Consider the following 115343-nt stretch of genomic DNA (forward strand, 5'->3'; position numbering starts at 1 on the left):
GAGGGCGGCCTTGGCACGGATAATCGCGGCGGAGTCGTTGGCGGTCACGTTACGGGCTTCCAGCGCCGCGGCAGCACCTGCACCGTCGAGGCGGTCCATGTTGGCTTCGCTGGCGTGGCCGGCGTTGGCGCCCTTGATCACCGCTGCACCGGTGTCTTCGTTGTCGACTTCATCCCAACTCAGCATTGAAATACTCCTTCCTGGTCTGTTCTGACGGCGTGTGAACCCGTCCAAAAATATTCGATTTGCAGGCTACTAGGCATTGAAATACTGCGCGTAGTGTGGTCGGTAAATACCGATGCTGCACACTATGTAGTGGTCCGTTCTGTTTGTGGGCACACTATATGGTGTGTGCGGGGATGGGTCAACGAACGAGAGTGTATTGATCGTCGCAGGGGCATTCCCCTGCCAGGGGTGGTGGCCTAGTGATATTATTGGCGCTCAAACCGTTGAACCGGAGCGGTCGTTGTCAATCGTGACACGCAAGGCTCAGTTTCTAGAAAAGGACGTCAGTACGTATGACTCAAGGTGCACCTACACCCACACCCACCACCTATTCCTGGCCGCTGATCATTATCGTCGCGGCCGGCCTGTGGGCGGGATTTACCGCTGTGGCGTCACTGTTCGGCCTTAAATTCGGTGCGGCAGACAACTTTATCCCGTCCGCGGAACTGATGGAAAACTACGTTTCGCGGACCGTGCTTGCCGAGTCATACCTCCCACTTGCCAAGGTATCGTCGGACTATTTGAGCAAGGTCGATGTTGAAAAAAACTACGTCGCCATCGACAGGATCAACAGCCTCTACGTGCCGAAAGCTGACTATCAGCAGCTACAGCAACAACTGGCCGATCTGACGGCCAAGGTCAGCGCAATCCCCAGCCCGTTACCACCGATGAATATCGTCATGACAAAAGGTGGGAACTGGTCCGATGAGCGCCTCGGGGTCAGTATCAGGATGGGGGGCTATTCCTTGGGGCCATTGAATTCCTCGGTGGATTTTTTCTTGACGCTGCCCGACTCCGAGGAGCACGTAGAAACGCTCGACACCCGAGAAGACCTGCCGGTGTGGACATTCAGGAAACACAATCGCCAGTTCAAGCTGTCGGTGCTCAAGATCATGCCGACGACATTCGTGATCAAGGAAGTCGGCGGGGCGTGAGCCGACTGGGGTTGTTTACCGACCTGCTGCGGCAGAAGGCGGCGATGCTCTAAACGGCATGTTGAAAAGATCATGGTATGCAGTAGCGATATTAAATAGAATGAATCTCATTTGAGACATAATCGCGCCTTGCAGGTTGCTTGCCATGAATGATGCTGTCGCCCCCGAACTGACGTTATCCAGCCTCTACCGCGACCACCGCAGTTGGCTGGAAAGCTGGCTGCGCCGGCGCCTGGGCAATGCCTGGGATGCGGCGGACCTGAGCCAGGATACGTTTTTGCGCGTGCTGGCCAGTGCCCAGCCGCTTGCGCAGATGCAGGAGCCACGGGCGTACCTGGTGACAGTCGGCAAGCGCCTGCTGGTCAATTTTCATCAGCGCCGTAGCCTGGAACAGGCCTATCTGAATGCGCTTGCCAGCTTGCCCGAAGCCTGCGTGCCGTCCCCGGAACAGCGCTGGGTGTTGCTGGAAACCCTGCAAGCACTGGATGAATTGCTTGATGGCTTGCCAGTGCTGGTGCGCCGCGCGTTTCTCTGGAGCCAGCTGGAAGGCCTGGGTTATCGCGAGATCGCCGCACGCCTGGAGGTGTCCGAACGCACGGTCAAACGCTATATGGCCCAGGCCTATGAACACTGTTTGCTGGTGGACCTGTGAACCGCGACGTCGCCCGTGCCGCCGCGCAATGGTTGGCGCTGCTGGAGTCCGGCGCGGCCACCGAGCGTGATCACCTCGCCCTGCAGCACTGGCGCGACAGCCATCCGCAGCACGAACAGATCTGGCAAAAAGCCCAGACCCTGCGCCAGCGGTTCGGCGGGTTGCCCCAGGCGTTGGCGCTGGCCAGCCTCGACCGCCCGCAACCGGGGCGGCGCGCCGTGCTCAAGCGTGCCTTGGGCGTGGCGGCCCTGGTACCCACCGCGTGGTTGATCAGCCGCCAGTTGCCCATCGACGTGTGGCGCTCCGACCTGCACACCGCCACGGGTGAGCGCACGCGCATGGCCCTGGGCGACGGCGCCAGCCTGCAACTCAATACCGCCACTGCCGTGGACGTGGCGCCACGGCACATCCGGCTGGTGGAAGGCGAGTTGGCGTTGAGCGTGCCGGGCGTGAGTGCAATGACGCTCCAGACCCGGTATGGCGAACTGACGCTCAGCCAGGCCGAGGTGTGTGTGCGGCAATTGGCGTCGGGCTGCCGGGTCTCGGTGCTCAAAGGCGCGGTGCAGGTGCGCGACCTCAATGGGAACTCGACGACGTTGCACGGTGGCCAGCAAGCGTCGCTTCAAGCCACGGGCCTTGGCGCGTGGGTGGCGTTTGATGTGCTGCAACTGGGTTGGCGTGATGGTGTGCTGACTGCGCAGGATCAGGCGCTGGGGGATTTCTTGCGCGAGTTGCAGCGCTACCGCCCGGGGGTCTTGCGTTGGGACCCGCGTTTGGAGGGGTTGCGCGTCACCGGCAGTTTTCAGTTGGACGACACTGACCGCATCCTCAACCTGCTGGCCTCGACCCTGGGCTTCAAGGTGCAGGCGCGAACGCGTTACTGGGTCACTCTCACCTGAGAAATACTGTCTTATATTTCCATATGGAATAAATAAAGATTTATATATTCCTTTTAGGTTTTTGCCGCCTGCGGCATCTTGAGGGCCTGCGCATTCGTGCGGATTGACCCAACAGCCAAAAGGAAAGCCGACATGACCATTAAAGCGATCAACGTGCGCAACCAGTTCAAGGGCGTGATCAAGGAGATCCTGCTGGGCGAAGTGGTGTCCGAAATCGACGTACAGACTGCGTCCGGCATCGTCACTTCGGTGATCACCACCCGCTCGGTGCGTGACCTGGAATTGAAAGTGGGCAGTGAAGTGATTGCCTTTGTGAAGTCCACCGAAGTGTCCATCGCCAAGCTGTAGATCCCACTCAAATGTGGGAGGGACGAGCCCCTCCCACATGGCTTACCGACCGCGCAGGGCATGCTCCATTCGCTGCAAACCTTCTTCCAGCAAGGCCCGTGGGCAGCCGAAGTTCAGGCGCACGAATTGCTGGCTGTCATCGCCGAACTCGATCCCGGCGCTCAACCCGACCTTGGCCTGTTCCAGGAAAAACCGCTGCGGGTCGTCCAGGCCCAGGGCGCTGCAATCAAGCCAGGCCAGGAAAGTGCCTTGCGGCGCGTGCATGACTACGCCCGGCAGGCGGCTGTTCACGGCGTCGAGCAGGTAGTCGCGGTTGGCTTGCAGGTAGCCTTTGAGTGCGTCGAGCCACTCGCCACATTGGCTGTAGGCGGCACGGGTGGCTTCCAGGCCCAGGGGGCTGACGCTGTCGACCATGCCGCAGCGGGCATTGTTGAAGCGCTCGCGGATCTCGGCGTTCTGGATCACCGCAAAGCAGGTCTTGAGGCCCGCGACGTTGTAGGCCTTGCTCGCCGACATCAGCGTGATGGTGCGCTCGGCGATCTGCGGGCTGAGGCTGGCGGTGGGGATGTGGCGGCGGCCGTCGAAGCACAGTTCGGCGTGGATTTCGTCACTGATGATCAGTGCGCCCTGTTCCAGGCAGGCATTGGCCACGGCCAGCAGTTCTTCGCGGGGAAACACCTTGCCCATGGGGTTGTGCGGGTTGCTCAGCAGCAGTGCACCGGCGCCGCTCAAGGCATCGCGCAGGGCGGGCAGGGGCGTGAGGTATTCACCGTTGACGAGTTCGAATGGCACTTCGATTTTCGGCAGGTTCCAGTGCCCTGGCGCCAGGCGGATCGGCCGGTAGTTGGGGGTTTGCAGCACCACCGGCTGGCCCGGTTGCACGAATGCGTGCAGCGCCATGTTGAAGCCGGGCTCGACGCCGGGCAGGAACAGCAGGTCTTCGGGCTGCACGCGCCAGGCGTACTTGTGCCACAAGTCGGCGACGATGGCCTCGCGCACATCCGGGCCGGCTACGCTGTAGCCGAGGATCTGCTGGTCGAGGCGTTCGCGCAGGGCTTGCAGCACGGCGGGCGGCGCGGCGATGTCCATATCGGCGATCCACATCGGCAGCACATCCGCCGGGTAGCGGCTCCATTTGGTGCTGCCGGTGTTGTGGCGGGGGTGGATCGTGTCGAAATCAAAGCTCATGGGCGGCTCGTATCAGGGGGGCTGGCGCAAAGAATGGCGCTGATTCTAGCGCCATTAATTTTATAGACCAGAGCTGATTGCCTCGGACAGTTGCCGATGTGCCTGTGCCACGGCCTGGCTGACCGCTTCTTCACCGCGCACCATGGCGCCCAGGTAGGCGAACTCCACGCTGCGGATGCCCACGATAGACAGGATGGCGCTCAGATACGGCGTCAAAAAGTCTGGCTCATGCCCCTTGCGGGCGTTGCCCGAGCTGACCAGTACAAAGGTGCGCCGGTCGTCGAGCAGGCCGATTTTTTCAAACCGCTCGTTCACCGTGAAGCTGCGGTGGATGCGCACCACATGGTCGATCCAGCCCTTGAGCGCCGCCGGCACCGTGAAGTTGTGCACCGGGGTGCAGATGACCAGCAGGTCGCAGGCTTCCAACTCGACGATCAATTGTTCCGACAGCGCCGTCGCGTCCTCACTACCGTCGTCAGCGCCAGTGAGGGCGCAGGCGTATTCGCGGGTCAGCGGCGGCAGGGCCTGGCCGCCGTAATCGCGCTCGGTGACCTGCGCGTCGGGCAGCCAGTCGCTGAGCAGGTTGCGGGCCAGTTGGAAGTTCTGGGCCGACTTGCCGTGGGGGCTGAAACTGAGCAGCAGGGCGCGGGTCATTGGCTTAAATCCTGGGAAAAATGCATGCCGCGCGGCAACAGGCCTTGGCGGAAGTAGAAACGTTGGGCCAGGGCCATGTGCATACCGGTGTCCAGCACCAGGTAGCGATAGCCCAGGGCGCGGGTTTGCTCGCGGACCCGCTCGAGCAGTTGCTCACCCAGACGCCGCCGCTGCAGGCTGGCATCTACCACTAGGTCATCGACATAGATGAAGCGTCCGTAGAGGGTGTTCTCGCTGAGCCGGTAGCCGGCCAGGCCGATCACCTTGGCGTCTTCACGGGCGGCCAGCAGATGGTAGCCGTTCTGCCGTTGCCGCTGGATCTGCGCGACGAACGCGGTGGCGTCCGTCAGGTGCGGGCGCAGTTGCTGCATCACCTGAAAGCTGGCGAGGCAGTCGGCGTCGCTTTCCACAGGCACGAAGTCGACGTGCTCATGCATAGCTGAGGTTCTCCAGATGGGCCTTGACCGCTGCCGGCACCTTGCGAAAGCTGATACCGACGCGGTTCAGCGCGTTCATCAGGGCAATGGCCAGGGTCAGGTCGGCGACTTCCTTGTCATTGAAGACGGCGGCGACGGCGGCGTAATCGGCGTCCGGCGCGTGGGTCTGGGCCACTTGAGTAACCGATTCGGCCCAGGCCAATGCGGCACGTTCACGCGGGCTGAACAGCGGCGAGGCTTCGTGCCAGGCGGCCACCAGCATGATTTTTTCCAGGCTCACGCCTTGCTTGAGCAGGTCGCGGGAATGGGAGTCCAGGCAATAGGCGCAGCCATTGAGCTGGGAGATGCGCAGGTACACCAGTTCGATCAATTCCTTTTCCAGGCCGCAGCCATGCACGTAGCTGTGCACCGAGCCCAGGGCTTTGTAACCGGCGGGGGCGGCCTGGGCGTAATCGAGACGGTCTTTCATGGGAAGGTTCCTTGGGTGATTGAACAGATGCGCCATTTTCGCGGCTCGCCCGGCCAGTCGACAGGGGCATGATTGGACAAGTGGGTTGGGACATGATCAGACTTGGCCCTGTTTACCCGCCGAGCCCGCCCGCGATGTCGTCACTGCCCAAATACCAGGAAATCTACCGGCGTTTTCGCCAGGCCATCGACCAGGGTCAATTGCGCCCCGGCGAGCGGGTGCCGTCGGTGCGGGCGCTGGCCCAGGAACTCAAGGTGGCGCGGGGCACGGTGGAGACGGCGTATCAGTTGCTGGTCAGCGAAGGTTTTTTTGAGGCGCGCGGGCAGGCCGGTACGGTGATTGCGACGACGCTGCCCCAGATCGCGGTAAAGCCCGCGCCCGTGCCGGCGCCTGTCGCCAGCGGACCGTTGCCGCTGCAAATGGGCGTGCCGGCACTGGACGCGTTCCCGCGCAAGTTGTGGGCCCGGCTGGTCACCCAGCAAGTGCGCCGCACCGATGCCGACAGCCTGGCCATGGGCGACGTGCGCGGCGTACAAGCCCTGCGCGTAGCCATCGCCGGCTACCTCGCGTTGTACCGGGGCGTGGAGTGTTCGCCGGATCAGGTGTTTGTCTGCGCCGGTTATGCGGCGGGCCTGACCCTGGTCTGTGATGCCCTGGACATGCCCGGGCAACGCTGCTGGTTCGAAGACCCGGGTTACGTGCATGCACGGCAGTTGTTGAGCCATCAAGGCTTGCAACTTGTGCCGGTGCCGGTGGACCGCGATGGGCTGGATGTGGGCCAGGGCATCCTGCGCAGCCCACAGGCGCGGCTGGCGCTGGTCACGCCGGCGCACCAGAGCCCACTCGGCGTGGCGCTGAGCCCGGCGCGGCGCAAGGCCTTGCTGGGCTGGGCAGCGGCGCAGGGCAGTTGGGTGGTCGAGGACGATTACGACAGCGAATTCCGCTATCACGGCAAACCGCTGGCCGCGCTCAAGAGCCAGGATCACGACGACCGGGTGATCTACGCCGGTAGCTTCAGCAAGATGTTGTTCCCCGGTTTGCGCCTGGGCTACCTGGTGGTGCCGAACGCCTTGGTGGCGGCGTTTGAGCGCAGTGCGCAGTTGTTGCAGCAACGCTGTGCGCAACTGTTGCAACTGACCGCGGCGGATTTTCTCGAGCAGGGGCATTTCACCCGGCACCTGAAGAAAATGCGTCAGTTGTATGCGCAGCGACGCGGGCTGTTGGTGCAGGCGTTGCAGGCCCATTGCGCGGATGTCCTGCGGGTCGATGAGCAGGCAGGCGGGATTAATCTGTTGGCACGCTTGGTGGTCGCGGTGCCGGACGAGGCGGTGGCGCAGGCAGCGAATGAGGCGGGCCTGGCACTGCAGGCGTTGTCGCGGTGGGCGATTGAACCGGGGCCACAGGGCTTGCTGATGGGGTTCACTAATGTGGCAACGGCGCAACAGGCCCAGGCTATTGCGCAGGTGTTGCGTGGAGTGATTGCCGGGCAAACCGTGGCTGGGCCACAGGGGCAGTGATGCTGTACGAATCTGTGACCGACAAGTTCTGTAATAAAAACGTCACTGCGCTGGGGATTAAATCCTCGACGGGCTATTTTGGTGCATCTCAATAACCAGAGTAGCCATGGATGAAATACCAACCCTTCAGCCGTACCTTGATTGCCACTGCGCTGGTATTGACGGTCGGCGGTGTGCAAGCCGCGTCCGAGGCCCCGGTGGCCGGTGAAAATGGCATGGTGGTCACGGCCCAGCATCTGGCCACCCATGTGGGCGTGGATGTCCTCAAGGCCGGTGGCAATGCCGTGGACGCGGCCGTGGCCGTAGGTTACGCACTGGCGGTGGTATACCCGGCGGCGGGCAACCTCGGTGGCGGCGGTTTCATGACCGTGCAACTGGCGGACGGGCGCAAGACCTTCCTCGACTTCCGCGAAAAAGCCCCGCTGGCGGCCACCGCGAACATGTACCTGGATAAAGACGGCAACGTCATCGAAGGCCTCAGTGCCAAGGGCCACCTGGCGGTCGGCGTGCCTGGCACCGTCTCGGGCATGGAGCTGGCCCTGAGCAAATACGGGACCCTCAAGCGCGCCCAGGTGATTGCCCCGGCGATCAAACTGGCGGAAAACGGCTTTGAGCTGGAGCAGGGCGATATCGACCTGCTGCATACCGCCACCGGCGAGTTCGAAAAAGATAAAGATATGCGCGGGATCTTCCTGCACAACGGCCAACCGATGCAGGTGGGCCAGAAGCTGGTGCAGAAAGACCTGGCCAAGACCCTCAAGGAAATCTCGGCCAAGGGCAGCGACGGTTTCTACAAAGGTTGGGTAGCCAAGGCGCTGGTGGATTCCAGCCAGGCCGGCAAGGGCATCATCACCCAGGCTGACCTGGACAAGTACAAGACCCGCGAACTGGCGCCGATCGAGTGCGACTACCGTGGCTACCACGTGGTCTCCGCGCCGCCGCCGAGTTCCGGTGGCGTGGTGATCTGCCAGATCATGAACATCCTCGAAGGCTATCCGATGGCCGACCTCGGTTATCACTCGGCCCAGGGCCTGCACTACCAGATCGAAGCGATGCGCCATGCCTACGTGGACCGCAACAGCTACCTCGGCGACCCGGACTTCGTGAAGAACCCCATCGCCCACTTGCTGGACAAGGACTACGCCGCCAAGCTGCGCGCTGCCATCGAACCGCAAAAGGCGGGAGATTCCCAAGCGATCAAGCCGGGCGTTTCGCCCCATGAAGGCAACAACACCACGCACTACTCCATTGTCGACAAGTGGGGCAACGCGGTCTCGGTGACGTACACCCTCAACGACTGGTTCGGTGCGGGCGTGATGGCGAGCAAGACCGGGGTCATCCTCAACGATGAAATGGACGATTTCACCGTCAAGGTTGGCGTGCCGAACATGTACGGTCTGGTGCAGGGTGAGGCCAACGCCATTGCACCGGGCAAGGCGCCGCTGTCGTCGATGAGCCCGACCATCGTGACCAAGGATGGCAAGGCCGTCATGGTGGTAGGCACGCCGGGTGGCAGTCGCATCATTACCGCGACCTTGCTGACGATGCTGAATGTCATCGACTACAAGATGAACATCCAGGAAGCCGTGGACGCGCCGCGTTTCCACCAGCAGTGGATGCCGGAGACTACCAACCTTGAGACGTTTGCAGTGAGCCCGGATACCCAGAAGATCCTCGAAAGCTGGGGCCACAAGTTCGCCGGGCCGCAGGATGCCAACCACTTGGCGGCGATTCTGGTGGGGGCGCCGTCGTTGGGTGGCAAGCCGGTGGGGAACAACCGTTTCTACGGGGCGAATGATCCGCGTCGCAACACGGGCCTGTCCTTGGGCTACTAACGCCTGACGCGGTCAAAAATGTGGGAGCGGGCTTGCTCGCGAAAGCGGTGTGTCAGCCAAAGATTTATTCGCTGATCTACTGCATTCGCGAGCAAGCCCGCTCCCACACAAGCCCGCTCTCACAGTGAGGGCAGTGTCAGGGCTGAAGTAGTCGCGCTACCGCTGCAAACGCCGCAACCCGGCGCTCTTCCCAATTCCCCTTGATCACCAACACAGGCTGTTGATGCTCCCGCATCCACTCCAGACTGCCCTGGAAAAACGCCTGGCGATCCTCCAGTTGCGGCTGGCATCGCTGTCCATCAGCCGTCCACTCCACATCCTCCGGCGACAGCAGCAAGTGCAAGTCGTAGTGACGGGCCAGCAGTTCGCTGTCGAGCCAGGCCGGGTAGTCGCCGAACAGGGTCTGGCTCCAGAGCTTGTTGGTCAGCAAATGCGTATCGAGGATCAGCAGGCGCGGCTGTTGGGCGCGGGCGGCATCTTCCCAGGCCAGTTGGCCGTGGGCGATCGCCGGGATGTCGGCCAGGGTGGTATCGCGTTGGTGATGATCGATGAAGTGGCGCACGTATTCACCGACCATCAACCCGCCGAAATGCGCTTGCAACTCGGCGGCCAGCCAGCTTTTACCGCTGGATTCGGGGCCGGCCAATACCACGACCTTCATGCCTGCAACGCCGGGTCGGCACGCCATTCGCGCCAGCCTTGCACCGCGATGGCGGTAAACAGGGCGTAGAGCGCGGCAGTGAGGTAGAGACCTTTATAGAGAAACAGGCCGACGAAGATCACATCCACGGCAATCCACAGCGGCCAGCACTGCACGCGTTTCTGCGCCATCCACATCTGCGCCACCAGGCTGAAGCCGGTGAGGGCGGCGTCGAGCCAGGGTTGCGCGGCGTCGGTCCAGTGGGCCATGGCGGCGCCCAGCAGCAGGCTGCCGGCGGCGCCCACCGCGAGGCTGGCGATGATGGCTGGCCCGCCGAGGCTGGTGACCTGGCGGCCTTGCTTGACCTCGCCGGCGCGGGTCCACTGCCACCAGCCGTACAGTTGCAGGACGGCGTAGACCACTTGCAGCAGCATGTCGGAATAGAGTTTTACGTCGTAGAACACCCAGGTGTAGAGCAACACCATGATCAGGCCGATGGGCCAGCACCAGGGGTTCTGTTTAACCGTCAGCCAGACAGCGATCACCCCCAGGGCGGCGGCGAACAGTTCAAGCCCGGACATGGCGGTTCCTTGGGAGTGTGGAAAGGGGCGGTGATTGTAACGAAAGAAGTTTCGCGTAGGAATTAACCTTGTAGTGAGCGGGCTTGCCCCGCGCTGGGGGGCGAAGCCGCCCTAAACCCAGGCGCCGCGGTGTATCAGTAAGACCGCGGGGCCTGGATTTGGGGCTGCGTCGCCCCCAGGCGCGGGGCAAGCCCGCTCACTACAAACCCCGTCCTGGGGTTAGATTTTGAATTGGCGCAGCAGGGTGTTGAGTTGTTCGCTCAGGCCGCGCAGGTGGGTGCTGGCGGCACTCGACTGTTCGGCGGCGATGGCGGTGCTGTGGGACAAGCCCGCCGCCTGGGTGACGTTCTGGTTGATGTCCTCTACCACATGCGCCTGTTGCAGGGTGGCGCTGGCAATCGACGCGTTCAGGCCGTTGAGGTTGTGCAGGGCCTGGCCGATGGCGGTGAGGCTGGCGCCGGCCTGGCCGGCTTGTTCGATGGTCAGTTGCGAGGCGTTGTGACTCTCGCTGATCACCTTGACCGCCGCTTCCGAGTGGCCTTGCAGGCGTTCGATCATGCCCTGGATCTCGGCGGTGGATTTTTGCGTGCGCTGGGCCAGCAGGCGCACTTCATCAGCGACCACGGCAAAGCCACGGCCTTGTTCGCCGGCCCGTGCGGCCTCGATGGCGGCGTTGAGTGCGAGCAGGTTGGTCTGGTCGGCGATGGAACGGATCACTTCGAGCACGCTGCCGATCTGGGTGCTTTCGGCGGACAGGGTACGCATCACCTCGACCGCCTGGCTGATGGTGCCGGAGAGCTGGTCGATCTGTTGCAAGCTGCCGTCGATATTGACCTGGCCTTGCTGGGCCTGGGCCTGGGCATCGCGCATTTCACTGGCGGCGTGTTCGGCGTTCTTGGCCACGTCCTGCACGCCGTAGGTGACTTCGTTAATCGCGGTGGCGACCAATTCCATCTGCTGCGATTGCTGCTGGCTGCGGTCGTGGGCCTGGCTCGCGTTGTTGCCCAGCTCGGTAGACGATTGGCCGAGGGCGTTGGCGCACACCTGCAACTGGCCGACCACGTCGCGCAATTTGGCGGTGAAGCTGTTGAAGTGCTGGGACAGTTGGGTCACTTCGTCGCGGCCGTGGGTGTCGAGGTTGTGGGTCAGGTCGCTTTCACCACTGGCGATATTGCCCATGGCGTCCACTGCTGCCTGCAACGGGCGCACGATGCTGCGCGCGATCAACACCACCAGTAGGGTCATCACCAGCGCGATGATCAAACCAATGGCCGAGGCTTTCCACACCTGGGCGGAGAACTCGGATTGCACATCGTCCACGTAGACGCCGGAGCCGATGATCCAGCCCCAGGGTTGGAACAGTTGGATGTACGAGGTCTTGGCCACCGGTGCATCGGCGCCCGGTTTCGGCCAGCGGTAGTTGACGATGCCGGCACCCTTGGCCTTGGCCAGGGCCACGAATTCGTTGAACACCGCAAAACCGTCTGGGTCACGGATCGCCGAGAGGTTCTGGCCGTCAAGCTTGGGGTTGGCCGGGTGCATGATCATCACGGGCGTGAGGTCGTTGATCCAGAAATAGTCGTCATGGTCGTAGCGCAACCCGCGCACCGCGCTCAGGGCTTGCTTCTGGGCGGCTTCGCGGGTCATGACGCCGCTGGTTTCGAGGCCGTGATAAAACGTCAGGATGCCGCTGGCGGTCTGCACCACGTGCTCGGTTTGCTGGCGCTTGGCCTGGTAGAGCTCGCCATGAATTTGCTTGAGCATCAGTAAACCCAAGGCCAGCAGCATCAGCACGGCGACTATCAGGATCAGCCAGAGGCGGCGGCTGATCGACATATTGCGCAAACTGTTCATCGTCCTGTCACTCCGGGCTTTTTATAATTGTGGGCGTTGCATCGACTTTTACGCCTTGTCTGATAGGCTTTCGGCCGGTAATCGGAAAACCTGAGTACTGCCTGATTTTTCACGGGTTTTTTCAAACGCCCAGCGTCAGTGAACCAATTAAAAAAGACTAACGAGGCATGCCACGCGCATGACCTTTTGGGGGAAGCATGGATTTTTGGACCGCCATACAGGCATTGATTCTTGGCGTGGTGGAGGGGCTGACGGAGTTCTTGCCGATCTCCAGTACCGGCCACCAGATCATCGTCGCCGATTTGATCGGTTTCGGCGGTGAGCGCTTTGAAGCGTTCAATATCATCATTCAACTGGGCGCGATCCTGGCGGTGGTCTGGGAGTTCCGACGCAAGATCCTCGACGTGGTCATCGGCCTGCCGACCCAGCGCAAGGCGCAGCGGTTCACGGTGAACCTGATCATCGCGGTGTTGCCGGCAGTGGTGTTGGGCGTGATTTTTGCCGACTTGATCAAACACTACCTGTTCAACCCGATCACCGTGGCCGCCGCGTTGGTGGTGGGCGGCGTGATCATGTTGTGGGCTGAACAGCGTCAACACGCGGTGCATGCCCAGAGCGTCGATGACATCACCTGGAAAGACGCGATCAAGGTCGGCCTGGCCCAGTGCCTGGCGATGATCCCGGGTACCTCGCGTTCCGGCGCGACCATTATCGGCGGCCTGTTGTTCGGCCTGTCGCGCAAGACCGCCACCGAGTTCTCGTTCTTCCTGGCGATGCCGACCATGGTCGGTGCGGCAGTGTATTCGGGCTACAAGTACCGTCACCTGTTCCAGCCCGATGACTTGCCGGTGTTTGCCATCGGCTTTGTCACCTCGTTCATCTTCGCGATGATTGCGGTCAAGGCGTTGCTCAAGTTCATCGCCAGCCACAGCTACGCGGCGTTTGCCTGGTATCGGATCGCGTTTGGCCTGCTGATCCTGGCGACCTGGCAGTTCGGTTGGATCGACTGGTCTGCCGTCAAACCATGAGCATCCAGTACCCGCGCCTGAAGGCGGCGATTTTTCTGTTGCTGTGCGCTGCGCCGCTGCTGGGCTCGGTGCTGCTGTGGTGGCGCGGCGAGACGGTGCTGCCGCTGGTGGCCTACGCCGTGGTCAGCGTGCTGGCGTTCTTGCTGTACTGGCGCGATAAGCGCCAGGCGCAAACCAACGGCTGGCGCACCCCGGAGAACATCCTGCACGCCGTCGAGCTGGCAGGCGGTTGGCCGGGGGCGTTGATCGCCCAGCAGGTGTTGCGGCACAAGACGCGCAAGGTGTCTTATCAGGTGCTGTTCTGGGCGATTGTGCTGCTGCATCAGGTGTTCTGGCTGGACCAATTGTTCCTGGGCGGCACCTTTCTTTCAGTCCTCTAAACGCAAGCCGATCTGCGTGCGCTTGGGCAGTTTGCTCACCACCAGTTGGTGGGAGCGCCGCAACAAGCTGCGCAGTTCCTCGGCGCCCAGCGGGTAGGGCGTGTTCATGATGATCCACTGCGCGCGGGCCAGGTAGGGCGCCGGGTGGATGCCTGGGCGGTCGACGTGGCCGAGGAACAGATCCTTGTCGACCTTGAATGCCAGCGAATCACCGCGCAGGTTTTGCAGGGCGAACATCTTGTTGCCGGCAATCGAAAACACGCGCACGCCGCCCCATTTGTAGTCTTCCCGCGCGCCGGGCAGGCTCAGGCAGAATGTGGCGACTTGTTCTTCGCTGATCTTCATAACAGACGGTCTCCGCAGCTTTTGAAGCCTTCTTCCAGGTAGTCGATCCACGCCCGGATCGCCGGCAACACGCCGCGTCGGTGTGGGTATACGGCCTGCAACCAGCCGCCCGGCAACGACCACTGCGGCAGCAATTGCACCAGGCGGCCGCTGGCCAGTTCTTCTTCGCAATACATCATCGGCAGCACGGTGAACCCCAGGCCCATGATCGCGCTGGCCTTGCGCACGATGAAATCGTCGATGCCCAGGCGCGCTTCCATCACCAGTTCGTGGGGGTTGCCCTGGGGGTCGAGGATGCGCTGATGGACCATGCGGTCCGGCTCCAGCGCGCCGAGGATAGGCAGTTGCTTGAGGTCGTCGAGCGAGTCGATGCGCTTGCCTTGCACAAAGGCGGGGCTGGCCACCAGCACCGTCTGGGCCTGACGCAGGCGCTTGGTCACCAGCAGTGGGTCTTCATCGCCCAGCTCGCGTACGCGCAGGGCCACGTCGATGCCCTCGGCCACCAGGTCGACACGTCGGTTGACCAGGGTCATTTCCAGTTGCACATGGGGATGGGCGGCCAGAAATCCGGCGACCAGCTCCGGCAGGATGTGCTGGGCCATGCCCACCGGGCAACTGACCCGCAGCCGTCCACGGGCTTCGCTGGACATGCTGGCCACGGCTTCGTCGGCCATCTCGGCTTCGAGCAACATGGCTTGGCAATGGCGCAGGTAGCGTTCGCCGACGGCGGTCAGGGTCAGTTGCCGCGTGGTGCGTTGCAGCAAGCGGGCGCCGAGGCGTTCCTCCAGCTCGGCAATGCGTCGTGACAACCGCGACTTGGGAATCCCCAGTAGCCGGCCGGCAGCCGCGAAGCCGCCGGCTTCGACGACTTTGGCGAAGTAGTAGAGGTCGTTGAGGTCTTGCATGGTCAACCTATTGTCCTGTCAGTGGGACAAACTATCGCATTTCAGCGGGCTTATCGGCTATTGGTTTCATGCGTAGCATCATCACCATCTGATCGCCACTGACGATCCTACTCGGAGATCCCCCATGAAACTGTTGCACATCGATTCCAGCATCCTCGGCGACAACTCGGCATCCCGTCAGCTCAGCGCTGCCGTGGTCAAGGCCTGGCAAGCCGCCGAGCCGGGCGTGGAAGTGACCTATCGCGATCTGGCGAGCGAGGCCATCAGCCACTTTTCCGGCCTGACCCTGGGGGCGCTGGGTACTGCTGCCGAATTGCGTGATGCCGTTCAACAGCACGAAGCCGAGCTGAGCGCTTCGTCCCTGGCTGAATTCATCGCCGCAGACGCGGTGGTGATCGGTGCGCCGATGTACAACTTCTCGGTGCCATCCCAACTGAAAGCCTGGATTGACCGCATCGCGGTGGCTGGCCAGACCTTCCGTTACACCGAAGCCGGCCCTGAAGGCCTGTGCGGCGGCAAGAAACTGATCATCGTCTCCACCGCCGGTGGCCTGCACGCCGGCCAGGCGAGCAACGTCGGCCATGAAGACTACCTGAAGCTGGTGTTTGGCTTCCTGGGCATCACCGACATCGAGTTCGTGCGCGCCCAAGGCCTGGCCTACGGTGATGAGGTGCGCAACAAGTCCCTGAGCGACGCCAACGCACTCATCAACGAACAATTGTTCGCCGCCGCGTAAGGGTTGTGTAAAACATCGCCGTTCCCCGTTTCAATCTGAAAACGGGCGCCTAAACTCTGTATTCTGTTCGCCTCAATACGCGACCGGAGTACGGAGTTTTTTCGTTTACCCGCTGTCTTTTTAATATGGCCCAGGTTATGCAAGCTCGGGTTCAGTGCCCTGGACTTTTAATTCGACATGTTGGTTCTTACGCAACAAAGGTGGACATCCCCATGATGCGTCTTTGTGCTGTTTTGGTTCTTTCCCTGCTCGGCGGCCTGGTTTCAGTGCATGCCGCGCCTGCGCCGCACCCGCATTGGAGTGTGGGCTTCCATCGCATGACCTTTCTCGACCCGCTGGATTTGCAGCCGATGAAAGCCATCGCCTTTTACCCGTCCACCGACGTCGAGCACACCACGCACCTGGGCGCCTACCAAGTCACGGCGGGTGAGGACGCCAAGGTCGCCATCGGCCGCTTTCCGATGCTGATGCTGTCCCACGGCAATACCGGCACGCCGCTGGCCCTGCATGACCTGGCCACGTCCCTGGCGCGCAAGGGCTTTGTGGTGGTGGCGGTGTTGCACCCTGGCGACAACTACAAGGATCACAGTCGCCTGGGTACCCTGAGCAACCTGTATGGGCGGCCGATCCAGATTTCCGAAGCGATCACCGCCACCCTCGGCGACCCGATGCTGTCGCCGTTCGTCAATATTGATCAAGTTGGGGTCATCGGCTATTCGGCCGGTGGCGAGACTGCGCTGATCCTGGCAGGGGCCAAGCCGGATTTCGACCGCTTGCGCCGTTATTGCCAGGAGCGTCCGGAAGACCGCGATACCTGCACTACCAAGGGTGAGCTGGTGGTCGATCGCGACGACCTGCAACCTCAAGCCGACCCGCGCATCCACGCGCTGATGCTGATGGCGCCGCTGAGCCTGATGTTTGGTCGCCAGACCCTGGCCGACGTGCATGTACCGGTGCTGCTCTACAGCGGTGACGGCGATAAGTTGGTGGCCGTGGACAAGAACGCCGCCGCCCTCGCACGCAAGTTGCCGCAACCGCCGAACTTCAAGCTGTTGGCGGGGGCGGGGCACTTCGTCTTCATGGCCCCGTGCGACAGCGATCAACTATTGGCGATGCCGGCGATCTGCACCGATGCCGATGGCGTCGACCGTGAAGGCATCCATCGCAACCTGATTTCCGAGGCGGGGCGTTTCTTCACCCATACCCTGGGGCAATCGACCCGCGCCGGGTTGCAGACCGCTGATCAGTAAGCGCGACGTTTGAGCAGCAGGGTCAGGCCCAGTGCGCTGACCGACAGCAACGCCGCGCAGAAGAAGATCCAGCCGTAACCCAGGTTCACCGCAACAAAGCCCATCAACGGCCCGGCAATCGCCAGGGCCAGGTCAAAGAACACCGCGAACGCACTCAGCCCCGCGCCCCGGCTGCTGTTGGGTACTTGCTTGATGGCTTCTACGCCAAGCGCCGGGTATACCAGCGACAAGCCGAAACCGGTCAGCCCGGCGCCAATCAACGCCACGCCGGTGGACGGCGCCAGCCACAGCAGCGTCAGGCCGAGGGTTTCGATGGTCATGCAGGCAATCGCCGCGCGGAAGCCGCCAAAACGGCTGATGGCGGAGATAAACACCATCCGCGCCAGGATAAAACACACGCCGAACACCGTCAGGCAGTACGCCGCACCGGCCCAGCCGCGATTGAGGTAGTACAGGGTAATAAAGGTCGTCAGGGTGCCATAGCCGATCGACGCCAGGCACAGGCTGGCACCAAACGGTGCGATACGCCCGAACACCGCCCAAAACGGCAGCCGCTCGCCGCGCACCACCGGCACCGAGGGCTTATTGCGGATCAGCAGCAAGCCCAGCGCCGCCAGCACCGACAGTGCAATGCCGAGGATGGTGTAGCCGTATTCGGCGACCATCACTACGCCCAGTGGTGCACCGATGGCGATGGCGCCGTAGGACGCGATCCCGTTCCAGGAGATCGAGCGTGCCGTGTGCTCGGCGCCGACCTGGCCCATGCACCAACTGATGGTGCCCACGCCGATCAGGCCCTGGGCCACACCGAGCAACAAACGCCCGGCGATCAGGATGCCCAGGCTCAACTCGGGCAGGCTTTCGAGCAGTGTCGCCAGCAATGTCAGCACGCCGCTGACCAGAATCCCCACCAACCCCAGCACAATCGCACGCTTGGTGCCGACGTTGTCCGACATGCGCCCGGCCATCGGCCGACTGAGCAGGGTCGCCAGGTATTGCGAACCGATGGTGATCCCGGCCACCACCGCGCTGAACCCCAGTTGCTCATGCACATAGCCCGGAATCACCGCAATCGGCAGGCCGATGCAGATGAAGGCAATGAAGGTATAGAAGACGATGGAGACAATCTGCAGGGTAATCGACAGGGAGCTGGGGGCGGCGGCAGACATGAGCACTCATTCGCGGGAGGCGGTGAGGGCATCATGGCAAGGCTTTGGCACAAAAGAAAGCAGGCTATCTATTGTAGTGAGCGGGCTTGCCCGCGCCGGGCTGCACAGCGCCGCCCAAAAAAAACACCGCGGTCTGTCTGGCAGAACGCGGTGTTTGGATGCAGGGCTGCTGCGCAGCCCCGCGCGGGGTACAAGCGGGTGTTTAGAGCACCACGCCTTGGCTGCGCAGGTAGTCGTCGTAGGTGCCGCTGAAGTCGATCACGCCGGTGGCGCTCAACTCGATGATGCGGGTAGCCAGGGACGATACGAACTCACGGTCGTGGCTGACGAAGATCAGCGTGCCCGGGTAGTTTTCCAGCGCCAGGTTCAATGCTTCGATGGATTCCATGTCCAAGTGGTTGGTCGGTTCGTCCATGATCAGCACGTTCGGCTTTTGCAGGATCAGCTTGCCGAACAGCATGCGACCTTGCTCACCACCGGAAATCACCTTCACCGACTTCTGGATCTCGTCGTTGGAGAACAGCATGCGACCGAGGGTGCCACGGATCATCTGCTCGCCCTGCGTCCACTGGCCCATCCAGTCGAACAGGGTGACGTCGTCTTCGAAGTCATGCGCGTGGTCCTGGGCGTAGTAGCCCAGTTCCGCCGCGTCGGTCCACTTGATGCTACCGGCGTCCGGGGTCAGTTCGTTGACCAGGGTGCGCAGCAGGGTGGTCTTGCCGATACCGTTCGGGCCGATGATCGCCACGCGCTCGCCGGCTTCGACCTGGAAGCTGAAGTCCTTGAACAGCGGCTTGCCGTCGAAGCCTTTGGCCATTTTTTCGACCATGACTGCCTGGCGGTGCAGCTTCTTGTTCTGCTCGAAACGGATGAACGGGCTCACCCGGCTCGAAGGCTTGACCTCGGCCAGCTGGATCTTGTCGATCGCCTTGGCGCGGGAAGTGGCCTGCTTGGCTTTCGAGGCGTTGGCCGAGAAGCGGCTGACGAAGGATTGCAGTTCGGAGATCTGCGCCTTCTTCTTGGCGTTGTCCGACAGCAGCTGCTCGCGGGACTGGGTCGCCACGGTCATGTACTCGTCGTAGTTGCCCGGGAACAGGCGCAGCTCGCCGTAGTCCAGGTCAGCCATGTGGGTGCACACGCTGTTCAGGAAGTGACGGTCGTGAGAGATGATGATCATCAGGCTCGAACGCTGGGTCAGGATGTTCTCCAGCCAGCGGATGGTGTTGATGTCCAAGTGGTTGGTCGGTTCGTCGAGCAACAGCACTTCAGGATCGGAGAACAGCGCCTGGGCCAGCAACACGCGCAGTTTCCAGCCTGGCGACACTTCGCTCATCGGGCCGAAGTGCTGTTCCAGCGGAATACCCAGGCCCAGCAGCAACTCGCCGGCACGGGATTCAGCGGTGTAGCCGTCCATCTCGGCGAACTCGGTTTCCAGCTCGGCCACGGCCATGCCGTCTTCTTCGCTCATTTCCGGCAGCGAGTAGATACGATCACGCTCGGCCTTGACCTTCCACAGTTCCTCGTGGCCCATGATCACGGTGTCGAGCACAGTGAATTCTTCGTAGGCGAACTGGTCCTGGCGCAACTTACCCAGGCGCACATTCGGCTCCAGCATGACCTGACCGCCGGACGGATCCAGGTCACCACCGAGGATTTTCATGAAGGTCGACTTGCCGCAACCGTTGGCACCGATCAAACCATAACGGTTGCCAGCGCCGAACTTGACCGAGACATTCTCGAAGAGCGGCTTGGCGCCGAACTGCATGGTGATGTTAGCTGTGGAGATCAATTACTTTACCTATCAATGGGTTGCGAGCGTGGCGGCAGGAGCCTTCAGGCATGCGTCAACAGCGACATCAAGGCGCGAAACCCGGTCGCTGAACAGAAAATTTGGATGTGTGTTGGAATTTGGCGCGCATTGTCGCATATGTCAGGCGACAGTTGTATGGCGCGTTCTTTGGTGGATGGAGACGTGGGCCGTCCTTTGCTCTTCGTCTACCGCATTGTCACCACGCAAGGAGGCTCAATTCCTTCTTTTGGTACTCTCCGTGATAGCCTTTAAAAAATGATTTGGAGGGATCCATGAGAAAAACGATCGTCCCGCTTTTATTGGCCATTCTCGGGTTTGGGACAGCTGATTATGGATGGTGCGACCAGCATGACAGGGACAACGTCGCCAAAACGTCGTCCCTGGTGTCCAGGCACCTGCTTGCTTTTGAACAGGAGCCGAGAGTTGACCTGTCGAGCTATTTGGCGCGCGGTGAGGAGGCTGAGAAGGAACTGGCGGCGGATCTGCTTGAGATGCAATCTGCCGATTGGTCGGGCGCCGAGGCGAAAAGAGATGCGGCAATAGAGTTCACATCCCATGCCTTGAACGTAATACGCACGTACACGCGCTTTCGTATGGCGAATTTGCGGGTCGGTATGACTGAGCGGCGACTGCTAGAAGAGCAGCGCGCTCTAGCCCAAGAGACAGATCCGAAGCGCAAGGGGCTGGTATCTGAACGCCTGCAAGCCTACAAGGATAAGTACGTGCAAGAGCAGCGCGAGTATTACCATCAAGCGGCTGCTCTGGGTATGCACAGTGAGATGCTGTTAAGGGCAAATGACGGGGTTAACGTTGCATTCGGTGAAGGTAACGGGCTGGATGTAACGACTCAGGAATTCATGAAACGGCTTTTCTAGCCTTGCTTCTGTGCACCTTGAATAAATCCACTCAGGCGCTAAATGATCGATACCTCAAGCGCGAGTTGGTTCTCGTAGAATTTTGATAGCAAAGATGGACGTAGGTGCTATCACCGAAGATTAGGGAAACGCCTTGATTGTGTTAAAGGCTTGTCTTACCTAGGCCCAAGGCATTTCCCAATAGTTATCAGGAAACTGTCCAGATCGCAGTCAGGGAAATAAACGAAAATACAACCCCAACAACCAGAGAAACCTGGATCACTGTTATAGACGAAGAAACTAAATTTTCTCTGTAAAACCGCTTGATCTTCGGGGCACTCACTCCGAGCTTTTTAAAATACTCTGCCTCAGCTCTCAGTCCCGAAAATACTAAAAAAAACGATATTAACAGAGCGATTTTGAAGGAAATTATAAGCCCTACTGCATACATGTGACGTCCCTATACTCCATTTTTCCATCCCCTTCCACCGTGAGGATCGTGGCATTATGGTATCGTCACATTTCACTATGTACAACCGCGTCTTGGTTGGTCGCGCTGCTGATTGGCTGCTCCTTTGGGCCTGGTGAGTTTCTAAAGCCAGACGCAAACCAGCCCGCTGTGGGCGGTGTAGGGCATGAAAAAGTCAGGCCGCCTTGAACTAAATTGAGGCGTTAGCCGCAGCTGCATTTGATGTTCACCTACGGTGGATACAGTCGCGATGAATCAGTCCATGAAAGAACCCCTTCTGACTGGACGAAGCCTACTCGAGAAGAGATTGGGACGATCTTCCAAAAAAACCAGATTCAAGGATGTAGTAGATGCGTAATACCTGGTTGCTGCTGTTTTCTTCGTCTATCGCCCTTGCGGGTTGTGGCGCAATTCCCTCTGTTCCCTATGTCGATCCAGCTCAGGCTGAGAATACGGCCCGAGTCCGTGTGATCACCAATTCCAGTGTGTTTGGCGATAGCGTGACGGGTAGTTGCGCCCCGGGTACTCGCCACAAAATGGCTGAAGCTGGCCGTTTCTCCGAGGACGGACAGCCGAGCATCAACTACCCTCAGTACCCACTTAAACCGGCCATTCTTGGCATGCCGGGAAGGGTTTCTCCCAAGCTTCAGCAGTATATCGGGGCTGTTCGGATGGCCGAGGGCTTGTACACCGAGATGGTGGCTGAGTATCGCGTTAAAACAGATACACCCTTTCAGATCGCGACATTGGGGGCGTCGGCCGGCAGCTACGGCAGCACTTATGCTGTGTGCCCAGGCCAGGCGAAAGTATTCAATCTGGAGCCCGGAAAAGACTATGAGGTGTTGGTCGGATTCGGCCGCGCGCCAAACGCGGATGGAAATGTGGTGCTTGCGTGTATGTTTGGCGTAGTCGAGCTTGCCTCTGTCCCTAACTTACCGTTTGCATTGCCGAAACGGCTTGCAGGTTCGGAGTCGCCACAGACGCTGTGCAAGGGTTAAGTAGCACGGTGCATATTTTTTACCGTTTTACCCGCTGTTTGCGGGCCCAGCGTTTATTCATAAGGAGCTGTGAATGTCGGTTGTAGGGATTTGTAGGCTGTCACTGTCTTGGGTAGGTATTTGCTTCGCGGCGAGTGCTTTTGCAAGCGAGAGTTTAGAACTGCATCGAACCGCTATAACCACTATTGCGATGGAGCAGGTTTGCCAAAACGCCAACCCTGGGATGAATGTGAGCCTCGAAAACGCTTTCGCCAACGACACTTGGGAGGTTGAAACGAAAGCAGAAGTCAGAAGAATACAAGCAGAACCTGCATATAAACCCGAAGTTGCCGAGATGGTAAAAAAACTCAGCGCTCCACCTTTTCAGGTGCTTCAGAAGGAATTGTGCGACGTTTACGTCGCCAAATAAGAGGGTTGCGCCTAATTGCATCTCGCTGCAATCGTTCTGAGGGATGCAATCGCCCGCCAAGCCGTGTGTTTATCGCCCAATCGCCCAGCGTCGCAATAGCCGGGCAGCAATTTCAGGGTAAAAACATGTGCCTAAACGGAATGGCTCCGGATTATTTTTCCCGCCTTCACCTCATCCGCATACCCGGCGAGCTTTGCCTGCTGAGCCGCGAGCAGGGCACACAGCTTCATCAAGGCGATTGCTTGATCGGGGGATCTGTCGATCCCCGCGCTGGCGGTCAGCGCATTCACCGACCAGGCGATGACCGCCGCCGCATCTTCAAGGTCGTAGAAGAGCTCCTGTTGGGCGGTCCTGGGGCCGTCGAGCTTTTCCATCAGATCTGCCATTTACCCATGCTCCCCATAGAAATGATTCGGCGGTATCAACTCAACCACACCTACGAAAACGTACAGCACAAAGCGCTGGTTTCGCCATGAGTTCATTGGATTATCCAGTGCCGATGGCAGTAGCCAAACGTGTAGGTAGCCTACAGGACAATGTCGACGATCCTGGTGGGATTTTTGAGTTCAGGCAACAGTGACACGCCGCACCGAAGCCCCCCTCACCAACGTCTCCGGCATCGCTACGCCCAACAGCGCCAGCGCCACCGTCGCCACACCCGCCAACGTCAGGAACGCCGCATTGTACCCAGCCTGTTGCACGACAAAACCGGCCAGGCTGCTGCTCAGCGCCGCGCCCAGGCCAAATGCGGTGGACAGGGCGCCCAGGCTGACGTTGAAGCGGCCGGTGCCCTGAGTCAGGTCTTTGACGATGACCGGGAACAGTGCGCCGAAGATGCCTGCACCGACGCCATCAAGCAGCTGGACCGCCACCAGCCAGTAGGGATCGTTGGACAAGGTGTAAAGCACACCGCGTACCGGCAGGATCATGAAGCCGGCCAGCAGCAACGGTTTGCGCCCCCACACATCGGCCTTTATGCCCACTAGCCAGGCCACCGGCACCATCACCAGTTGTGCGGCGACGATGCAGGCGGAGGTCAGCGGTGTGGCCAGGTGCAGGTTGATTTGCGCGAGCTTTTGGCTGACCAGCGGCAGCATCGCAGCGTTGGCCAAGTGGAACAGTGCGCAGCAGATGGCGAACACCAGCAGCGGGCGGTTTGCCAGCAGCACGCGCAGGCCGGACGGTTGGGTGTGGTCGCGGCTGTGGGTGGGGTCGAAACCGCGGGCGACGTCGTGGTCGATGGCGCTGGCCGACACGCAGCTGATCGCCACCACGCTGGCCAGGGCCATGAAGGCCATCAGGTAAAACACCACCACCGGGCCGTACAAGTACGCCAGGCCACCGGCCAGCAGTGCGGCGGTGGCGTTGCCGGCGTGGTTGAAGGTTTCGTTGCGGCCGGTGCGGCGGGTGAAGGCGCGTGGTCCGGTGATGCCCAGGGAAATCGCAGAAATGGCCGGGGCGAACACCGAGGCGGCGACGGCACTGGCCGCTTGGGTCAAGGCCACCAGGCTGAACGAGCTGACGAAAGGCAGCAGCAGGCAACTGAGGGTGACCAGGATGGCGGCGATGGCGATCACGGCCCGCTTGCTGTGGGTGCGGTCGATCAGTGCTCCGGCCGGGCCTTGGGTAAGCAGTGCAGCGATGCCGGCCAGGGTCATGACGACACCAATACTGGCGGGGTCCCATTTGTGTACCGCCAGCAGGTAAATCGCCAGGTAGGGGCCAAGGCCGTCACGCACGTCCGCGAGGAAGAAGTTGAGGCTGTCGAGGGACAGGGTGTTGCGCAGGTCTGAATGTCGGGCCACGGCGGGTTCTTCGGGGGCGGCGTTCAACGGCTGAACACGCATTGCGTTAATGACCTGCCGGCTTTGGGATTAGTTTCGCAGCGTCATCAGGGTTTTATTCCCGACGCGCTTGGCTTACTTTCTGTACCCGCGAAGACAACTCCCTGGAGAAGCAATGGACATGCCCTCGGCCCAGCAGGCCATCACCAGCAACAAGCGCGCCTGGGACCAGTCGGCGCAGTTGCACAAAGACACCGATAATTGGAAGAGCTTGCTGCGCGCGGTCGCCGACCCGAATTTCTCGCGGCTGGACCCGACCATCACCGCCTTGCTGCGAGACGTCGGTGTAGACGGTAAAGACGTGGTGCAGTTGTGCTGTAACAACGGCCGCGAATGCCTGTCGTTGTTCAGCCTGGGCGCGCGTTCGGTGGTGGGTGTGGATCAATCCCGGGCCTTTTTGCAGCAGGCAGGGGAGCTGGCACAGGTCTCGCCCCATAACCCCGAGTTTATCGAGGCCGATGTCTATCAATTGCCCGAGCGTCTGCACGAACGGTTCGACGTGGCCTTGGTGACCATTGGGGTACTGGGCTGGATGCCGGATGTGGCGCTGTTCATGCGTCATGTCGCCAGTACCCTGAAGTCCGGCGGCACGCTGGTGATGTATGAAACCCACCCGTTCCTGGAAGTGTTTGACCCACGCGCAGACAATCCGCAGTTGCCCGCCAGCTCGTATTTCCAGCGCGATCCTTTCGTGTTGCAGGAGTCCATCGTCTATGAAGGGCTGGGTGAGACGGCCGGGCCTACGTCCTATTGGTTTGTGCACACCTTGGGCAGTCTGATCACCGCGGCAATTGGGGCGGGCCTGCAGATTGGTCATTTGCAGGAGTACCCGCATTCCAACCGCGAGGAACTTTATGACCAATATGAGCACCAGCTCGCGCAGTTGCCGTTGTGTTTTACCCTGACGGCAAGCAAGCGCTGAGCATTGGCGCTCAGGCTCTGCGCACGAAGGTACGCATGGTTTGCCCCGGCCCTGTGCTGAATACCGTCGGCCGGGGCATGTGGTCATCTGCTGCAATAAACACAAACTCATCCGCTTCAAGGCGATAGCTGGCGGGCAACTGCTTGCCAGCGTCTTCGCCGATGGCATCGATCCAGGTAATGCTTTTGGGGACAGCGGCGCTGTCCAGGAAAAACCGCCCAGCCAGCAATACTTCGCCGTCGACGGTAGTCACTTCGAATCGATCATCGGTAATGGTGGTCACGGCGCCTGGAGCGCTGTGGGCATCGACCGGGTTGAGCACGCCACTGTCTTCCAGCGCGGTCTGTTCCCAGATGCCTTGTAGGGCCTGGAAGTCTGGGTCGGCAGTAAATGTCATACAAATTCCTTTTTGTTGTTGGACTGGTCGCGAGTCGTTAGGGGGGGGGCTTCACTTTACTCCGTTAACTTGAGTTCACAAGGTTGTAGGAATGGTCTGCTTTTATTCCGCTGGCCGAGATTTTTCCTTTTTTGCCAATGGATTAGCGTTATTTTCTGGCCCTCGGGCAGTGTCCGCCACGCAACCGTCTATGCTTTCGTCAGTAACAGAGGACGCCTTGTGTGTCCTTGACGTTGCCCCCTGTTTATTCCGTCGTTATTCAGGTCTGTGTAGTTGGGCACTGAGTAACAATTTTTCGGGGCATATCAACGTTGAAAAATACTCATCCGTTACGCCAGCATCCCGCTTCTGACGAAATCGACCTGTTTGACCTGCTTCAAGCGATCTGGAAGCAGAAAACATGGGTGGCTGGCTGTGCACTTGTCGCCGGGCTGCTGGGCGCCATTTACGCGTTTATGTCGCCGCAGGTGTATCAGGTCAGCAGTGTGCTGAGGCCGGTAGCCATCAATGAGTTGGATGCGCTCAACCGTTCCGATGTGTACAAGCTGTCACCGGCGGATGCGTTGGCCAAAGTGGCGGTGCAGCTGGATTCCTACGAAACCCGTTTGGCTTTCTTCAGGGCGAACCCCACGTTGCTTGCAGCCGATGAGCGCTCTGGATACAGCCAGGCCCAAAGCGCTGAGGCATTCAATCTGATGTTGTTTGATTCCAAAGGCAGCGACGCGGGCAACGCGTCCCTGCGGGTGGAGATGCAGTACCCAAAAGGCGTCGATGGTGTGGCGATCCTCAACGGTTTTATCGACTATGCGATTGCTCGCCAGCGGGATCAGGTTGGCGCCGACTTGACGGTGATCGTCAACAATCGTCTGGCGGAACTCAAGGGCAAGATCGATAACGCGCGTAAAGATTACGCTCGGGAAAAAGCGGCAAAAATCGCCCAATTACTGGAAAACGACAGCATCAAACGCGCCCAGCTACAGGACGAACTCGATGCGTTGCGCTTGGCGCTGCGAGTGCAGCGCACCCAACGTTTGGCGCAGTTGAGTGAGGCGATTGCGATTGCCAGGTCCGCCGGAATAAAAACGCCCTCGGCAGTGGGCACACCCCAAGCATCACCTACGCAGGTCACGAACCAGGCGTCAGCGCTCTACTTGATGGGCACTCAAGCACTGGAGGCCGAGCGTGCCGCGTTGCAGCAGCGCACCGGCGACGACTTCACCAGTGAGCGCGTCGCCGAAATCGGCAAGGAGCTGCGTCTGCTGGAGGCGAATCGAGAAGTCGATGCGCTCAAGGCACGTGGCGATGACGACATGTTCATCCAGAATGTGGAATGGCCCAGGGCCGAAATCGCACGGCTGCGCGGCGTCAATATTGATATGAACGGGCTGAAACTGGTGACAATCGACCGCCCGGCCCAGGAACCGCTGAGCCCGATCAAACCGCGCAAGGCGCTTATCATCGTCGTGAGCCTGTCGGCTGGGCTGATGCTCGGGATGTTGCTGGCCCTGATCCGCCATCTCTTCCAGACGCGGGGGGAACGCACACCCTCTACACATTAAGTGGACAGCTTTTCACAATTCTTAGTTAACCTTTGGTTACAAGTTGTGGCTAAATATCTGCCAATGGCGACGTCGCGCTGAGTCATTCAACCGTGCGCGTCGCCGGTCTGTGAATTGTGATTTCAGCTGCTGCTTATTAAACCTCGGCCGTCGTGGGCACGCAGGAGCAGCCTGTTTTCTTCTGACGTGTGACGGATTCCCGTGAAACTCATCATTGTTGGCCTCTACGTTGCTTGCATCGCGTATGTACACCTGCGTGGCCGGGTGCGCCACAAACTGGGTCGCCAACTGAGCGACCACTCTACGTTCCTGGCGCCGATCAACTGCTTTCTCTACCTGTTTTCCAAGCTGCCGAGCCGGCCGTACCTGTCGCCCAGCGACTTTCCGGACCTGAGCCCCTTGCAGGAGCACTGGCAGGAAATTCGTGAAGAAGGCCAGAACCTGATGCGCGCCGGGGCGATCAAGCGCTCGGACCAATACAACGACGTGGGTTTCAATTCGTTCTTCAAGTCGGGCTGGAAGCGTTTCTACCTCAAGTGGTACGGCGACAGTCATCCCTCGGCCATGAAGCTGTGCCCGCGCACCACGGAGTTGGTGAAAGGCATCGGCTCGATCAAGGCGGCAATGTTCGCCGAGTTGCCGCCGGGCTCGAGGCTGGTGCGGCACCGCGACCCCTACGCCGGGTCCTACCGCTACCACTTGGGCCTGGATACGCCGAATGATCCCGGTTGCTACATCAATGTGGATGGCGAACAGTATTTTTGGCGTGACGGCGAAGCGGTGATGTTTGACGAGACATATATCCACTACGCCGAAAACACCACCCAGCAGAACCGACTCATTCTGTTCTGCGACATCGAACGGCCAATGAAATACCGCTGGGCGAGCGCATTCAACCGCTGGTTCAGCCGCAACGTGATGGCGGCCGCAGGTTCGCCGAATGACGCTGGCGACAAGACTGGCGGGCTGAACCGAGCGTTTACGCGGCTGTACAAGATTCGTCTGCGTGGCAAACAACTGAAGAAGCGCAACCGCACGCGTTATTACCTGGAAAAGTGGGCGATTTTTGCGGCATTGGCGATGATCTTCGTGCTGATCTGAGCCTGGCGCAGACAGATCGTGTTACACCTGATGAGAAACAATTTAGTTACCAAAGCCGAACCCTGGGCGTAGCGTGCTATCGAAAGCACGTACTACTCGCCCTTGAGAGGCTTTGTCATGAACAGTTGTGTACGTCATCTGGCCGCGCTGGCGGTGGGCCTGGCCCTGACCTCACTGGCCCAGGCCCAAAACCTGCCCGGCAACAACGACGCCAACAACGGCCCGATCCACCGGGCCAACCCCAACAGCATGCAGGGCACCCAGCCCAATGCGCCGGCCATTCGCGGCCCCCGGACTGGCCCGACCCCACCTGCACCGACCCTTGAAAACGGTGGCATCGGTAATCGTTACCCCACGCGTAATACCGCCCCCAGCCGTCCGGCCACCGAAACCAAAGCCCCCACTTACGATGCCAACGGCAATCGCCGGTAAGGACTCGCCATATGTTTTTACGTAAAACGCTGCTCGCCGTCCTCTGCACCAGCACGCTGCTGCCTCTGGCCACTGCTTACGCCGCCGATGGCCAGCAGTTCCCCAGTGAGCAAGGCAGCATCACCGCCACGCCGATCGCCAAGGGCCTGGACCACCCTTGGGCGGTAGCGTTTCTGCCGGACAAGCAAGGCTTTCTGGTGACTGAACGCCCCGGCCATCTGCGGCTGGTCAGCCCGGACGGCAAGCTCTCTGCACCGCTGAGCGGTGTGCCGCAGGTCTGGGCCAAAGGGCAGGGCGGTCTGCTCGATGTGGTGTTGTCGCCGGACTTCAAGCAGGACCGCATGGTGTATCTGTCCTACGCCGAAGGTGGCGGGCAGGGCGGCACCGCCGGTACGGCGGTCGGGCGCGGACGATTGGCCGACGACTTGAGCGGACTGAAGGATTTCAAGGTGATCCTGCGCCAGGAGCCCAAGCTGTCCACCGGCAACCACTTCGGCTCGCGCCTGGCGTTCGACCGCGACGGCTATCTGTTTGTGACGCTGGGCGAAAACAACGACCGGCCGACCGCCCAGGACCTCGACAAGCTGCAAGGCAAGGTGGTGCGTATTTACCCGGACGGCCGCGTGCCGGATGACAACCCGTTCGTGGGGCAGGCCGGCGTGAGGCCTGAGATCTGGTCCTACGGCCAGCGCAACCCGCAAGGCCTGGCACTCAACCCATGGAGTGGGACGATCTGGGAAAACGAACACGGGCCGCGTGGCGGGGATGAAATCAACATCATCGAACGTGGCAAGAACTATGGCTGGCCGCTGGCAACCCACGGCATCAATTATTCCCTGACGCCGATTCCGGAAGCCAAGGGCAAGACGGCGGAAGGCACGGTGGCGCCTCACCATGTGTGGGAAAAGTCACCGGGCATCAGTGGCATGGCGTTTTATGACGCTGACCGCTTCAAGCCTTGGCAGCACAACGCATTCATTGGTGCATTGGCCAGCCAGGAATTGATCCGCTTGCAGTTCGAAGGGGACAAGGTGGTGCATGAAGAGCGCCTGCTGGGCGGCTTGAAAGCGCGGATTCGCGATGTGCGGCAAGGGCCGGATGGCTACTTGTATGTGCTGACGGATGAAGATGACGGCGTGTTGTATCGGGTCGGATTGAATCAGGACTGATGGTACTGACACCACGTGGTCAAAAACGGCGGGAGGGGGGCACGTCCCCTCCCGCCGTTTGATCCTGCGCAGGCTTACAAGCCGAGGTCCGACAGCCCTGGATGATCATCCGGTCGCCGACCCAACGGCCAGTGGAACTTGCGCTCGCTCTCCTTGATCGGCAGGTCGTTGATACAGGCAAACCGATTGGCCATCAGACCGTTTTCGTCGAACTCCCAGTTCTCATTGCCGTAGGAGCGGAACCAGTTGCCGGAGTCGTCATGCCACTCATAGGCATAACGCACGGCGATGCGGTTATCGGTAAATGCCCACAGCTCCTTGATCAGGCGGTAGTCCAACTCCTTGGCCCATTTGCGGCTGAGGAAACCCTTGGCTTCTTCACGGCCGTGAGCAAATTCGGCGCGGTTGCGCCAGCGTGTGTCCAGCGTGTAGGCCAGGGACACCCGTTGCGGGTCGCGGGAGTTCCAGCCGTCTTCGGCCAGGCGAACTTTCTCGACCGCCGACTCGAGGGTGAACGGCGGCAACGGCGGGCGTGTTTCGGTGTTAGATGACATCGGGCAGCTCCTGTAAACAATAAGGTTCTATCGAAAGTTGCCAGGCAAGTGCGTTCACAGTCCCAATAACGTTCGCGCCATGCATTGCGCTTTATCGGCAGCTGTTGAATCACCCATCACCAGGGCAACGGTAATGGCGCCATCTATCAGGATCAGCAGTTGCGCGGCCTGCTGCGGTGGGTCGGCGGTGCCATGTGCTTGACACAGTTCAAGTGCGTACTCGAACAGTTTCTGTTTATGCGCCTTGGCCAGCAGGCGTACCGGGTCTTGTGGGTCGCCGGTTTCGCCACTGGTGTTGATGAAGGCGCAGCCACGGAAGTCGGCTGAGCCGAACCACGCCTTCAGCGCCGTGAACAGCGCCAGCAGGCGTTCGCCACTGCCCTCGCTGCGCGCCACTTCAGTGCGCAGCCACTGCATCCAACGCGCGTCGCGCCGTTGCAGGGCGGCAATCACCAATTCGTCCTTGTTGGCGAAATAGCGGTAAATACTTTTTCTCGATACGCCGGCGGTTTTCACCAGTAAGTCCATGCCGGTGGCAGCGATGCCATGGCGGTAGATCAACTTTTCAGTGACGTCGAGAATAATATCGCGGGTTTCACTATAGGTCATATCGTTCATGTTGCAGACAGTAGAACGATCGTTCTTCATGGTCAATTAAATTTTTTCCATGCGCCGCAGCAAGACCTGAGCACCCCCATGGTGTAAGCTCGGGGCCTCTTCGGATTCGACCCATTGCGAGCCTTATGCCGTCGTTCTTCAAACGTTCCCTGTTGCCTAAACTGCGCGGTTTCCCACTGTCCACCGATGCCATCGAGGTGCTGTCCGGCGCCGATGCCTATCGCCGCTGCCTGTTGGAGAAAATTCCCCAGGCGACGCGCCGCATCTACATCGTCGCGCTGTATCTGCAGCAGGACGAAGCCGGGCAGGAAATCTACGACGCCCTGCATGCCGCCAAGGCCGCAAGGCCCGAGTTGGACATCGTGGTGGTAGTCGACTGGCTGCGCGCCCAGCGTGGGTTGATCGGTGCCGGCAAACAGCCCGGCAACAGCGCCTGGTACCAGGCGATGACCCAATCCCATGCCAGTGAAGTGCCGGTGTATGGCGTGCCGGTGCAGACCCGCGAACTGTTCGGCGTGCTGCACCTCAAGGGCTTTGTGATCGACGACACGGTGCTGTACAGCGGCGCCAGCTTGAACAACGTTTACCTGCACAAGTTCGACAAGTATCGCTTCGACCGCTATCACCTGATTCACAGCCAGCCGCTGGCCGATTCCATGCAACACCTGATCGAGCACGGCCTGGTGGCGTCCAAAGCGGTGCATCGCCTCGACCTGCCGAACCCGCCGACCACCCGCAGCCTGCGCAACGACATCGGCGATTTGCGCAGCCGCCTCAAACACGCGGCCTACGACACCACCTGCGGGCAGTTGCCCAACGGTCATCTGTCGGTCAGCCCCTTGCTGGGGGTGGGCAAGAACAACCCGTTGAGCCGGGTGATCCTGGAGCTCATCGCCAGCGCCCAGCACCAGCTGACGATCTGCACGCCGTATTTCAACCTGCCGTTGCCGGTGACCCGCGAGATCAACCGTGCCCTGGCGCGTGGCGTGAAGATCGACATCGTTGTCGGCGACAAGACCGCCAACGACTTCTACATCCCGCCCAGCGAACCGTTCAAGGTGATCGCGGCATTGCCGTACCTGTACGAAATCAGCCTGCGCCGCTTCGCCAAGCGTCACCAGCCGATGATCGACAGCGGCCAGTTGAACCTGCACCTGTGGCGTGATGGCGACAACACCTACCACCTCAAGGGCATGTGGGTCGACCAGCGCTATACGTTGCTGACCGGCAACAACCTCAACCCGCGGGCGTTTCGGCTGGACCTGGAAAACGCCTTGCTGATCGATGACCCGCAAGGCCAGTGGCTGGAGCCACGGCGTACCGAGCTGGCGCAGATTTTCCAGCACACCACGCGCATCGACGGTTACGCGCAGTTGCAGACCCTGGTGGACTACCCGGCGGCGGTGGGCAAGTTTCTGCGGCGGGTCAGTCGGGTGCGGATCGAACGGTTGCTGTACCGGATTCTGTAGCGACACAACCCGAAACCACTCCCAGGGCTGAACGGGCCCTGGCAGCACGTGCATTGCGAAAACACTTACATGCGGTCTTGAGGTGGCTTTGTAGGATTTCTTTGGACGGTTCTAAGGGACGAGAACTTTCGCGACCTCAACCGTGAAGAGAAATCCCGATGCCGACATTCCCGCTCGATTATTCGTCTGTGCGCGCAGTTGTTTCGGTTCCGAACAACGCCTTTGCGACCTCCCTTGAGCCCCCAGCCCTACAAGGGCGATCAGGGCAAACCGAAACGCCGCTGCCGGGTCGTGCTCCGCGCACAAGCAGCCAGCAGCTGAAGCTCGTCATCCTTGAGCAGGCCTCTGGGCGCAGAAAGCGTGAGGTGACGACAAGGCCGAGCAGGCCTTTTCCAACGGATGAGCGTGCAAGGGCTGCCGACAGCAGCTTGCAAGACACGTTGGCGCGTTGGCTGGTCACCGGCAAACTCAACGCCAACCCCATTCCTCCCGATGCTTCGATCAAGCCCTTCACCGACGCTTTTGGCGAAGCCCTGCGTGAGCCAAAGGTGCAGGCCTGGTTCGCGTCCAAGGGCCTGGATGTGTCCACCGTGCGCATCTTCAACGATGGGGTCGACGGTGAGGTGAATATCAACGGCAAAAAAGTCAGGCAACGGTTCACTACGACTGACGGCTCTGGCTGGTGGGAGGTTGGCGCGAAGGTCACCGAGGCCGTCAACAGATTGTGCCCTGACTATGCCGGGGTGCTGATGCCGGATGCAAAAACCGGTGATTTTCGCGATGTCCGCGTGATACTTGGCTTCTATGGGGTGAATGCGCCCTCTCGACCGGCGGACGCGGCACAGTTGGGCAAGGCCCTGGAAGATAACGGCTGGCCACCCATTACTGACGACAAGCGGGCTTACTGGCGCGAACAATTCTCGCAGCTTTTGCAGAAAAACAGCGACCGCGATACGCGCCCAGCGCTGGCGTCCCAACTGCAGGCGCTGATCAACGCTAAAGCCGAGGGCGATCAGCTCAACCTGACTGATAAGCCTGTGCTGATCGACCCCGAATCGACGCTGGCAAAAATCAGCCAGGCGCCGCGCGAGCAGTTTTTGCAATGGCTGGCGACCCCGACATTCCAGGCGTTTATCCAGAAAATCGGGCTAGGCGGCGACGATAACGTTTACCGGATCTCGAACGGGCAACTGCAACTGCGTGGCGACAACCTGCAGTGGCAGTCATTACAGGCCTATCTGGACGATGAGATCGGCAAGGTCCAGGCGAACGGCAACGCCCAGGAAAAAGCGGCCATTGGAACGCTGCGCACTGAGTTTGATCAACTGGTTGAAAAGAGCCAGGCGACCGGCAACGCGTTGTGCTCCCGGCCCACCTACGATGCGCGTCAGTACCTGGCGTTTTCCAAGCTCGGGACGCCCACGACAGTCGGGCAAGTGAAGTCCGTCATCGACTGGCTCGGCAGCACGTTGCCGCCTTCGCCCATAGGCGCTGATTACGCCGGCTTGACGCCCTATACCTGGGGCCCTGGAGCGTTATCGCCAACGGATCTGGCCACATTAAGGGCCCAGGCCGCCGGGCCCGGTTCGGTGCATAGCCTACTGCGCAACCACGCGTTCCCGTCAGGCATGCCCGACGATGACCACCTGAAACTTCAACATTTCTTCGACTCGTCACAGGCCAAAACAAAAGCCCAGGCCCTGGCTCGGCTGCTGAACATGGCCGAGGTGGCCGAGGGGCGGGCGCTTTCACGGGCAACCCGGCATCAGCTCCTGGCAACCGCGATCAAGACCGGCATTACGGCAGATGTACCCGGTAAGCCGGGCGTAGTGGCGGGCCACCAGATCTATCGCGCCAGTAATCTCGGTCGTACGCTGGAGGAGGAGCGCCGAGACATTGAACGGCACTTGATCGGCAAAGGCGCGGACGCGATCACTGCGCCGCTGATTGCCCACCTGTTTTTGGCGCAGGCTGCCCCCGAGTTCCTGCTCAAGCCCGACCCTCAAGTGCCGGCGCAAGCGCCTGCAGCACTGAAGCTGTCGCCCGGGCAAGTGAGCATCGGTTCAACGTCCTGGCTCAACCTGCGACTTGCCTGTGCCCTGTCGGAAAAACTGGGCGGCCCAGGCAGTTCGCGGGCATTGAACATTACCCAGGCCCATGCCCTTGCTCGGCTCAATCCGGTGGTAGATGAACAGGAGCAATTGATCAAAAGCCTTGGCGCGCAACCGGTGCTGGATTGGGCCGTGATGACTGGCGTGATTCCCAAGCGTACCGATGGACATTACTCGTCAGAGGACTACCGAGCGGCCACGCAAGCGTTTGTCGACCGAGAGGTGGGCATTGGCAAGGCATTCGAAACCTTGACGAGGGATACGCCCAATCAGACAAACCTGCTGATCAAACAACTGGCGCTACTGTTTCCCGAGATGACAGAGGAGGAGATCCGCGATTTCAGATTGCAGCCTATGGACACTGCAGCGCGGGGCCATACGGGTGTGTCTGGGCCGCTTTTAACCGACGTGATCCTTTATGAACAAGCTCCGCCGGAGCTTTTACACGTTCTTGTGCCCCCCCTGATAAAAGTGTTGAACAACCTCAAGGATTACGCGTTTGTTCATCCGAAGATTTCCTGGGAAACCTATTCCGAGCGCATCAAGCAGCTGCCGAACATTGCCTCATTGGTCGAACCCGCTGTGGACAAGCATTTGGCCGATGCCCGTAGCGCTCACGCAACGGTAATCAGGCAGATGATCGCCAACGCGCCGTTGGATGTGCGGCGAATCCTGGAGGTTGCCGACATCCAGGTATTCAGTCTGCGTGAAGCCACGGGCAAAACCCTGCTGGACGATCAATACGAACCTGAGGGTGTGGCCGAAAAAATCGGCAGGCAGGGGGTGTTGATTCGCTACGACACGAAAGCGACGAGCCCTACGGGTGGGTATTTAGAGTTTTTCCCGGGGTCAATGAAGATCATCAGGCGCGACGATCTGCGCGACAGCCTCAAGGTCTATGGCGGGCAAGTGAAAGAGAGAACGGTAGCGCGCAGGCGCGAGTCCTTTCGTGACGGCCTGCCGGAGTCGTTTGATTTTCAGGCCTATAAAAGCGGGGGGGACCCGCGTCCCAACGTAAAGTCGAACGTCATTATCGAAAAAGCAGGTGCTGCATTGCCGGGCCTGGGCCTGGAAAACTGGCCCGCGCCGGGTGCCGATTATGTACCGAACAGTTGGGCATCGGACAAAACCACTGCGATCGCCAACGCGATACTCGATGTCACCTTTGATCAGAAGCGCACGCAACTGATCGACTATGCCAACCAGCCCACCACGTATCACAAAATACGTAACTACCCCTTCAGTTCGAGCGCGGTTTTTTCCAACCTGAACGTGAGGACGGTGTTGAGCATGATCCCGTTTGTCGGAGCGATTGCCGATATCGCCGAAGGGAAGGTCGGGGCTGGCATCAAGGGCTTGCTGCTCGACTTCGGCTCGTTCGCCGTGACAGGCGGGGTGGCTGGGGCCAAAGCATTCTTCAAGGGCTTGAAAGTCGTTGTACCGTACGGCGGTCGTGGGTTTGCCATGCGCGGGCTCAAGGGGGCGCCGACATTGGTGCGTAGCGTGTTCAACCCGCTCGACAGCTCGATTGACGTCATGAAGACCGCCCAGCGTGCGTTGGCCGGTGAGTTTGTGACTGCTGGTGAAGGCTTTTATATGGGGGCCACTGCCTTTGAGCGATGCCGGTGGGGACTTGGGGTGTACGACACGTTGCGTGTCACCCCCGCGGCCAGCGCCACTTACCCTGGAAGCCGCCTGGGTGTGAGCCAGCAGTGCAGGTTATACGCGGTGCAGCAGGGCGTCGCGTGGTATGCGATTGACCCGCTCACCCATAAGCCAACCGGAGCCCCGCTGACTGACTTCAAGCCCGACGCCGGCACAAGTTAAGCACCAGCGCTCGCGGGTTGTGCATTCCACCGCTTGAATGCACAGCCTGCGGACGTCTTGTCAGTTAAGGCCCAGCTTGCCACGCAATGTGGACAGGTCTTCCGCCAGGGTGTTGACCGGACCCACTAGGGCTTTGCGGTCGTTTTCCTTCACTTTGTCGTAGGTCTCGAAACCGCCGTCCTTGGTTGTGTATTTGGCGAGGATCTTGTCGACCGTGGCGAAGTTCTTGTCGACCTTGGCCAGGAAGGCCTTGTCTTGTTTCTCGATCTGGCCACGGAACAGATCGACGATTTTCTTCGCACCATCGATGTTGCCCTGGAAGTCGTACAGGTCGGTATGGCTGTAGCGATCTTCTTCACCGGAGATCTTGGTCGCGGCGACTTCTTCCAGCAACGCGGCGGCGCCGCCAACGACTTTCTCTGGTGGAAAGGTCAGGCCGTCGACGCGGGTCTTGAGGTCGTTGACGTCGGCGTTGAGCTTGGCAGTCAACGCCTCCAGGCCCTTGGTCGAATTTTGCGAGAACAACGCGTATTCGATGCGGTGGAAACCAGTGAAGTCTTCAGCGGTTACACCTTTCTCATGGTCATCCACCCGCGAGTCGATGGACGCATCGAGGTCGCTGAACAGCTCGGCAATCGGCTCGATGGACTCATAGTGCACACGGGTCGGTGCGTAGAGCTTTTTGGCGGTGGCCAGGTCGCCTTTGTTGATCGCGTCGGTGAAGGCCTGGGTCTGGGTCACCAGCTCACCGATTTCTTCGGTGACGTAGATCTTGTAGTCCGACACCGGGCCTACCAGGTCCAGCGGCGCCGTGGCGGCGAAGGCGGCCAGGGGCGAAAGGGTCATTAGCAACGACAACGCGAGAGTCGACTTCTTCATGGGACGGTTTCCGCTGTGGGGTTGGTTTCAGGTGTTGGCAGTGGTGTGAGGGTGCGTGGCGGCAAGCAGCGTGCGCCCAAGGAAATCCTCTGGCCCGGTGACGCCCGGCAAGGTGAAAAAATACCCGCCGCCGACCGGCTTGAGGTACTCCTCCAGGGGCTCGCCGTTGAGCCGGGTTTGCACGCTGATAAAGCCTTTCTCCAGGTCAGCCTGGTAGCAGATGAACAACAGCCCCATGTCCAGCTGACCGTTTTTATTGACGCCGTTGGAATAGTTGAACGGCCGGCGCAGGATCAGGTTGGCCTGGGTCTGCGGGGTACGAGGGTTGGCCAGGCGGATGTGGGCATCGAGCTTGGTCAACTTGCCCTCGGGGTCCTTGCTGTAGTCGGGCACCTGGCTTTCCTGTTTACCGTCCATGGGCGCGCCGGTGGTCTTGACGCGGCCGATGATGCTCTCCTGTTCTTGCAGGGGCGTGCGGTCCCAGCGCTCGACGAAGTTGCGGATGATGCGCACCGCCTGATAGCTGCCGTGGGCGGCCCAGGCCGGTTCGTTGCTATGGGGCTGGACCCAGACGATCTGGTCCATGGCCTTGTCATCGTTGGAATTGGGGTTGGCCGAGCCGTCGCGAAAGCCGAGGAAATTACGTGCACTTTGCGCCGGTTCCCCGGGTTTGCTCGGCGCCTGGGGCGGCACGCTGCCTTCCTGTTTCCAGCGCACCAGCAGCAGGTCCGGCAGGTTTTTCACAATGTCGCGCAGGGCGTGGATGTTGGTGTCAGGGGTGTTGGAGCAAAATTGCAGGCTCAGGTCGCCGTGGCACTGCGCCGGTTCCAGCGCATCGTTGGGGAAACCGACCATACGGCTCAAGCGCTTGGGTTTGGCCGCCGTGAGGCCGAAGCGCTCATCAAACAACGACTCGCCGACCGACACCGTGATCGTCAAGTTATCCGGGGTGACCACCGGGCCGAGAATGCCGGAATCGGTAGGCGGCAGTTTCGGGTCGACTTGCGTCACGGCGCCGCCGGTCATCAGGAAGGCGATACGTTCGTTCAACGTGCGGAACAAGCGCTCCAGATCGTCGCGGTCGCTGGCCAGTACGTCGAACGCCACGAGCATGCCGCAGGCCGGACGCGGGGTGACGATGCCGGTTTGGTGCTTGCCGAAAAAGTCGTGATGGTCCTGGGTCTTGTCGCTGCGCGGCGCGGTGGTGACTTGCTCGGCGGCGGCCATGGCTGGGCAGCTCAGGCTGCTGCCGGCAATGGCGACGCCGGTGGCGGCCATGCCCAGCAGGACACGGCGGCGTTGGAGGTTGGTGTGTGCTGAATCACTCATGTGTGCGGTCGTCTTCACTGCAGGCCGGAAAGGCCAAGGGCGGGATCGATTCCATCGAGTGCGGCGGCCAGAGCCTTGGCCTTGTCGGCGATCTGCTTGCGCTGATCGGCGGTCACGCTGTCATACGAGATGTAACGGTTGTTGGTTTTGAACCCGGCGAGCTCGCTGTCGAAGGCGGCGAGGGCGCTGTCGATCTTGGGCAACAGGTCGGCGGCGGATTTGCTCAGCAGTGGGCGCATCAGTTCGACCACTTTGTGTGCAGCGTCCAGGTTGGCGGCAAAGCCAGTCAGGTCGATGTGGCTGTAGCGCTCTTCTTCCCCGCTGAGGGCACGCACATCCGCCAGGCTGTTGAGGTTGCGCACCACGATGCCCACCAATTGCTCCGGCGGCAGGGACTGGGCCAGCAACTGTTGCTTGAGGGTGGTGACGTCGTTGAACAGACGTTGGGCAATCGGCGCCAGGCCATCCAGGCTGCGCTGCTGGAACAGGCTGTATTCAATACGATGGAAGCCACTGAAGGCCGGGTCTTGCTCGCGGCTCTCAAAGTAATCGGCACGCGCATTGATCGCGTTGTCCAACTGCGCCAGGCGTTGGGACGCTGGCGCCAGTCGCTGGTAAGCCTCGCGGGCTGGGACGTAGAGCGACTGGGCTTGGGCCAGATCGCCGGCGTCGATGGCCTGTTGCAAGGCGTTCACGGCCTTGATCAAGGCGCCGCCCTGGCTGCTCAGGTATACCCGGAATTCCGACAGCGGGCCGATGAACGCCACCATCGACGGCTTGGCCTTGGCCTGGGCGTCGGACTCAGCCGTTGGCGTGACGTGCAAGGTGCCGCGCGGGTTGCTCAGCAGGCCGCAGGTGATGGCGTAGTCGCCGGGCAGCAGGTTGGCGTTGATCACCTGGCTCAGGCCGGGGGCGATGTTTTCCCGTTCTTCGATCACCAGCACGCCGTCGAGGATTTCCCACTCCACTGCGCGGTCGGAGCGGTTGATGATGCGAAAACTCGCACGCCCGGCCGGTACCGTCAGTGCATTCGGCTCGCAGGCGTGGCCATGAATGGTCACGGCAATTTCATTGTGATTGGTCTGGCGCTTGCTCGCGGCCAATTGTGACGCGTAGTAGAACAGGCCACCGGCGGCGATCATCACGACCACCGAGCCCGCCACGGCCCAGCGCAGGGCGCGGGGTGGCAGAGCCGGTTGAGGGGTTGGGCTGGACAAGAGGTGGTCCTTACTGGCTGGAAACGGAAGAAGGTTGGGCGACAGGCGAGGGCAGGAAGAACATCACCAGAGCGATCACCAGGTAAATCAGATAGGCGCCCAGGGTGCTGACGGTCGGCGCTTCCTGATAGCCGAACATCCCGGCGAGCACCGAGCCCAGCGGGCTGTCCATGGGCAGTGCCGCGCTGAAATCGAACAGCACGGTTTGTAGGTGGTTCCACACGCCGGCTTCGTGCAGGGCCTGCACCGAATTGGCGAGGATGCCGGCGGCTACGACCAGGATGAACAGGCCGGTCCAGCGGAAGAACGCCCCCAGGTTCAGGCGCATGCTGCCGCTGTAGATCAGCAAGCCCACGATGATCGCCAGGACCAGGCCGAGAAGGGCGCCGATCGGTGCGCCCGGGCCTTCGCTTTGCTGGAACACGGCCAGCAGGAAGAACACCGTTTCGAGACCTTCGCGGGCCACGGCAAAAAACACCATGGCGATCAGCGCGATCACTTGGTGCTTGGAGCCTGCCAGGGCGTGGTCGAGGGATTCATGCAGGGAATGCTTGATCGAGCGCGCCACTTTGCGCATCCAGAACACCATGGAGCTGAGAATGCCCACGGCGACCAGGCCAACGACGCCTTCGAACAGCTCCTGCTGCTTTTGCGGAAACTCTGCGCTGACCAACTCCAGGCCACCGCCCACCAGCAGCGCCAGTGCGGCGGCGAGGAACACGCCGATCCACACCGCCGGCATCCATTGGCCACGCCCGGTCTGTTGCAGGTAACTGGCGATGATGCCAACGATCAAAGCGGCTTCAATGCCTTCGCGCAGCATGATGAGAAAGGGAACGAGCATTCGGCACCGCAGCGTCATTAGATAGGAAGCTAATTTGTAACATAATGATACTCATTACTAAACAGGAAAACTTGACGTTTACTGAACAGTGGCTGAACGGTGGTGGTGAAGGGCGGGCGCCCTTATGATGCAGGCCCTGTTATGTGCTGCGGAATGTTCAACTGCTCATGTCGGAAAAAGACACCATCTCCATCCACTTGGTGCGCGAAGCCCTGTTGCAGAGCTGTGCGCCCGGTGCGGCCACGGCTGAGGCGCTGAGCAAGGTCGGGATCGACCCGACACTGCTGCAGCAGCCTGACGCCCGCGTACCGGCGACGGCTTACGCGCGTTTGTGGCGTTTGCTTGCACGGCGTACGGATGATGAGTTTTTCGGCATGGACCCACGCAAGCTCAAGTCCGGCAGCCTGGCCTTCCTGTGCCGCGCCGCGATGGCGCAGCCGACCCTGGGCGCCAGCCTGGAAACGGTGTTGGGGTTTTTGTCATTGATGCTGGAGCAGATGCCTGCGCAACTGGTGCGTCAGCAGAGCCTGGCGGAAATCGTGTTGTCGGAGCCCGTGCCCAAGCGCGCATTCACCTACTTCACTTATTGGATGATCGTCCACGGCGTGGCTTGCTGGCTGGCGGGAAGGCGCATTCCGATCCTGGCGATCGAACTGCGCTGTGAGCAGCCGGACTTTTGTCACGACTACCAAGTGATGTTCTCTGACAACCTACGGTTTGATCGGCTGCGTACCCGCATGATCTTTTCTGCGGACTGCCTCGACCTGCCCATCAAGCGCAGCGCAGAAGAACTCAAACGTTTCCTGGCCCATGCCCCGGCCAACATCCTGGTCAAATACCGCGACCCCGAGAGCTTCGCCACCCGCATCAAACACGACCTGCGCCAGATGCCCCCCGACACCTGGCCGGAAACCGAACGCCTCGCGGCCAACTTGTGCATCTCCGCCTCAACCCTGCGCCGACGTTTGGCGGAAGAGGGGCAGACTTATCAGGGGCTCAAGGACAGCGTGCGTAAAGAGTTGGCCATTGTGTGGTTGGCGGAACCTCAGATCAGCTTTGCCGAGATCGCGGCACGGCTGGGGTTTGCCGATGCCAGTTCGTTTTATAAGGCGTTTCGTAAATGGTGTGGGTCGAATCCGGGGCATTATCGGAGTTTGATACTTGGCGATTCAGGCTGAAATAGTGCTTGGGTGCGGGATTAAGACGTAACTTACCCAGTCCTTCCTCCGTACTACAGAGCGGTCGTTCAACATTTTCAGAAGCGACCGGCATACTTCGAATGATAAGTCGTGCATTGTCACTGCCACGACTCGTAATACTGATACTGATTAGTTCTATGCATGCTCGGTGTATGTCTGCACTCGCAGGTGAGAGTGGCTTGGACAAAGAGCGCCTATGCCTAGATAACCAAAATCGTTGAGTCGTCGACAAGCGCAAAAATCTTAATTGTTTAACACTTGAGGTGAAAATCATGAAAAGCTTTTTTGCCGTACCTTTTTTTGCGTTGGCGTTGGCGTTCGTGTCGTTTCAGGCGCAAGCGGTGTGTTTGTATATTACGGATAACTATAGCGGAATCATCCAGCCTGAATCCGAAGCCATAGCCCTTGGCCCGTTTACCATTACAGGTGCTAACGGGTGCTCTAACGCAAATATCGATGCAATGGTGTCTGCCGCAGGAGGGGGAAGAGCACCACAGATTTACATACAACAGCAGGTAGGCGGTTCCTGGAGAACAGTGGCCAGTAACCCTTTGTCAGCCTATGCCTCATGGCTCGGCCCATTGGGTACTTATCGAGTGATGTTGGATAACCGCGAAGCGGTCTCCAAGTCCTATTGGGGGACGGTAAGGTTTGGCCGATAATCCACTAGTAAAGCAGGGTGCCGATGATGTTGGTGGCACCCTGTAAAGACTGGGCCGACTTCAAGCACGCTCTTCTATTGAAAGGTCACTGCGGGAAGAGTTGATAAAGTATGCCAGCGCGTTGATTGCATGATTGGCAGAAACCATTCCCTGGATATATTCAGGGATGCCTTGCGAGCGCTTTACGTCCGGGTGGCTTTCAATAAAGGAAAGATAATCTTCAAGTTTTTCGTCGAACAAGGCAATTGCATTGTATTTTACGTCGGTTTCAGCTTGCTGGCCGTTGGCATCAAAAGCACCAAGCCCAGATATGAAATTGTGAAACGCCTCGCCATCAATCAAACCACTGTTATAGAGCCGGCTACCGACTTTCTTTAGTTCATTGGTAGTGATCGACGTCATGTCATAGTCCTTCAGAAAAACTTTCAAGCTCTCAATCTCTTCCTGCTTGCGCAGCTTCAACGTATCTGCCGCCACCGACGCTTCTTTTATCGTATATTTATTTTCAACCTTTTCCGTATGCTGTATCTGAAACGCATTAGACGCCTTCGTATGCCTCATTTGCTCCGCAGTCAATAACACGGCCATCGCAAAGTCCTCCATCAACCGAAAGCTACGTCTATTTATCGGCCACCCTTAATCCCACTTTAAAAAAAAGCCCCACGACCGAATGGACCGTGGGGCTAAAAATTGGCTGGATGCGACCAACCAAAGGAGCTCTTTACATCACTGGTTGCTGGCCACCACCGTGTCCGGCTGCCAACCGCCACCCAACGCCTTGTAGATCGCGACGATGCCGCGATACAGCTCCACCTCGGCCTGGGCCTGGGAGTCTTCGGCAGCCAGGCGTTCGCGTTGCGCGTCCAGCAACACCAGGAAGTCCACCGTGCCTTCGCGGTAGCGGATCGCGGCGAGGTCAGCCGCGGCGCGGCTGGATTCGCTCTGACGGATCAGCGAAACCAGGCGCTGTTGGCGCTTGCCGTAGTCGCTGAAGGCGTTTTCGGACTCTTCCAGTGCCAGCAATACTTGCTGTTCATAGGTCGCCAACGCGCCATCGGCCTCGGCGCTTGCACCGCGCAAACGCGCGCGTACGCTGCCCAGGTCGAACGCGGCCCAGGTGATGCTCGGGCCGAGGGCCCAGGCATTGGCGGCGGACGAACCGATCTGCGAACCGCGCCCGGCGGTAAAGCCGAGGAAGCCGCTGAGGCTGACCCGTGGGAACAGGTCGGCCTTGGCCACGCCGATGCGTGCGGTGGCGGCCGCCAGTTTGCGTTCGGCGCTGAGGATGTCCGGGCGCCGTTGCAGCAGTTGCCCCGGATCGCCAATTGGCAAGGCCTTGGCAATCGCTGGCAGGTCTTTCGGGCTCAGGTCGACGCTGAGCTTGTCCGGACGCTGGCCGAGGAGGGTGGCGATGCGGTTGCGCTCGCGCACTTGTTCGGCTTGCAGTTGCGGCACGCTGGCTTCGACCCCGGCGAGGCGCGCGTCGGCACGCTCCACGTCCAACTGATCGCCAACCCCGGCATCGCGCAGACTGACGGTGATGGTGCGCGATTCCTGCTGGTTCTTGAGGTTGTCCAGGGCGATGCGTTCACGCAATTGGGCGCCGCGCAGTTGACCATAGGCATCCACCAGCTCAGCAATCATCGTGACTTGCAGTTGGTACAGGTCGGCTTCCGCGGCCTGCTGGTCGGCGTCGGTGGCTTCCAGGTTGCGCTGGATGCGCCCGAACAGGTCCAGCTCCCAGGCCATGTCCAGGCCGAGGTCGTAACGCTCGGTCTTCACACGGCGGGTGGTCTGGCCTGGTATCTGGCCCTTGCCTTGGTCGCTGCTGACGCGGCTGGTGATGGTCGGCATGGCGTCATTGCTGGCGTCGTCGCGGATGGCCCGAGCCGCCCGCAGACGGGCAAACGCCACACGCAAATCGCGGTTGCCTTGCAGCGATTGGGTCACCAACTGATTGAGGGTCGGATCGTCGAACTGCTGCCACCAGATACCTTCGAACTTGGCGTGGTCGTACTGTTTGGCATCGGCGGCGGCCGTGATGCTCGCCGCCTCCGGGGTTTGGGTTTTATAGTCCGGGCCCACGGCACAGGCGCTCAGCGCCAATACCAGCAAGCTCGGCAGGAATACTTTCACGCTCATTGCTGTGTCTCCAGCTTCAAGGCCTTGGCCGCTTTGCGCGCTTCCTGGCGCTCCACATAGCGACGGATCAGTACGTAGAACACTGGCGTCAGCAACAGACCGAAGAAGGTCACGCCGATCATCCCGGAGAACACCGCCACACCCATCGCATGACGCATCTCGGCACCGGCACCGCTGGACAACACCAGTGGCACCACACCCATGATGAAGGCGAACGAGGTCATCAGGATCGGCCGCAGACGCAGACGGCACGCCTCCAGCACCGCAGCCAGCGGGTCGAGACCCTCGGCCTGTTTATCCTTGGCAAACTCGACGATCAGGATCGCGTTCTTGCAGGCCAGGCCCACCAGTACGATCAGGCCGATCTGGGTAAAGATGTTGTTGTCGCCGCCCGAGATGATCACCCCGGTGATGGCCGACAGTAGCGTCATCGGTACGATCAGGATCACCGCCAGTGGCAGGCTCCAGCTTTCGTATTGGGCGGCCAGTACCAGGAACGCCAGCAGCACGCAGAGCGGGAACACGAACAGTGCGGTGTTGCCCGAGAGGATTTGCTGATACGTCAGGTCGGTCCACTCGTAGGTCATGCCGTTGGGCAGTTCCTCTTTCAGCAGTTTTTCAATCGCCGCCTCCGCCTGGCCGGAGCTGTAGCCCGGTGCAGCGTTGCCGTTGATTTCAGCGGTGATAAAGCCGTTGTAGTGCATAACGCGGTCCGGGCCCGAGGTATCGCTGACCTTGATAAAGGTCGCCAGCGGGATCATCTCGCCCTTGTTGTTGCGTACTTTCAGCTGGCCGATCTGGTCTTCGTCGAGGCGGAACTGCTGCTCAGCCTGCACGTTGACCTGATAGGTACGGCCAAAGCGGTTGAAGTCGTTGGCATACAGCGAACCCAGGTAGATCTGCAGGGTGTCGAAGATGTCGCTGATCGCCACGCCGTGGGTCTTGGCCTTTTCGCGGTCGATGGCGGCATCGACCTGGGGCACGTTGACCGTGTAGCTGGTGAACAGGCCGAACAGCTCCGGCGTGGTGCGGCTCTTGGTGATGATGTTCTGCACTTCTTTGTACAGCTCGTCATATCCCAGGTTGCCACGGTCTTCGATCTGCAGGCGGAAGCCGCCAATCGTACCCAGGCCCTGTACCGGCGGCGGTGGGAAGATCGCCATGTAGGCTTCCTGGATGGCGCTGTACTTGCCGTTCAGCGCACCGGCAATCGCACCGGCGGACATGCTCGGGTCTTTACGCTCATCGAATGGCTTCAAGGTCACGAACACGATGCCGCTGTTAGGGCTGTTGGTGAAACCGTTGATCGACAGGCCCGGGAAGGCCACCGCAGCTTCCACACCTGGCTGTTTCAGGGCGATGTCGGACATGCGCTTGATCACGTCTTCGGTGCGGTCCAGGCTGGCGGCGTCCGGCAATTGGGCGAAGGCCACCAGGTATTGCTTGTCCTGGGCCGGTACGAACCCGGTTGGCGTGTGGGCAAAGCCCAGCCAGGTCAGGACCATCAAGCCGGCGTACAGGAACAGCGCGATACCACTGCCGCGAATCACCCGGCGTACGGTGCCGACGTAGCCATGGCTGGCCTTCTCGAAGAAACGGTTGAACGGTTTGAACAACCAGCCACCGAGCAGCTTGTCGAGGAACTTGGAGAAGCCGTCCTTCGGTGCGTGGTGCCCCTTGAGCAACACGGCTGCCAGGGCAGGGGACAAGGTCAGCGAGTTGAACGCCGAGATCACCGTAGAGATCGCAATGGTCAAGGCAAACTGTTTGTAGAACTGCCCGGTCAAGCCACTGATGAAGGCCGCCGGAACAAACACCGCACACAGCACCAACGCCGTGGCAATGATCGGGCCGGTCACTTCGCTCATGGCCTTTTCAGTCGCCGGGAACGGCTCCAGGCCCAGCTCGATGTTCCGTTCGACGTTTTCCACCACCACGATGGCGTCGTCCACCACGATACCGATGGCCAGCACCAGGCCGAACAGCGACAGCGCGTTGAGCGAAAAGCCAAACAGGTGCATTACCGCAAACGTACCGATCAACGAGACGGGCACCGCCACCAACGGAATGATCGAGGCGCGCCAGGTTTGCAGGAACAGGATCACCACCAAGACCACCAGGATCAAGGCTTCGAACAGGGTGTGCACCACCGCTTCGATGGAGCCACGCACAAAAATGGTCGGGTCGTAGACGATGCTGTAGTCCATGCCCTGCGGGAAGCTCTTCTTCAGCTCCTCCATCTTGCCGCGCACTTCGTTGGAGATCTGGATCGCGTTGGAACCCGGACGCTGGAAGATCGGGATCGCTACCGCCGGTTGGTTGTTCAGCAACGACCGCAGGGCGTATTGGCTGGAACCCAGCTCGACCCGTGCGATGTCTTTGAGGCGGGTGATCTCACCGTTGTTGCCTGCGCGAATGACGATGTTCTCGAACTCTTCTTCCGTCACCAGACGGCCCTGAGTGTTCACCGACAACTGGAAACTGGTGGCATTCGGTGCAGGTTGCGCACCCAAGGCACCGGCGGCCACTTGGCGGTTCTGCTCACGGATCGCCGTCACTACATCGGTGGCGGTCAGGTTGCGCGACGCGGTCTTGTTCGGGTCCAGCCACACCCGCAGGGAGTAGTCGCCCATGCCGAACAGCTGCACGTCACCCACACCGCCCAGGCGTGCCAACTCGTCCTTCACGTTGAGCAAGGCGTAGTTGGACAGGTAGAGCATGTCGTAGCGCTGATCCGGGGAGGTCAAGTGCACCACCATGGTCAGGTCGGGGGAGGCCTTGTCCACGGTGATACCGATGCGTGTCACTTCCTCGGGCAGTTTCGGCTGAGTCCGCGTTACACGGTTCTGCACTTGCACCTGCGCATTGTCCAGGTCGGTGCCCAGGGCGAAGGTGATGGTCAGGGTCAGCTTGCCGTCAGCGGTCGATTGCGAGGACATGTACAGCATGTTCTCGACGCCGGTGATGGCCTGCTCCAGTGGCGCGGCCACGGTTTCACCGATGACCTTGGGGTTGGCGCCGGGGAAGTTGGCGCGTACCACTACGGTCGGCGGCACCACTTCCGGGTATTCGCTGATCGGCAATTGGAACAGCGAGATCGCGCCAGCGATCAGGATCAACAGCGACAGCACCGCTGCGAAGATCGGCCGCGAAATGAAGAACTTGGAAAAATTCATCTTGAGTCGTATCCCTTAACCGCGTGGAGTCGCGACGGCTGCGAGCTTGGGCGCGGTTTTTTCCGGCGCCACTTGCTCCAGGTTGCTGGCTTCAAGCGCTTGTCGTTGTTGGGCCAAGGCGGCGAGGGTTTCCTTGCTGGCCATCGGGATGGTTTGCGGGGCGACCGGCGAGCCAGGGCGGATGCGCTGCAGGCCTTTGACGACGATGGTGTCGTCCTTGCCCAAGCCACTGCGCACGATGCGCAAGCCTTCGATTTTCGGCCCCAGTTCCACCGAGCGATACGCCGGCTTGTCGCCTTCCATCACCAGCACGAACTTCTTGCCCAGGTCGGTGCCGACGGCTTCGTCATTGATCAGCACGGCGGAATAGGTGCCACTGCCGACCAGTTTCAGACGTGCATACAGGCCAGGGGTGTAGCGGCCGTCTGCGTTGTCGAACACCGCACGCCCACGGATAGTGCCGGTGGCCGGGTTGACCTGGTTGTCGACGAAGTTCATCTGGCCCAAGTGCGGGTTGCCGGTTTCGTTGGACAGGCCCAGGTACACCGGGGTGGTCGCACCACGACGGCCTTGGCGGGCCAGTTCGGTGTACTTGAGGAACACGCGCTCGTCGGCGTCGAAGTAGGCGTAGACCTTGTCGGTGGAGACCACGCTGGTCAGCGCGGTGACATCGGCGGTCACCAGGTTGCCGGCGGTGATCTCGGCACGGCTGACGCGGCCGCTGATCGGCGAAGTCACGCGGGTAAAGCTCAGGTTCAACTTGGCCAGGTCCAACTGCGCCTGGATGCCGGCGACAGCGGCGCGGGCTTCCAGGGCGGCCGTGGTGCGCGACTCGGCCAGCTCGGCGGAGATCGCGTTGCTTTCGCGCAGGCGCTCGCCACGTTGTGCTTCGTTTTCACTGCGGCTGGCGGCGGCTTTGGTCTGTTGCAGTTGGGCTTCAAGGCGGCGCACTTCAGCCTGGAACGGACGTGGGTCGATCTGGAACAGCAGGTCGCCTTTCTTCACCAGTGCACCTTCGGTGAAGGCCACTTGATCGATCTGCCCCGACACCCGTGGACGGATCTGCACGGTTTCCGGCGCTTCCAGGCGACCGGTGAACTCGTCCCACTCGTTGACGGGTTGCTCAAGCACCTTGGCCACGCTGATCTGCGCAGGGGGCATGGCGGCCGCTTGTTCCGGGGTCTTGCCGCACGCGCTCATCACCACCACGGCCAAGATCGCCAGGGGGAAGCGCAAATGTTTGAGTGACTGTTCCATGAGGTGCATCCGCCAATGTATTTGAGATGGGCGGATCATGCGCGGGGAGGTGCTATGTCACGAATCGAATGAAGCAAAGGTAACTATCATTCGGAATGATATAAGCGCGGGATTAGCCCTCTAGCATGGGCTTTTCGTTAGGGTGCTATCAATGTCGGTGATGACAAAGGACTGTTGCGGGGCGTGCAACAGCAAAACTGAATAGCAGCACCGAAGCATGTGCCGTACTCGTTCAAAACTGTGGGAGCTGGCTTGCCTGCGATGAGGGTGTGTCAGTCATACATTAATTGACTGACAGCCCCTTATCGCGGGCCCGCTCCCACATGTGGATATCCATGTATCAGGTCGACAAGCTACACCGTGCCGAACCCCACGTGCACCGTCAGCGCCCCTTGGTTATCCCCCAGTCCAATCCCATACCGCCCCTCCAGATCATCATTGATACACAGCTGCAATTCCCCCGTCTGCCCCGGCGGAACCGCTGCCAGATCGCCCACCAGAAACGGCGTCCCACCACTGCCTACACGCCCGATCAGCGCGCCTTCATTGGCCCCCGGCAACGTATACCCGGCCTTGGCGATCAACCCCGGGCTGCCGTTGCCATCCACCATGCCGCCCACCGGGCTGGCCAGCCATTTGCCGCTGACATAACGCACCAGGCGTGGGCTCGGCCCGCTGATCTGCACGCCGGTGCCTTGCCATGGCTGGTTGGCCTGCACCTGCACGGTCACGGCCTTGAGGTCGTTGCACAGGGTGTCACCGGCCTGGATCGACAGCGCGGCGATGGTCAGGCTCGGGTTGGACGTACCCGTGGTGGGGAACACGCCGTCGCCGACCAGGAACAGGTTGGCGTGGTCCCAACTGCGCTGGTATTTGTCCACCACCGAGGTCTTGGGGTCGGCGCCCATGCGGTAGGTGCCCATCAAGTGCCCGGCGCCCTGGAACGAATAGGATTCGCCCTGATAGACGAACACCCCCGGCTGGATGTCGGCCGTCAGTTCGGTGGCACCGAGCAGTTCGGTAATGATGTGGCTGGCCAGGATGCGCGCCTGTTTGAAGCCCTCCTTGGTGTAGTCCGACAGGTCGTAGTGGATCTCCGGGCGCGGGATGCCCAGGCGGTCCTTGTATTGGCTAGACGGCACGATGTAGCAGTTGGCGTTGTCGGGATCTTCCTCGACTTGCTCCACCAGGAAGCCCACGCGAAATTGCCGGGTCAGCAGGTTGTTCAACTGCTGTACCAGCGCCGTGCCGAATAGCGTCTGCGTGGCATCGCCGCTGTTGGGCAGCGGGTTGGTACGGCTGACATTGCTGCCATCGATGAGGTCGGCAATGGTGGTGTAGGGGTCGCCAATCGGCCAGTTGAAACCTTCATTGCCGATCTCGATACGCCACGCCGCACGTTGGCTGCGAAAGGCACCATCGCGCAGGCTTTCAATCCCCGAGGTCGACACCGGCCCGCGGTACGGGAACACCGTCTTGCCTTCAGGCATCAAGCCCCACGCCAGGTAGATCGGGTGGTCCGCCAGGCTGCGCCCGACCTGGCCGCTGCTGTTGGCGACGCCTTTGGGCCAGGCGCTGCTGGTGGAGTTGAGCAGCAATTTGGGCGTCTCGATGGCATGGGCGGCGATCACATAGCGCTGCCCGATTGCCACCCCGGTGCCGGTCGCCGGTCCGTCGCCCAATTGATACTGGATGAACTCGATGCCGCTGATGGTCTTGTCCGCCGCCACCGTAACCTCGCTCGCCACGGTCTTGTACAGGACCCGCACGTTGCCGGTGTTGAGCGCGTTGTTCATGGTCACCGTGGCGTCGTACTTGGCCTGGATCGGGCAGATCGGCGTGCAGTTGGTGTTGCCCGCACACACGCGGCGCCCGGCATAGGGCTGGGAGTTGCGCCCGGCCGGCGTCGGGCTCACCACCAGGGGCAGGCCCTGGAACGCCTGGCCCTGCACCGCACTGACGAAACTGCCGTCGACCAGTGACAGCGGGATGCTGGTCATCGGGTATTCGTAGTTCTGCGGGAAGGTAATACCGAGGTAACCCTGGTCGGCCACGTTCGCCGCCACGCCGATTTCCGCTTCGGCGCGGCAATACGCGCTTTGCAGGTCGTTGTAGCCGATCGGCCAATCGACCCCGACGCCGTACAGCGACTTCATGCGAAAGTCATTGGGCAACATGCGCAGGCAAGTGGCAACCCAGTGCCAGGTGGTGCCACCGCCCACGCGCTCGTAGGTGCTGGTGAACGGCAGCGGGCCTTTCTGCACCAGGTAACTGACGTCGGGATTGTCCCAACCCAGGATCAGGTCGGCGATGGTCGCGCGCGGGGCATTCTGCTCGGCCGGGTTGCGTGCCGGGCTCAGGGTGCTGACCGGCGGGTAGGGCGACTCGGGGGTCTTGAGGGTCGCGGTGTAGAAGCGCTCCAGGTACTGGTTACGGTTCGCCGGGATTTCCGGGCCGGACTCCAGCACCAGCACTTTCACGCCCGCCAGGCCCAGTTGATAGGCAATCAGGCTGCCCGCAAGGCCCGCGCCGACGATCACTACATCTGCTTGTTCAGTACTCATGACGATGCTCCTGGCTGGAGGCTGGCGGCCACCCCGGTGAAATCCTCAAGGCTGGGCGGCGGGCTGTTCCAGTAGCCGAAGAAGAACTCGCTGTAACCCATCGGGTGGGCCTGGGCGATGCTCCACGCCCAGCTTTGGGTGTAGGCCTCGTCGCTGACCACGGTTTGCTCACCCAGCGGGAACGCACCCTGGGCATACGGCTGATACCACACGCCGAGCAGCCACAGCTTCATGATCGCGCGCGCCGCCAGGGCGGTCTGGGTGGTGGCGGGCTGGCCGTTCTGCATCAGGATCGCGGTGCCGATCTGCTGCGGCGTCTGTTGCTCGGCCAGCAGCGAAGCGTATTGGGCGAGCAGGGCGCCGAGTACGTTCTGGCCCAGGCGCGGGCCGATGAAGTTGAGAAACGTGGTGGGCAGGCCGATGGGGTCCACGGAAGGCGCCAGGCGTTCCTGGTCGATGCCGGTAAGCACTACGCTCAGGCCGGTGAAATTGTCGAGGTCGGTACTCATGGCTGACTCCCTGTCGCACCTGTGGATTGGGCGCGTTCGAGCAGGTAGGTGAAGTCCGCGAAGCTGGTGCGCGGCGACTGGGTCACGTGGGTCGCGGCATTGCCGTGGCAGGCGATGCAACTGGACGACGCCTGGGGCACGGTGCCCTGGATGTAAGTCTCCAAGGTCGCATTGGCCAGGAACGACGGCGCCGGCTTGCCCAGCGGCACGGTGGCCGAGATCTGGCACGGAGGTTGGCCGGTGAGGGTCGGCCACTGGGTGCTGATCAACTGGTAGTTGGCCCACACGCTGTTGGGGTTCACCGTGCGCAGCAGGGTCTGGTAGGTATTGTTGAGGGTCTTGGTCGCGTCGGTCAGCGGGATCTCGCGCACGATCTGCGACGGCGTCGCTTTCACCGCCGGGTTCCACGGGCGTGGCGGCGGCTGGTTGACCTCGGCCTGGCTGCTGGCGTTGTAGAACAGATACGGGCCCTTGCGCTCGGCCGGTGGCGTGGTCTTTTCCGGCACATTGTCGACGTGCTCGAAGGTCGACCACACCCACTGCGGCGCACTGGTGGTCTTGTGCACGATATGCAGGCCCACCAACCCGACCGGCTCGGCCACGCAGGATTCAGCCACCACCGGCCCCTTGCTCGGGTCGCTGTTGCCCGGCGTATACACCAACGCATCCACCGTATGGAAACTGCCGGGCTTGTCGTTGCCATCCAGCACCTTCCACGAGGCCTTGACCATCAGCGAACCGACCTGGCTGGTAGCCGGGTCGCCGCAACTGAACGCCACTGCGTTGGTCGGGCTGGCGGCAAAAAACGCCTGTTGGCCCTGGATGCTATACAGGCCGTTGTTGACGATGCCGTCGAACATCGACTGATTGACCACGATTTCATTGCGGGTGTACACGCCGCTCTGGTCCACCAGCGGGCCGCTTTCAAACGGTTGGATAAACTCGTCGAGCACATCCGGGACCTTGCCCATCTGCTGCAACAGGCGCCCGGAGCCCTTGCCTTCACAGGCCGGCGGTACGGCTGCCGGGGCGTGATAGGGCTGTGGCTTCTGCCCTTGGGGCAGGAAGATCTGGTAACTCTCCCGGTAGCTTTCCCACACTGTGGCCGCGTCCTGCTGGCCGATCTGCATGCTGGTGTTGGGGTTGCCGTCGGCCAGGGCCGGCCAGTTCAGTGCAATGAATGTCTGCCACGACATGTCATCGAAGTTCTGTTGCAGGCTGGTCAGGGAAAACGGCGGGGTCGCCGTGACATCGAAGGGGATTTGCGTAGACAGCGTGGGGGCCGCGACGACCAGTGGGCTCAGCAATGCGCCGAACAGCGCGCAGCCGAACCCGGGCCGGGGGCGATGGGTTTCCGTTCTCATCGTTATCTCCTGGGCATCAGGCGTCAGGAGACAGTGGGTCCGTCATGGACTCTTCAATGCGCCTCCTGGCACGGGCTTGAGATTAGATAACGTTGGAATGGCCGGTGGTTCTGCGACTAGATTTATTCGTAATAAAAACAATCGCTAACGGCGTCAAGCAGGTTCCTTGTCGGCGCGGCGGGTTTCGGCGCGGATAAAGGTGCGGAACACGTGGTCCCACAGCGGCGAAGAGACCCCGAAGTTCTTCTCGATCCCCTGGCGATGGTGCAGATCATGATTGGCCACCAGCCGTGGCATAAAACGGTAGGCCCAGTGCTCGGGACGGTGCATCACGTAGTGCACCGAGATATAGAACCCATAGCCCGCGACTGCGCCGACGAAGGCCGAGGTCAGTCCGGTGTACCAGGCCACCAGGAGCAGGATGGCGAAGGTCGAACTGGTCTTCCAGCTGGACACACCGATATAGGCCAGCACGTCGACGTGGTGGGTCCAATGCTCGCGGCGATACAACGAGTGGAACAGGAAGCGGTGCGCCGAATATTCCACCAGCGTCCAGGCCAGCAGCCCCATCAGGGCCAGGCCCAGGTCGAATGGCGCGAGGTAGAGCGCCAGCAGGATAAAGAGGGGCACGGTGAAAAAATCGAGGTAGTAAGCGAGCGATGACATCAGCCATTTATTGGAAGCAGCCATGTGCGGAATATCCCTATAGTGCGAAAGGCGGCGGCAATTGGAGCACAGATTCAAGGCGCAGTGTTGGTGGCGCAACAGCGGTTCAAGAGATTGTCCGATTGCCTGCTGGAGTCCGCACTCCTGATGCGGATCAAGTCATTGAATACATTGATTTATTGGTTTGGCATGAATTGTGTTTCCAGTTGATTGAAGCACTCGCTGCCTCAACCCGACCACGGGAGGGGAACCCCACCCTTCACAAGAAACCACACCCATGCACAAGCTCTTGCAACGCACCCTGATCGCCAGCCTGGTGGCGCTCACCACCTTGGGCACGCTCCTTCCGGCGGCCGCCCAGGCTGCCAATGATCAACAGTTCATCCCGCTGGCCACTTATCGCGTCGGCGCCTATGCCTCCAGCGGCATCCCGTGGTGGGCAGGGGAGATTGACTACTTTCGCTACATCAACGAAGTCGAAGGCGGCGTGAACGGCGTCAAGCTGGTTTGGCAGGAATGCGAGACCGAGTGGAAAACCGACCGCATCATCGAATGCTACGAGCGCTACAAAGATGGCCTGGATGGCGCACCCACAGGGTTTTTCTTCACCCACAGCACGCCTGCTTCCTACGCCTTGATGGATCGTGCGGCGAAGGACCATATCCCGCTGATCGACGGTGCCGGTGGGCGCACCGAGTCCACCGATGGTCGCGTGTTCCCTTATGCCTTCCCGCTGCTGCTCAACTACTACGGGCAGGCGTCGGTGGGCATCAACTACATCGCCCAGCGCGAAGGCGGCCTGGACAAGCTCAAAGGCAAAAAGATTGTGACGGTCTACCACGATTCCGCCTACGGCCGCGAAACCCAGGCGGCCATGCAGTTGCTGGCGCACAAGTATGGTTTCGACAACATCCAGATCCCCGTGGCGGACCCGGGCAACGAACAGTCGACCCAGTGGCGCCAAGTGCGCCAGCTCAACCCGGATTGGGTATTCCTGCGCACCTGGGGCGTGTCCACCCCGGTGGCGATCAAGACCGCCGTGCGCTTTGGCGTCCCGGTAGACCGCCTGATCGGTGACGTGTGGGCGGGTTCCGAAGCCGATGTGATTCCCGCCGGCACGGCCGCCAAGGGCTATCAGGCCCTGGCGCCGTTTCCGGGTGGCGACGGTTTTGAGATCCACCGCAAGCTCAAGCAGTCCATCCTCGATCCGGGCAAGAGCAACCTCAAGGACCCCAGCTATTTCGGCAAGGTCTACTACAACATCGGTCTGATCAATGCCGCGATTGCCGTCGAAGCGCTGCGCACCGGCCAGGCCAAGTTTGGCAACCGTGCGCTCAACGGCGAAGAAACCCGCTGGGCATTCGAGCATCTGGACATCGATGCTGCACGCCTCAAGGCCCTGGGCTTTGAAGGTTTGTTGGCGCCGTTGAAGCTGTCGTGCGCCGACCACGAAGGCGGCGGCTCCGCCCGCGTACAGCAGTGGGATGGGCAAAAGTGGGTATTGGTGACGGATTGGCTACAGGCTGACCGCGCCACGTTGCGCCCACTGATCGAGGCCAAGTCCGCAGCATATGCCGAAGAGAAAGGCCTCGCCCCGCGCGATTGCGCATCGCAATAACACCCAAACGCAAACCTTGTAGTGAGCGGGCTCGCCCGCGCCGGGCGGCGAAGCCGCCCTAAAACAGGCACCCTCGGTCTCCCTGAAACACCGCGGCGGTCTTATTGGGGCGGCTTCGCCACCCAGCGCGGGCAAGCCCGCTCACTACAGTTTGTTGACCGTGCGTATTGGCTACAGGCTGATCGCCCCGCGCGATTGCGCATCGCAATAACACCCAAACGCAAACCTTGTAGTGAGCGGGCTTGCCCCGCGCCGGGCGGCGAAGCCGCCCTAAAACAGGCACCCTCGGTCTCCCTGAAACACCGCATCGGTCTTATTGGGGCGGCTTCGCCACCCAGCGCGGGCAAGCCCGCTCACTACAGTTTGTTGACCGTGCGTATTGGCTACAGGCTTATCGCCCCGCGCGATTGCGCATCGCAACAACACCCAAACGCAAACCTTGTAGTGAGCGGGCTCGCCCCGCGCCGGGCGGCGAAGCCGCCCTAAAACAGGCACCCTCGGTCTCCCTGAAACACCGCGGCGGCCCATTTGGGGCGGCTTCGCCGCCCAGCGCGGGCAAGCCCGCTCACTACAGGTCAGGCGGCGGTGGCTTGTTGCCCGGGAATGGCGGCAATCAGTTCGCGGGTGTAGTCGCTGGCAGGGTGGTTGAAGATGCGTTCCACCGAGCCTTGTTCCACCACCTTGCCGTTGCGCAGCACCAGCACTTCGTGGGCAAAGTTGGCCACCACCGACAAGTCGTGGGACACCAGTACGTAGGCGATGCCCATTTCCCGTTGCAGCTCTTCCAGCAGGTCGAGGATGTGCGCCTGCACCGACACGTCGAGGGCGCTGACCGGTTCGTCGAGCAGCAGCAGGTCCGGTTTCAATGCCAGGGCCCGGGCGATGGCGACCCGTTGGCATTGGCCGCCGGACAGTTCGCGGGGCAGGCGGTCCAGGTAGCTGGCCGGCAAGTGCACGCGGCTGATCAGTTCCCGCGCCGCCTGTTCCAGGGCCGGGCCCTTGAGCAGGCCGAACGATACCAGTGGTTCGATGATGCTGTCGTACACGGTGAAGCGCGGGTCCAGCGCCGCAAACGGATTCTGCTGCACCAGTTGCAGGCGCTGGCGCAGCGGGCGGAATTCGCGCCAGCTGAGGGGGGTGACGTCCTGCTGTTCGAACCAGACCTGGCCCTGGGTTGGTTTTTCCAGGCCGAGGGCAATGCGCAGTGCGGTGCTTTTGCCCGAGCCGGATTCGCCGACGATCGCCAGCGTCTGGCCTGGGTATACCTCCAGGCTGAGGTCGTCCAGGGCGACGAAGGTCGACGCCTCGCCTTTGACCTTTGGCAGCGCGAAGGTCTTGCCGACGTGTTTGAGGCTGAGGATCGGCTCTTCCATCGGGTCAATCCGGATCAGCGGCGCACGCCGTTTGGCAAACGCCGGGGCGGCAGCAATCAGCGCCCGCGTGTAGTCATGCCGTGGCGCCGTGAGGATTTGCCGCGGTGCGCCTTGCTCCACCAACTCACCCTGTTGCATCACCACAATCCGGTCTGCGCGGTCGGTGGCCACACCCAGGTCGTGGGTGATGATCAACAGCGAAATCCCGCGTTCGGCCACCAGGCGCTGCAAGTGATCGAGAATCTTGCGCTGCACCGTCACATCCAGGGCGCTGGTCGGTTCGTCGGCGATGATCAGGCGCGGATTGCCGGCCAACGCGATGGCGATCAGCACGCGTTGGCGCATGCCGCCGGAGAGTTCATGGGGGTACTGGCGCGCACGCAGCACCGGCTTGTCGATGCCGACGTGTTGCAGCAGCTCGACAATGTCTGCATCGACCCCGGGATAACGTTTGCCCTTGGCCAGGACCAGCGCCTCGGCGATCTGCTGACCGACGCGCAGGGTAGGGTTGAGACTGACCATCGGGTCCTGGGGAACCAGCCCGACGGTGCGTCCGCGCACGCTGCGTTTGTGCCGTTCGCTGGCGTGGGTCAGGTCGTTGCCGTCCACCCACAGCTGGCCGGCGCTGATCTGCGCGTGTTCTGGCAACAGGCCGAGGATGGCGTTGGCCAGGGTCGATTTGCCGGAGCCGGACTCACCGACAATCGCCACCGTCTCGCCGCTGGCGATGGTCAGTGACAGATCGCGTACGGCTTGAACGTGTTGCCCGCCGGAGCGGTAGCTGACACTCAGTTGGCGAACATCGACTAAAGCGCTCATCGCTGAATCTCCTCGAACGTGCGGGCAATATGGTTAAGGCTGAATACCACGGCCACCAGGAACAGGCCGGGCAGCAGTGACACCCACGGCGCGGTGATCAGAAAGTGCCGGCCGTTGGCAATCAACGTGCCCCATTCCGCTTCCGGGGGGACTGCGCCGAAGCCGAGGAAACTCAGCCCGGCGGTCGCGAGGATCGCCGCGCCGAAATCGAGTGTCGCCAACACCGCCACCGGGCCCCAGGCGTTCGGCAGAATGTGCCGCAGCAAGGTGCGCCCCCAGCTCGCGCCACCGAGGCGCGCGGCTTCGACGTAGGGCAGGGTCTTGACCCGCAGCACCTCGGCGCGGGTGGTGCGAGCAAACCCCGGGATGATGCCGACGCCCACTGCGATGGCCACGGGCACGGTGCCGAAACCGATGGCGGTGACAATCGCCAGGGCGAGCAGCACCCCGGGGAGCGCCAATAACACATCGACAAAACGCATGATCAGCGCATCGATCCGCCCGCCGGCAAAGCCCGACAGGATACCCAGCCCCAGCCCGCCCACCAGCGCAATGCCGACGGCCAGCGACGCGGCCAACACCGACAGGCTCGCGCCATAGACCACGCGGGTATACAAGTCGCGGCCCAGTTCATCGGTGCCGAACCAATGGGTCAGGTTGGGCGCGCGCAGCTTGTCGACGGGGGCGGTGGCGTAAGGGTCAAAGCCGGTCAACAACTGCGGCGCAACGGCCGCGACCAGCGCAAACACCACCAGCAACAGCGCCAGGGTGAACCCCGGCCGGCGCAGCAACGGCAGCACCACGGCGCCGGCACGTTGCAGGCGGCTGCGGCGTCGCCACAGGGTAGGGCGGGAGCTGGCCGGGATCAGGTTGTGCTCAAGGATCGTCATGGTCTAGGACACCTTTGGCGTGTGGGAGATACGCGGGTCGAGCCACGGGTACAGCAGGTCCACCAGCAGGTTGACCAGCACAAATGCGGCCGCCGACACCGCGACAATCCCCAGCACCACGGGAATGTCCTGGCGCAACACGGCCTCTTGCGCCAGGCGGCCGATGCCGGAGCGGGCGAAGATGGTTTCCACCAGCACCGCGCCGGACACCGTATTGCCCACTTGCAAGCCAATCAGTGTGAGGATCGGCAGCGCCGCGTTCTTGAAGCCGTGGCGCGCTTGCACCTGGGCGCGGCTGAGGCCCTTGGCGTAGGCCGTGGCGATGTACGACTCCTTCCACACCCCCTGGAAACTGCGTTGCAGCACCTGGGCGTACACCGCGGCGCTCGGGATCGCCAGGGTGACTGCCGGCAATACGAGGCTTTCAAAACCCCGGCTGCCGGTGGCCGGAAACCAACCCAGGCCGAAGGCGAACACCTGGATCAGCAACAACCCCATCCAGAACACCGGCACCGAAAAACCCAGCGACGGCAGGCGCGTCAACGCCTGCTTCAGCGGTCGCCAGCGGATATAGGCGGTCAGATAAGCCAGGCCGATCCCTGCGAGCAACGACAGCACGATGGCCAGGCCGGCCAGGGACAGCGTCTGCGGCAAACGCTCCACCAGCAACTCCGCCACCGGACGGTTCAGCGACAGCGACTGGCCGAAGTCACCGCGCACCGCACCGCACAACAGGCTGAAATACTGCTCGAACACACCCTTGTCCAAGCCGTAATAGGCCCGCGCCTTGGCCAGGTCTTGCACCGACAGCGCGTCGGCCTGCATACCCGAGGCGCTGAGCATCAGCGTCAGGGTGTCGCCCGGCAGCAGATACAGGATGAAGTAGGTGATGCTGTAGGCGCCCCATAACACCAGCAGCGCCTGGCCGACTCGGCCGATCAGGTAGCGGCTCACGGCGTGCCGATCTCGATGTCACCCAGCAGCGCGAAGCCCTCGGCGGTCCAGCGGAAGTTCTTCACCTTGGCCGACGTCGCGGCCTGCCACACACGCTCGTATACCGGGAACGCCGAGCCCTCATCGATCAGCAGGTCTTGCAGCGCGCCGTAGGCCGCTGCGCGCTGCTCGCCCTGGGTGGCGGTGATGCCCGCGTCAAACAAGTCCTTGGCCCGCTCGAGTACCGGCGGCTCGAAAATGTTGGTGGCCACGGTCGCGCTGTTGGCGCTGCGCGGATCGAGGATGGTTTGCAGGATGATCGGGTCGGCGCGGGTCATGTAGTTGATGGTCAGGTCATAGTTGCCCGCCGAGTTGTTCGCCACCCATTCGGCGCGGGTGACCACGTTGAGTTTCACTTCGATGCCGACCTTGCGCAGTTGGTCCTGCAGCAACACATCGCCTGCGGTTTCCGCCGGGCTGATGTTGTAGCTCAGGCTCAGGCGCTTGCCGTTTTTCTGCCGATAGCCGTCGGCGCCCTTGGCCCAGCCCGCGCTATCGAGCAGGCGTTCGGCGCCCGCCGGGTCATAGGCGAGCTTGTCGCCCTGGCTCTTGAAGTACGGCGTGGTCACATCAAAGATGCCGTCGACTACGGCGAACTCGGAGTTGTAGACGGTGCTCGCGTAGCTCTTGCGGTCGATGGCTTTCTGCACGGCCAGGCGCACGTGTTTGTCCTCCAGCACGCGGCCGCCACGGGTATTGGGGAACAGGTTCAGCGACGGCCCCGGCAGCGAACGGCTCTGGATGGTCGCGCCTTTGGACTGAAACAGTTTCAAGTCCACTTCGGAGAACGGGTTGCGCGGCCACAGGATGTCGGCCTTGCCTTGCACGAACAGGCCGTTGCGCACGCTTTCTTCGGGGATGTAGGTGACGTCGACCGCGTCCAGGTGCGCTTCGCCCTGGTTTTTCATATTGGCCGAGGCCCAGGCGTAGCCTTTGCGTTTAGTCAAATGCGCGCCGACTTCCGGGGTGTAGCTTTGCAATACGAACGGCCCGGTGCCGATGATCTTGCCCAGGGAGCGTTCCTTGACGGTGAGCGCGTAGGAGGCGGGCGCGAGGATCGACAGGTTGGTGGTGGACGTGGCTTGCAGGAAGCCCGCGTTCGGTTTGTTGAGCACCAGCTTGACGGTGAAATCGTCGACCACTTCGGCATGGTCGTAGCCCGCCAGGTAGGTCGCGCCGAAGGTCGCCGGCAACTGGGTGGCCAGGGCCTGGTCGCTGTCGAAGGCGGTTTTCACGGCCTTGGCATCGAAGCGCTCGCCGTTGCTGAAGGTCACGCCTTCGCGCAAGTGGAAGGTGTAGGTCAGCGCGTCGTCACTTACCTCCCAGCTTTTGGCCAGCCACGGGATGATCTTGCCGGTTTCCGGGTCCTGGTCGGTCAGGGACTCGGCGATGTTGCGCAACAGCACCCGGTGCTCCAGCCAATAGACCTGGAACGGGTCGATGCTGACCAGGATGGTGTTGTCGCCAAAAAACGCGATGTTCAGGGTTTTGCTGGCCTGGGCCTGCTCACCCGAAGGTGAGCAGCCGGCGAGGGCCAGGGCGAGTGCGCAGGGGGCCAGCAGACGGCTCATCAAGTTGGCGGTATTCAATGGGTTGCCCTCATGTGGCGATTCAAGTGCATGCAAGGTGTGGATCAGAAGTCGTAGGCGAGCTTGGTGTACCAGTAGCCGCCGCCGGGGTAGAACGGCGGGTTGCCGTAGGCGGCGAGGCCCAGGTTGCTGTACACCGCGTGCTTGTCGGGGCGCACGTCGAAGATGTTGGTGCCGCCGATGCTCAGGGTCAGGCTGTCGACGAAGGTGTAGCTGACGTCCAGGTCGGTGATCCACTTGGCGCCAAAGCTGCGGTCGCCGCTGGGGTTGACCGCCAGGGTCTTGACCGCGCCGTAGCGCGCGGTTTGCAGGTTCACCGCGAGGTCGTCGAGCTTCCAGTTGGCGCCGAGGATCCATTTGGTCTTGGGCGTGGCGTCGGTGAGGTCGCCGGCGCGGTCGCGGCCGACCAGGGTCACGCCGGTATTGGCCAGCGCGGCGGGGGTGTCGCGGCTGTCCTGGATCGTGGTTTTGTTCCAGTTGAACCCCAGGCTCCAGCGCACATCGCCCAGCGCATCCAACGGCGTGGTGTGGTCGGCAACGATGTCCAGGCCTTTGGTGCGGGTGTCGAAGGCGTTGGTGTAGTAGTTGACCCAGGTGCCGGACGGCACGCCCTGGGCGGTGAGGATGGCGTTGATCGCGCCGTTGCCACGGTCGTAGAGGTTGCTGGTCAGGGCGATGCGGTCGTCGATGTCGATCAGGTAGGCATCGGCGGTGATGCTGGTGCGTGGCGCGGGTTGCCAGGTCAGGCCGAGGCCCAGGTTGCGCGATTTTTCCGGCTTGAGGTCATCGCCGCCAAGGGCCTTGGCCAGGTTGCTGCCGGACGGGGTCAGGCGGGTGACGGCGGGCACCACGTTGCCATTGGCGTCCAGGGCTACGCGGTTGTCGGCCACGGTGTAGCCGATCTGGGTCAGCGATGGCGCGCGGAACCCGGTGCCGACGGTGCCGCGCACGGCCACGGTGTTGGTCAGTTCGTAGCGCGAGTTCACTTTCAGGCCGAAGGTGTTGCCTGAATCGTCATCGTAATGCTCGACGCGGCCGGCGACGTCGAGGAACCACTTGTCGGTCAGGTCAAAACCCAGGTCCAGGTAGCCGGCGTAGTTGTTGCGGATCAGGCTGACTTCATCTTCCGGGCGGATCGTCACCGCCGCCTGCGCACCCGACGCGGCCGGGTAGGTGCCGGTGATATACGCCTCGCGGTCGCCGGCGAAGGTGCTGAAATGCTCCCAACGGTGCTCCAGGCCGGCCGACACCTGCACCGGCGGGGTCAGGTTGAACAGGCTGTCGTAGCGGCGGGTGAAGTCGAGGTTGTTGACCCACTGCTCAAACCGGAAGGTTGCCAGGTTGTCGAATTTGGTCGGCGATGCGCTACCCAGGGACGGGTTGATATTCAGGTCGCTGGAGTGGTGCACATTGTTGCGCCCGTAGGTGGTGCTCAGGTCCCAGTTCCACTCGGCCAGCTCACCCTTGCCGCCAAACAGCAATTGATAGTCGCGGTCCTTGATGTTGTTCAGCGGGAAATAACCGTCGGGGAATACCTCCGGCACGGCGGCGGTGCCAGTGGGCAGGCGCAAGTAGTTGGCCGCTTCGGCGTCGCGTTCGCCGTAGGTGGAGAATGAGTACAGCGTAAGGTCTTCCAAGGGCAGTTCGGCGTTGTAGGCGAGGTTGAAGGCCTTGAGATCGGGGTCGCCGTTCTTGATCGCTACGCGGTCCCAGGCGGCTTCCTTGGCCGGGTCGTTGAAGGCCCTGACGCTGCGGTCGGCCTTGTCGTTCCACGACGCGTTGCCGCGCTTGCGCGCGTCGGCGGACAGGTGGAAGAAGCCGCCTTCGCCGAGTTCGAAGCCCTGGTCACCGGCGACCTTGATGGTCTCGCCCTGGCCGGAAAACAGCTGGCCGTAACTGGTTTCGAGGTGGCCGCCGCTTTTGCTGTTCTTGAGGATGATGTTGATCACGCCCGCCACGGCATCCGAGCCGTACTGGGCGGCAGCGCTGTCTTTGAGCACTTCGATATGGTCCACGGCACTGACCGGGATCAGGTCGATGTCCACCGCGTTTGCGCCGCTGTTGTCGATGGAACCGCGCTGGCCGGTGGCGCCGTTGTGGCGACGTTTGCCGTTGACCAGCACCAGGGTGTACGCCGGGCCCAGGCTGCGGTTGCTCAACGGCCGCGTCACCGAGTTGTAGCCGGCGATATTGGTGCCGAAGTTGAACGACGGCAGCAATTTGGCGATTGCCTCGGACAGTTCCGCACGGCCGGTCTTGAGCAGTTGGTCGCTGTTGATCACGTCGATCGGCGCCGGGCTGTCAGCCACGGTACGTTGCTGACCGCGCAGGCCGGTGGAGATCACGGTGACGGTGTCGAGCTTGGCGTCTTCGCTCGCGGTTTCGGCGAACGACGGCGCAGTCGCCAGCAGCAGCGAGCTGGTGAGCAAGGACAGGTGGAACTTCTTCAGAGGGGCGGCAGAGGCGATGTCGGGCATGTCAGTGGTAGTCCATTGAGTCTGGCACTGGCCCGTGGTGTGGGTACAGCTTCAAAAGCGGGGTAGGGAAGTCGTCTAGTGTTTTGAAGATATTCCTATAAAAAACCTGAGTGAAATTCTTTTTTGGAATAAGCTAATTATTAGAAATTGGCATCTCCCGGCTAATTAAGATCATCTATTTTTATGATGTTGACCGTCTGGCCGATAAAACCGGCCACGGTCTGTATGGCCGTGTGCCTCGCAGAACCTGCCCGCACGCCAGACCCCACGCTGTTTCCCGCTCGCGCAGCATTCCAAAAGCGACGCAGGACTTTTCTATAACCGACCTGTCGGTTTTTCTTTGATGTCATATAACCCATTGAATTTATTGGTAAAAATATAATATCAATTGTGTTTTATTTGAATTCAATATGTATACAGAGAAAATACATCCTATTGACCGGCACTTTGGCCCATGCGAGTCTGGATTTGTCCTACAGCCCTCACCGGTGGCGGTACCCCTTGTTGTCGCATCACACGGACCTTCTGTGAATGAAGGTTTGAACTATAAATAGAACGTAGATCGAGGCAGGCCATGAATAAATTTTGGAAGTCCGTTTGTGCAGTTGCGTTAGTAGGGATGGCGGCTTTACCGGTCCAGGCCGAAGAAAAAACCATCACCGTCGGCACCATGTCGTGGGAAGACCTGACGCCGATTACCGGCATTACCAAGAAGGTTCTGGAAAACGCCGGCTACACCGTGAAGGTCGTGGAGTTCTCTGAAGTCGGCATTGCGTATGCCGCGCTGACCAAGGGCGATGTGCAGGTGCTGGCCTCGCAGACCGATTACGCAACCCAGGATTACTGGAACAAAAACAAGAATCGCCTGGAAAAACTCTCGCCGGTTTCCTACGGCTTGTATCAGGCCATCGCAGTACCCAAGTACGTCGACATCGACTCGCTGGAACAACTCAACGACAACGCCGACAAGTTCAACGGCAAGATCATCGGCATCGAGCCGGGGTCGGGCTTAATGAGCGATGCCAACAAAGCCGTAAAAGACTACGGCCTCAAGCTGCAACTGCTCGAAGGCAGTACCGCCGCCATGACCGCCGCGCTCAAGTCTGCGGTGGATCGCAAGGAATGGGTCGCCGTGACCATCTGGGAGCCGTCGTGGATGGCGCAGAAATTCGACCTCAAGTTCCTCAAGGACCCAAAGGGCTCTTTCGCACCGCCGCAGGCCTATTACTGGATCGGACATAAAGGCTTCACCGCTGAATACCCGCACGCCCGTGAAGTGATCGCCAGCGTCTACGTGCCATTGGCCGACATCACCGCCATCAACGGCGCGGTCAAGGACGGCAAGACCATGGATCAGGCCGTCACTGATTGGTCGGCCAATCACACCGACCTGATGAAACGTTGGGCCAATATCAAACAATAACCTTCGAAGTTTTTTGCCACTGCCCGGTACGGATAACGCGTTCTGATCAATTAGAAAAACCAGTCCAACTGGTTCAATAGGCTTAGCAATGACAACGGTCAAAATAGACACCAACGAAGTGCTTGTGGATTGCCAGTCGGTCTGGAAAATCTTCGGTCAGAATGCCAAGGCGGCGATGGAAGCGGTGGTCCACAAGGGCCTCGGCAAAACCCAGGTCCTGCAGGATTTCAGCTGCGTGGTCGGGGTGTCGGATGTGAGCCTGCAGGTTCGCCGCGGTGAAATCTTTTGCATCATGGGCTTGTCCGGCAGTGGCAAATCAACCCTGATCAGGTTGCTCAACAAATTGATCACCCCCAGCGCCGGCAAGGTGCTGGTCAAAGGCCAGGATTTGTCCGCGTTGTCGCCCGCGCAGTTGCGCGACGTGCGCGCCAAACATATCGGCATGGTGTTCCAGAGCGTGGCGCTGTTACCCAACCGCACCGTGCTGGAAAACACCGCGTTTGGCCTGGAAGTGCAGGGCGTCGGCAAAGCCGAACGCTATAAAGTGGCGGAACGGGCGTTGGCCAAGGTCGGCTTGACCGACTGGGCCGCGCGTTACCCCAGCGAACTCTCGGGTGGCATGCAGCAACGCGTCGGTCTGGCGCGGGCACTGACCGCTGACCCGGAAATCATTTTGATGGACGAGCCGTTCAGCGCGCTCGACCCCTTGATTCGTCGCCAGTTGCAGGACGAATTCCGCCAGCTCACCAAAGAGCTGGGCAAGTCCGCCGTGTTTATCACCCACGACCTGGAAGAGGCGATCCGCATTGGTGATCGCATCGCGATCATGAAGGACGGCGTGATTATCCAGGTCGGTACCGCCGAAGAGATCGTATTGAACCCGGCCGATGACTACGTCGCCGAATTTGTCGCAGGCATCTCGCGCCTGCATCTGGTCAAGGCCCATTCGGTGATGACGCCGATAGCGGTGTATCGCCAGGCGTTCCCGCTGTGCGATTTCTCACGGCTGACCCAAACCTCGCCGGACACCGACATCGACGCCCTGATCGGCCTGACCATCGGTGGCGATCTGGAGCCGTTGGCGGTGGTCGAGCAGGGCGTGGTGGTCGGCATCATCACGCCCAAGGATCTGCTGCGCGGCGTGCAGGGCATCCCCAATGACGCCCAGGTCGTCGCGCCGGTGCTGGAGACCACGCCATGAGTACCCCGGATTTCTCGGTGCAGTTCGACGCCGCCGTGGATGCGGGCCTGATGTGGCTGCAGGACAACGGCGAATTTTTCTTCGAAACCGTCAATAGCGCGTTGAATGGCGTGTTCAAAGCGGTGCTGTGGTGCATCGCGTCGCCGTCGTTCTACGTGATTGCGCTGCTGATTGGCCTGTTGGGCTGGCGCATGGTCGGCTTGCGCTTTGCCGTGTTGTCAGCGCTGGCGTTGCTACTGTGCAGCTTTATCGGCCTGTGGCCCGAGACCGTCAGCACCCTCGCGCTGGTGCTGACCGCGACGTTGCTGGCGCTGCTGTTCGCGGTGCCACTGGGCGTCCTGGCCGGGCTGACGCCGGCGTTCGACCGTGTGGTCGAGCCGTGCCTGGACCTGGTGCAGACCTTGCCCCCCTACATTTACCTGCTGCCGGCAATTGCCTTGCTCGGCTACGGCCCGGCGACCGCGTTGCTGGCGACATTTATTGTCGCGGTGCCACCGGCGTTGCGCCTGACCTCGCTGGGCATCCGCATGACCCCCAAGGAGTTCGTCGAACTGGGCGATGCCAGTGGCGTCACCGGCTTGCAGATGTTCTTCAAGATCCGCTTGCCGTTCGCCATGCCGAGCATCATGGCCGGGGTCAACCAGAGCCTGATGATGGCGTTCGGCATGGTGGTGATCGCCGGGATCGTCGGTTCCGGCGGGTTGGGTGAAGCGATCTACGGTGCGGTGCGCACCCTGGATATTGCCAAGTCGATCAACGCCGCACTGGCCATCGTCATCCTCACCATGATCCTTGACCGCCTCGCGCAAACTGCGGCGCAGTCGCAGAAGGGAGTCAACTGATGAACCTGACGGATTTGCGTTTTTCCCCAGGGGCTTTCCTGGCGCCGGCCATTGATTGGCTGAACGCCAACCTGCATGGCCTGTTTGTGGTGATTAGCAAGATTATCGAAGCCACTTTGGGCTCCATCGAAACCGCGCTGCTCGCACCCCACGCGTATGTGTTGATTGCAATCGTGGTGCTGCTGGCGTGGATCCTGGCCAACTGGCGCGTCGCCGTGTTTGCCGGACTGATGTTGGCGTTCTGCTTGTTTGCCGGGCTGTGGGTGGCATCGATGCAAACCATCGCGCTGGTCTCGGTGGCGGTGCTGATTTCGGTCAGCGTGGCGTTCCCGCTGGGCATCCTCGCAGCGCGGGTGAAACGTGTGGACGCGGCGTTGCTGCCGATCCTCAACATCATGCAAACCGTACCGCCGTGGGTGTACCTGATCCCGGCCGTGATGTTGTTCAGCCTGGGCCGGGTGCCGGCGATCATCGCCACCATTGTGTATGGCATCCCGCCGATGCTGCGCCTGACCACCCTGGCGTTCAAACAACTACCCAAGGATTTGCTCGAACTCGGTCAAGCCATGGGCGCCTCGCCGCGGCACATCCTGTTCAAGATCGAGTTGCCGACGGCGGCACCGACGCTGCTGGTGGGCTTGAACCAGTGCATTTTGCTGTCGCTGGCCATGGTGGTGCTCGCCGGGTTGGTGGGGGCGGGCGGCCTGGGCGCCGAGGTGACACGTGGTCTGACGCGCATGGAGATGGGCCTGGGCCTGCGCGCCGGGTTGGCGATTGTGGCGGTGGCATTGTTGCTCGATCGTTTGTCACGCGGCGCGTTGCAGCGTCAGGCACGGCGTACATGACGTGGTAGCTCGACGCCAATTCAGCGGTGCCATGCAGTGCAAGAACATGCGCTATCTCAATGATCACCCCGGCCAGGACGTGCGCCGGGCACGGACCGGGTTTGTGTTGCTGGAGCATTTTTCGCTGCCGGCCTTCACCCAGGCGCTGGACACCATCGTCACCGCCAACCTGTTGCGACCCGAGTCGTTTGCCACCCAAACCTTCGGCCTGGGCACTGACGAAATCGTCAGCGACCTGGGCCTGGTGATCCGTCCCGACGCGCGCTTGAGCCTGGACGCGGTATTGGCGCTTGACCTGCTGGTGATCTGCGGCGGTTACCGCACGCCGCTGCGCTACAACGACGAGTTGACGGTGCTGCTGGGCGCGGCGGCGGAGCAGGGCGTTGTGTTGGCGGGTATCTGGAATGGCGCGTGGTTTCTGGGTCGGGCAGGGCTGCTGGAGGGCTATCGATGCGCGATTCACCCCGAGCACCGCCCGGCCCTGGCCGAGATTGCGCGGCTGAGCCATGTCACTAGTGAGGCTTACGTGGTGGATCGCAATCGGCTGACGGCATCGAGTCCGACTGGCGCCTTTTATATGGCGCTGGAGTGGATTCGCAGCCTGCATGGCAAAACCCTTACCGATGGCATCGAAGACATCCTCGCATTTGAAGCGTCGCGTTTTCGGCGGGTCAAGCCGATGTTGAGCGTGTCGGTCAGCGGGCCGTTGCGCGAAGTGAGCCACCTGATGGATGTGAACCTTGAAGAGCCGCTACAAATGGAAGACCTGTGCCTGTATGCCGGGCGCTCACGACGTCAGATCGAGCGGCTGTTCAAGGAGCAACTCGGCACCTCGCCGCAGCGCTACTACATGGACTTGCGCATCACCGAAGCGCGGCGTCTGTTGCAGCACACTTCGCTGAGCATCGTAGAGGTATCGGTGGCCTGTGGGTTTGTCTCGCCCAGCCACTTCAGCAAGTGCTACAGCGCCTATTTCGGGCATCGTCCGTCCAAGGAAATCCGCCTGGTCAAATAGCCGTGAGGCCTAGCAGGCATAGGGCTCTGACAGATTCCAACGCTCTGTATTTTAATTGTAGACACAAAGTATTTTGTTGTTTTATAGTGCGAATACAGGTAGTAGACCGTGTGCACTTACTACTTAGGAAGGTTTCACCATGGCTACCAAAGAATTCAGTACCCCGGCTCCCGTTGAGCCCGCCATCGACCGCAAGGCGGTATTGGGTGAAGCGCTGCGGCGCCGCATCCTCAGCATGGAATTGGCTCCGGGCGCTGTAGTCGACGAATTGGCGCTGTGTGATGAGTTCGGTTTGTCGCGCCCTCCGGTGCGTGAACTGATGCGGCAAATGGCGGCGGAGGGTTATATCGACCTCGAAGCCAATCGGGCCGCGCGGGTTTCGGCGATGAGTTATCAGTCGCTGCGCAGCTTCTTTCTGGCTGCGCCGCTGATCTACATCGCGACAACCCAGTTGGCGTGTTCCCACGCCACACCGGCCGAAGTGGTCGAGTTGAAGCGGATCCAGGCGCTGTTTCGCATCGCCATTGAAGAAACCGATGTTGAAAACCGGGTTTTGTACAACGACGAGTTCCACCTGCAAATCGGCAAGATGGCGCACAACGCCTACCTGATGCCGAGCCTGCAGCGCTTGCTGATCGACCACGCCCGCCTGGGCAAGATCTTCTACCGCCATCCGACCACGGTGGACATGCAGGAAGATCTGGAAGTGGCCGCCCAGCAGCATGACGACATGATCAGCGCAATCGAAAACCACGATCCGGTGTTGGCCGGGGAAATCGTGAAGGCCCACCTCGAACTGTCCCGTCGGCGGATGTCCGAGTACGCGGCGCCCGAAGGCCTGGATGTGGCGCTCACGCTCTGACCGTTTGATGCGGGCCGGCGTGATGCGATGCAGACGGGTAGCTGTTAGCTCTAACAACTATAAAAGAACCCAGGTCGCGAATAATGGCACTCATCAGAAACACACCGGCAGACGATTCAACCTGTGGCTGGTTCCACCTCAGCCCACCGCGCGTGGCGCGCCCGCGTCACAGCGGCATCAGTACAGCGCGTTGGGCCGTGGTCGGGGCAGGGTTCACCGGCCTCGCGGCGGCCCGCCAGCTGGCGCTGAATTTCCCGGACGACGAGATCGTACTGATCGAAGCCCAGGAAGTCGGTTACGGCGCGTCCGGGCGCAACGCCGGTTTTGCCATCGACTTGCCCCACGACATCGGCGCCGAAGACTATATCGGTGACATTGCCACCGCCAAGATCAGCATGGAACTCAATCTCGCCGGGCAATCCATCCTGCGTGATCTGGTCAAGCAACACGGCATCAACTGCCAATGGCGCGATTGCGGCAAATACCAGGCGGCCATCGAGAGCCGCGGCATCGCCGTCCTCGACGCCTATCGCCGTGGCCTCGACAAGCTTGGCCAGGCCTACCAGGTACTCGAAGCCCAAGACCTGCCAAGCCGCATCGGCACCGATTTCTACCGCAAGGCGCTGTTCACCCCGGGCACTGCACTGGTACAACCGGCAGCGTTGGTCAAAGGCCTGGCCGACACGCTGCCGTCCAACGTGACCCTCTACGAAAACACCCCAATCACCGAAGTGGAGTACGGCGACAAAACAGTACTGATCCACCCACACGGACGCATCATCGCCGACAAGCTGGTGCTGACCAACAACGCCTTCGCCATGAGCTTCGGCTTCCTCAAAGGCCGCATGCTGCCGATTTTCACCTACGCCAGCCTGACCCGTCCGCTGGACGAAGCAGAGCAGGCGCGCCTGGGTGGCGACCCGTTCTGGGGGGTGATCCCGGCCGACCCGTTCGGCACCACCTTGCGCCGCACCGTCGACAACCGGCTACTGGTGCGCAACAGCTTCAGTTTCAACACCGACGGACGCAGCAACCCCAAGTACCTGCAGCGTTTTGTGAAGCGCCATAAAGCGTCGTTCGACCGCCGCTTCCCGCTGCACCGCGACGTCAACTTCGAATACACCTGGGGCGGCTCCCTCAGCCTGTCGCGCAACCACATGGCGCACTTTGGCGAGCTGTCCAAAAACGTCTACGGCGCCCTGTGCTGCAACGGCCTGGGCGTGACCCGCGGCACCGTCACTGGCACCTTGCTGGCGCAGTGGCTGGCGGGCAAAAGCAATCACCTGGTGGACTTCCTGTTGACGTCCCCGGGCCCGAGCAGAAACCCACCGGAGCCGCTGTTATCAGCGGGTGTAAACATGAACTTGCTATGGGGACAAAGCCGCGCCGGCCAGGAAAGCTGATCCGCACCCTCATCAACCCGTATTACCGAACTTAATCTATTGATTGGAAAACAGCAGGCGTTTTAGCGACTGCGGTTTCTGATTGAGACGGCTTTCATTCGCCTGGATTTCAAGTGTGTGTTGTACCCGGCGAATGAACGAAGCGAAGTAGGAGATAATAATGACAAGTCCGAATGCCTCAGTTGAGGATGTACCTCTTAATAACTTTCACCGATTGCTCACGGCCCGTTCAGGCGGCGGTTCATTCGTTGACGGTTATGTATTAAGCATCATCGGTATTGCGATGCTGCAAGTCAGCAGCGCACTGGAACTGACCGAGTTCTGGCAGGGCCTGATTGCCGCGTCGGCGTTGATCGGCGTGTTCTTTGGCGGCTTTATCGGTGGCTGGCTGACCGATAAGTTGGGGCGCAAGAAAGTCTATTTCATCGGCCCGTCGTTATTTATTGTGTGTTCCCTTGCACAGCTCTGGGTTGACTCCGCCTGGGTGCTGTTCTTGTTCCGTTTCATTATTGGTCTGGCCGTGGGGATTGAATACCCGGTGGCCACTTCCTTACTGGTCGAGTTCCTGCCGAAGAAACAACGCGGGCCACGGCTTGCTGCGTTGACCATCCTGTGGTTTGCCGGTGCCGCGTTTGCCTATGTGGTCGGTAACGCGATCGTTGACACCGGTGCCGACGATGCCTGGCGTTATGCGTTGGCCAGCGCTTCGGTGATCGGGCTGGTGCTGTTCGTGCTGCGTCTGGGCACTCCGGAATCCGCACGCTGGTTGCTCAGCAAAGGCCGCGACGCGGAAGCCGAACAGGTGATCAAGCGCGTCTACGGCCCGCACTATTCGCTGCGTGACCTGCCGGAACAGCCGGACGAAGGCAAAATGACCTTCCGCGACCTGCTGCGTTCGGGCTACGGCAAGCGCCTGTTCTTTGTCTCGGTATTCTGGTCCTGCTCGATCATCCCGGTATTCGCCGTCTACGCCTTTGCCCCCAAAGTGCTGCAAGCCCTCAACCTCAAAGGCGAATGGGCCTCCTACGGCTCGATGTTCATCACCTTGCTGTTCGTGGTGGGCTGCATCCTGGCCACCCGGCTGATCAACACCATCGGTCGGCGCAGCATGCTGATCCACAGCTTCCTCTGGTCGGGACTGGCGCTGTTGCTGCTGGCGGCCTTCTCCAACAGCCATGAGCTGCTGGTGCTGTGCCTGTTCGGCGCCTACGCCGTATTCATCGGCGGCGCACAGGTGCTGCAACTGGTCTACCCCAACGAGCTGTTCCCCACCGAAATCCGCGCCTTCGCCGTCGGCATCGGCACTTCGCTGTCGCGGATCGGCGCGGCCGTGGGCACCTACCTGGTGCCGCTGTCACTGACCTCGATCGGTATCGGCAACACCATGTACGTCGCAGCTGGCGTGACCTTTGTCGGCCTGGCCGCCGCCTGGGCCATGGCCCCGGAAACCCGCGCATTGAACTTGCGGGACGCAGCGGCGCTAAGCAACTGAACGAAACACACATCACTTTCACTGTTGGAGAAACACCCATGAAATTTGAAGGCATCTACACCCCGGCAATCACCCCGTTGACCGCCACTGGCCAGATCGACACCGCAGCCTTCGCTGATGTGCTCGAATACCTGATCGAATCCAAGGTGCACGGCATCATCATCGGCGGCTCCACCGGCGAGTACTACGCACACACCGCCCAGGAGCGCATCGACCTGGCCGCCCACGCCAAGGACGTCATCGGCAACCGCGTTGCGCTGATCGTCGGCACCGGCGCCATCCGCACCGAAGACTCGGTGGAATACGCCAAGGCCGCCCGCGCTATCAAGGCCGACGCGATCCTCGTCGGTTCGCCACCGTACGCACTGCCGACCGAACAGGAAAACGCCATCCACGCCCTGACTGTGGACAAGGCTGCCGACCTGCCGATCATGCTCTACAACTACCCGGGCCGCATGAGCGTGAGCATGGGCGACGAGTACTTCAAGGCTGTCAGCACCTCGAAAAACGTCGTGGCGATCAAGGAAAGCTCGGGCGACATGACTCAGGTGCACCGCCTGGCGACCAGTTACCCGAACATCGCGCTGTCCTGCGGATGGGACGACCAGGCCCTGGAATTTTTCGCCTGGGGCGCGCGTAGCTGGGTGTGTGCCGGTTCCAACTTCGTGCCACACGAACACATCGCGCTGTATGAAGCCTGCGTGATCGAAAAAGACTTCGACAAAGGCCGCAAGATCATGAGCGCGTTCATGCCGCTGATGGACTTCCTTGAAGGCGGCAAATTCGTCCAGGCGATCAAGGCCGGTTGCGCCTTCAACGGCCTGCGTACCGGCAGCGTACGTGCGCCGCTGCAACCTTTGTTCGAAGATGAAAAACTGGCGCTGGAAACTGTCATCACCCACCTCAAGCGTGACGTCGCGCATATCGTCGGAGGTGCATGATGACTCACCTGCTCAGCGCCGCCGAATACGCGGCCATCGCCAAGGACATCCAGTTCCCGACCACCTCGTTCATCAATGGCGCGGCCTACACCTCGGTGTCGGGCAAGACCTTCACCACCACCAACCCGGCCACCGGCGACGTGCTGGCTGAAATCACCGCGTGCAACAGCGCCGATGTGGATTTCGCCGTGGCCTCGGCCAAGCAGGCCTTCGACGACGGCCGCTGGCACAAACTCAGCCCGGGTACGCGCAAGAAAGTCCTGCTGCGTTTTGCCGACCTGCTGGAGCAGCATTCCCACGAACTGTCCGTGCTCGAAAGCCTGGACAGCGGCAAGCCGGTGCGTGAGTGCCAGCTGACCGACGTGCCGGAAACCATCCACATGATCCGCTGGCACGCCGAGCTGATCGACAAGATCTACGACAATACCGCGCCAGTCGGGTCCGACGCGCTGACCCTGGTGGTGCGCGAAGCCATCGGCGTGGTCGGCCTGGTGCTGCCGTGGAACTTCCCGCTGCTGATGCTGGCCTGGAAGATCGCGCCCTCCCTGGCCGCCGGTTGCTCAATCATCGTCAAGCCAGCCAAGGAAACCACCCTGACCGCGCTGCGCGTGGCCGAGCTGGCCTCCCAGGCCGGGGTTCCGGACGGCGTGTTCAACGTGGTCTCCGGTGGCGGTCGCGAAGTCGGCGAGCCGTTGGGTCGCCATATGGACGTCACCATGGTCAGCTTCACCGGTTCCACCGACACCGGCCGCCTGTTCCTGCAATACGCGGCGCAGTCCAACCTTAAGCGCATCGTGCTGGAACTGGGTGGCAAGAACCCGGCAGTGGTGATGAACGACGTAGCCGACCTGGACCTGGTCGCCGGGCATATCGTCAACGGCTCGTTCTGGAACATGGGTGAGAATTGCTCGGCGTCGTCGCGCCTGATCGTCCACGCCGACGTCAAGGATGAGCTGCTCAAGCGCATTGGCGTGCAACTGCAAGACTGGAAGATGGGCAGCCCGCTGGACCCGGACAACCGCCTGGGTTCGATGGTCAGCCAGGCGCACTTCGATAAAGTCAGCTCGTACCTGGTGCAGGCTGGCAACGAGAACCTGCGCGTGGTCTTCGGTGGCAAGACCGAAGACGGCATCTATGTGCAGCCGACCGTGGTCGACGGCGTCAGCGCCGACAGCGTGCTGTTCAAGGAAGAAATCTTCGGCCCCGTGCTGACCGTCACCACGTTCACCACCCTGGAAGAAGCCATCACCCTGGCCAACGACACCATCTATGGCCTGGCTGCGTCGGTGTACACCGACAACCTGCGCAACGCGATCAAGCTATCCCGCGAGATCCGCGCCGGTATCGTCACTGTCAACTGCTTCGGTGAAGGCGATGCCTCGACGCCGTTCGGTGGCTACAAGCAGTCCGGCTTCGGTGGGCGTGACAAGTCCGTGTGGGCCCACGACCAGTACACCGAGATCAAGACCATCTGGATCGACGTGTCCGAAGGCTAAAACAACCAGGCGCTCCGTTACAAAACTCCACGCAAGCAGCGAGCGGGGCGCCTGCCCATCCACCGGGCCAACAATAAAAAAGCCTACGGCCCACGCTGTATTCGCGAAGCCTTTCCATGACTGCTTATCGTACTGCCCTTACCTCTGCCCATATCACCGCACTTCTGTTTGGCTTGACCGGCATCTTCGGCGCACTGATTCATGCCAGCGCCAGTGTGATCACCTTTGGCCGTGCAGCATTCGCGCTGTTGGCCCTCGCAGTGTTCGCTCACCTTCAAGGCCGGGCGCTGATGCGCGGCCTGAACCTCAGGAAACTGTGCATTTACGCGATCTCGGGGCTGATGCTGGCCGCGCATTGGGTCACGTTTTTTATCGCGATCAAGGTCGGTGGCGTCGCCGTCGCCACCCTGGGTTTTGCCAGCTTTCCGGCCTTCATCACCTTGCTCGACATGGCAGTGTTCCGCGACCGTCCGCGCTTGGCCGAAACGCTGTTGCTGCTGCTGGTAACCCTCGGCCTGATGCTGGTGACCCCCTCGTTTGAAATCGCCAACGCTGGCACCGTCGGACTGCTGTGGGGAATTGCCTCGGGGCTGTCGTTTGCCTTGCTGGCGATGACCAACCGTCGCGCCACCGATGGGCGCAACGGCGTGCAGGTGGTGTTCTGGCAAAACGCGACCGTGGCCGTGATCATGGCACCAATGGCCGTGTTCGACCTGGTGGAACTGGGCCACGTCGACTGGCTCAACCTGGCGATCCTCGGTGTGCTATGCACGGCGGTGTCCCAGGCGCTGTTCGTCAAAAGCCTGAAGAACCTCAACGCACGCAGCGCGGGGATGATCATTTCCCTGGAACCGGTGTACGCGATTGCCTGTGCCTGGTGGTTGTTCCACGAGGCGCCGTCGTACCGCATGTTGGCGGGGGCGGCGTTGATTGTGCTGGCGATCGTGTTGTCGGCGCAGGGCGAGGGGGAGGCGCCGAGCGTGCAAAAAGGCCCTGGACGACCTTAAGCACTCCTAAGGAAGAACTCATGTCATGCCCCCACGTCTGTACTGCTGCTTCCTAGCAATGCAGTTTCGGCGTGGCGCCAAGCGTGCTCGGCTTTGACTTGAAAACCACCGATAGCGCCGGCGTCAGCGGGGGCAGAGTTGTACATTTTTGGACTGTTTTGTTGCCCTTGTCCGAATGCGTTGGCATTATTTGGCCATCATTTAATGCTGGCGCAGGGATGGCCACGAAATCGCATACCGTCTGTGCGTCTCTCTCGGTGCCAACCGATCGCCTGCAACCCCCCCTTACTTCTTACCTGTCTGCGACTGGGTGCACAGACGGAATGTAAGCGCTACGGAGTGAAGTATTAATGGACGTTTCGACAGCAAGCGTATTAGCAAAAGCATCTAACGAAGATCTGGATGTTTTGGTTAAGTACATTGTGGAAGCCAGCACGGAAAGCCTTTCCGGTCATGATTTATATAAGCGGCACAGCCCGAATCATCAAAAATATGCAGCAGAGATTCTGAAGGAAATACGGCTCTTCGGCGGTAACACCTTCGCCAATCTATTTCGTAGCGAAGGCCCGGAATATCTCGAAGTCGTACAGGATGTGGCAGGCAAATTCGGGGTGCCCAAGGCGAGTGATTTCACCTGCGTCAACGCATTGGAAGAGGAACTGATTCAAAAAATTCTGCGTGACGCGATGAAAAAAGCCGAAGGCAAAGAGCGTGAGGACATGGAAGCAATTCTCAAAGAGGCTGGGCTGGGTCAGTCCGATTTGAGCGCTTTGCTGTCGGGTTCTTCTTTGCTCGCGTTGCTGGGCACCAAAGCGGCCAGCTTGGTGACTTATGAGCTGTCCACAATCATTGCCGGTGCGGTTGCCAAGCAATTGCTAGGTGTTGGAATCAGAGCTGCAGGGGGGGCGGTAATCGGCAGGGGGATTGCAGCACTCACCGGGCCGATCGGCTGGGTTATTACAGGCGTCTGGACGGCTATTGATCTCGCGGGGCCTGCGTTTCGTGTGACCGTCCCGTGCGTCCTGCACATTGCCATGTTGCGACAGCGGCTCATTTGCGCACAAGCAAACGCAGGTTTGAAGGATGCATTCAATGATTGATCTGAATGTGGTTTTCAAGGTGCCGCAATGGTTGGCCACCGGTTTGGAGTCCGGCCAGTATGAGCGTGTGGGCGGGGTAATCCGCGACAATGTCACCAAGAAGGTGGTTGCCTGGTTAAAAGAAGGCGACATGATCAGCACCGAGGCGCCGTCCGACCTGCTTAATGGGCAACTGTCTCAACTGATGATGCAGGGCCAGGTAGTGATGGGGCTGCAAATCGCCAACCTTGCCGTCAGCGCCATTGGCTTCGCCATTATTTACCGTAAGCTGCAGGGGATCGAACGCAAGCTTGAGAGCATTCAGTCAGGTATCGACAAGATCCAGGTGAATCAGGGATGGCAGGACAGGAAAGCATTTATCAGCCATCTGGCACCCGTGATGAGCGCCACAGGCACGCTTTCTTCACTACGCCTGTACAAATCCTCAGATCGTGCGATTGATAGTCTGGTGCATGCCGAACAACAGTTCGGCACCGCGCAACATTACTTCAAGCAAGTGACTCGTGAGTTGATGAGCGACCGCAAGCACTATGCCCAGCATGTTGAATTCGCCATGAACTACCGTGCCTGGATCATCGCCGCGCAGGGCAAGGTTCAATCGCTGTATCAGTTGGGAGAGTCGGTTGCAGCTGTCGATGCCGCAGTACGTCTGAGATCTGATCATGCGGACTTCGGAAAAGAACTGGCCAGCCTATTGAGTGCTCCACTGCAACGTTTCGCGCCAGGTAATTATGAGGGAGGTGGTGCGTTGGCGTTATTTGGACCGCAGACAGCGCAGACCCACGAGATCCTCAGGGGGAATGTGTTGCAGCTAGAGTTCATGCAGGAAAATGGCATTCAGCCACAACACGCGTCTGTTTCGACTGAAGTCGATCAAAGTGGCCTGCTTATTTATATTCCTGGTTAGTGTGCAGTGACCACACGGAAATATAGACCGTGCATTTTTTAAGGATGATGAGTGAATGTTGTTACTTGCGATAGTTAAAGTTGTGATTTTTTTAATGGGCATGCTGTTCGCTTTTTTGTGGGGGCGCGTCATGTACGAGTTAAGAAGTGTCGGCGGCAACATGGCATTCTTGCCCGGCAATTCGCTGTTTTCAAAAGGGTATTCAGCTTTTTTCAGAGGGGCTAGCTCTCATTTGCTGCGTGCGGTGACGTTGACCCTAGTGGCAGATGCCGTTATTGCATTGGTCGTACTGCTCTGCACTTTTTCGTTCGAAAGCGCACTTGAAGTCTATGAGGGGGTGTCCCCGTCTGCCTATATTTTTTTCGCGGCCCTCTTGGTGTTCAGTCCATTGGGACGACAAGGGCTGACTCAAAAGCTGAGCACTAGATTGAGCGTTTCCTATGATCGTAAAAGGCTATTTAGTTTTAAGCGAATCATTGTATTTCATCTGGCCGACCCAAAACTCACACTCACCACTACAAGCCTGGATTCGGCCATGCAAGAAATTGTGTCGATAGCTTTGAAGATCCGCAGTACGGGGGCTAAAGAAGGTTTTGGTGTTCGCAGTTGGCTACTCGCCCCAGCGAAGTCGAGAAAAAACCAGGAGACTAGGAAGTTCCAGAAAATATTCCGGCTGCCTGAGTGTTTGATCAAACTGCATCCTGGGGCCAAACCCGCGGGAAAAGCTGGCCTGACTCACACCGCTAAAAGTATTTTCGCCGTCTTGGTATGTATGGGCTATCTCATCGCGCTGCGCACATTAAGAATAAGACGTGCACGTAACAAGACGCCTAAGCCGACTGGAAAACTACGCGGTGTGAATAACGCTATAGATATAGTTAAAAAAAATTTTCCCAATGCCAAAGTGGTTATATTGCCTATCGATAGAATCGCTGTGTTCGATGCAATTCATATTGTCGGTCACTTTCCCGGCGAAGGGTGCAAACTCAATGCTTGGACTGCAGGCTATGAATTCTCCTGAAGGACACCGGTATTGCGATAGCCGATATTGAAGTCGAACCTGATTACACCGCGCCCCTGGCTGTTGATGGGAAATACGGACATTGCGCCGTCAACGTTTGGACAGCCGTGGGTTTTGTATCTATACACAACGCCACGGCGCCAAATATTGCTTGTACTCACCAGCGCAGCGCCTATTCGAAAGGAGCGCCATCGTGTCGAACCCGAGCCAAATGGAAGAGGATCTGGTCCAGATCCGGCGCAAGCATGCGCAAGTCACGCAAGACGGTTTGAGACACGGGCTGGCCCTGTCTGGCGGCGGTATTCGTAGCGCCACATTCAATTTCGGCTTGCTGCGAGGGCTGGCCAAAAACGCTGTACTCAGGCGTTTCGACTATCTGTCTACGGTGTCTGGTGGCGGTTACATAGGTGCCATGTTCGGGCGCTTGTTTGGGCAGGGTGACAGCCCGAAGCAAGTTGAAGAGGGGCTGGCCAATGACGGCTCGCTCTTGCTTTGGTGGCTGCGCAATAACGGACGTTTTTTGACACCCGCTGGTAGCAGTGATCTGTTGATGGCCTTCAGTTCGATTCTGCGTGGCTTCGTTGCTACGCAAATGGAAGTTGCCGTCCTGATGCTTGGAATTGCGTTTCTTATCGTCGTTCCCCATGCGCTAGCCAGTAGCCTGCTGGACAACCATTTTTCACAAGTAATGGGCGTGGCTCCGTCCATATGGTTTTGGCTGAGCCTGGTTCCGTTGTTTATCGCCATGATCCTCAGTTGGGCGTATTGGTTCTGCCGCGATGAACCGACCAGGTCGAGATGGATGCTGGATGCGCTGACGACCTTGTTGGTCACGGTGCTGGGGGCCTTGGCCTACAGCGCATTGTCAAACCGCTTGGAGCAAGTCGGCAGCCTCAATCAGCAGACCCTCCCTTATGCACTTGCAGCGTTTGTATTGCTTGCCGTGCCATTCGGCTGGCTAGTGCATTTGGCACTGCCACGGGGAAAACCGGCGCAGCAACGCTTGTGGCTAACCCACGGCCTGGGCTTGGCGCTGGGTTGCATGGCGGTTTTCTGTGCGTTCGGTGTCGCTGATCTACTGACTTGGCAGGTCACGGTATACCTGCACCAGCAACTGCAACAGGGTAGCGTCGCAGTGTGGACTTCGACCGGGTTTTTTGGCTCCAGCGGCGTGCTCATCCTGGTACTGCGCTCGATTTTGCCTAGCTTGCTCGAGCGTGCCAAAGCGGGAGGCTGGCAGCCCGTGGCCTTGGACAAGGTGGCCAATGTGCTCGGCCTTCTGCTGTTGCTCGCGCTGCAACTGTTTTGGCTCTGTGCATTACAAACGTTTGTCTATCTTGGCAACGTCATGTACTCGTTTGATCTTGGGGCCGCCTATCCTATTTGGCATGTCCTTCTGTTGTTTGGTGCGCTGGGTGTTTACGTGCTGGTCAGTGGGTCGAATCTGCAACAAGTGAACCTCGCTTCGATGCATTTTTTTTACCGCTCGAGGCTGGCACGTACCTACATTTCAGTCGGAAATAGCGGTGGTCCTGAAGCGCGTTTCCCGGGCTCGCCGTTGGCGGCTGCGAACCGTAGCTGCTGCGAGCAGGTCGAGTCGTTGGGGGAAATGCTCGCACAGGATGATATTGAGATCGGAGCGTATCGGCCCCACCAAGCTGGCGGCCCGATACACCTGGTCAACTGCTGCATCAACCAGACCATCGACGATCGCACCGGTAACTACAACGCTGACCGAAAGGGGGTGGCGTTGACGGTCAGTGCGCTGGGCATCGAAACCGGCACACACTTGCCGCAAACGTCACGCAATCAGCAGTTCGAACACACAACGCTGGCGCAGTGGGTGGAGATCTCCGGCGCTGCGGTAGGCTCAGGCATGGGCTCACAGACGGCGAGCGGCTTGGCCGCATTGGTGTTCCTGACGGGGTTGCGGTTGGGCTATTGGATCGAAAACCTTACGCTGCCCAGAAAATCCATCACCTGGTTCGCCAAATACCGCGCAACGGCTGCCGAGTTGTTGGCCAAATTTCCGGGCTTGCGCCAGCCGTACTGGTATCTGTCTGACGGTGGGCATTTCGACAACACTGGCATTTACGCGCTGCTCAAACGTCGCCTGGATATGATTGTCGCTGCCGATTGCGGGGCTGATCCGCAATACCTGTTTGAAGATGTTGAGAGTCTGGTGCGCAAAGCGAAGATCGATTACGACGCCAAGATCGAATTCATCGAGCCCGCCAGCCTGGCGGCCCTCTTGCCGTCAGGGGACCTGCGCTGGAAATTTTTTGGTACACCCGAAAGCATCACCCCGTTGGCCGGGGAGGCTTTTCTGCTGTTGACGCGCATTACGTACTCTGATGGAAAGACAGGTTGCCTGTTGATCGTCAAACCACGGGTGTCCAGCACCGCGCAGCTGCAAATGTCATTTGACATGATTGGTTATGCTGACCGCCATCCGGAGTTTCCTCAGGAGAGCACCCGAGACCAATTTTTCGACGAGGCGCAATGGGAGAGCTACCACGGCCTGGGCCTGACACTGTCCAGCGTACTGCAGAGCGACTTGCTCGATGCATTGCCACAGTGGGCCGCACAAGGTCAGGTCGCCGGACTCTTGGCCGCCACTGTCGTACCTATCGATACTCCAAATCGGCGCCAGCGTATTGCGCAGACGTTAAGAACATCGCTGGGCGTCGGGATCTCGGCGAGCGTGGTACTCGCTGCCTGGCAGGCACTTGATCAACATCGCAATAGCGCGCAAGCCGAACGGCTGCGTTATGACGCGCTTTATCAAGAGGTGGAAAGGTCCATTGGCACCGAGGCGTCAACGGCGAAGCTGACGCGCCAGTTGCGTACGCTGACTGAAATGGCGGCGGATGTTGGCTACGGGAATTTCTTATCCAGAGATATGCAATCGCTCGGTGACTATATCAACGAGTTATGTTTCAAGTCCGACAAACCGTTGCGAGAGCAAACCTGTGATGGTTATCAATCGGCAATCTCAGCCAGGACGGTACGGGGCGCGACCCAGCAATACTGGACAGGGCTCGTGCCCGTGGCCAGTGAAGTTGAGCGTGTGGTTGCAAGCAGCCCTGTCCAACCGACGAAACAAACCGCGGTTGCCAGCATCGCCAAGGTCAAGAGCACCAAACCCGTTGTTCACCCAGTTGCCCCGCGTCCAAAGCCTGATGTGGTAGCTGTTCCTGCACCTGCACCTGCACCAACGCCAGTAGAGCCAGTCCCCGAACCCACCGCTGACATTGCAGAGGGGCATGCGCCGCTTACCCCGCAAGTTTCTGTTGAACCCAACGCTGGGACCAGCCCAAGCGTGCTTCTCGGTCAGGAGCCGGAGTTGCCGGTGACGCCCGAGGCGATCCCTGAGGAGACACCCGACACGCCGCCTCAGGCAACTGATTCGGCTGACGCAGCACAAACTGACAAGGTTTCCCGAGAGGATTGTGCCCGTCCTGATGCACAACGCGTGGTGCTTTATACCCAGGTTTACTCCGAGGTCGAACGAGCTACCGCCCGTACGTTCCTCAATGGGTTGGCGGAGTTGAAAATAAGTACACCAGGGATCGAAAACGTCTCGACCCGTGCTGCACGCAACGGAGGTGCAGGTCCATTGGCTTGGCGCCAACCGACATTCATCTACCACATGGATGCTGAGGCCAGATGCGCGCTCTTCCTTGCCCAGGAATTTTCAAATTCGGCCAGGCCGATAAAACTGTCTGAGTCTTTGCCAGCGGAGCCAGGTGTCATTGAGTTCTGGTTACCGCCTGCCGCTCGAAAATCCCAATGAACTGTGGCACGGGGGGCTGACCGCTTCTATTCACATCATCGCCTCCCACGCGACTCCAGCCCTTCGAAAATCAACATCCCCACCACCATCGCCAGCGTGAATACAACCACCTGCCACCGCCCTGTCAGCAGCAATGCCAGGGCGGGTCCGGGGCACAGGCCGGCAATCGCCCAGCCCATGCCAAACAGCAGGCTGCCCAGTACCAGTCTTCGATCGATTTTCCGGTTAGTCGGCATCTGGAAGGGCGCCCCCAGCAGTGACACCTGAAGACGCCTGGCGAAGTAGAACGGCACGCTGCTGACAGCCAGGGCACCCGCCATGACCAACGCCAGGGACGGGTCCCAGTCGCCGGCCAGGTCAAGGAAGTCCAACACTTTCGCCGGGTTGGTCATGCCGCTGAGATGCAGCCCGAGGCCAAAGAGCAAACCGGCAATCAATCCAGCTAATTTGCGCATGTTCAGGCTCCGATCAGATGGCGAATGGCATAAACGCAGGCAAACCCGCTGCCCATGAAGCAGCAAACGGCGACCAGCGAGCGCGGCGACAGGCGGGACAGCCCACAAATGCCATGCCCGCTGGTACACCCGGCGCCATACCGCGTGCCGATGCCGACCAACAGCCCAGCGGCGACCAACGCGTAGCCACTGGCCTGGAATGACGATTCGGGCAACTGCGCAACGAGTGACCACACCCAGGGTGAGATCAGCAGGCCGACCACAAACAGCCCTTTCTCTGCGCGGCCGTCGCCACCCTTGCTCAACAGGCTGCCCAGCAGGCCGCTGATACCGGCAATACGACCGTTGAGCAGGATGAACAGGCCTGCCGACAGGCCGATCAGTGCGCCGCCGAGCAGCGATGTCCAGGGGGTGAAGTGAATCGAGATGCTCATGTCGAGTGCTACCTGAATCTAAAGTGATGAGCCGTATCGATAGCACAATTTGTCAGATGGGCATCGCGAAACCTTGCCGGTGCATGCCTTTTATTTCATATCCCTGGCCTGCACCCACAACACGGCGTCCTGGGAAAGCGGTTTGCCTTTATGGGTTTTGGTACTGCCGATGTTAAGTGCGGCAATACCCCACCAACCCGCCCGGGGCAGGCCGATGGTCAGCACGCCCTGGGCGTCTGTATAGGTGCTCTGGGCCTTGAATGAGGCTTGCGGTGCCGTGACGTAGTCTTGCTCGCCGAAGGCGTTGTTCGCGATGTCGACGCTGTGGTTGAGGTATTCGATTTCGACTTCGGCAAACGGCACGGGCTTGCCGTCGGCCAAGACCACGGCGCGGAACACGCCACCTGTCCAGTTTGCATAGGGCTTGCTCAGCGGTTGGATCTCCACGGGCAAGCCCTGGGGTTCTGACCAGTTGCCGGGTACGCCACCTACGTTGACGATCAGCTTGGTGAACTGCTGGATATACACGTCCTCTTCCGATTCCAGGTAGGGCTCGGGTTCCAGCACAAATACGTGGTCACCCAGCGAACGCACCAACTCGCGGGGAATCGAGGCGCGATAAGCGGTGGTCCGGTTGTCGCGACTCTGCCATTGCACCGGGCGCAGGTATTGGCGCAGGTCGATTTTTTCGCCACCGTGGGCGCTGATGTGGCTGAACGCGCGGGGTTTTTCCATCACCATGGTCGGGCCGCCGGAGAACGGGTGCGTAAACACCAGCGCAAACTCCAGACTCTGCGCACGCGTCAGTGCGGTGTCCTCCACGTAGAGCATCTGGAAATGCGCCTGGGCCACGCCAGTCAAGCCACTGAACGCAGTAACGGCAAGGGCTTGGAGCAGTTGTCGGGTTGGGATCTGCATGCTCGGTTTCACCTTGTGATGTCGGAGGACTGAAGCGTGGCGTCATGGGCGTCGCCGCCGAGGAACACCACGGAGTAGTTTTCGGCGGGCGCCTGGAACGTAAAGGTGTTGTCCTGGCCGATGCTGCCTTCGAGCAATACCTTGTCTCTCGTGTCCCGGACCTGGACTTTTCTGCCCAGGGCCGAGCTGCCGTCCGTGTAACCTGCCTCGCATTTCACCCGGTCATCGCGCTCGATGTAGCAGTCGAATACGGGGGCATGGGCGAGGGCGAACTGGCAGAACAGCACGCTGCCTGCGATCAGCAGTTGTGGGAATTTCATGGGGTTTGGTCTCCACCCTCGAAAGTGATCATGGGCGCGCTGCGAAGGCCGCCAGCAACGCGTTCAGGTTTGAAACTACAAGGGCGTCGTAGCTGTTGGCCGGGTCGGCGAGCATGCCCGGGTTGCCCGTGTCGAGGATCAGCAGGTGTGCGCCTGCGTCCTCGATGGCCTGGACGATCCGGGCGTCCGGCGCCCATTTGTGGACCACCACGCGAATCTCACGCTCGCGCAGATAACGGGTCAGTGCCGTGCGGTCGGCGTCGCTCCAGTCAATGTCCTGCCGGACGAACCAACCGTCGACATAGATGCCGAACTCGCCGAACAGATAGATGAACTCACTGGCCAGCGACAGCACGCGCAGGTCCGGGACTTGCACCAGCCGGGCGCCATACTCGGCCTTGAGCGCGCGCAAACGGCCTTCGAGTGCCGCCAGGTTGCGTGTGATGCGGGGCGCATCGGCAGGGGACAGGCGCGCCAGGTCTGCGGCGATAATCGCCGACATGCGCATGGCGTTGACTGGCCCGAGCCAGGCATAGGGCGACTGGCCGCCATCGGCCTCCTGGGTGGCTGCCCACGGTACGTCATTCGATGGCACGCGGGTCACGGCAACGCCGGGCTTGATGCTGTCCCAGGAGTGTGCGGCATCGATCTCGACGATCCGCAGGTTGTGGCGCCGGGCGGCGGCATAAAGCGGGTCTGCCCGCCACAGGCTGCCCAGGGTGACCACGGCGACGGCCCGCTGGAACACCCCGGCGTCCAGGCGCGACAGTGCGTTGGCCTGGCTTTCCATGGGCACTGCGGCCGCTTGTGGCACACGCACGACCTCGATTGCCGTGCCGTCGCTGAGCGCCGAGGTGAGTGCATACACGGCAGGCAGTGCGACCAGCACCTGTTGGCGGCCGGCATCGGCGCAGGCGGCCAGTGAGTTACCCAGCAACAGCGCCAGTATCATCCCCATGCAACGTCTGTTCATACGCTTGCCCCTCTGAAACGCGACGCGCAGGCGCGAATGACCACGGTGACCAGGAACACCAATGCCGCCACGATCACGATGGCGCCCCCGGTCGGCACCGGAATGTGCAATTGCATGGGCACCAGGATGCCGACCACGCAGGAAAATGTGGCGATCAGCACGGCGCGGGCGACCAGCCCCGGCAGTGAATGGCTGATGTTGCGCGCCGCGGCCGCCGGTATCAGCAGCAAGGCTTCGACAAGCACGGCGCCGATGATTTTCAGGCAGGCCACCGTCACCAGGGTGACCAGCACCACGAACAGGTACTCGACGCTGCGCACCGGCACGCCACGCGCATGGGCCAGGCTCGGATTGAGACTGGCGAGCAGCATGCCGTTGTACGCCGGCAGGCCGAAAAGCGCACAGGTGGCCGTGACCACCAGCAGCACATTCATATCGGTGTGGTCTACCGCCAGGATCGAGCCAAACAGCACGCTCTCCATCACGTGGGTGTTGATCTTGGCCGACACGAACAGCAGCAACGAGGCGCCGACCGCCAGCGAGATGGACAGGAACACTCCGATCAGCGTGTCGTTGGCCAGCGTGGTGCGGTGTTGTGTGTACTTCAACGTCAGCGCGAACAGCAGGCAGAACCCGAACATCGAAAAGTATGGCGAGGTATAGGACTCGCCGATCAGTACGCCGATCGCCACGCCAGTCATCGCCGCATTGCCCACGGACTGGCTGAAAAACGCCATGCGCTTGATCATCACCATCGAGCCCAGCACCCCTAGCAGGGGGCCGATCAGCAGTGCGCAAAGCAGCGCGTTGATCACGAATTCGTATTCGAACGGCTGTGGCAGCAGGCCGTTGGCGGCGAGCGCCTGCAGTTGGTTGCGAATGAAATCGTAGAGGGCGTTCATTGCAGGTGCTCCCAATGGTCGCAGCTGCCATGGAACAACAGGCGTTGATTGATCACCGTGACCGATTGCGCAACGCGCTTGACCTGTTCCAGGTCGTGGTTGATCCAGAGAATGGTGACGCCCTGGGCGTGCAGTTCGCTGACCAACTCCTCCACCAGGCGCACACCGGGTTCGTCGATCCCGGCCGTGGGCTCGTCGAGGATCAGCAGCCGCGGCAGCGGACTGATCGCCTGGGCCAACAGCACGCGCTGGCGTTCGCCTCCAGACAGACTGCCAAAGGGCTTGGCGCCCATTGCGCCTACTCCGGTGCGCTGCAAGGCCGCGTCGCTGCTTGCCCTGGCTGCGCGGGATGCGCCGAGAAAGGCCGGCCGACGCTGGCCGAGCAGGGCCATGACGTCGTTGACGGTCATTGGCACGTGGCGGTCGAAATCCGGCAATTGCGGTACATAGCCCATGGGCGTGGTGATCTCGCCCTCCAACCGCACGGTGCCCGAGTGCGGCATCTGGCCCAGCAGCGCACGTACCAGCGAGGTCTTGCCACCGCCGTTGGGACCGACCAGGCAATGCAGGGCCCCGGCCTCGATCCGGAAGTTCACGGCGTCCAGCACTGGGGTACCGCCCAGTTGCAATGAGACGTTGTCGAATACCACGGCAGGTCCACGCATTGCTGATTGCTCCTTCATTGCTGGGTGAACTCGACGGCTTCGGCCAGGGTTTCGAGGTTTTCGGCCATGGCCACCTCGAACTCGTCCGCGCTGTAGGTGCTGCCAGTGATATGCGACAGCGCAAACACCTTCACGCCGGTGGCAGCTTCGATGGGCTTGGCCAGGTCGAGGGAGAAGTTCTTCTCGGCAAACAGCACACGCACATGGGCGTTCTTGATCGCCTCGATGGTATTGGCCAACTGGCGTGCCGTCGGCGCAACGCCATGGCGCGGTTCAATCACCGCGCTGACAAACAGGCCGAATTCCTGCATCAGGTAGTCGTAGCCGGCGTGCGTGGTGGCACAGCGAAAGCCGGACAGGTCCAGTGCGGCAAAACGCGTCATGAAACGCGCGCGCAGTTCGCGGATACGCGTGGCGTACGCCAGGGCGTTGTGGCGGTACGTCACGGCGTTGGCCGGGTCCAGCTCCCCCAGTTTGCGGGCGATCTCGAACACCTGTTGTATCGCTGCGGTCGTGGAGACAAAGGTATGCGGGTTGACCACCTTGACGCCGCCCTGGTCGCCCCCCACCGGAATCAGCGCGACCGAGGCATTGGCCTGGATGATCGGCAGCGTCTGCGTACGGCCGGCCGCCTTGACGATCTGGAAGGCCCATTCATCGTGGCCGATGCCGTTGACCACCAGCGCATCGAGGCTCATCGCCCGGGTGATGTCGTCGGGCTGCGGCTGGTAGTTGTGGGGGTTCGCCTCTGCCGGGATCAGCGGCACCACGTCCGCGCGGTCACCGACGATATTCGCCACGAAACTGTAGTAGGGGTGCAGCGTGACGCCGATCTTGAGTTTCTTGCCTGCGTCCGGCGCGGCGCCTGCCAGGGCCACCAGCGGAATCAGCGCGAGCAGCGCCATGCAGCCGCGCCACAGGGCGCGCAGTGAGGTGGAGGCAGTCATGGCTGAGTTCCTTTTACGCGTTCGACTTCGCTGGCGCCGTCGTAAGGGATGACCTGGCGCCAGCCGGCGCCGACCAGCGACTCGGGCTTGACGATGCCAGGGTAGGGCGCGTTCGGGTCGCGGTGGACCCAGATCGTCGCCTGGTTCGCCCACATGACTCCCGCATGCGCATGCCCGATGACCAGCAGGTACGCACTCTGCCCCGGCGCTCGGCCGGCAGAACCGTAATACACGGTGGCGCCCTGGCCCTGGGTGGCCTGCGATACGCTGCTGACAGTGGGGGTGGCCGGTGCGTCGGCAGCGGCCGACGGGTCATGGGCCTGGTGGGTGCCGGGCAGGATCAGTTGCCAGTGCACTTCGCCGTTGGTTTTCCAGAAACCGTCACGGTAGAACGGCGGCAGCAACAGCTTCTGCGCATGTTCCAGGGTGATCCAGCCTCCGGTGTCGTTGTTGTTCCAGATGATTTCTTCACCGGCGGGCAACAGCGCGCTGTGAATGGCCTGGTCGGCGGCGCCCAAGCCATCGAAGGAACGCACCTGCCAGCTCAAGGGCACGGGCGGGCCGACGCGTTCGGGGCGAAACATCACGTAGCCGAGCACGCCAGCGGTGACGGCCAAGGTCGCCAACAGCAGGCCCAGCGACTCCCATCGACCGGAGGCGGGGCGCACCACCTGGGTTGCAGCGCTCGCGCCGGCCATCAGAGAAACGCAATCCAGCGGCCAAGGAAAATCACCCCGGCCCACAACGCCAGGGAACTGGCGCCCGCGACCCGCGCCTGGCTGGGCGGTGGCAACGTGGTGTCCCATTCACCGATGCGGCGAAACGCGCCCAGGTGGAACACCGCCATGTTGAGCCCTGCCAGCACCAGCAGGCCCATCTTCCACAGGAAGGCGGTGTTCTGCACATAGGTCGTGCCATTGGCGCAGAACATCAGCAGGCCGGTGATCACGCACACCGCGAATGCGACCCACGTGAACGGCAGCAAGTCATTGATCAGCCGCAGCGCGCTGCGCCGATGGGCCGTCACGCCAAGCAGGCGCAGGTCGACCACGGCGATGGTGCCGTAGACGATGGCGATGCCGATCACATGCAGCGATTCCAGCAGCGGAAAGGCCGAGCCCGACTCGCGGATGAAGGTGGCGACGGCGGTGTCCTGGAGGGTTTGCAGCAACACTTGAATATCCATGGCGGTTACCTGAAGGCTTGGGTTGAAAACGCTTAGATCGTGTAGGCGATCCAGCGACCGCAGATGATCACGACGCACCACAAGCCGATCGACAGCCAGGCCAACGCCTTGATCGGGCGCGGGTCGCCGTTGTCGGGGGCGCGTAGCAGCGGGCGGCGCAGCCACAGCGTCAGACCGAACGCGGTCGCCACCAGGGCCATCTTCAGCCAGAACGTGGTGTTGACCAGGACCCGGTCGGGCTCGGCGATGATCATGAGCAAGCCGGTCATGAGCAGCACGATGAGTGCGTTGCGCATCCACGGGTAATAGCGGCGAACCACGCCGCGCAAGGGTTCGTCGCTGGCCAGCACGCCAGCCAGGCGCAGGTCGGAAACGAGCGCCGAACCGAACAGCACGGTGATGGCGATGATATGAATGCTCTGCACCGTGGGAATGACCCAGAGAATGTCGCGGATGGCGGTGCTCAGGGGCGATGCATAGATCCAGGCAATGATGAGTGACGATGACATCGGCGTTCCTTCCTCGTGGGCTTAGAAGTCTTGGGGTGTCGCGATCGGCCGCAGGCGCGCCGCATCCTCTGGCAGCAGGTAGCCTTGCTGGATCGAAACGGCTTTGGCTTCTTCGAATTTCTGCGCGTAGCGGTTGAAGTTGGCGTAGTGCCGGCCCAGCACGTCCTTCGCGTAGGCCACCTTGGTGTCGTAGATCAGGCCGCAGCCGGTCTCCTGGTCGGTAAGGTAGGTCGCACTCGGCACCTGGACCCACGGCGGGCGCACGCCGCCCTGCAGGTTGCCGGTGGCCGGGGCACGTGCGGCCGCCTTGCCGTCGCGCACCACCCGTGGCGCCTTCGGCATGGGGGTGCCGTCGCGCACCCAACGGTCCATGCGATCGAGCAGCGCCGACACCACCAGCTCTACGGGTTCGTCGTACAGCGTCTGGCAGCGAGGGTCGTCGCCCTTGCCGACATCGGCCGCCAGCGGTTCGGTGTGCTCGGTCCCCAGATCGGCCAGGCGCAGATGAGGCATGCCGGTGACTTCGTAGTAACGCAGCTGCGGGCTGTCGGTGTCCGGAGGCAGGGGGATGCCTTCGATCACGTCGTGCAGGGTTTCGGACTGGCTGTAGACGGTCACGAACGGCACGCCCTCGGGCATCTGGCGCGGCACGCGGATGACGTCGCCGCCGACTTCGCCATAGGCCATGCGGCCGGTCATGTAGGCATCGATCAGCGGCCTGCCGTCAGGCAGGCGCCATTGCTGGTGGCGGCCCTGGTCGAGGTAGTCCATCCAGACTTGTGCAGTCACGGCCCAGCTGTTGACGTAGACACGCTGCACGTCGAAGCCGGCCAGCGGGCCCTGTGTCGCAGGGGTTTTCAGCAGCAACGCCAGCTGCGCCGCGATGCCTTGTGACTGCGGCGCGAACGGATCGGGCACGGTGCCCCGGCTGAAATGCTCCGGGTCGTAGTAAGTGCCCAGCGGCGCATACCGCGCGTAATCGAAGCGGCGCATAAAGTCGAAATTGACGATTCGTCCGTACCTGGCGATCTGCTCGGCCTCGGCCGCTGGCGTGTCCGCGATGAACTTGGGATCGACCCGCGGCTGGTTGGTGTTCAGCGTGTAGCCGACATAGGCGTAGCCACGGCGCAGCAAATAGTCGCGGGTCAGGATCCATCCGGCGCCACGCTCGCCAAACCAGCTGAAGGGCTCGATCACCACCGTGCCGTTGAAGCGCGCGGGGTCGGCCGGTCGGCGCACCAGAATGCGCGTGGTGTAGGGCGCGTCGAAGCGTTGCTCACCCGTGGCGGTAATGGCCGGGGCGATGCCTTGCAGGTAGAACTCTTGCTCGGTGTAGCCGTACTGGTCGAGGTCGCTGTACTCGGTACCGGGACGTAACGCCGACGACAGCGGCAACTGGCCCGACGGCGGCACGGCAATCGCGGTCGGCAGGCGCGGCACGTCGGCCCACGCGTTCGACGTGAGCGCCAGCAACAGGCCGCCGAGGGTCATCGTGCGCTGCATCCGGCCCACCTTATTCAAGACTGAGGGACGCTTTGCCCTCGCTGTCGATCACGATCTGGTTGTTCTCGCAGACGTACTCTTGAATCGCATAGCTGGAGCGCTTGTAGTCGAAAGTGAAGCGATACGGCGTGTTGAGCACCTGCGGGTCTTCGATCAGGACCTGATCCTCCAGGTGATCAGGCCCGCGCAGCCGGATGCGTTCGGTGATCTTCATGTCCGGGCCGTGGGGCACGTCATAGAAGTGCACGTCGCTGCGCACACGCTGGGTTTCGACGACGAGGGTGTCGCCTTCCCAATGCCCACGCGAATGGCCCTGGTACAGCGGGTCGAGTTTTTCCTTGGGCGGCATCGCCTGGTTCAACAGAATCCGGCGGACCTGCTGCAGGTATTCACCCAGGACGACCACTTGCTTGCCGTCGTGAATGATTTGGATCGGGAACAGCGCCGCCATCATTGTCGGCATGCCTTCGGGCAGGCATTTGGAACTGGTGGTCGCGAGCGGTGTGCCAGCCTCGTTGGCGGCGGCCTGTTTCTTCTTGAACGCGGCATATTCGGCGGCATACGGCGCCTTGAGGTCCATCGGCCCGCCGGGGTGCACGGGGTCGTCCGGGTTCTCGCCAAACCAATCGTCCGGGGTGCGTTCCCAGGTGCCGCTGATATCGGGCTTGGGTTTGGGCATTGTCGCGGCGTTGGTTAGCGCTGTGCTCGTCGCAAGGGCGAAGCCCAGGCCGATGATTGCTATGTGCAAGGTGCGTGTCGGTTTCATAGAGACATCTCCACAAAGTGGTGCGGTGCGGTTGGGCGGCAAAGAGACGGCGTTCAACCGCCGCCCGAGAGCACCACGTCACCGATCTTGATCTCCACGAGGAGCCCGCCGGGTTCGCCGTTTTTCAGCGGTTTGAAGGACACCTCGGCGTTCTCGCCGGCCTTGATCGAGTCTGCGCTCCAGCCGGTACGCTGCAACGCGTTGACGCTGCCCGTCTCGATCTTGTAGCGCTGGGGCGGCGGGCCGGGGGCATCGAGGTAAATGGTGATGTGCGGGTTGGTCCAGGCAAAGCGCTCCACCACACCCTTGACGGTGACCGTGCGGGTCTGGTCGAACAGCGCGAAGGAATGGTGGGCCGTGGCGGTTGACGACAGGGCACTGCAGGCAACCAGGCTCAGCAGGCAAAGTCCCTGGCGCAACAGCGGGGAGGGCAGAACAGTCATGACGGGTGCCTCGGTTTTTATGGTTCTTATGGGCCCAGCATAGGGTGGCGAAGTGGGCAGGCCGTAGCCCAAAACGGCAACCAATGGCGGTGAGCGAAGGAATTCGCGCGATGGCCATGCACATGCTGATTTGGGTTACCGCTGGCAGGGTTGATTCGGAAAAATCGCGACTCGCCTCATAAATATAAAAACAGGAGAGACGTCATGCGCAGCCCCCCTTATGCCCCGTTACTGTCGCTGGTTGCACTGTGTGCATTCGAGCCGCAAGCACACGCCTACACGCTGTACAACGAAGAGGATGGTGGCACCGTTTTGAACGCTGAACTGGGCGCTGGCTTCGGCTGGTTCGGCAGTACCCGCAATTACCTCGCCGACCCGCAGAAAGTACCCGGCAGCATGCGTTGGCAAGAGGGCTACGCCAAATATGGCCTCAACGGCACCACTGACAAGCTCACCGCCGGCTCGATCTACGGTGGCTTCAGCCTGCTCAGTTCCGCCACATGGGGCGACGGCGACACCGGCAAAAACACGGCTGGCAATGAGCGCAGAACTGCCGTGGAAGACGCCTACCTGGGCTGGCGCTCGGGTGAGCTGATCCCTGCCCTGGGCAAGGACGGCGTGGATTTTTCCTTCGGCCGCCAACTGGTGACGGTGGACGGCTTCCTGATTACCGACGATGGCTTCAACCCCGGCAACGCCTTCAGTCCCATCGCGGATGTCAACGATGGTCGCTTCAACCGTGGCGGCGCCTTCTACCTTGGCCAGCGCCTGGCGTTCGGCAATACCGCCGTGCTCAAGGTGGGCGGTAAGGAGGGCTTGCACGGCAGCCTGATCTGGCTCAAGTCGGATAACCCGGGGCAGTCCAAAACCGAAGTGGCGGCGGCCACGATTGACTACACGACGCCGTTCGGCTCGCTCGGTTCCACCTACATACATGGCCTGGATGTCGAGGAGCGCTACGCCTTCGCTGATCGGATGGAACGCAAAGGCATGAACATCTACAGCCTGCGGGGCCAGGGCAACGCCGGGATCGACAACGCCGATTTCGCCTTTGAAGTGGCGCGCCAGGAAAAACGCTCGGGGTCACAGCGTGCGATGTTCTTCGACGCGGGCTACACCTTCGCCGACGTCAAATGGCAGCCGACGCTGAGCTATCGCTATACGCGGTATTCCGAAGGTTGGGATTTCCTGTTCCAGGGCGGTTTCCGCAAGCGCTACCAGGGTGAGGTTGCGGCCAACTACGCCGGCTCCGTGACGTCGAACATGCAGATCAACGATGTCCTGCTCTCCGTGCGGCCGACCGACAAGCTGACGCTCAATGCCATGGTCTTCGACTACCACCAACTGTCCCGTAAACAACAACAGAACTTCAGTGCGCGAGAGGTGGATCTGTTTCTTGATTGGGTGGTAACGGACAACATCACCCTGTCGCCGCTGGTTGGCTTCTACAAACCAGAGAAGTGGCTGGGCAATGGTGGGCTTCAGAGTGGCAGCGCATCCACCAACACGTACATGCAGTTGATTGTCTGGGTGACGTTCTAGAAGAGGGCGGCGTTGGCGCCTGGCGCCAACGCCTGTTTGCCTCAGAGCATGCGGCGCAACACGTCGTTGCGTGGGTCCTTGTCGTAGAAGCGGTGCTTGAGGGCGCCGGCGATGTGCAGCACGATCAGCGCGAGCAGGGTGTAGGCGCACACCTTGTGCAGCAATTGGAACACCACGAACCAGTCGTCATTTTTTGGCAACAGCTCTGGCAGGTTGACGCCAAAAAAGAACACCCCGTCGCTCATGGTGAAGGTACTCGACATGGAGTACCCCATCAGCGGCACGATCACCAGCAAGGCATACATTGCCCGCTGGATCAGCCTGGACAGCACGCGCTCATGCGGTGCCAGTGTTTCCAGCGGTTGTGGAATGTGCGGCGTGCGAAAGCGCACGGCAATCTGGGTCAGCACCAATAGGAACGCCAACACCCCGAAGGATTTATGCCAGGGGTAATACAGCTCGAATTTGCTCGCCACTTCGTCATTCATGCCGGTCATGTGCCAGCCCGCCCAGAGCAGGCCGGTGATGATCACTGCGCGCACCCAATGCAGCAGGCGCAGGGACGTCGGATAACGATCGATTGTCGTTTGGTTGTTTGAGTTCATCACGGTTTCTCCAACGGTCAGCAAGGGGGCGCCTGGGAGCGCGCCACGCAGGCAAGGGTGGCGCGCTCGGTGCGGGGGAAGGACTCAGGAAGGCATCAGCACGGTGATGACTTTCTCCTCGGTGTAGGCCAGCGCGCCACTGAAGCCGCCTTCACGCCCGATACCACTGGTCTTCAGGCCACCCCACGGCAGGTTGGCGTCCAGCGGGCTCCAGCAGTTGATGCCCACGGCACCGGCATTTACCGCCGCGGCTACGCGGTGCGCGCGCACCAGGTCGGTGGTCCACACGGTCGCCGCCAGGCCGTAGCTGGAGTCGTTGGCCAGGGCGACCGCTTCATCCTCGGTGTCGAAGGTGATCAGGGTGCCGACCGGGCCGAAGATCTCGTCCCTGGCAATTGCCATGTCGTTGCGTGCGTTGGCGAAGATCGTCGGGCGCACGAACCAGCCGCGCCCGGGAGTGGACACGCCACCGGCGAGCAGCGTCGCACCTTGGTCGATGCCCAGCTGAATGTAGCGGTTGACGCGCTCGAACTGGGCTTTCTTGGCCACCGGGCCCATCTGTACGCCGGGCTGGTGCGGGTCGCCGACGTTGACCGCCCGCGCGGCTTCAGCCAGCGCCGCGCCGAAGCGTTCGGCGAGACTGCGCTGCACCAGGATGCGTGAACCGGCGGCACACACCTGGCCCTGGTTGGCGAACAGGCCGAGGGCACAGCCGCGTACCGCGTCGTCGAAGGACGCATCATCGAACACAATCTGCGGGCTCTTGCCGCCCAGCTCCAGGGCCACGCGCTTGAACAGCACGCCGGCCGTGCGCTGGATCTCGCGACCTGCTTCGGGGCTGCCGGTGAAACTGATCTTGGCGATGTGCGGGTGTTCGCACAACGCACGCCCGACCTCGGCACCGTAGCCGGTGACTACGTTGATCACACCGTCCGGGAAGCCTGCTTCCTGCGCCAGCGCCGCCAGGTGCAGGGCCGACTGCGGGGTCTCTTCCGACGGCTTGATCACCACGGTGCAACCGGCGGCCAGCAGCGCGGCGAGCTTCCACACGGTGATCATCAGTGGCGAATTCCACGGCACGATGGCGCCGACCACGCCCACGGGTTCGCGCACCGTGTACGAGAGGGTGCGGGTGCCGAAATAGCCGCCGGTGGGAATGGTGCGACCTTCCAGCTGGTTGGCCCAACCGGCGGCGGCGCGCAGGTTGGCGATGGCGTTGGGCAGGTCCATCCGGCGCGGTTCGATGGGCGAGCGGCCGATGGCGTTGGCGTCCATGTCCGCCAGGCGCTCGCTGTCGCGCTCCACCAGGTCTGCCAGTTTTGACAGCAGCCGGCCACGCCTGGCGCCATCGAGCTGGCTCCAGGCGCCGCGCTCAAGTTGCTCTAGCGCGGCACCCACGGCGTGGTTGACGTCCTCGACGCTGCCACGTGCGCTGCGGCCGTAGACCTGTTCGGTGACCGGGTCGAGCAGGTCGATGTAGTGTCCGCTCGAAGGTTCGACGGCGGCGCCCGCGATGAAGTGGTTCAACTGTTCAGTCATGTTGTGCTCCTTGGATCAGGCCTTGAGGGAGGCCAGGGCGTCGCTGAAGATGTCCAGTGCCTTGAAGAACAGCGCACGGGAGATGGTCAGTGAAGGCATCACGCGCATCACGTTGCTGTAGCGACCGCAAGGGATCATCAGCACGCCGTGGTTGATCAGGTAGCCCATCAGTTGGCCGATCTTTTCACCGGCCAGTGGCGCCTTGGTGAGCGGGTCCTCGACCAGTTCGATACCGATCATCAGGCCGCGCCCGCGCACTTCGCCGACGAAGGGGCTGTTGAAGCCGCGGATGCGTTCCTGGGCTTGCAGGCCCAGGTCGTGGGCGCGATTGAGCAGGTCGAGTTCCGGGTCTTGCAGGATGCTGATGTTGGTCAGCGCCACGGCTGCCGACAGCGAGTTGGCGGCGAAGGTATTGGGCATCGAACCGTCGGGGATCTGTGCGGCCAGGTCCGAGCGCATGATCAGGCCGGCCATGGGCAGGTCGCTGCCGATGCCCTTGCCGAAGGTGAGCATGTCGGGTTTGACGCCGGAGTGCTCGACCGCCCACATCTTGCCGGTACGGCCCGCGCCGGACTGCACTTCATCGACAATCAGCAACGTGCCGCTGCGGTCGCACGCTTGGCGCAGGCGTTGCAGGAACTCGGGGGAGGGCGGCACGTAGCCGCCTTCGCCCTGCACGGGCTCGACGATCACGGCGGCCACGTCATCGGCGGCGGTGTACGGGGTGTTGAGCAGGTAGTCGACGTAGTCACCGGCGATCTGCTCGGCGCTCTTGTGGGTGGTGTCGAAGGGGAAGCGGTAGGCGTACGGGTAGGGCGCGTGGATCACGCCGCCCATCTGTGCGCCGTAGCCTTTGCGATAGGCCGTGCCGGTGGTGAGGGCGCCGGATGCGTTCCACACACCGTGATAACCGCCATGGAAGGCAATGATCTGATGCCGCCCGGTGATGCGCTTGGCGAACTTGATCGCGGCCTCCAACGCATCGCTGCCGCTTTGGGTGAAGAAAGTAATGCAGTCGCCGCGCAAGCCGTCGGGGGCGATCTCGGACATCTTCGCCGCCAGTTCGGTACGGCGGGTGCTGTTGATCTCCAGGGCGTGCATCAACACTTGGGATTGTGCCTGGATGGCCTGCACCACTTTGGGGTGGCAACGGCCTACGCTGCTGACGCCGACACCGGCGGACAGGTCGATGTAAGTGTTGCCATCCGGGTCCTTGAACGTGGCGCCAAAAGCGCGGTCCATCGCCACCGGCATGCGGCCACCCCCGCGGGCCATCGACTCGGTGCGCGCCGACAGCGCCAGGGCCTCGCTCGCCTTGGGGCCGGGCAGGGCGCTGGAGATGATCCGCGGGGCATCCGCGAAGTGCAGGGCTTCAAATTTGGCTTCACTCATGACGGTCTCTCTGGAATGTCGATTTAAGTCAGCCCGATCATCTGCGTGGCGGGTTGCAGGCCGGTAGCCCGAATCGGCAATTGCGCGTGTCAGCCCCAGGGAGGCGCGGAATCTCAGAAACAATTTGCAGGATTTTTGCGATATGCGACTATCCAAAGGCGCGGCGATCTAAAAACAAGAATATGGGTAGAGGCTCCAGATACCATGAAAAACCAGACGATCAGCCATTTTCGCGACATCCACGTGCATGCCGCCACGGTTCAGCAGTGGAACCAGGACTACAGCCAACTCACTGCCGGCTCCGCCGAAAGCACGCTCATGCAACTGACGACGACCGGCTGTCACTTGTTTCTCGAACAGATCAACCAGCGTGTGGTGCAGAACGGCGTGGCCCCCCGCGACAAGATGTGCTTTGCCGTGCCCATCAACGTTCCCGGATCGATCCGGATGCAGGGCCGCGACGTGGACGACAGCAGCCTGTTCTTCCTGCACGGTGGCGAGGAATTCATGTTCCATATGCCGATGGGCATGGAGCTGCTGTCCATCACCTTCGAGCGTGAAATGTTCGAGCAGGCGCTGGAGCAAACCCCGTCGGCGAAGGCCCTCAACCAGTTGCTGCGCCAGCCGGTGATCAAGGTGTCGCCCCAGCGTTTCGCCCAGGCGCGTCGCCGCTTGCTGGCGCTGTTCTCCCAGGCCCTGTTGCACGACGACCTTGACAGCACCTGGGAGTTGGCGTTGGAGCAGGCGATGCTCGACGAGTTGTTGCAACTGATGCTCGACCCGGCCTGCGACAAGCAACAGCGCAGCCCCAGTTCCACGCGCAGTTTCATTGTGGAGAAATGCCACCGCCTGGCGACCGCCGAGCTGCTCAACGTGCCCAGCGTGACCGATTTGTGCCAGCGCCTGCAGGTGAGTCGGCGCACCGTGCAAAACAGCTTTCGCGCGGTGGCCGAGACCACGCCGCTGAACTACCTGCGCTCGGTGCGGCTCAACGGCGTACGCCGCACCTTGATGACCACCCGCGCCCGCGAGCTGTCCATCGGCGACGCCGCCGCGCAATGGGGTTTCTATCACCTCAGCCATTTTGCCGCGGAGTACCAGGAGCTGTTCGCCGAGCTACCGTCCCAGACCACCCGCGCCGCCATCACCGGGTGCGTGCGCGTCTGAACAAAGACCTGGAATCACCGGCGCCAGCCGGGCAGGTGTCGTTGAGCCATTGGGTGACCGATTTGGGCTACCGAGGCGTTCGTGAGCAGGCATAGGATCGAATCCAGCGTGCGACAAGAACGACGAACCCTTCGGTGACGGTGAGCGGTTGACTGTGCCGATCCTCCAGCGACTGCCTCATACAATAAGGTCAACAACATGAGTGTACCTCTCCCGGTCAACCGCTCCACGGAGCTCAAGCGTGGCGCCCTGGGTGTCGGCTTCATCATCTTTTTTGTAGTGTCGGCGGCCAGCCCGCTCAGCGTGATTGCCGGTGGTTTTCCGATTGGCATCATGCTGGGTAACGGCGCCGGTACTCCGGCCTTGCTGATCCTGGCCTTGCTGGTGCTGCTGGCGTTTTCGGTGGGCTACACCACCATGTCCCGGCATGTGACCAATGCCGGTGGTTTCTACGCCTTCACCTCCCGGGGCCTCGGCGGCCTGGCCGGCGGTGCGGCGGGGGTACTGGCGATGTTTGCCTACAACATCCTCCAGGTCGGCTTGTACGGCATGTTCGGCGGGGTGGTCAGCGGCACCATGGCCAGCGTGTTCGGCCTGGCGCTGCCGTGGTGGGCCTATTCGTTGCTGGCGATGGCCAGCGTGGCGATCCTGGGGTATCGCAAGATCGACCTGTCGGCGCGGGTGCTGTCGGTGGTGGTGATCGCCGAGTACCTGGCGATCCTGATCCTGGATTTCGCCATCCTCAAATCCGGCGGTGACAGCGGTATCAACCTCGATGCGTTCAACAGCGCCCATGTGTTCAGCGGCACGCCGTCGATCGGCCTGCTGTTCTGCTTCGCGGCGTTTATCGGCTTTGAAGCCACCACGATCTACGGCGAAGAAGCCAGGGACCCGCAGCGCACCATCCCGATTGCCACCTACTGTTCGGTGCTGTTGATCGGCGGCTTCTACGCGTTGTCGGTCTGGTCGATGGTGGTGGGCGTCGGCGCGGACAAGATCGTGCCGCTGTTGCAGTCCCTGCAAGACCCGACGACCTTTATCTACGGCATGTCCGACCACTTTGTCGGGCCGCAGCTGACCCAGGTGATCCGTGTGCTGTTCATGGTCAGCATCTACGCTGGCCTGTTGGCTTTCCACAACGCCGCCGCACGTTACTTCTACGCAATTGGCCGCGACGGCTTGCTGCACAGCCTGCTGGGCACCACCCACCGCGTGCACCAGAGCCCGCATATGGGCTCGGCGTTGCAAAGCCTGATCTCGGCAGTGGTGGTGCTGATTTTCGCGGCGATGGATGCCGACCCGATCCTGCAACTGTTTGCCTGGCTGTCCAACCTGGCGACGTTGTGCGTGATCTTGCTGATGGCGCTCACGTCGGCTGCGGTGCTGATGTTTTTCCGGCGCCACCCCGAGCTGAAGGTCGGGCTGTGGCGCGGGCGGATTTTCCCGGGGTTCTCGTGCCTGGCGCTGCTGGCGGTGCTGGTGCTGGCGGTGGTGCATTTCGATGTGCTGACGGGCGCCAGCGTGGCTTTGTCCTATGCCTTGTGCGCGATTATTCCGGCGGCGCTGCTGGGCGGCGTGTTTCTCGCCGCTCGCCTGCGCAAGCGTTCACCGCAGCGCTTCCAGGCCCTGGGCAGTCACAAGCTCTAAGGCTGGACGGGGGCTGACGGCTTGCTCAGTTTGACCAGCAGCGCTGCAACCAACAGCAGCGCTGCCGATGCCGCCAACACCAGCACAAAACCGGCATCAAACGCTGAGCGGGCAAAGGCAATCAGCATCGCACGGCCTTCGGGCGCCAGCGTTTCGGCGACCACCAGCGCATCGTCCAGGCTGTCGAATGCCACGGGATCGCGGGTCAGCCACGTCGGAATCGCCACTCCTGCGGCATACGCATAGATCGCCGACAACAGGCTGCCGGCCAGGGTCACACCGACCGCGCCGCCCAGCTCAAACGACACTTCCTCGATGGATGCGGCCATGCCGGCCTTGTCGGCGGGCACGCTGAGCATGATGGTGCTGGATGAAGCGGTCAGCGCCGCGCCAATCGTGAAACCCAAGGCCCCAAGGCTGATGAGTTGCAGGTACGCCGGCGCGGTGTAGAGCAACAGGTACGCCAGCATCGCGGCAGAAGACAGCAGCAATGTCCAGAACAGCATGCGCTGGTGCCCCAGGCGCGGCAGGTAGTAACCGGCCAGGGGGCCGGAGACGAAGGAACCCAGGGGTAATGGCAGGATAAACAGTGCAGCCTCCAACGGTGACAGGCCGAGCACCAGTTGCAGGCGCTGACTGAACACCAGCTCCATGCCGATCAGTGCGGCGGCCGACACCACCGCTGCGATCACCGCATTCCTGAAACCGGCGGTGCGGAACAAGCTCAGGTCGAGCATCGGTTGTGCGGCGCGGCGTTGACGCCGTACGAACAACCACAAGAACAGCGCACCGAGGACCAGCGCCACCAGCATGCCGTTGTAGGCGGGGGCGCGCTTGCCGAGCTCCTTGATTGCATAGGCCAGGCTGATCAAACCGATCATCACCTGCAACGAGCCCAGCCAGTCCCACCGTTTTTGCGTATCTGCGGGCGGATTCGGGATCAGTAGAACGCCGACGACCAGCGCCACCAGCACGATCGGCACATTGATCAAAAACACCGAGCCCCACCAGAAATGCTCCAGCAACAGGCCGCCCACCACCGGCCCGAACGCGGCGCCGCCAGAGGCCACCGAGGCCCACACACCGAACGCCATGGCCTGCTCCCGTGGGTCGCTGAACGTGATCCGCACGATGGCCAGCGTCGCCGGCATCATCATCGCGGCACCGACCGCCAGAAAGCCGCGCGCACCGATCAGCACGCCGGCGGTTGGCGAAAATGCGGCAACCAGCGAGAACACGCCAAACACCGCCAGCCCGCCGATAAACAGGCGCTTGTGGCCGAGGCGGTCACCCAGGGTGCCCATGCCCAGCAGCAGCCCGGCGGCGATCAGCGCGTAGATGTTGACGATCCACAGTTTCTGCGACGGCGAGGCATTCAGCTCGCGGGTCAGGGTGGGCAGGGCGGTATACAGCACGGTCATGTCAATGACGATCAGCAGCAGGGCGCTGGAAATAATCGCCAGGATCAACCAGCGCAATGGAAGTGTCATGGGGGGACTCGGAGGCAGGGGAAGCGTTGCAGGCAGGTTACTGTAACTCAGGCTCGGCGCGCGTGGCGCCGTGCCGTTTACACGCGAAAGTGCCCAACCAATTGCTGTTGATGAGTGGCCATGGCGTGCAGCGATTCACTGGCTCGCGTGGCGTCGTTCATCTGGTGGCTGAGTGTTTCGCTGATGCCACGGATGTCACTGACCCGATGGCTGATGTCTTCCACCACGGTGCTTTGTTCCAGGGCCGCGCTGGCGATCTGTTGGTTCATTTGTTCAATCACATCCACGGCCTGGGAAACCGCCTCCAGCGCCGAGCGGGTCTGTTGCACCTGGAGCACGCTGTGGCCGGCCTGCTCGCGGCTCGCCTGGGTGCTGTGCACCACTTCCTGGCTGAGCTGTTGCAAGGTTTCGATCACCGCGCGTACCTGTTCGACCGAGCGCTGGGTGTTGCTCGCCAGGTGCCTGACCTCATCGGCCACCACTGCAAAACCACGGCCCTGCTCGCCGGCCCTGGCGGCTTCGATGGCCGCGTTCAACGCCAGCAGGTTGGTCTGTTGGGCGATGGCGCTGATTACATCGAGCACTTGGCCAATCTGGGTGCTGCTGTCGGCGAGGGCGGTGACCTGCGTGAGGGTGCCGTCCAGGCGCTGATCGAGGCTGTCGATGCTGCGCTCGGCCGTGGCGAATACCGCCTGGCCGGTTCGGCTGGCGTTTTCGGCGGCGGTGGCGGCGTCTGCGGCGCTGTGGGAATGGCGCGCCACTTCCTGGGCACTGGCGCTCATTTGATGCAGCGCGGTCGCGGCCAATTCTACTTCGCGGTATTGGCGCTGCATGCCCGTGCTGACCTCGCGGGCAATGCCCGATGAGGTGTCGGCATGGTTGCGGGTCTCCACGGCGGCATTTTGGATGGCGCGCATCATCGGTTGTAGCTTGTCGAGGAAACGGTTGAAGCCACTGGCGAGTCGACCCAGTTCGTCGCGTCGCCCGGCGGGCAGGCGTTGCGTGAGGTCGCCGTCGCCCTCGGCAATCGCATCCAGCAGGTTGGCCACCTTCAATATCGGGCGTGTCACGCCGTAGGCCGCGAGCCAGATCAGCAGCATGCCCAGGCAGCTGGCCAGCAGGCCCAGGCCCAGATTGAAGCGGTTGGCGTCGCGGTTCTTGTTGTCCAGTTCGCTTTGCATTTGCTGCGCGGGCGCCTGCACCAGAGCTTGCGGTACTTTGATCTGCAGTTGCCACGCTGGGTTGCCCGTCACGGTTTGCAGGGCCTGGGCCACGTCCACGGCGGCCTCGCTGACCGAACCGCTGCGCCCGGCCACCTGGCCGGCGGGTGACAGGATCGTCACCTCGCTGGCCCCCGCGTACAGGTCCTGGCCGAGGTTGGCGGCAAGCTTTTGCAGGGTGTCGAGGCTGACGTCCAGGCCCAGCACGCCGAGTACCTGGCCATTGACGATCAGCGGCACGGAAATGCTGCTCATCAATACGTCACGGCCTTCTACCTGGCTGGTGTAGGGCTCGACCACGCAGGTGCGCCGTTGCGTCTGGGGGCAGCGATACCAGTCGGTGTCCGGATCGGCGCCGGGCAGCGCATGGTTGGCGGTGATTTGCGCCTCGCTCAGCACATCCTGCACCAGTTGCCCCGGCTGGCTTTGCGACCAGTACAGCGCAAAGCGTCCGGTTTCGTTGCCGGCCAGGGCGGGTTGCGCGACGAAATCCGCATCGGCCCCGGCCAGCGCGCCGGGCAACAGCACCACGTACAGACCGAGCACGTCCGCGCGCTTGAACAGGGCCTGGCGGGTCACCTCCACCAGGCTTTCACGCAATTGCGCGGCGCTGAGGCGCCCCTTGAGTGCCTGCTCGCGCAGGTGCACGACCTGTTCGGCGAAGCCTTCGCTGTACAGCGCCGCTGCGTTGAAAAAACGCTCCACGCGCAGGCCTTGGGCAACGGCCTGGGCTTGCAAACGCTCGACGGCGGCTTGCCCCAGCAACTGGCTGCTCTGTTGCTTGAGCAGGTTGGCGCTTTGTTGATTCTGGTACACGCCGGCACCGATCAGCGCGCCGACTACGGTCAGCAGGCACAGCCCGCTCAACAGGGTGATGCGCCATTGGAGGGTGAGGTGGGTTGAACGCATGGCTGAGGTTCCTGAAGAGAGCACGATGGCGCGAGCATGCGGGGCGCCTGGATAAGCGGCTATCCCGAATCGGCAAGCGCTGGCGGTGGCGGCTTGACCTGTTTTGGGGCGCGGGTTCGGATGCTACCGATTTGGGATAGCGAGGGGTTTGGGGCGGGCATAGGATCAAATTCAGCGTGCAACCAAAACAACAAGCTAACCGGTGCCGATGCGGTGTGGTCGGACCAACCCAACAGCGACTGCCTCATACAATAAGGTCAACAAAATGAGTGTTTCTATTCCGGTCAACAGCTCCACGGAGCTCAAGCGTGGCGCCCTGGGTGTCGGCTTCATCATCTTCTTTGTGGTGTCGGCGGCCAGCCCGCTCAGTGTAATTGCCGGCGGGTTTCCCATTGGCATCATGCTTGGCAACGGCGCCGGTACGCCGGCGTTGCTGATCCTGGCCTTGCTGGTGCTGCTGGCGTTTTCGGTGGGCTACACCACCATGTCCAAGCACCTGACCAACGCCGGTGGTTTCTACGCCTTCACCTCCCGGGGCCTCGGTGGCCTGGCCGGCGGTGCGGCGGGGGTGCTGGCGATGTTTGCCTACAACATCCTCCAGGTCGGCTTGTACGGCATGTTCGGCGGGGTGGTCAGCGGCACCATGGCCAGTGTGTTCGGCCTGGAGTTGCCGTGGTGGGCCTATTCGCTGTTGGCGATGGCCAGTGTGGCGATCCTGGGGTATCGCAAGATCGACCTGTCGGCACGGGTGCTGTCGGTGGTGGTGATTGCCGAGTACCTGGCGATCCTGATCCTGGATTTCGCCATCCTCAAATCCGGCGGTGACAGTGGCGTCAACCTCGATGCATTCACTAGCAGCCGTGTGTTCAGCGGCACCCCGTCGATCGGCCTGCTGTTCTGCTTCGCGGCGTTTATCGGCTTTGAAGCCACGACCATCTACGGCGAGGAAGCCAAGAACCCGCAACGCACCATCCCGATTGCCACCTACTGCTCGGTGCTGTTGATCGGCGGCTTCTATGCGTTGTCGGTGTGGGCGATGGTGGTGGGCGTCGGTGCGGACAAGATCGTGCCGCTGTTGCAGTCCCTGCAAGACCCGACGACCTTTATCTACGGCATGTCCGACCACTTTGTCGGGCCGCAGCTGACCCAGGTGATCCGCGTGCTGTTCATGGTCAGCATCTACGCCGGGCTGTTGGCCTTCCACAACGCCGCCGCACGTTACTTCTACGCGATTGGCCGCGACGGTTTGCTGCACAGCCTGCTGGGCACCACCCACCGCGTGCACCAGAGCCCGCACATGGGCTCGGCGTTGCAGAGCCTGATCGCCGCCGTGGTGGTACTGATTTTCGCGGCGATGGACGCCGACCCGATCCTGCAACTGTTCGCCTGGTTCTCCAACCTGGCCACGCTGTGTGTGATCTTGCTGATGGCGCTGACCTCGGTGGCCGTGTGCGCGTACTTCCAGCGCCATCCCGAATTGAATGTCGGCGTGTGGCGTGGGCGCATCCTGCCGGGGTTTTCCTGCCTGGCGCTGGTGTCGGTGCTGGTGCTGGCTGTGGTGCACTTCGATGTGCTGACCGGGGCCAGCAAAGTCCTGTCCTACGGCCTCTGCGCGATCATTCCGATGGCCTTGATCATCGGCGTCTATCTCGCCGCCCGCCTGCGCAAAATCTCGCCATCGCGTTTCCACGCGTTGGGCAGCCACAAGCTTTAAGCCGCAACCGATTACCTAGGCAAAACCGGGCCGCCGCCAGTTGGCGCGGCCCGTCAGTGTGTGAAAGGAAGGTTTCCAATGCAAAACTACACGATGCATATCAATGGGCTGCCAGTGGCGGGTGAACAGGGTCGCTTCGATGTGATCAACCCCGCCACCGGCAAGGTGTTCGCCCAATGCCCGGCGGGCTCGCTGGCGCAACTCGACCAGGCCGTCGACGCCGCGCAAGCCGCGTTCAAGACCTGGCGCCACAGCAGCCACGCCGACCGTTGCCAGCGCTTGCTGGCCATCGCCACCGACATCGAGCAGGAAGCCGACGCCCTGGCCCGGCTGATCGTGCAAGAGCAAGGCAAGCCGCTGGAGCTGGCGTTCTCCGAAGTCATGGGCGCCGCCGCCTGGACCCGCTACGCGGCCGGGCAGGAAATCGCCTTGGAGTTGGTCGAGGAAACGCCGACGCAACGCATCGAGCTGCACCGCAAGCCATTGGGCGTGGTGGCCTCGATCACACCGTGGAACTGGCCGTTCATGATCGCCGTGTGGCACATCATGCCGGCGCTGCGGGCGGGCAACTGCGTGATCAGCAAGCCGTCGAGCCTGACTCCGCTGAGCACCCTGGGCCTGGTGGACATCATCGCCCGGCATGTGCCAAACGGCGTGATCAATTGCGTGACCGGCGAGCAAGGCTTTGGCAGCGCGATCACTTCCCACACCGGCATCCAGAAAATCGTGTTTACCGGTTCCACCGCCACCGGGCAAAGCGTGATGCGTGGCGCGGCAGGCAACCTCAAGCGCCTGACCCTGGAACTGGGCGGCAACGACGCTGCCATCGTGTTGCCCGGCACCCCGGTGGACGCGGTGGCCGAGGCAATTTTCCAGGCGGCCTTTCTCAACATGGGCCAGACCTGCGCCGCGCTCAAGCGCCTGTACATCCACGAATCGCAATACGCAGCGTTTTGCGAGGCGCTGACGCAAATTGCCGCGCGCCAGGTGGTGGGCGATGGCCTCGACGCGGGCGTGACCTTCGGCCCGGTACAGAACCTGGAACAACTGCAACTGGTGGAAGCGCTGGTCGCCGACGCACGGGCCCAGGGTGGCCGGGTGCTGTGTGGTGGCGCGCGCCTGGATCATGCCGGCTACTTCTATCCGCCGACCTTGGTCGCGGACGTTACCGACGGCCAGCGCCTGGTGGATGAAGAACAATTCGGCCCGGTATTGCCGTTGATCGCCTACCGCGATGTCGAGGATGTGCTGCAACGCGCCAATGCGGGCGACATGGGCCTCGGCGGCTCAGTGTGGGGGCCGGATGTCGCGCAGGCCAAGGCCTTGGCCAGCCGCCTGGAAAGCGGTGTGGCGTGGGTCAACTGCCACGCCCAGATCCAACCGAATACACCGTTTGGCGGCAGCAAGATGTCCGGGTTTGGCGTCGAGTTCGGCCTGGAAGGGCTGCTGGAATTCACCGGACAACAACTGCTGTTTGTGCGCAAGCGCGAGGCTGAATAAGGAACATGAGCATGTACGAGAAATACAAGAACGCCGAAAAAAAATTCTGGCACCCCATGGGCTCCAGCGCCGCGCCGCACCGTGACAAAACCCTGCTCATCGCCCGGGGCGACGGCAACTACATCACCGACATCGACGGCCAGCGCATGCTCGATGGCGTGGGCGGGCTGTGGAACGTCAACATCGGGCACAACCGCGCCAGCGTGAAGGCGGCGATTGCCGCACAGTTGGATGAGCTGGCGTATTACCAGACCTTCGACGGCATTGCCCACCCTCGGGTGTTTGACCTGGCCGAACGGCTGACCGGCATGTTCGCCCAGGAGCGCATGGCGCGGGTGTTGTTCAGTTCTGGTGGTTCGGATGCGGTCGAGACCGCGCTGAAAATGGCCCGGCAATACTGGATCGCCAGCGGCGAGCCCGGGCGTACGCGCTTCCTGTCCCTGCGCAACGGCTATCACGGCGTGCACATGGGCGGCACCTCGGTGGGCGGCAATGGGGTGTACCACTACAACCACGGCCAACTCCTCGCCGGTTGCCACTTGCTCGACACGCCCTGGCTGTATCGCAACCCCTGGGATTGCCGCGATCCCCAAGCGCTGACCGCGCACTGCATCCGCCAGTTGGAAGAGCAGATCGCGTTGCTCGGCGCCCAGACCATCGCGGCCTTGATCGCCGAGCCCGTGCAAGGGGCGGGCGGGGTGATCGTGCCTCCGGCCGACTATTGGCCGCGTTTGCGCGAGGTGTGCGACCGCCACGGCATTCTGTTGATTGCCGACGAAGTGGTCACTGGCTTCGGGCGTTCGGGCTGCATGCTCGGCAGTCGCGGCTGGGGCGTGGCACCGGACATCCTGTGCCTGGCCAAGGGCATCACCGCCGGTTACATCCCGCTGGGTGCCACGCTGTTCAACCAGCGCATCGCCGATGCCATCGAAAACGGCCAGGGTTTCAGCCACATGATCATGCACGGCTACACCTACAGCGGGCACCCGACCGCGTGTGCGGCGGCGCTGGCGGTGCTGGATATCGTCGAAGCCGAAGACCTGCCGGGTAACGCCGCCAAGGTGGGTGCGCAACTGCTGGAACAACTGCAGCCACTGGTTGAACGCTACGCGGTGGTGGGTGAGGTGCGCGGCAAGGGCCTGATGATTGCCCTGGACCTGGTCAGCGACAAACGTACCCGCCAGCCCCTCGACCCCGCCGCGGGCCAACCGTCACGCATCGCCGACGAGGCGCGCCGTGCCGGAGTGCTGGTACGGCCGATCGGCAACAAGATCATCCTCTCGCCGCCATTGACCCTCACCCGCGACGAGGCGGGCTTGATGGTGTCGGCGCTGGAAGCGGCATTCGCCCGCTGCGGCTAGTTCCCGCGCATTCGGTGCGGCCCGCCCGCACCGACGTCACATCCCTATCTGAGACAGCCTATCAAAGGCGCCCCCAAGGAGCTTCAGCCATGCGCTATCCATCGCGTCGTCCGGTTTTCGGCCGCACACTTGTGTGCACGTTGGCGCTGTGCGCCCTCAACCAGGCCCAGGCCTATGAGTTGTACAGTGATGAAAGCCGGCATCTCAACGCCGACATGACCGCCGTGTTCGGGCACTTCAACAGTCGCAAGAACTATGACGGCACGTCCGGCGGTTCGACCTGGCGCGAAGGCTTTATCAAATACGGCCTGAGCGGCGACCAGGCCCTGGCGGGCAATGGCACGGCGTATGGCGCCTTTGCGCTGCTCAGCTCCGCAACCTGGGGCGACGGTGACCCGGCTGGCAACACCCTGGGCACCGAACGCACCACCAAGATCGAAGACGCCTACCTCGGCTGGCGTTCCGGGGATCTGTTCCCGGCCCTGGGCAAGGACGGCGTGGATATTTCCGCCGGGCGCCAGGTAGTCAAGCTGGGCCGCGGTTTCCTGATCAACGATGACGGGCCGAACCTGGGCAAGGGCCCCGCCGATGGCCAGCTGAACCGGGGTGGCGCGTTTTACCTGGCGGCGCGGCATGCGTTCGACCAGACCGCATTTGTGCGCCTCGGCGGGCAGGAGGGCGTGCATGGCAGCCTGCTCTGGCTCAAGTCCGACAACCGCGCCCAGGCCGAAACCGAACTGGCCGCCGGCACCCTGGAGTACACCGCCAAACCGGGCACGCTGGGGTTGACCTGGGTCCACGGCATCGACGTCAACGAGCGGTGGGCCAGCGACTTTCAACGCCAGCGCAAGGGCATGAATGTCTACAGCCTGCGCGGTGAGGGCGACGCAGGCATGCCCAACGTCAGCCTGGCGTTCGAGTATGCCTGGCAGGACAAGGGCGCCGGGCCGCAAAACGCCTGGTACGGTGAAGCCGGCTACACCTTCGCCGACACGGCCTGGGCGCCCAAGCTGACCTACCGCTATGCGCGCTATTCACAAAAGTGGGATTCGCTGTTCACTGGCCTGAGCCAGGGCTACGGCACCTGGTTGCAGGGCGAAGTCGCCAGTAACTACAGCGGGCCGTTCAACAGCAACACGCGCGTACAGCACCTGGGCCTCAAGGCGACCCCCCTGGAAAACCTGACCTTGGGCGCGCTGTTCTTCGATTTCGATACGGTGCGCAAGGCCAATGCACTGAACCTCAACGCCCGCGAGCTGGACCTGTATGCCGAGTGGGCGGTGAACCCGCACCTGATCATCACCCCGCTGGTCGGCTTGTACAAACCGCAACAGGACGCCAGCTCGGGCGGCAATCAGGTGGGGAGCAACGGCACCAACGTGTACAGCCAGGTGACCGTCGCCGTGCCGTTCTGAGTCGCTCAGGCCGCCGGGGTGGCGGGCGGGTTGCGCATGTTGTCGGCGATGCGCCGCGTGGTGTCCATGACCATTTCGATCACGGTCTCCTGGCGCAGCAACTTGAAGCTTTGCGTGCTGCCGACGGCCGACAGGCTGCCGACCACTTCGTCGAGGTCGGTCTGGATGATGGGCGCGGCGATCCCGGTCAGGCCCAGGTTGAGTTCGTCGTGGGTCAGGCAGTAGCCGTCCTTGCGGATCTTTTTCGCGGCCTTGTTGAACCCCGCCCAGTCATAGGGGCTGGCGGGGTCGTTGGCCATGTGCTCGTCGAACAGGCGTTGCAGGCGGCGGCCTTTCTGGAACGCGATCAACACCTTCGATTGCGCCCCCCGGAAGAACGGCAGCGGCTGCCCGCGCCCGAATGCAAAGTGATAGGTGTCGGTAGGTTCGGCAATGTAGGTGTTGATGATGCGCCCGTCGTAAAACACGCTGGCAAACACCGCCAGGCCGGTCTGCGCGGACAGCTCGTGCATCAACTCGCGACCGGCGACGAGGATCGGGTCGTACTGGCGCATTTTCCAGTCCAGCTCGATCACCCGCGGGCCCAAGCCATAGCTGCCGGCGTCCACGCGGGTCAGCAGGCCGGCGTCACACAGATCCTTGACGTAGCGGTACACCGTTGCCCGTGACAGGCCCATGCGCTCGGCGATGGTGTCGGGGTCGATCTTCAACGTCTGTGGACCGAACAGGTCCAGGACACTCAGCAATTTGCTCAGGCTACTCATTTCGTTCCTAGAAAAGGGGGGACGTGCTGCGTCGGGCTGGCGCAACACTACCGCAGTGAGAGAAAAACGCAATATTTGGCAGATTATTCGCCATCTAAAAATCTCAAAAGTCTCAATAAATGAGATAAACAGAAATAAAATGCTTGTTGATTGAATATTTGTGTGTGATAAATCTCATCACTGCAAACGCTCAAGCAAGAGGGCTGAAAATGAATGGTGCGCAACTGATAGTGAATGCGGCAGCGGCAAGCGGTATCGAGTACTGCTTCGCCAACCCCGGAACCACCGAAATTCCCTTGGTGGCGGCCATGGCCAGCGCACCTGCACTCAAGCCGGTGTTGTCGTTGTTCGAAGGGGTCTGCACCGGGGCCGCCGACGGCTACGGCCGCATCGCCGGCAAACCGGCGATGACCCTGACCCATCTGGGCCCGGGCTTTGCCAACGGCATCGCCAACCTGCACAACGCCCGCCGGGCCAACACGCCCATCGTCAACGTGATCGGCGACCACGCTTCGTGGCACGTCAACTACGACCCGCCGTTGGCCAGTGACATCCAGGCCCTGGCCGGTGCCGTCTCCGGCTGGGTGCGCACTTCGCGCACCGCGTCGGGTATTGGCGACGACCTGCAGGAAGCAATGCGCGCGGCCTGGCAGGCCAAAGGCCAGATCGCCAGCTTGATTTTGCCGATGGACCTGCAAGCCCATGCCGTGACCCACAGCGGTGTATTCGCGCCGATCCGCCCGCCGGTGCGACGGTTTGCCGGCGATCGCATCGAAGCGGTCGCCAAGGCCCTGCGTGATGGGCTGCGCCTGGTGTTTATCGTCGGTGACGAAGGGCTGTCGGTGGCGGGCCTGGAAGCGGCGGGGCGCCTGGCACAACTGCCGGGTGTGCGCCTGTTTGCCGAGACCTTTCCGCGCCTGAGTTACCGTGGCGGTGGCTTGCCGGACCTGGATCGCCTGCCGTACTTCCCGGAAGTGGCGATTGAAATCCTCGAACAGTACGACCTGGTGGTGTGCGCCGGTGTGCCGGAACCGATCAGCTATTTCGGCTACGAAGGCATCCCCTCGCGCCTGGCCGAACGTGAGCGCCTGCTGGGGTTGGCCGATGTCGGCGACGACGTGGCCGGTGCATTGAGCGCGCTCGCCGATGCCCTCCAAGCACCGGCCTACGTGCCGACGCCACAGGGCATCGAACTGCCGCCGGGGCATGCCGAACTCACCCCGCAGTCGGTAGGCCAGGTACTGGCTGCCTCGTTGCCGGACGACAGCATTGTTTCGGTGGAAGGCGGCACCTGCGGCTACCCGTTTTTCACCGCTTCGGCTCGCGCCGCACGGCACCGGGTGCTCACCAACACGGGTGGCGCGATCGGTCAGGGCATTCCGGTGGGGTTCGGTGCGGCCCTGGCCGAGCGCGGCAACCGCGTGTACTGCCTGCAATCGGACGGCAGTGCCCAGTACACCATTCAAACCCTGTGGAGCATCGCCCGCGAGCAATTGCCGGTGGTGATCCTGATCGCCGCCAACCATCGCTACGCGATCTTGCAGAACGAATTGCGCCGTTTCGGCATGACCGAGCTGGGCCCGGAGGCGCTAAAGCTCACCGTGCTCGACAGCCCGCGCATCGACTGGAAAGCCCTGGCCAAAGGCTACGGCGTACCGGCCTGCACCGTGCAAACCAATGCCGAACTGCAACGCGCGCTAGCCAACGCCACTGCCAGCAGCGGCCCGTGCCTGATCGAGATGGCGCTGTGAAGGAATCGACCATGAAAACGTTCGAAGTATTGCCCGCCGTCCAGGCCTTTTTGTCGCAACCGGGTCGCTTGTTTATCGGCGGCACCTGGCAGGATGCCGCCGATGGCCGCCGGTTCGCGGTGGAAAACCCGGCGACCGAAGACACCCTGACCGAAGTCGCCCAGGGCGGCGCGCGGGATGTGGATGCCGCCGTGGCCGCCGCACGAGCGGCCTTCACCGGCCCCTGGGCGTTGCAGTCACCGGCCCAGCGCGGCCTGTTGCTGTTCCGCCTGGCGGACCTGCTCGACCAGCACCGCGAAGAGCTGGCGCAACTGATCACCCTGGAAAACGGCAAGCCCATCGCTGCCGCGCGTGGTGAAGCAGCCAGCGCCGCGACCATCCTGCGTTACTTCGCCGGCTGGCCGACCAAGATCGAAGGCAGCACGTTGCCGGTGTCACCGGCCAGCGGTGCGCCGATGCTCAACTACACCTTGCGTGAGCCGGTGGGGGTCTGCGCGCTGATCGTGCCGTGGAATTTCCCGCTGAACATGTGCGTGTGGAAGCTCGGCCCGGCGCTGGCCACCGGGTGCGTGGCGGTGCTCAAGCCTGCCGAACAGACGCCGCTGGTGGCGATCCGTCTGGTGCAGTTGATCGAGCAGGCGGGGTTCCCCGCCGGTGTGGTCAACCTGGTCACCGGCCTGGGCGCGGAGACCGGCGCACCGCTGGCCGAGCACCCCGACGTGGACAAGATCGCCTTTACCGGCTCGACCCAGGTCGGGCGGCTGATCGCCCAGGCGGCCACGCGCAACATGAAAAAAGTCTCGCTGGAGCTGGGCGGCAAGTCGCCAAACATCATCCTGCCCGACGCCGACATCGTGCGCGCCGCCAAAGGCGCCGCCGACGGGATTTTCTACAACCAGGGCCAGGTGTGCACCGCTGCGTCGCGTTTGTACGTGCACGCCAGCGTGCTGGATCAGGTCCTCGAAGAACTGCAAAAACATGCCGCCGCCCACGTGCTCGGCAACGGCCTGGACCCGGCCAGCAGCATGGGCCCGCTGGTGTCCGGGCGCCAATTGAATACGGTCAAGGGCTACCTGCAACGGGGCCAGGAAGAAGGCGCCGAGCTGATCTGTGGCGGCGGACGCCCGGAGCATCTGGAGCGTGGCCACTTCATCGCCCCCAGCGTGTTCCTCGATCGTGCCGAGGGTGCCTGTGTCGCCCGCGAAGAGATCTTCGGCCCGGTGCTGACGGTGATGAGCTGGAACGAAATCGACGAGCTGGTGGTACGCGCCAACGACTCGCCCTACGGCCTCGCCGCAGGCCTGTGGACCCGCGACCTGCGCTCGGCACACCGGGTGGCGGCGCAACTCAAGGCCGGCTCGGTGTGGATCAACTGCTGGAACGTGGTCGACGCGGCCTCACCGTTCGGCGGCTACAAGCAATCCGGCTGGGGCCGGGAAATGGGTAAGAACGTGATCGATGCCTACACCGAGACCAAAAGCGTGTTTGTCGATCTGACCTGAACTGAATAATCACACGAGGTAGTTGCTATGGATCTGGAATTGAAAGGCCGCGTGGCCATCGTCACGGGTGGTGGTATGGGCATCGGCAAGGAAGTCGCACGGTTTCTCTCCGAGGAGGGGTGCAAGGTGGTGATCTGCGCGCGGCGCATGGCGTTCCTGCAACTGGCGGCCGAGGAAATCACCGCGCAGACCGGCAATGAAGTGCTGCCGTTGTTTTGCGACACCAACGACATGTCGGCCGTGTCGGAGATGGTCGAGGCCGCCTACAAGCACTTCGGCCGTATCGACATCCTGGT

Annotated in this window: 101 protein-coding genes and 2 pseudogenes (1 of these 103 running past the window's edge); 48 read left to right on the forward strand and 55 right to left on the reverse strand. The window is 61.5% G+C overall.

Annotated elements, in window-relative coordinates:
- Positions 1-186, reverse strand: a pseudogene (locus tag LIY36_RS20925) (ribonucleotide-diphosphate reductase subunit beta); the annotation flags it as partial.
- A gap of 332 nt (positions 187-518) precedes the next feature.
- Between LIY36_RS20925 and LIY36_RS20930 the strand changes: the two are divergent.
- From LIY36_RS20930 to LIY36_RS20945, 4 genes are all read left to right on the forward strand, one after another.
- Positions 519-1160, forward strand: a complete 642-nt coding sequence (locus LIY36_RS20930) for a hypothetical protein (protein WP_226456976.1) — start codon at positions 519-521, stop codon at positions 1158-1160.
- A gap of 145 nt (positions 1161-1305) precedes the next feature.
- The gene (locus tag LIY36_RS20935) at positions 1306-1812 is read left to right on the forward strand and encodes a sigma-70 family RNA polymerase sigma factor (RefSeq protein WP_192301203.1); all 507 of its coding nucleotides are present in this window, start codon (positions 1306-1308) and stop codon (positions 1810-1812) included.
- Positions 1809-2711 carry a DUF4880 domain-containing protein gene (locus LIY36_RS20940; RefSeq protein WP_226456978.1) on the forward strand — a complete coding sequence of 301 codons (903 nt, stop codon included), beginning with the start codon at positions 1809-1811 and terminating at the stop codon, positions 2709-2711. The genes LIY36_RS20935 and LIY36_RS20940 overlap by 4 nt, the downstream gene beginning before the upstream one ends.
- A gap of 132 nt (positions 2712-2843) precedes the next feature.
- Positions 2844-3059, forward strand: coding sequence for a TOBE domain-containing protein (locus LIY36_RS20945; protein ID WP_003173733.1), 216 nt, complete (start codon positions 2844-2846; stop codon positions 3057-3059).
- 42 nt (positions 3060-3101) lie between these two features.
- Here the strand turns inward: LIY36_RS20945 and LIY36_RS20950 are convergent, their stop codons facing one another.
- Genes LIY36_RS20950 through LIY36_RS20965 form a run of 4 tightly spaced genes read right to left on the reverse strand, consistent with a single transcriptional unit; the run spans position 3102 to position 5807 of the window.
- Positions 3102-4247, reverse strand: coding sequence for a MalY/PatB family protein (locus LIY36_RS20950; RefSeq protein ID WP_192301201.1), 1146 nt, complete (start codon positions 4245-4247; stop codon positions 3102-3104).
- Positions 4248-4307: 60 nt separating this feature from the next.
- Positions 4308-4901, reverse strand: a complete 594-nt coding sequence (locus LIY36_RS20955) for an FMN-dependent NADH-azoreductase (RefSeq protein WP_226456980.1) — start codon at positions 4899-4901, stop codon at positions 4308-4310.
- The gene (locus LIY36_RS20960) at positions 4898-5338 is read right to left on the reverse strand and encodes a GNAT family N-acetyltransferase (protein WP_226456982.1); all 441 of its coding nucleotides are present in this window, start codon (positions 5336-5338) and stop codon (positions 4898-4900) included. Before LIY36_RS20960 ends, LIY36_RS20955 begins: the two co-directional genes overlap by 4 nt.
- Positions 5331-5807, reverse strand: coding sequence for a carboxymuconolactone decarboxylase family protein (locus LIY36_RS20965; RefSeq protein WP_192301198.1), 477 nt, complete (start codon positions 5805-5807; stop codon positions 5331-5333). The genes LIY36_RS20960 and LIY36_RS20965 overlap by 8 nt, the downstream gene beginning before the upstream one ends.
- 134 nt (positions 5808-5941) lie before the next feature.
- On the opposite strand from LIY36_RS20965, the gene pdxR reads away from it, so the two are divergent.
- Positions 5942-7324 (forward strand): MocR-like pyridoxine biosynthesis transcription factor PdxR, encoded by a 1383-nt coding sequence (gene pdxR, locus LIY36_RS20970; RefSeq protein ID WP_226457086.1) that lies wholly within the window; start codon positions 5942-5944, stop codon positions 7322-7324.
- A 110-nt stretch (positions 7325-7434) separates the two neighbouring features.
- Entirely contained in the window at positions 7435-9159 is a 1725-nt protein-coding gene (ggt, locus tag LIY36_RS20975; RefSeq protein WP_226456984.1) for a gamma-glutamyltransferase, read from the forward strand.
- Positions 9160-9295: 136 nt separating this feature from the next.
- Here the strand turns inward: ggt and LIY36_RS20980 are convergent, their stop codons facing one another.
- From LIY36_RS20980 to LIY36_RS20990, 3 genes are all read right to left on the reverse strand, one after another.
- Positions 9296-9820, reverse strand: a complete 525-nt coding sequence (locus LIY36_RS20980; protein ID WP_226456985.1) for an AAA family ATPase — start codon at positions 9818-9820, stop codon at positions 9296-9298.
- Positions 9817-10380, reverse strand: a complete 564-nt coding sequence (gene pnuC / locus LIY36_RS20985) for a nicotinamide riboside transporter PnuC (protein WP_226456987.1) — start codon at positions 10378-10380, stop codon at positions 9817-9819. The genes LIY36_RS20980 and pnuC overlap by 4 nt, the downstream gene beginning before the upstream one ends.
- Positions 10381-10599: 219 nt before the next feature.
- A complete protein-coding gene (locus LIY36_RS20990) occupies positions 10600-12234 on the reverse strand; it encodes a methyl-accepting chemotaxis protein (protein ID WP_226456989.1) in 1635 nt (544 codons plus the stop codon).
- Positions 12235-12431: 197 nt separating this feature from the next.
- Between LIY36_RS20990 and LIY36_RS20995 the strand changes: the two genes are divergently transcribed.
- Complete coding sequence (locus tag LIY36_RS20995) at positions 12432-13262, forward strand: undecaprenyl-diphosphate phosphatase (protein ID WP_226456990.1); 831 nt, start codon at positions 12432-12434, stop codon at positions 13260-13262.
- On the forward strand, positions 13259-13642 hold the full coding sequence (locus LIY36_RS21000) for a DUF1294 domain-containing protein (RefSeq protein WP_192301191.1): 384 nt from the start codon (positions 13259-13261) through the stop codon (positions 13640-13642). The genes LIY36_RS20995 and LIY36_RS21000 overlap by 4 nt, the downstream gene beginning before the upstream one ends.
- Here the strand turns inward: LIY36_RS21000 and LIY36_RS21005 are convergent.
- Together LIY36_RS21005 and LIY36_RS21010 are read right to left on the reverse strand one after the other, a co-directional pair.
- A complete protein-coding gene (locus LIY36_RS21005; RefSeq protein ID WP_226456991.1) occupies positions 13631-13987 on the reverse strand; it encodes an MmcQ/YjbR family DNA-binding protein in 357 nt (118 codons plus the stop codon). The two genes, LIY36_RS21000 and LIY36_RS21005, sit on opposite strands and share 12 nt — an antisense overlap.
- Positions 13984-14892 (reverse strand): LysR substrate-binding domain-containing protein, encoded by a 909-nt coding sequence (locus LIY36_RS21010; protein ID WP_226456992.1) that lies wholly within the window; start codon positions 14890-14892, stop codon positions 13984-13986. The genes LIY36_RS21005 and LIY36_RS21010 overlap by 4 nt, the downstream gene beginning before the upstream one ends.
- 124 nt (positions 14893-15016) lie before the next feature.
- Here LIY36_RS21010 and LIY36_RS21015 point away from each other — a divergent pair, with 124 nt between their 5' ends.
- On the forward strand, positions 15017-15628 hold the full coding sequence (locus LIY36_RS21015; RefSeq protein ID WP_226456993.1) for an FMN-dependent NADH-azoreductase: 612 nt from the start codon (positions 15017-15019) through the stop codon (positions 15626-15628).
- Positions 15629-15840: 212 nt separating this feature from the next.
- Entirely contained in the window at positions 15841-16878 is a 1038-nt protein-coding gene (locus LIY36_RS21020) for an alpha/beta hydrolase family protein (protein ID WP_226456994.1), read from the forward strand.
- On the opposite strand, the gene LIY36_RS21025 is transcribed toward LIY36_RS21020, so the two are convergent.
- Positions 16872-18047, reverse strand: a complete 1176-nt coding sequence (locus tag LIY36_RS21025; protein WP_226456995.1) for an MFS transporter — start codon at positions 18045-18047, stop codon at positions 16872-16874. The genes LIY36_RS21020 and LIY36_RS21025 overlap by 7 nt on opposite strands.
- Before the next feature lie 202 nt (positions 18048-18249).
- Complete coding sequence (locus LIY36_RS21030; protein ID WP_226456996.1) at positions 18250-19836, reverse strand: ABC-F family ATPase; 1587 nt, start codon at positions 19834-19836, stop codon at positions 18250-18252.
- Positions 19837-20129: 293 nt separating this feature from the next.
- On the opposite strand from LIY36_RS21030, the gene LIY36_RS21035 reads away from it, so the two are divergent.
- From LIY36_RS21035 to LIY36_RS21045, 3 genes are all read left to right on the forward strand, one after another.
- Positions 20130-20732: a hypothetical protein gene (locus LIY36_RS21035; protein WP_226456997.1), complete on the forward strand. Its 603-nt coding sequence runs from the start codon at positions 20130-20132 to the stop codon at positions 20730-20732.
- Positions 20733-21530: 798 nt separating this feature from the next.
- Positions 21531-22178 (forward strand): hypothetical protein, encoded by a 648-nt coding sequence (locus LIY36_RS21040; protein WP_226456998.1) that lies wholly within the window; start codon positions 21531-21533, stop codon positions 22176-22178.
- A 73-nt stretch (positions 22179-22251) separates the two neighbouring features.
- Positions 22252-22587 carry a hypothetical protein gene (locus LIY36_RS21045; RefSeq protein WP_226456999.1) on the forward strand — a complete coding sequence of 112 codons (336 nt, stop codon included), beginning with the start codon at positions 22252-22254 and terminating at the stop codon, positions 22585-22587.
- A 131-nt stretch (positions 22588-22718) separates the two neighbouring features.
- Here the strand turns inward: LIY36_RS21045 and LIY36_RS21050 are convergent, their stop codons facing one another.
- On the reverse strand, positions 22719-22973 hold the full coding sequence (locus tag LIY36_RS21050) for a hypothetical protein (RefSeq protein WP_226457000.1): 255 nt from the start codon (positions 22971-22973) through the stop codon (positions 22719-22721).
- A 180-nt stretch (positions 22974-23153) separates the two neighbouring features.
- Positions 23154-24392 carry an MFS transporter gene (locus LIY36_RS21055; protein ID WP_226457087.1) on the reverse strand — a complete coding sequence of 413 codons (1239 nt, stop codon included), beginning with the start codon at positions 24390-24392 and terminating at the stop codon, positions 23154-23156.
- 154 nt (positions 24393-24546) lie between these two features.
- On the opposite strand from LIY36_RS21055, the gene LIY36_RS21060 reads away from it, so the two are divergent.
- On the forward strand, positions 24547-25353 hold the full coding sequence (locus tag LIY36_RS21060; protein WP_226457001.1) for a class I SAM-dependent methyltransferase: 807 nt from the start codon (positions 24547-24549) through the stop codon (positions 25351-25353).
- Between the two features lie 10 nt (positions 25354-25363).
- On the opposite strand, the gene LIY36_RS21065 is transcribed toward LIY36_RS21060, so the two are convergent.
- A complete protein-coding gene (locus LIY36_RS21065; protein ID WP_226457002.1) occupies positions 25364-25750 on the reverse strand; it encodes a TIGR03067 domain-containing protein in 387 nt (128 codons plus the stop codon).
- A 311-nt stretch (positions 25751-26061) separates the two neighbouring features.
- Here LIY36_RS21065 and LIY36_RS21070 point away from each other — a divergent pair, with 311 nt between their 5' ends.
- From LIY36_RS21070 to LIY36_RS21085, 4 genes are all read left to right on the forward strand, one after another.
- Positions 26062-27309 carry a Wzz/FepE/Etk N-terminal domain-containing protein gene (locus LIY36_RS21070; RefSeq protein ID WP_226457003.1) on the forward strand — a complete coding sequence of 416 codons (1248 nt, stop codon included), beginning with the start codon at positions 26062-26064 and terminating at the stop codon, positions 27307-27309.
- 201 nt (positions 27310-27510) lie between these two features.
- The gene (gene lpxO, locus LIY36_RS21075) at positions 27511-28410 is read left to right on the forward strand and encodes a lipid A hydroxylase LpxO (protein ID WP_192301179.1); all 900 of its coding nucleotides are present in this window, start codon (positions 27511-27513) and stop codon (positions 28408-28410) included.
- 117 nt (positions 28411-28527) lie between these two features.
- Positions 28528-28842, forward strand: coding sequence for a hypothetical protein (locus LIY36_RS21080; RefSeq protein WP_226457004.1), 315 nt, complete (start codon positions 28528-28530; stop codon positions 28840-28842).
- A gap of 11 nt (positions 28843-28853) precedes the next feature.
- A complete protein-coding gene (locus tag LIY36_RS21085; RefSeq protein ID WP_192301177.1) occupies positions 28854-30011 on the forward strand; it encodes a PQQ-dependent sugar dehydrogenase in 1158 nt (385 codons plus the stop codon).
- 74 nt (positions 30012-30085) lie between these two features.
- On the opposite strand, the gene LIY36_RS21090 is transcribed toward LIY36_RS21085, so the two are convergent.
- Both LIY36_RS21090 and LIY36_RS21095 read right to left on the reverse strand, forming a co-directional pair.
- A complete protein-coding gene (locus LIY36_RS21090; RefSeq protein WP_226457005.1) occupies positions 30086-30565 on the reverse strand; it encodes a nuclear transport factor 2 family protein in 480 nt (159 codons plus the stop codon).
- 54 nt (positions 30566-30619) lie between these two features.
- Complete coding sequence (locus LIY36_RS21095) at positions 30620-31183, reverse strand: TetR/AcrR family transcriptional regulator (RefSeq protein WP_226457006.1); 564 nt, start codon at positions 31181-31183, stop codon at positions 30620-30622.
- A gap of 125 nt (positions 31184-31308) precedes the next feature.
- Here LIY36_RS21095 and pssA point away from each other — a divergent pair, with 125 nt between their 5' ends.
- Positions 31309-32652 (forward strand): CDP-diacylglycerol--serine O-phosphatidyltransferase, encoded by a 1344-nt coding sequence (gene pssA, locus LIY36_RS21100; protein ID WP_226457007.1) that lies wholly within the window; start codon positions 31309-31311, stop codon positions 32650-32652.
- A 158-nt stretch (positions 32653-32810) separates the two neighbouring features.
- The gene (locus LIY36_RS21105) at positions 32811-36590 is read left to right on the forward strand and encodes a hypothetical protein (RefSeq protein ID WP_226457008.1); all 3780 of its coding nucleotides are present in this window, start codon (positions 32811-32813) and stop codon (positions 36588-36590) included.
- 60 nt (positions 36591-36650) lie between these two features.
- Here the strand turns inward: LIY36_RS21105 and efeO (LIY36_RS21110) are convergent, their stop codons facing one another.
- Genes efeO (LIY36_RS21110) through efeU form a run of 4 tightly spaced genes read right to left on the reverse strand, consistent with a single transcriptional unit; the run spans position 36651 to position 40859 of the window.
- Entirely contained in the window at positions 36651-37469 is an 819-nt protein-coding gene (efeO, locus tag LIY36_RS21110) for an iron uptake system protein EfeO (protein ID WP_192301172.1), read from the reverse strand.
- 27 nt (positions 37470-37496) lie between these two features.
- Positions 37497-38816 (reverse strand): iron uptake transporter deferrochelatase/peroxidase subunit, encoded by a 1320-nt coding sequence (efeB, locus tag LIY36_RS21115; protein WP_370694894.1) that lies wholly within the window; start codon positions 38814-38816, stop codon positions 37497-37499.
- On the reverse strand, positions 38813-40015 hold the full coding sequence (efeO, locus tag LIY36_RS21120; protein WP_226457009.1) for an iron uptake system protein EfeO: 1203 nt from the start codon (positions 40013-40015) through the stop codon (positions 38813-38815). Before efeO (LIY36_RS21120) ends, efeB begins: the two co-directional genes overlap by 4 nt.
- A gap of 10 nt (positions 40016-40025) precedes the next feature.
- On the reverse strand, positions 40026-40859 hold the full coding sequence (efeU, locus tag LIY36_RS21125; protein ID WP_226457010.1) for an iron uptake transporter permease EfeU: 834 nt from the start codon (positions 40857-40859) through the stop codon (positions 40026-40028).
- 167 nt (positions 40860-41026) lie between these two features.
- Between efeU and LIY36_RS21130 the strand changes: the two genes are divergently transcribed.
- Both LIY36_RS21130 and LIY36_RS21135 read left to right on the forward strand, forming a co-directional pair.
- Positions 41027-42037 carry an AraC family transcriptional regulator gene (locus tag LIY36_RS21130; protein WP_226457011.1) on the forward strand — a complete coding sequence of 337 codons (1011 nt, stop codon included), beginning with the start codon at positions 41027-41029 and terminating at the stop codon, positions 42035-42037.
- Positions 42038-42330: 293 nt separating this feature from the next.
- The gene (locus LIY36_RS21135) at positions 42331-42720 is read left to right on the forward strand and encodes a hypothetical protein (RefSeq protein WP_226457012.1); all 390 of its coding nucleotides are present in this window, start codon (positions 42331-42333) and stop codon (positions 42718-42720) included.
- 60 nt (positions 42721-42780) lie between these two features.
- Here the strand turns inward: LIY36_RS21135 and LIY36_RS21140 are convergent, their stop codons facing one another.
- The 8 genes from LIY36_RS21140 to LIY36_RS21175 form a co-directional block, all read right to left on the reverse strand.
- Positions 42781-43308: a hypothetical protein gene (locus LIY36_RS21140; RefSeq protein ID WP_226457013.1), complete on the reverse strand. Its 528-nt coding sequence runs from the start codon at positions 43306-43308 to the stop codon at positions 42781-42783.
- 138 nt (positions 43309-43446) lie between these two features.
- Positions 43447-44862, reverse strand: a complete 1416-nt coding sequence (locus tag LIY36_RS21145; protein ID WP_192301164.1) for an efflux transporter outer membrane subunit — start codon at positions 44860-44862, stop codon at positions 43447-43449.
- Positions 44859-48038 (reverse strand): efflux RND transporter permease subunit, encoded by a 3180-nt coding sequence (locus LIY36_RS21150; RefSeq protein ID WP_226457014.1) that lies wholly within the window; start codon positions 48036-48038, stop codon positions 44859-44861. The genes LIY36_RS21145 and LIY36_RS21150 overlap by 4 nt, the downstream gene beginning before the upstream one ends.
- 15 nt (positions 48039-48053) lie before the next feature.
- Positions 48054-49295 carry a multidrug efflux RND transporter periplasmic adaptor subunit MexE gene (mexE, locus tag LIY36_RS21155; protein WP_226457015.1) on the reverse strand — a complete coding sequence of 414 codons (1242 nt, stop codon included), beginning with the start codon at positions 49293-49295 and terminating at the stop codon, positions 48054-48056.
- Between the two features lie 353 nt (positions 49296-49648).
- Positions 49649-51859, reverse strand: coding sequence for a GMC family oxidoreductase (locus LIY36_RS21160; protein ID WP_226457016.1), 2211 nt, complete (start codon positions 51857-51859; stop codon positions 49649-49651).
- Complete coding sequence (locus tag LIY36_RS21165) at positions 51856-52368, reverse strand: sorbitol dehydrogenase (RefSeq protein ID WP_192301160.1); 513 nt, start codon at positions 52366-52368, stop codon at positions 51856-51858. The genes LIY36_RS21160 and LIY36_RS21165 overlap by 4 nt, the downstream gene beginning before the upstream one ends.
- Positions 52365-53732: a cytochrome C gene (locus LIY36_RS21170; protein ID WP_226457017.1), complete on the reverse strand. Its 1368-nt coding sequence runs from the start codon at positions 53730-53732 to the stop codon at positions 52365-52367. The genes LIY36_RS21165 and LIY36_RS21170 overlap by 4 nt, the downstream gene beginning before the upstream one ends.
- Before the next feature lie 153 nt (positions 53733-53885).
- A complete protein-coding gene (locus LIY36_RS21175) occupies positions 53886-54422 on the reverse strand; it encodes a sterol desaturase family protein (protein WP_226457018.1) in 537 nt (178 codons plus the stop codon).
- Positions 54423-54675: 253 nt separating this feature from the next.
- Here LIY36_RS21175 and LIY36_RS21180 point away from each other — a divergent pair, with 253 nt between their 5' ends.
- Positions 54676-56016 (forward strand): ABC transporter substrate-binding protein, encoded by a 1341-nt coding sequence (locus LIY36_RS21180; RefSeq protein WP_226457019.1) that lies wholly within the window; start codon positions 54676-54678, stop codon positions 56014-56016.
- A 575-nt stretch (positions 56017-56591) separates the two neighbouring features.
- Here LIY36_RS21180 and LIY36_RS21185 read toward each other — a convergent pair.
- The 5 genes from LIY36_RS21185 to LIY36_RS21205 form a co-directional block, all read right to left on the reverse strand.
- Positions 56592-58208, reverse strand: coding sequence for a dipeptide ABC transporter ATP-binding protein (locus LIY36_RS21185; protein ID WP_226457020.1), 1617 nt, complete (start codon positions 58206-58208; stop codon positions 56592-56594).
- Positions 58205-59098 carry an ABC transporter permease gene (locus LIY36_RS21190; RefSeq protein WP_226457021.1) on the reverse strand — a complete coding sequence of 298 codons (894 nt, stop codon included), beginning with the start codon at positions 59096-59098 and terminating at the stop codon, positions 58205-58207. Before LIY36_RS21190 ends, LIY36_RS21185 begins: the two co-directional genes overlap by 4 nt.
- Before the next feature lie 3 nt (positions 59099-59101).
- Complete coding sequence (locus LIY36_RS21195) at positions 59102-60052, reverse strand: ABC transporter permease (RefSeq protein WP_226457022.1); 951 nt, start codon at positions 60050-60052, stop codon at positions 59102-59104.
- Positions 60049-61662 carry an ABC transporter substrate-binding protein gene (locus LIY36_RS21200; protein WP_226457088.1) on the reverse strand — a complete coding sequence of 538 codons (1614 nt, stop codon included), beginning with the start codon at positions 61660-61662 and terminating at the stop codon, positions 60049-60051. The genes LIY36_RS21195 and LIY36_RS21200 overlap by 4 nt, the downstream gene beginning before the upstream one ends.
- Before the next feature lie 62 nt (positions 61663-61724).
- Positions 61725-64157, reverse strand: coding sequence for a TonB-dependent receptor plug domain-containing protein (locus LIY36_RS21205; protein WP_192301002.1), 2433 nt, complete (start codon positions 64155-64157; stop codon positions 61725-61727).
- A 574-nt stretch (positions 64158-64731) separates the two neighbouring features.
- Here LIY36_RS21205 and LIY36_RS21210 point away from each other — a divergent pair.
- The 15 genes from LIY36_RS21210 (at position 64732) to LIY36_RS21280 (ending at position 83508) form a co-directional block, all read left to right on the forward strand.
- Positions 64732-65580 (forward strand): glycine betaine ABC transporter substrate-binding protein, encoded by an 849-nt coding sequence (locus LIY36_RS21210; RefSeq protein ID WP_226457023.1) that lies wholly within the window; start codon positions 64732-64734, stop codon positions 65578-65580.
- An 88-nt stretch (positions 65581-65668) separates the two neighbouring features.
- Positions 65669-66781, forward strand: coding sequence for a quaternary amine ABC transporter ATP-binding protein (locus LIY36_RS21215; RefSeq protein ID WP_226457024.1), 1113 nt, complete (start codon positions 65669-65671; stop codon positions 66779-66781).
- On the forward strand, positions 66778-67623 hold the full coding sequence (locus tag LIY36_RS21220; protein ID WP_226457025.1) for an ABC transporter permease: 846 nt from the start codon (positions 66778-66780) through the stop codon (positions 67621-67623). The genes LIY36_RS21215 and LIY36_RS21220 overlap by 4 nt, the downstream gene beginning before the upstream one ends.
- Positions 67623-68468, forward strand: coding sequence for an ABC transporter permease (locus LIY36_RS21225; protein WP_226457026.1), 846 nt, complete (start codon positions 67623-67625; stop codon positions 68466-68468). Before LIY36_RS21220 ends, LIY36_RS21225 begins: the two co-directional genes overlap by 1 nt.
- A 1-nt stretch (position 68469) precedes the next feature.
- Positions 68470-69483, forward strand: a complete 1014-nt coding sequence (locus LIY36_RS21230; protein WP_226457027.1) for a GlxA family transcriptional regulator — start codon at positions 68470-68472, stop codon at positions 69481-69483.
- Positions 69484-69622: 139 nt separating this feature from the next.
- Positions 69623-70345: a GntR family transcriptional regulator gene (locus LIY36_RS21235; RefSeq protein ID WP_226457028.1), complete on the forward strand. Its 723-nt coding sequence runs from the start codon at positions 69623-69625 to the stop codon at positions 70343-70345.
- An 83-nt stretch (positions 70346-70428) separates the two neighbouring features.
- Positions 70429-71748: an NAD(P)/FAD-dependent oxidoreductase gene (locus tag LIY36_RS21240; RefSeq protein ID WP_226457029.1), complete on the forward strand. Its 1320-nt coding sequence runs from the start codon at positions 70429-70431 to the stop codon at positions 71746-71748.
- Between the two features lie 160 nt (positions 71749-71908).
- Entirely contained in the window at positions 71909-73240 is a 1332-nt protein-coding gene (locus LIY36_RS21245; protein ID WP_226457030.1) for an MFS transporter, read from the forward strand.
- A gap of 38 nt (positions 73241-73278) precedes the next feature.
- Positions 73279-74181, forward strand: coding sequence for a dihydrodipicolinate synthase family protein (locus LIY36_RS21250; protein ID WP_226457031.1), 903 nt, complete (start codon positions 73279-73281; stop codon positions 74179-74181).
- Positions 74181-75677, forward strand: coding sequence for an aldehyde dehydrogenase (locus tag LIY36_RS21255; RefSeq protein ID WP_226457089.1), 1497 nt, complete (start codon positions 74181-74183; stop codon positions 75675-75677). Before LIY36_RS21250 ends, LIY36_RS21255 begins: the two co-directional genes overlap by 1 nt.
- A gap of 116 nt (positions 75678-75793) precedes the next feature.
- A complete protein-coding gene (locus tag LIY36_RS21260; RefSeq protein WP_226457032.1) occupies positions 75794-76684 on the forward strand; it encodes a DMT family transporter in 891 nt (296 codons plus the stop codon).
- 350 nt (positions 76685-77034) lie between these two features.
- Positions 77035-77784, forward strand: a complete 750-nt coding sequence (locus LIY36_RS21265) for a YaaW family protein (protein WP_226457033.1) — start codon at positions 77035-77037, stop codon at positions 77782-77784.
- A complete protein-coding gene (locus LIY36_RS21270; protein WP_226457034.1) occupies positions 77777-78691 on the forward strand; it encodes a hypothetical protein in 915 nt (304 codons plus the stop codon). The genes LIY36_RS21265 and LIY36_RS21270 overlap by 8 nt, the downstream gene beginning before the upstream one ends.
- A 55-nt stretch (positions 78692-78746) precedes the next feature.
- A complete protein-coding gene (locus tag LIY36_RS21275) occupies positions 78747-79712 on the forward strand; it encodes a hypothetical protein (protein ID WP_226457035.1) in 966 nt (321 codons plus the stop codon).
- Between the two features lie 193 nt (positions 79713-79905).
- Positions 79906-83508: a patatin-like phospholipase family protein gene (locus tag LIY36_RS21280; protein WP_226457036.1), complete on the forward strand. Its 3603-nt coding sequence runs from the start codon at positions 79906-79908 to the stop codon at positions 83506-83508.
- 35 nt (positions 83509-83543) lie between these two features.
- Here the strand turns inward: LIY36_RS21280 and LIY36_RS21285 are convergent, their stop codons facing one another.
- From LIY36_RS21285 to LIY36_RS21350, 14 genes are all read right to left on the reverse strand, one after another.
- Positions 83544-83963 (reverse strand): YeeE/YedE family protein, encoded by a 420-nt coding sequence (locus tag LIY36_RS21285; RefSeq protein WP_226457037.1) that lies wholly within the window; start codon positions 83961-83963, stop codon positions 83544-83546.
- Positions 83964-83965: 2 nt separating this feature from the next.
- The gene (locus LIY36_RS21290; protein WP_226457038.1) at positions 83966-84397 is read right to left on the reverse strand and encodes a YeeE/YedE family protein; all 432 of its coding nucleotides are present in this window, start codon (positions 84395-84397) and stop codon (positions 83966-83968) included.
- Positions 84398-84487: 90 nt separating this feature from the next.
- Positions 84488-85315: a DUF4198 domain-containing protein gene (locus LIY36_RS21295; RefSeq protein ID WP_226457039.1), complete on the reverse strand. Its 828-nt coding sequence runs from the start codon at positions 85313-85315 to the stop codon at positions 84488-84490.
- Between the two features lie 8 nt (positions 85316-85323).
- Positions 85324-85635, reverse strand: a complete 312-nt coding sequence (locus LIY36_RS21300; RefSeq protein WP_226457040.1) for a hypothetical protein — start codon at positions 85633-85635, stop codon at positions 85324-85326.
- 28 nt (positions 85636-85663) lie between these two features.
- Positions 85664-86608 (reverse strand): metal ABC transporter substrate-binding protein, encoded by a 945-nt coding sequence (locus tag LIY36_RS21305; protein ID WP_226457041.1) that lies wholly within the window; start codon positions 86606-86608, stop codon positions 85664-85666.
- Positions 86605-87510 carry a metal ABC transporter permease gene (locus tag LIY36_RS21310; protein ID WP_192300998.1) on the reverse strand — a complete coding sequence of 302 codons (906 nt, stop codon included), beginning with the start codon at positions 87508-87510 and terminating at the stop codon, positions 86605-86607. The genes LIY36_RS21305 and LIY36_RS21310 overlap by 4 nt, the downstream gene beginning before the upstream one ends.
- Complete coding sequence (locus LIY36_RS21315; protein WP_226457042.1) at positions 87507-88175, reverse strand: metal ABC transporter ATP-binding protein; 669 nt, start codon at positions 88173-88175, stop codon at positions 87507-87509. The genes LIY36_RS21310 and LIY36_RS21315 overlap by 4 nt, the downstream gene beginning before the upstream one ends.
- A gap of 14 nt (positions 88176-88189) precedes the next feature.
- Positions 88190-89122 carry a metal ABC transporter solute-binding protein, Zn/Mn family gene (locus LIY36_RS21320; protein WP_192300996.1) on the reverse strand — a complete coding sequence of 311 codons (933 nt, stop codon included), beginning with the start codon at positions 89120-89122 and terminating at the stop codon, positions 88190-88192.
- Entirely contained in the window at positions 89119-89820 is a 702-nt protein-coding gene (locus LIY36_RS21325) for a DUF6162 family protein (protein ID WP_192300995.1), read from the reverse strand. The genes LIY36_RS21320 and LIY36_RS21325 overlap by 4 nt, the downstream gene beginning before the upstream one ends.
- On the reverse strand, positions 89820-90308 hold the full coding sequence (locus tag LIY36_RS21330; protein ID WP_192300994.1) for a DUF6644 family protein: 489 nt from the start codon (positions 90306-90308) through the stop codon (positions 89820-89822). The genes LIY36_RS21325 and LIY36_RS21330 overlap by 1 nt, the downstream gene beginning before the upstream one ends.
- A gap of 32 nt (positions 90309-90340) precedes the next feature.
- Complete coding sequence (locus LIY36_RS21335; protein WP_226457043.1) at positions 90341-90817, reverse strand: DUF6644 family protein; 477 nt, start codon at positions 90815-90817, stop codon at positions 90341-90343.
- 21 nt (positions 90818-90838) lie between these two features.
- Positions 90839-92320 carry an alpha/beta hydrolase domain-containing protein gene (locus LIY36_RS21340; RefSeq protein WP_226457044.1) on the reverse strand — a complete coding sequence of 494 codons (1482 nt, stop codon included), beginning with the start codon at positions 92318-92320 and terminating at the stop codon, positions 90839-90841.
- Positions 92321-92330: 10 nt separating this feature from the next.
- Entirely contained in the window at positions 92331-93086 is a 756-nt protein-coding gene (locus LIY36_RS21345) for a hypothetical protein (RefSeq protein ID WP_192300992.1), read from the reverse strand.
- 53 nt (positions 93087-93139) lie between these two features.
- Entirely contained in the window at positions 93140-93529 is a 390-nt protein-coding gene (locus LIY36_RS21350) for a DUF6152 family protein (RefSeq protein ID WP_192300991.1), read from the reverse strand.
- A 204-nt stretch (positions 93530-93733) separates the two neighbouring features.
- Here LIY36_RS21350 and LIY36_RS21355 point away from each other — a divergent pair, with 204 nt between their 5' ends.
- Positions 93734-95071, forward strand: coding sequence for an alginate export family protein (locus LIY36_RS21355; RefSeq protein ID WP_226457045.1), 1338 nt, complete (start codon positions 93734-93736; stop codon positions 95069-95071).
- A 41-nt stretch (positions 95072-95112) separates the two neighbouring features.
- Here LIY36_RS21355 and LIY36_RS21360 read toward each other — a convergent pair whose 3' ends face one another.
- The 3 genes from LIY36_RS21360 to LIY36_RS21370 form a co-directional block, all read right to left on the reverse strand.
- Positions 95113-95676 carry a cytochrome b gene (locus LIY36_RS21360; protein WP_192300989.1) on the reverse strand — a complete coding sequence of 188 codons (564 nt, stop codon included), beginning with the start codon at positions 95674-95676 and terminating at the stop codon, positions 95113-95115.
- An 84-nt stretch (positions 95677-95760) separates the two neighbouring features.
- Positions 95761-97215, reverse strand: coding sequence for an aldehyde dehydrogenase family protein (locus tag LIY36_RS21365; RefSeq protein ID WP_226457046.1), 1455 nt, complete (start codon positions 97213-97215; stop codon positions 95761-95763).
- Between the two features lie 15 nt (positions 97216-97230).
- A complete protein-coding gene (locus LIY36_RS21370; RefSeq protein ID WP_226457047.1) occupies positions 97231-98607 on the reverse strand; it encodes an aspartate aminotransferase family protein in 1377 nt (458 codons plus the stop codon).
- A gap of 204 nt (positions 98608-98811) precedes the next feature.
- Between LIY36_RS21370 and LIY36_RS21375 the strand changes: the two genes are divergently transcribed.
- Both LIY36_RS21375 and LIY36_RS21380 read left to right on the forward strand, forming a co-directional pair.
- Positions 98812-99774: a helix-turn-helix domain-containing protein gene (locus LIY36_RS21375; protein WP_226457048.1), complete on the forward strand. Its 963-nt coding sequence runs from the start codon at positions 98812-98814 to the stop codon at positions 99772-99774.
- 198 nt (positions 99775-99972) lie between these two features.
- Positions 99973-101421 carry an APC family permease gene (locus LIY36_RS21380; protein WP_226457049.1) on the forward strand — a complete coding sequence of 483 codons (1449 nt, stop codon included), beginning with the start codon at positions 99973-99975 and terminating at the stop codon, positions 101419-101421.
- On the opposite strand, the gene LIY36_RS21385 is transcribed toward LIY36_RS21380, so the two are convergent.
- The 3 genes and pseudogenes from LIY36_RS21385 to LIY36_RS27940 form a co-directional block, all read right to left on the reverse strand.
- On the reverse strand, positions 101418-102911 hold the full coding sequence (locus LIY36_RS21385; protein ID WP_226457050.1) for an MFS transporter: 1494 nt from the start codon (positions 102909-102911) through the stop codon (positions 101418-101420). The genes LIY36_RS21380 and LIY36_RS21385 overlap by 4 nt on opposite strands.
- 77 nt (positions 102912-102988) lie before the next feature.
- On the reverse strand, positions 102989-103831 hold the full coding sequence (locus LIY36_RS27935) for a methyl-accepting chemotaxis protein (protein ID WP_442962225.1): 843 nt from the start codon (positions 103829-103831) through the stop codon (positions 102989-102991).
- Positions 103832-103846: 15 nt separating this feature from the next.
- Positions 103847-105040 (reverse strand): annotated as a pseudogene (locus tag LIY36_RS27940) (PDC sensor domain-containing protein); the annotation flags it as partial.
- Positions 105041-105305: 265 nt separating this feature from the next.
- Between LIY36_RS27940 and LIY36_RS21395 the strand changes: the two are divergent.
- The 4 genes from LIY36_RS21395 to LIY36_RS21410 all read left to right on the forward strand — a co-directional run bounded on the left by LIY36_RS21395 (position 105306) and on the right by LIY36_RS21410 (position 111030).
- Entirely contained in the window at positions 105306-106754 is a 1449-nt protein-coding gene (locus tag LIY36_RS21395) for an APC family permease (RefSeq protein WP_226457052.1), read from the forward strand.
- 78 nt (positions 106755-106832) lie between these two features.
- A complete protein-coding gene (locus LIY36_RS21400) occupies positions 106833-108254 on the forward strand; it encodes an aldehyde dehydrogenase family protein (RefSeq protein ID WP_226457053.1) in 1422 nt (473 codons plus the stop codon).
- 11 nt (positions 108255-108265) lie between these two features.
- A complete protein-coding gene (locus LIY36_RS21405; RefSeq protein WP_226457054.1) occupies positions 108266-109615 on the forward strand; it encodes an aminotransferase class III-fold pyridoxal phosphate-dependent enzyme in 1350 nt (449 codons plus the stop codon).
- An 89-nt stretch (positions 109616-109704) separates the two neighbouring features.
- A complete protein-coding gene (locus tag LIY36_RS21410) occupies positions 109705-111030 on the forward strand; it encodes an alginate export family protein (RefSeq protein WP_226457055.1) in 1326 nt (441 codons plus the stop codon).
- Positions 111031-111035: 5 nt separating this feature from the next.
- Here LIY36_RS21410 and LIY36_RS21415 read toward each other — a convergent pair whose 3' ends face one another.
- Positions 111036-111794: an IclR family transcriptional regulator gene (locus tag LIY36_RS21415; RefSeq protein ID WP_192300978.1), complete on the reverse strand. Its 759-nt coding sequence runs from the start codon at positions 111792-111794 to the stop codon at positions 111036-111038.
- Between the two features lie 209 nt (positions 111795-112003).
- On the opposite strand from LIY36_RS21415, the gene LIY36_RS21420 reads away from it, so the two are divergent.
- The 3 genes in view from LIY36_RS21420 to LIY36_RS21430 are tightly spaced (at most 27 nt apart) and all read left to right on the forward strand, a layout consistent with a single transcriptional unit that may run on beyond the window.
- Entirely contained in the window at positions 112004-113545 is a 1542-nt protein-coding gene (locus LIY36_RS21420; protein WP_226457056.1) for an acetolactate synthase large subunit, read from the forward strand.
- Between the two features lie 11 nt (positions 113546-113556).
- Positions 113557-115047: an aldehyde dehydrogenase family protein gene (locus tag LIY36_RS21425; protein WP_226457057.1), complete on the forward strand. Its 1491-nt coding sequence runs from the start codon at positions 113557-113559 to the stop codon at positions 115045-115047.
- A 27-nt stretch (positions 115048-115074) separates the two neighbouring features.
- Positions 115075-115343, forward strand: partial view of an SDR family NAD(P)-dependent oxidoreductase gene (locus LIY36_RS21430; protein ID WP_192300975.1) — the beginning only. 526 nt of this gene lie beyond the right edge of the window; the window shows 269 of its 795 coding nt (coding positions 1-269); its start codon is at positions 115075-115077; the stop codon falls past the right edge of the window.

Source organism: Pseudomonas sp. AF03-9, assembly GCF_020515815.1.
Classification (GTDB): domain Bacteria; phylum Pseudomonadota; class Gammaproteobacteria; order Pseudomonadales; family Pseudomonadaceae; genus Aquipseudomonas.

What these genes read in the sequence shown, in the direction of transcription:
- LIY36_RS21080 (WP_226457004.1), top strand. Translation starts at nt 28,528, where the DNA reads ATGAACAGTTGTGTACGTCATCTGGCCGCGCTGGCGGTGGGCCTGGCC.
- LIY36_RS21410 (WP_226457055.1), top strand. Translation starts at nt 109,705, where the DNA reads ATGCGCTATCCATCGCGTCGTCCGGTTTTCGGCCGCACACTTGTGTGC.
- LIY36_RS21260 (WP_226457032.1), top strand. Translation starts at nt 75,794, where the DNA reads ATGACTGCTTATCGTACTGCCCTTACCTCTGCCCATATCACCGCACTT.
- LIY36_RS21285 (WP_226457037.1), bottom strand. Translation starts at nt 83,963, where the DNA reads ATGCGCAAATTAGCTGGATTGATTGCCGGTTTGCTCTTTGGCCTCGGG.
- LIY36_RS21035 (WP_226456997.1), top strand. Translation starts at nt 20,130, where the DNA reads ATGAGAAAAACGATCGTCCCGCTTTTATTGGCCATTCTCGGGTTTGGG.
- LIY36_RS21380 (WP_226457049.1), top strand. Translation starts at nt 99,973, where the DNA reads ATGAGTGTACCTCTCCCGGTCAACCGCTCCACGGAGCTCAAGCGTGGC.
- efeU (WP_226457010.1), bottom strand. Translation starts at nt 40,859, where the DNA reads ATGCTCGTTCCCTTTCTCATCATGCTGCGCGAAGGCATTGAAGCCGCT.
- efeO (WP_192301172.1), bottom strand. Translation starts at nt 37,469, where the DNA reads ATGAAGAAGTCGACTCTCGCGTTGTCGTTGCTAATGACCCTTTCGCCC.
- LIY36_RS21320 (WP_192300996.1), bottom strand. Translation starts at nt 89,122, where the DNA reads ATGACTGCCTCCACCTCACTGCGCGCCCTGTGGCGCGGCTGCATGGCG.
- LIY36_RS20955 (WP_226456980.1), bottom strand. Translation starts at nt 4,901, where the DNA reads ATGACCCGCGCCCTGCTGCTCAGTTTCAGCCCCCACGGCAAGTCGGCC.
- LIY36_RS21215 (WP_226457024.1), top strand. Translation starts at nt 65,669, where the DNA reads ATGACAACGGTCAAAATAGACACCAACGAAGTGCTTGTGGATTGCCAG.
- LIY36_RS20995 (WP_226456990.1), top strand. Translation starts at nt 12,432, where the DNA reads ATGGATTTTTGGACCGCCATACAGGCATTGATTCTTGGCGTGGTGGAG.
- LIY36_RS21210 (WP_226457023.1), top strand. Translation starts at nt 64,732, where the DNA reads ATGAATAAATTTTGGAAGTCCGTTTGTGCAGTTGCGTTAGTAGGGATG.
- LIY36_RS21020 (WP_226456994.1), top strand. Translation starts at nt 15,841, where the DNA reads ATGATGCGTCTTTGTGCTGTTTTGGTTCTTTCCCTGCTCGGCGGCCTG.
- LIY36_RS21240 (WP_226457029.1), top strand. Translation starts at nt 70,429, where the DNA reads ATGGCACTCATCAGAAACACACCGGCAGACGATTCAACCTGTGGCTGG.
- LIY36_RS21345 (WP_192300992.1), bottom strand. Translation starts at nt 93,086, where the DNA reads ATGAAACCGACACGCACCTTGCACATAGCAATCATCGGCCTGGGCTTC.
- LIY36_RS21270 (WP_226457034.1), top strand. Translation starts at nt 77,777, where the DNA reads ATGATTGATCTGAATGTGGTTTTCAAGGTGCCGCAATGGTTGGCCACC.
- LIY36_RS21290 (WP_226457038.1), bottom strand. Translation starts at nt 84,397, where the DNA reads ATGAGCATCTCGATTCACTTCACCCCCTGGACATCGCTGCTCGGCGGC.
- LIY36_RS21040 (WP_226456998.1), top strand. Translation starts at nt 21,531, where the DNA reads ATGCGTAATACCTGGTTGCTGCTGTTTTCTTCGTCTATCGCCCTTGCG.
- ggt (WP_226456984.1), top strand. Translation starts at nt 7,435, where the DNA reads ATGAAATACCAACCCTTCAGCCGTACCTTGATTGCCACTGCGCTGGTA.
- LIY36_RS21365 (WP_226457046.1), bottom strand. Translation starts at nt 97,215, where the DNA reads ATGACTGAACAGTTGAACCACTTCATCGCGGGCGCCGCCGTCGAACCT.
- LIY36_RS21005 (WP_226456991.1), bottom strand. Translation starts at nt 13,987, where the DNA reads ATGAAGATCAGCGAAGAACAAGTCGCCACATTCTGCCTGAGCCTGCCC.
- LIY36_RS21425 (WP_226457057.1), top strand. Translation starts at nt 113,557, where the DNA reads ATGAAAACGTTCGAAGTATTGCCCGCCGTCCAGGCCTTTTTGTCGCAA.
- LIY36_RS21250 (WP_226457031.1), top strand. Translation starts at nt 73,279, where the DNA reads ATGAAATTTGAAGGCATCTACACCCCGGCAATCACCCCGTTGACCGCC.
- LIY36_RS21180 (WP_226457019.1), top strand. Translation starts at nt 54,676, where the DNA reads ATGCACAAGCTCTTGCAACGCACCCTGATCGCCAGCCTGGTGGCGCTC.
- LIY36_RS20945 (WP_003173733.1), top strand. Translation starts at nt 2,844, where the DNA reads ATGACCATTAAAGCGATCAACGTGCGCAACCAGTTCAAGGGCGTGATC.
- LIY36_RS21060 (WP_226457001.1), top strand. Translation starts at nt 24,547, where the DNA reads ATGGACATGCCCTCGGCCCAGCAGGCCATCACCAGCAACAAGCGCGCC.
- LIY36_RS21335 (WP_226457043.1), bottom strand. Translation starts at nt 90,817, where the DNA reads ATGTCATCGTCACTCATCATTGCCTGGATCTATGCATCGCCCCTGAGC.
- LIY36_RS21415 (WP_192300978.1), bottom strand. Translation starts at nt 111,794, where the DNA reads ATGAGTAGCCTGAGCAAATTGCTGAGTGTCCTGGACCTGTTCGGTCCA.
- mexE (WP_226457015.1), bottom strand. Translation starts at nt 49,295, where the DNA reads ATGGAACAGTCACTCAAACATTTGCGCTTCCCCCTGGCGATCTTGGCC.
- LIY36_RS21085 (WP_192301177.1), top strand. Translation starts at nt 28,854, where the DNA reads ATGTTTTTACGTAAAACGCTGCTCGCCGTCCTCTGCACCAGCACGCTG.
- LIY36_RS21350 (WP_192300991.1), bottom strand. Translation starts at nt 93,529, where the DNA reads ATGACTGTTCTGCCCTCCCCGCTGTTGCGCCAGGGACTTTGCCTGCTG.
- LIY36_RS21205 (WP_192301002.1), bottom strand. Translation starts at nt 64,157, where the DNA reads ATGCCCGACATCGCCTCTGCCGCCCCTCTGAAGAAGTTCCACCTGTCC.
- LIY36_RS21130 (WP_226457011.1), top strand. Translation starts at nt 41,027, where the DNA reads ATGTCGGAAAAAGACACCATCTCCATCCACTTGGTGCGCGAAGCCCTG.
- LIY36_RS21150 (WP_226457014.1), bottom strand. Translation starts at nt 48,038, where the DNA reads ATGAATTTTTCCAAGTTCTTCATTTCGCGGCCGATCTTCGCAGCGGTG.
- LIY36_RS21300 (WP_226457040.1), bottom strand. Translation starts at nt 85,635, where the DNA reads ATGAAATTCCCACAACTGCTGATCGCAGGCAGCGTGCTGTTCTGCCAG.
- LIY36_RS21170 (WP_226457017.1), bottom strand. Translation starts at nt 53,732, where the DNA reads ATGAGAACGGAAACCCATCGCCCCCGGCCCGGGTTCGGCTGCGCGCTG.
- LIY36_RS21190 (WP_226457021.1), bottom strand. Translation starts at nt 59,098, where the DNA reads ATGACGATCCTTGAGCACAACCTGATCCCGGCCAGCTCCCGCCCTACC.
- LIY36_RS21310 (WP_192300998.1), bottom strand. Translation starts at nt 87,510, where the DNA reads ATGAACGCCCTCTACGATTTCATTCGCAACCAACTGCAGGCGCTCGCC.
- LIY36_RS20950 (WP_192301201.1), bottom strand. Translation starts at nt 4,247, where the DNA reads ATGAGCTTTGATTTCGACACGATCCACCCCCGCCACAACACCGGCAGC.
- LIY36_RS21065 (WP_226457002.1), bottom strand. Translation starts at nt 25,750, where the DNA reads ATGACATTTACTGCCGACCCAGACTTCCAGGCCCTACAAGGCATCTGG.
- LIY36_RS21400 (WP_226457053.1), top strand. Translation starts at nt 106,833, where the DNA reads ATGCAAAACTACACGATGCATATCAATGGGCTGCCAGTGGCGGGTGAA.
- LIY36_RS21015 (WP_226456993.1), top strand. Translation starts at nt 15,017, where the DNA reads ATGAAACTGTTGCACATCGATTCCAGCATCCTCGGCGACAACTCGGCA.
- LIY36_RS21385 (WP_226457050.1), bottom strand. Translation starts at nt 102,911, where the DNA reads ATGACACTTCCATTGCGCTGGTTGATCCTGGCGATTATTTCCAGCGCC.
- pnuC (WP_226456987.1), bottom strand. Translation starts at nt 10,380, where the DNA reads ATGTCCGGGCTTGAACTGTTCGCCGCCGCCCTGGGGGTGATCGCTGTC.
- LIY36_RS21245 (WP_226457030.1), top strand. Translation starts at nt 71,909, where the DNA reads ATGACAAGTCCGAATGCCTCAGTTGAGGATGTACCTCTTAATAACTTT.
- LIY36_RS21090 (WP_226457005.1), bottom strand. Translation starts at nt 30,565, where the DNA reads ATGTCATCTAACACCGAAACACGCCCGCCGTTGCCGCCGTTCACCCTC.
- LIY36_RS21375 (WP_226457048.1), top strand. Translation starts at nt 98,812, where the DNA reads ATGAAAAACCAGACGATCAGCCATTTTCGCGACATCCACGTGCATGCC.
- LIY36_RS21360 (WP_192300989.1), bottom strand. Translation starts at nt 95,676, where the DNA reads ATGAACTCAAACAACCAAACGACAATCGATCGTTATCCGACGTCCCTG.
- LIY36_RS21325 (WP_192300995.1), bottom strand. Translation starts at nt 89,820, where the DNA reads ATGGCCGGCGCGAGCGCTGCAACCCAGGTGGTGCGCCCCGCCTCCGGT.
- LIY36_RS21050 (WP_226457000.1), bottom strand. Translation starts at nt 22,973, where the DNA reads ATGGCAGATCTGATGGAAAAGCTCGACGGCCCCAGGACCGCCCAACAG.
- LIY36_RS21025 (WP_226456995.1), bottom strand. Translation starts at nt 18,047, where the DNA reads ATGTCTGCCGCCGCCCCCAGCTCCCTGTCGATTACCCTGCAGATTGTC.
- LIY36_RS21140 (WP_226457013.1), bottom strand. Translation starts at nt 43,308, where the DNA reads ATGGCCGTGTTATTGACTGCGGAGCAAATGAGGCATACGAAGGCGTCT.
- LIY36_RS21305 (WP_226457041.1), bottom strand. Translation starts at nt 86,608, where the DNA reads ATGAACAGACGTTGCATGGGGATGATACTGGCGCTGTTGCTGGGTAAC.
- LIY36_RS20960 (WP_226456982.1), bottom strand. Translation starts at nt 5,338, where the DNA reads ATGCATGAGCACGTCGACTTCGTGCCTGTGGAAAGCGACGCCGACTGC.
- LIY36_RS21355 (WP_226457045.1), top strand. Translation starts at nt 93,734, where the DNA reads ATGCGCAGCCCCCCTTATGCCCCGTTACTGTCGCTGGTTGCACTGTGT.
- LIY36_RS21200 (WP_226457088.1), bottom strand. Translation starts at nt 61,662, where the DNA reads ATGAGCCGTCTGCTGGCCCCCTGCGCACTCGCCCTGGCCCTCGCCGGC.
- LIY36_RS21420 (WP_226457056.1), top strand. Translation starts at nt 112,004, where the DNA reads ATGAATGGTGCGCAACTGATAGTGAATGCGGCAGCGGCAAGCGGTATC.
- LIY36_RS21220 (WP_226457025.1), top strand. Translation starts at nt 66,778, where the DNA reads ATGAGTACCCCGGATTTCTCGGTGCAGTTCGACGCCGCCGTGGATGCG.
- LIY36_RS21225 (WP_226457026.1), top strand. Translation starts at nt 67,623, where the DNA reads ATGAACCTGACGGATTTGCGTTTTTCCCCAGGGGCTTTCCTGGCGCCG.
- LIY36_RS20990 (WP_226456989.1), bottom strand. Translation starts at nt 12,234, where the DNA reads ATGAACAGTTTGCGCAATATGTCGATCAGCCGCCGCCTCTGGCTGATC.
- LIY36_RS21010 (WP_226456992.1), bottom strand. Translation starts at nt 14,892, where the DNA reads ATGCAAGACCTCAACGACCTCTACTACTTCGCCAAAGTCGTCGAAGCC.
- LIY36_RS21370 (WP_226457047.1), bottom strand. Translation starts at nt 98,607, where the DNA reads ATGAGTGAAGCCAAATTTGAAGCCCTGCACTTCGCGGATGCCCCGCGG.
- LIY36_RS21395 (WP_226457052.1), top strand. Translation starts at nt 105,306, where the DNA reads ATGAGTGTTTCTATTCCGGTCAACAGCTCCACGGAGCTCAAGCGTGGC.
- LIY36_RS21330 (WP_192300994.1), bottom strand. Translation starts at nt 90,308, where the DNA reads ATGGATATTCAAGTGTTGCTGCAAACCCTCCAGGACACCGCCGTCGCC.
- LIY36_RS21255 (WP_226457089.1), top strand. Translation starts at nt 74,181, where the DNA reads ATGACTCACCTGCTCAGCGCCGCCGAATACGCGGCCATCGCCAAGGAC.
- LIY36_RS21160 (WP_226457016.1), bottom strand. Translation starts at nt 51,859, where the DNA reads ATGAGTACTGAACAAGCAGATGTAGTGATCGTCGGCGCGGGCCTTGCG.
- LIY36_RS21295 (WP_226457039.1), bottom strand. Translation starts at nt 85,315, where the DNA reads ATGCAGATCCCAACCCGACAACTGCTCCAAGCCCTTGCCGTTACTGCG.
- LIY36_RS21105 (WP_226457008.1), top strand. Translation starts at nt 32,811, where the DNA reads ATGCCGACATTCCCGCTCGATTATTCGTCTGTGCGCGCAGTTGTTTCG.
- LIY36_RS21235 (WP_226457028.1), top strand. Translation starts at nt 69,623, where the DNA reads ATGGCTACCAAAGAATTCAGTACCCCGGCTCCCGTTGAGCCCGCCATC.
- LIY36_RS21145 (WP_192301164.1), bottom strand. Translation starts at nt 44,862, where the DNA reads ATGAGCGTGAAAGTATTCCTGCCGAGCTTGCTGGTATTGGCGCTGAGC.
- LIY36_RS20980 (WP_226456985.1), bottom strand. Translation starts at nt 9,820, where the DNA reads ATGAAGGTCGTGGTATTGGCCGGCCCCGAATCCAGCGGTAAAAGCTGG.
- LIY36_RS21000 (WP_192301191.1), top strand. Translation starts at nt 13,259, where the DNA reads ATGAGCATCCAGTACCCGCGCCTGAAGGCGGCGATTTTTCTGTTGCTG.
- LIY36_RS20965 (WP_192301198.1), bottom strand. Translation starts at nt 5,807, where the DNA reads ATGAAAGACCGTCTCGATTACGCCCAGGCCGCCCCCGCCGGTTACAAA.
- LIY36_RS21165 (WP_192301160.1), bottom strand. Translation starts at nt 52,368, where the DNA reads ATGAGTACCGACCTCGACAATTTCACCGGCCTGAGCGTAGTGCTTACC.
- pdxR (WP_226457086.1), top strand. Translation starts at nt 5,942, where the DNA reads ATGTCGTCACTGCCCAAATACCAGGAAATCTACCGGCGTTTTCGCCAG.
- LIY36_RS20930 (WP_226456976.1), top strand. Translation starts at nt 519, where the DNA reads ATGACTCAAGGTGCACCTACACCCACACCCACCACCTATTCCTGGCCG.
- LIY36_RS21175 (WP_226457018.1), bottom strand. Translation starts at nt 54,422, where the DNA reads ATGGCTGCTTCCAATAAATGGCTGATGTCATCGCTCGCTTACTACCTC.
- pssA (WP_226457007.1), top strand. Translation starts at nt 31,309, where the DNA reads ATGCCGTCGTTCTTCAAACGTTCCCTGTTGCCTAAACTGCGCGGTTTC.
- LIY36_RS21265 (WP_226457033.1), top strand. Translation starts at nt 77,035, where the DNA reads ATGGACGTTTCGACAGCAAGCGTATTAGCAAAAGCATCTAACGAAGAT.
- LIY36_RS21340 (WP_226457044.1), bottom strand. Translation starts at nt 92,320, where the DNA reads ATGCAGCGCACGATGACCCTCGGCGGCCTGTTGCTGGCGCTCACGTCG.
- LIY36_RS21095 (WP_226457006.1), bottom strand. Translation starts at nt 31,183, where the DNA reads ATGAACGATATGACCTATAGTGAAACCCGCGATATTATTCTCGACGTC.
- LIY36_RS21405 (WP_226457054.1), top strand. Translation starts at nt 108,266, where the DNA reads ATGTACGAGAAATACAAGAACGCCGAAAAAAAATTCTGGCACCCCATG.
- LIY36_RS21135 (WP_226457012.1), top strand. Translation starts at nt 42,331, where the DNA reads ATGAAAAGCTTTTTTGCCGTACCTTTTTTTGCGTTGGCGTTGGCGTTC.
- LIY36_RS20935 (WP_192301203.1), top strand. Translation starts at nt 1,306, where the DNA reads ATGAATGATGCTGTCGCCCCCGAACTGACGTTATCCAGCCTCTACCGC.
- LIY36_RS27935 (WP_442962225.1), bottom strand. Translation starts at nt 103,831, where the DNA reads ATGATGCGCGCCATCCAAAATGCCGCCGTGGAGACCCGCAACCATGCC.
- LIY36_RS21315 (WP_226457042.1), bottom strand. Translation starts at nt 88,175, where the DNA reads ATGCGTGGACCTGCCGTGGTATTCGACAACGTCTCATTGCAACTGGGC.
- LIY36_RS21045 (WP_226456999.1), top strand. Translation starts at nt 22,252, where the DNA reads ATGTCGGTTGTAGGGATTTGTAGGCTGTCACTGTCTTGGGTAGGTATT.
- LIY36_RS21185 (WP_226457020.1), bottom strand. Translation starts at nt 58,208, where the DNA reads ATGAGCGCTTTAGTCGATGTTCGCCAACTGAGTGTCAGCTACCGCTCC.
- LIY36_RS21275 (WP_226457035.1), top strand. Translation starts at nt 78,747, where the DNA reads ATGTTGTTACTTGCGATAGTTAAAGTTGTGATTTTTTTAATGGGCATG.